This is a genomic window from Pantoea sp. PNA 14-12, from assembly GCF_004364735.1.
GTDB lineage: Bacteria > Pseudomonadota > Gammaproteobacteria > Enterobacterales > Enterobacteriaceae > Pantoea > Pantoea stewartii.
Window position 1 is genome coordinate 56,522 of the sequence record NZ_SOAJ01000001.1, and the last position, 113,325, is coordinate 169,846.

Here is a 113,325-nt window from a genome sequence, read left to right on the forward strand (position 1 = left end):
AACGCTTTAAACTGTTTTAGCGACGGGTGACGAAAGCTAATGCTCGGGCAAGTGCGACGGCGGAAAGGCGAGCGAGGCGCAAAAAAAAAGGGCTTATGCAGAACATAAGCCCTTAATCTTATGGCGTACGGATTTTATTTCTCCGGCACCACATTCAGCAGTGTAGTCAGCAGCTTCCAGTACAGGCCAACGCTTTCGATATGGACCTGCTCATCGGGGGAGTGCGGACCTGTGATGGTCGGGCCGATCGAGACCATATCCATGTTGGGATAGGGCTTTTTAAACAAGCCACATTCCAGACCCGCGTGGATCACCTGAATATTGGGTGTTTTGCCAAACAGGGCGACATAGGTTTCACGCGTCAGGGCCATGATGGGCGAGTCGGCATCGGGCTGCCAGCCAGGATAGCCGCCTTTTGGTTTGGTCTGCGCGCCCGCCAGCTGGCCGAGTGAGGTCAGCATCTGCACCACATAATCACGTCCCGTGTCGATCAGCGAACGAATCAGACAGTTAATTTCCGCTTTGTCGGCATCCATCGTCACAACGCCCACATTAAGTGAGGTTTCCACAACGCCTTTGGCGACATCAGAGTTGCGGATCACGCCGTTCGGGGTGCTGTTTAACAAATTCAGGAAGCGATCGCGGCTTTCACGGCTCAGCGCCTCGTCCTGATGGGCAACCGGCTCGCTGACAAAAGCAATATTCTTCTCTTTCACACCGTGCTCATTCTGTACCGCAGCCAGGAAGCTGGCGGCGGCCGATTTGAGGTTATCCACTTTGCTGCTGTCGACAGAAACGGTTGCAAAGGCTTCGCGAGGAATCGCGTTGCGCAGTGTACCGCCGGTGAACGCAATCAGGCGAAGATCCAGCTCTGCCGCATGCGCGGTCAGAAAACGGGCCAGCAACTTATTGGCATTCCCCAGGCCCATATGAATATCCGCACCCGAGTGACCGCCACGCAGCCCTTTCAGGGTAAACTTCAGGGTTTCAAAACCGGCAGGAACCGCTTCGCGCGTCAGGGGCAGGGTTGTGATGAAATCGATGCCGCCTGCGCAACCCATGTAGATCTCACCTTCTTCTTCCGAATCGGTGTTGATCAAAATGTCAGCCTGCAGCCAGCCTGGCTGTAAACCAAAAGCACCGTCCATACCGGTTTCTTCGGTCATGGTGAGCAGGACTTCCAGCGGGCCATGGGTCAGGCTGTTGTCCGCCAGTACCGCAAGGGCCGACGCCATACCAATCCCGTTATCGGCGCCCAGCGTCGTCCCGCGCGCTTTCACCCATTCGCCATCAACATACGGCTGAATAGGATCTTTGGTGAAGTCGTGAACGGTATCGTTATTTTTCTGCGGCACCATATCAAGGTGTGCCTGCAGGGCCACGGGCGTGCGTTTTTCCATACCGGCGGTCGCAGGTTTACGAATCAGGATATTGCCGACCTGATCGCGCTCACACCAGAAGCCTTGTTCTTTGGCCCAGTTAACAATGTAGTTAGCCAGCGCTTCTTCATGAAAAGAGGGATGAGGAATCGAGCAGATTTTGGCGAAAAAATCCCACAGCGGCTGTGGAGAGAGTTGAGACAATTCAGACACGACAAGTCTCCTGTGTCAGTGCGCCGGCTTTGCCGGACAGTGCGAAGTTCCAGTGAAAGATCGCCGTCAGTGAACTGACGAGATAGGGCGAGAATATCACTGTTTTTCGTTCTGTGTGTCATTCACCGCGCTAAAAAACCGCAACCAGCCGCCAGGTGCTGGTTTTTAGCGCGTCATGTCCTTATAATCTCGCGCAACCTTTTCCCCGTTGCACATTTTTTAAGCCACACTGACTGGCTGGGATTCCTATTTATGAGCGAAAAATACGTCGTTACCTGGGACATGCTGCAGATTCATGCCCGTAAACTGGCTCAACGCCTGCTGCCTGTTGAACAGTGGAAAGGCATTATTGCAGTGAGTCGCGGCGGTCTGGTACCGGCTTCGCTGCTGGCACGTGAACTGGGTATTCGCTATGTCGATACCGTGTGTATTTCCAGCTATGACCACGATCATCAGCGTGAAATGAAAGTCCTGAAACGCGCCGAAGGCGATGGTGAAGGCTTTATCGTGATTGACGACCTGGTGGATACCGGCGGTACCGCACAAGCCATCCGTGAGATGTATCCGAAAGCGCGCTTCTGCACCATCTTTGCAAAGCCTGCCGGACGTGCGCTGGTTGACGACTATATCGTTGATATTCCGCAGAACACCTGGATCGAACAGCCATGGGACATGGGCGTGGTTTATATTCCACCGATTGTCAAAGGCTGATTGACGCAACACAAACAACGCCCGGTTTTCCGGGCGTTGTGCTTTCTGCGCCTCGCGACTTGCCGTGCAGTACAGTAAACTTAACTGCTGCTGTCTGTGTTGTTAGAGAGGTGATATGTCTGGCAAAAACCTGAGCGTTGAGCTGTTTAAACCTCGCTTTAAACATCCCGAAACGTCGTCGCTGGTACGCCTGCGTCGGCATGCCACGCATGAAGTGCATTCTGCCCTGGATGGCGACAGCCGGCGCGGCTGGTATCGGATGCTTAATAAGCTGATGTGGACATGGCGGGGCGTGCCCGCGCAGGAGATCAGCGAGGTACTGGCACGTATTGCAATCAGCGATGTTGAGCACACCAACCCTGCGCTACTGGATACGGTAATAGGTTATCGCAACGGTAACTGGAACTACGAGTGGAGCAGACAGGCAGGTCGCTGGCAACAACGTGCACTGGACGCGAAAGAGGACGCCCACGACCAGGCCGGGCATGACTGGCTGCACGCGTCTCATCTCTACAGTGTGGCCGCGTACCCCTATATTAAAGGCGATGAACTGGCGGATCAGGCGCAGGCCCTGGCCAGCCGCGCTTATGAAGAAGCGACCCGCCGCTTACCCGGGGAACTCAAAACGCTGACCTTCCACATTGAAGGGGGCAGCCCCGTCAGCGGCTTTTTGCATATGCCGCCTGGCGTGGAAGCCCCTTATCCGACCGTGATGTTTTGCGGTGCGCTGGACTCGCTGCAAACTGACCACTATCGTCTCTTCCACGATTATCTTGCGCCGCGCGGCATCGCTATGCTGACGCTGGATATGCCGTCCGTCGGGAACGCCATTAAGTGTAAGCTCAGCCAGGATACCAGCTTTCTGCATCAGCAGGTGCTGCGCGATCTGGCTTCTGTTCCGTGGATCGATCACACGCGTGTAGCGGCGCTGGGTTTTCGCTTCGGTGCTAATGTCGCCGTTCGTCTTGCCTATCTGGAAGCGCCGCGTCTGCGAGCCGTAGCCTGTCTCGGGCCCATCGTGCACAGCCTGCTGACACAAAATACCTTGCAAAACAAAGTACCGGATATGTATATGGACATGCTGGCCAGCCGACTTGGCATGGCAGGCAGTACAGACAGCGCCTTGCGGGCGGAACTGCTCAGCTACTCGCTGAAAAATCAGGGGCTACTGGGACGTCGAACTGCCACGCCCATGCTGTCAGCATACTGGTCCAACGATCTCTTCAGCCCTGAGGAGGAAAGCAAACTGATTGCCAGCTCTTCAGCACAAGGTAAAGCGTTGTTAATTCCGGTAAAACCGGTAGCGGCCAGTTTCGATAGCGCCCTGAATGAAATCTGCGACTGGCTGGCACAACGTTTAAAAAGATAGCTGGCAAAATTGACAGTGTTTGCTACAACTACTAGCTGGAATCATTCGGATCGTTGCAAGACAATGCAGCATGGCTGCTGCGGTTCGAGATATAAAGCCTGTCCTAATGGAGAATTAGCATGACGTTACCGAGTGGTCATCCCCGCAGTCGCCTGCTTAAACGCTTCACGGAACTGGGACCTTACATACGCGATGGAAAATGTAGTGAAAATCGCTTCTTCTTCGACTGCCTGGCTGCCTGCGTAAATGTTAAACCTGCGCCTGAGCTGCGAGAGTTCTGGGGCTGGTGGATGGAGCTGGAAGCGCAAGCCGATCACGTTACCTATGTGTATCATATTGGCCTGTTTGATAAAGAGGGCGACTGGTCTGTCGCCACGATCAAGGGCAAAGATAATTCAGCCCGCGTGGAAGAAACGCTGCGTAATTTCCATGGCCGTTTAAAAGAGACGTTGAAAGAGTTTGAACTGGATCTGGTGCCCGCCAGTGACTTCGATGAAAAACCGATAAAACTCAGCGCCTGAAACTGAAGCCCCTGCGGGGGCTTTGTTGTCAGGATCGATCCCGCTCAGATTGCCCTACAGGAAAGGGCGAGTGATGGTCACTCGCCCTTTTAACAGACACATTCACATTGAGGGTAAAGCACTAAACCTCTCCATCACGCGGGCCGTCATTCCTTCGACAGCCTCTCTCGTCAGGCGAAGCTCAGATTCATCAGAACTGGTAGGTCAGGCCGACAGCAACGATGTCATCGTTGTTAAGCGCCAGCTTGTTGTCTTTATCCAGTTGGTTAATTTTGTAATCAACAAACGTCGACATGTTTTTGTTGAAGTAGTAGGTGGCGCCCACGTCGATATATTTAACCAGGTCTTCGTTGCCGATACCGTTTTCGATATCTTTGCCCTTGGTCTGCACGTAGCCAATAGAAGGACGCAGGCCGAAGTCAAACTGATACTGCGCAACCAGCTCCAGGTTTTCTGCTTTGTTGGCTGAGCCCGAAACGGAGCCGCCAGCGACACGGTTTGTTCCACTGATAGGCGTCATGTTGCGGGTTTCGGTATAAATCGCGGCCAGATAAATACTGTTGGCATCATATTTCAGGCCCGTGCCCCATGACGTTGCTTTATCGCCATGACCATAGGTGCCAGCCTGTTGTGAATTGGTACGGTCAGAAGAAGTGATTGCACCCAGTACGCTCACACCAGAGTCAGCAATCGCATAACCCAGTGAGGCACCATAGCCATCACCATTCTGGCGTGTAATATCGGTACGGCTGTTTGCGGAAGTCGAGTCATTTTTACCCTGATACTGCAGGGCAAACTTCAGACCATCGACCAGACCAAAAAAGTTGGTGTTACGGTAAGTGGCGACGCCAGAAGCGCGCTGCGCCATAAAGTTATCCGTACGGGCTGTACCGTCACCACCAAATTCCGGGAAGACGTCAGTCAGCGATTCAACGTCATACAGTACGCCGTAGTTACGGCCATAGTCGAATGAACCGTACTGAGAGAATTTCAGACCGGCAAAGCCCAGACGGGTTTTGTTGCCTGTATTAGCATCGCTGCCTTCAGAGTTGTTAGCATTGTACTGATATTCCCACTGGCCATAACCGGTCATCATATCGTTAATCTGCGTCTGGCCTTTGAAACCGATACGCACATAAGATTTGTCGCCATTTTGAGCAGCATTATCGCTCATGTAATGCTCGGCTTTTACCTTACCGTAGAAATCCAGCTTGTTACCGTCTTTGTTATAAACTTCAGCGGCCTGAGCGGCAGAGGTCAGCGCCAGAGCAGAGACAACGATTGCCAGTGTACTTTTCTTCATTTGCTATCAATCCCAATGAGTAAAATGCTTATATCCTCACTATTTTCTTGCTGCAGGCAGGGCTGCCTTATTCTCCGGTCGCTCAGTGAACGCACCAGGGGGCATTCATTTGCCGCCTTGTTACATCAAGAAAACTTTTGAGGCATTAGTGAAAATATTTGTAAAACACCGACTTTTTACCGATGAATGATGAAGTTTTTATGACAACTTTTATGTTTTGTTGTTAAAGGGGAACTTTTGGTCTACTCCGCACTCTGCAAAATTTGCAGCTTTTCCCTTACTGGCTGTTGGCTTCCCTCACCGCACCTGTTAAAAAGTCGGTTCACAGAAATTTTTTACGGCAGGACAACATGAGTGGCAGTCAGACCCTTGTGGTCAAATTGGGTACCAGCGTGCTTACCGGCGGTTCGCGTCGGTTAAACCGGGCACATATGGTGGAATTAGTGCGTCAGTGCGCGCAGCAGCACGCCGCCGGCCATCGTATTGTGATTGTGACCTCCGGCGCGATGGCGGCCGGTCGTGAACATCTGGGTTACCCCGAACTGCCGCCTACCATCGCCTCAAAGCAGCTGTTAGCTGCGGTGGGGCAAAGTCGTCTGATCCAGTTGTGGGAACAGCTGTTTTCTATTTACGGTATTCATATCGGGCAGATGTTACTGACCCGTGCTGATATGGAAGATCGCGAACGCTTCCTCAATGCCCGCGATACCTTACGGGCCTTGCTGGACAACCACATTGTGCCGGTCATCAATGAAAATGACGCCGTTGCCACGGCGGAAATTAAAGTGGGCGATAATGACAACCTCTCTGCGCTGGCGGCAATGCTGGGCGGGGCAGACAAACTGTTGTTACTGACCGATCAGCAGGGATTGTTTACCGCCGATCCGCGCAGTAATCCGGATGCCCAGTTAATCAGCGATGTGCATATCATTGACGACGCACTGCGCGCACTGGCGGGCGGAAGCGTATCCGGGTTGGGCACGGGCGGCATGTCGACGAAGCTGCAGGCTGCCGATGTCGCCTGCCGGGCCGGTATTGATGTCATTATTGCGGCCGGAAGTCGTCATGGCGTGATCAACGATGTGATTGAGGGCAAGCCCGTCGGTACACTGTTTCATGCTCAGCAGACGCCGCTGGAAAACCGTAAACGCTGGATTTTCGGTGCGCCGCCCGCCGGAGAGATCACCGTGGATGACGGTGCGCTTGCTGCGATTGTTGCGCGCGGCAGTTCGCTGCTGCCAAAAGGGATCCGCGAGATTCAGGGGAATTTTTCCCGTGGTGAAGTGATCCGTATCCGCAGTTTGCAGGGGCGCGATATTGCGCACGGCGTCTCGCGCTATAACAGTGATGCGATGCGCATGATTGCGGGTCACCATAGTCAACAGATAAGCGAGATTCTGGGCTACGAATACGGGCCGGTTGCCGTGCATCGCGACGACATGATCGTCAGTTAAGGAGTACACATGCTTGAAGAAATGGGAAAGGCGGCGCGCGCCGCGGCCTGGAAACTGGCGGATCTGTCTGCGGCAGAAAAAAATCAGGTTTTGCTGACTATCGCCGATCGGCTTGAGGCAGAAAGCGAGGGGATCCTGGCGGCAAACGAGCAGGATCTGGCTGAGGCGAGGCAGAACGGCATGAGCGCCGCATTGCTCGATCGCCTGACGTTGACGCCCGCGCGCCTCAGTGCGATTGCCCACGATGTTCGCCAGGTTTGTCGGCTCGCCGATCCGGTAGGGCAGGTGATCGATGGTGGTTTACTGGACAGCGGCTTGCGCATTGAGCGCCGCCGGGTGCCGTTAGGGGTGATCGGCGTCATTTATGAAGCGCGTCCGAACGTCACGGTGGATGTGGCGAGCCTGTGCCTGAAAACCGGCAATGCGGCCATCCTGCGTGGAGGGAAAGAGACATGGCGGACGAACGCGGCTACCGTCCGGGTAATACAAAACGCTTTGCAGCAGCACGGCTTGCCATCAGCTGCCATTCAGGCGATTGAGAATCCGGATCGGGAACTGGTCAATCAACTGCTAAAACTGGACCGCTATGTGGATATGTTGATTCCGCGAGGGGGCGCCGGACTGCACAAACTCTGTCGCGAACACTCCACTATTCCGGTGATTACTGGCGGCATTGGCGTTTGCCATATGTATATCGACGACACGATGGATATCGACGCCGCGCTGGATATCATCGTGAATGCCAAGAAGCAGCGTCCGAGTGCCTGTAACTCCCTCGAAACGCTGCTGATCGACGCGGCCATGGCGGCGCGCTTTCTGCCCGCTTTTATGGCCCGCATGGCAGAGGAGAACATTCCGCTGCATGCTGATGCCAGTATCCTGAGTGAACTGCAGCAGGGACCGGCCAGCGTTACCGCCATCCAACAGGGCGATTACGACGATGAATGGCTGTCGCTTGATCTCAACGTTAAACGGGTTGCCGATATGGATGAAGCTATCGCGCATATTCGCGAGCACGGCACGCAGCACTCAGACGCTATCCTGACACGCAGCACACAAAATGCCGCGCGCTTTGTTAAGCAGGTTGACTCGTCTGCTGTTTACGTCAACGCCAGCACGCGCTTTACCGACGGGGCACAGTTTGGTCTGGGCGCGGAAGTCGCGGTCAGTACGCAAAAACTGCATGCCCGTGGTCCAATGGGCCTGGAGGCGCTGACGACCTATAAATGGATTGGCTGGGGAGACGACAGCCTGCGTGCATAACCGCATTTTAGTGAATAAAACGGGAGCCTGTGCAGGCTCCCGTTTTTTTTAGATGGCTTTTTTCGCACCACTCAATGGTAGAGTTTTTCGTCCGTTGGCCGCTTTTTAGTCAGTAAGAGGGAGGTTGTTCATCAGAAACGATGAAGGTAGGGCGCAATTTTTTACACAAGATTACTGAAAGGTGAGGTCAGACGCGGCTTAGCGCCTGATTTTATGCTTCGCTTGGCATAATAACGGTTAACAATAATCAAAAATGCCTGGCAATGCCGTTAGGTAGTCAACGGGCGGTAATATAAAATGAACTGGTAGCAATAACGAAAATAACATTCAGCACCTCTTTCATGGTTGATTATTAACTGATGGTTAAAAAAGAGAGTATCAAACAAGCGTTCACTGCCAGGCTGATCGCCGCGTGTGAAAGTGCGGGCATCACCGGTCATGGCCGAAATAAGCAGGTCGCCTGTGCGCTGCAACAGCAGGGTTGTCAGATTTCCGCACCCGGCGTGTGGAAATGGTTTAACGCGCAGTCCGTGCCCGATAACGGCAATCTTCTGGCGCTCAGCCAGTTACTGGGTGTCAGAGTAGAATGGTTGCAATATGGCATGGAGCAGACCCCGGAACCGTATTTACTGCAGGATATGCCGTGCCAAAAAAGCACGTTTCGCGTTAACAGTTTTGACCTGGGGCAAACGTCAGCAATGGGGATTCCCGTCGGGGATGACTTCGTTGAAACGATTAAGGCTATCGAATACGGGCAGGAGGAAGCCCGCATCTTGTTCAGCGGCCGCCCGGCCGATCATATTCGGTTAATCGCAATGAACAGCGATGCCATGTCAGACACATTTGCCCCACGGGATCAGCTGTTTGTGGACATTAGCGTGCAGACATTCGACGGAGATGGCATCTACATCTTTACGCTGGACGACAGACTTTACCTCAAACGCCTGCAACTGCAGCATAAAAGAATTGCTGTTATCTCAGATAATAAACGTTACGAGACTTGGTATCTGGACCGGAATGATGCGGGCAGTTTAACCGTTCTGGCAAAGGTGATCATGAGCCAGGCCAGGCAGTATCATATTCTGGGTTAGGCAATTCAGTCAGACTGATGATCCTTAAGTGAAAAAATAATCGGTCTAAATTCAAAAAGTTAACTTATGGTAAAAAATAAATTAACCAGTGGTGTTTGATAAAGCATAAGAACCTGTTAATAATTTGAGCAGGGACGAAAAAAGTTGTTACCTCCAGGATGAAACGCTCTTAAACAATTGAGGCGCTGCACAAGCGCGAATCAACCCCCCAACGCTAATGAGCTTTGGGATGGGGTGGATGCGTACCGTGCAGTGTCATCAGATGCCGCCCGAACCCTTTGCTTACCCTTCCACCTGACTGATTATTCAGCCGGGAGGAGTGCCTGTGAACAGCATTCCGCGACGTTCAGGCGTGTTCAACGGAGCGAAAATGCTTGCCTGCCACCCTATCGCCAAAGACTCATTCACAGGAGGAGTTATGGCGATAATCCAATATGGCAAAAGCGTTTTTACAGGCAATGCACGAACTCGCCGTCATCAGCGGCGTCAACCTCTTAACCGTCTCAAACACAGTATTGACGAAGCACTTAACTGTCCACCCGAAACCCGCACGCTTCGCCGCGCAGAGCAAATCTGTCAGCGGCAAGTGATATCGGCTGTTGATCGCGCGATTACCGCACCGCGCCTGAGAAGCCAGGAGATATCGGGATTTGATAATTGCTGCCTGCCACATGTTCATCTCTATGCGGTCCGTTGAACGAATTTTTCGTCACTGATTTTACGCCTGTCGCAGGCATCTCCATCCTTTCTGACCTTTTGTAAATGCTTCAATGCTGCTGCATGTTCACCCGACATCGCCGCTGCGTTTATCCCTGCACTAATCAGTTTGTTTTATGTTTTGTCAGCCCGGTCGGTTATGTCTGCATCGTCTATGAGGAGTTTTTATGAGCCAGATTATTGCAATTCTGAATTTTGAAGAGGGTTACGCCGAAATGCCGTATCTCGATACGCTGGGGTTTCCTACCGTTGCAGGCGGCATCCGTATTGGCCCAAAAGGCGCATCGCTAAGTAACTATGTCATGCGGGTTCCCCGGCGGGTCGGGGATGTCTGGAAGCAATGCATTCTGGAAAACAAGATCACAGATATGCAAAGCCGTGCGCCCATTAAGCTGGCGCTGGAGAAATGTAATGAGGCGCGTACCGATGTTCTGATGAGTATGGCCTATCAGCTTGGCGTAGATGGCATTTTGCAGTTTAAAAACATGCTCAACGCGATTGCCCAGGAAAATTTTGTTGAGGCCGGTGAGGCCATGCTCAACAGCCTGTGGGCGCGGCAGACACCGGGCCGTGTCCGGCGTCATGCCGAAGTGATGCGCAGCGGAAACTATGACGTCTACCGGGGGTTACTATGAGATGGTTACTTTTCATTATCGCGGTGTTAAGCGTCATTATTATTTTGCTGTTAATGCAGCGCTTCACCACGCTTCAGTTTGTTTCTCACGCCAAATTGTTGTTTAAAACCTGGTCTGTATGGCTTGCCTCGCTGGGATCGATGCTCAGTGCCTGGGTTCAGTCGTTTCCGTCTTCTGCGCTCAATGCCTGGCAAACACTGCCGGAGGACGTAAAAAGCATTCTTCCCCACAACTATCTGGGTCTTATCGGTGCCTTCATGGTGGCGATGGGCGTGATTGCGCAGTTTGTTCGCCAGAAAACCCTGCTCAATGAAAAACGGCAAAGTAAGGAGATGGAGTCATGACGTTTTTTTCTCTGTTAACCAACGGTGGCTGGCACTGGTTGGCTGCGCTGGGTGCGCTGATGGCGGCTTTGGGAGCCAGTTACTTCGGTGGCAAAAAAATTGGCAAGGTGCAACAGCAGGCGCAGTCAGAAGCCGAGGGGGCCAGGCAAGAGTCAGACCGCCTGACGAAGATTACTCATCAACAGCAACACAATAGTGAGGAGGCGAAGCGTGTGGCGACTGATAACCTCAATCTTGATGATGCTGCTGCTCGCGACAAGTTGCAGCAGTCCAAATATAACCAGCCCTGAACCCATCATCTCTAACGATTCAGCCTGCATTCTCTTTTCCCCTATTTACACCCATGGCGATGACGCGCAGAAGGCAGACATTCGCACTGTGCGCGCCATCAATGCCCATAACGATCTCTGGGATGCCCTCTGTGGGCACCCCTCATCGTCAAAATATTTAACTAATTGATTTATAAACCCTTATCCTGAGGAGGATATCATGATTGAAGTCAACTCATTTGCTGAGCTGCGTACTACCGTGCCGTCAAAAGCAGGTGAAATTGCCGTGTTAAAACGCTACTACGACAAAGACTCCAGTTTCCGGGGCGGCGGTGATTTTGTGGGATTCACCGGCACCACCACGTTAAAAGACGATGGCGGTACAGTCGCTGTTGGCAATAACTTTTACTGGAAGCGTTCGATTAACGATCCACGTGAAGTTAACATCCTGCATTTTGGCGCGAAAGGCGATGGCGTAACCGATGACACCGATGCGTTTAAACGTATTCTTGGCTGGTCACAAACTTACAGCCAAAATATGAAAGGTTTACCGGTCCGTTTTCCCGGCGGACGTTTCCTGATCATGCCAATGGACCTGAGTGATACAGAAATGCCGTTCTTTGGTCTGGCCGGCGATGACCTGGCGCTGGGTTCTCTGCCTGGCACAACCCTTATCTCCGACAAAAGCGCCAATACGCTGTTTAAGGTTAAAGCCCGCAGGACGACGATCCGTGGTATCACCTGGGACGGGCAAGCCAGCGCGGATATTGTTGCCAATAAAGCCACCATCACCCCTGAGATGTGCAGCAACACTCAGCCTTTCTTTGAAAATATCTGTGTGGAAGGGCAAATCGTCAATATTAGCTGTTTTCGCGGCCAGCGCAGTGGCGGCACGATTTTTAAACTGCAGGACACGCTAGACAGTAAGTTTGAGCAAATCTACACCAATACCACCTACTCACGGGTGTTTGATATTGGCTGGTCAAATTCGCCCAATGGCGTGTGGGATCACTCCACGGCGGTTGAATTGTGCAACGCGAATTTCCAGACAGGCTATGGCGATGCCACGCTTTACATGCCGCGCATGACACAGGCGATTATGCGCAACGTGTGGATTGAACATACGCGTAATCCCGGCGATCTGTCTGATGGCGGCTGGACAATTGATACGCTCAACGTCGAAGACTGTAGTGCACCTTTAATCCTCAATAATGCGCGCGTGGTAATGCGCCATATTAACCTGCAGGCGGGCGCAAAGCTCAGTCAGGATCTGGTCACGGGCAAATGGCTTTCTACTTTCGAGTATGGCTATCGCCGCGACGAGAACTACGGCACGTTTATGAGTGGATCGCTACGGGCAGGGTACTTCAGTGGCTATAAAGTCGTGAATAATACTGCGACGGATAACTGGTATCGCCTGGGCCAGGTGTTTTTCCCTTCACCCAATCAGCAATGGGTTATTGAGTTGATTGGCAAAGCGGATAACACCACGCCTTCGGGGACTGCTACGTCACCCGTTAACATGCCGGGTACAGGGAAAACGTGGATCAACCTACAACGGCTGGATACCGTCTGGGCGGATGCCTGCCACATGGGTCAACCTGCTGTTATGGATATTCGCTACAACCGGGTGGGCACCACCTATGCTGGCGTGTGGGTCAAGCTGCGCGCTAACAGCGGTGAGACCATGTTTAACCTGAAAACCACCGGGCCGACGCGCTTTGACACCGGATCCTGCTCACTTTTCCAGAGTGATATGTCTCAGGTTGATGACGTCACAAAAGTCGGGACGCTAAAACCCGCTGCGCGCTTTGGTCTTCACAATGGTGTAGCGGGGCTGGGTGCCAATGAAAAAGGGGTGGTAACCCTGGCGACCGCAGAAGGCTCGCCGACAAATAAAACAACGCCGACCGGATTTGTGCTGATGAATATAAACGGCGTCGATCGCAAGGTAGCGTATTACGATTAGCATGCATACACATTCGCGAGGCTTCGGCCTCGCGACATTTATTTACATGCTGGCAGATGTTGAAGTGTTATTGCGATGATCTGACGCGCTGTGCGGACAGATCGCTTCCGTTTTATAAACCTTTACTAAACAACCTGCCGTTATTCGCCATGAGTGATAACGCAAAGCGCACTGCATGACAAAAATTTTTACGTTTCAATACTAAAAATTAAAGTCCCAATAACTCTTCGCAAGAAACACTCCATTCTTGCAACACAAGGAACACGTTGTATGGTGGCTGCCATTATCATTGGTATTTTTATTATTAGCGTTATCTATGCGCACTCACGCGGTGTAGAAAAGCAAAAGTTTTCACGTCAGTTATTTGATCACTCGACCTTTATGGCGCCCATCAATATGTTTATGACGGGCTTCTCCAGGTTGCCGGCAAAACAGCCTTATTTCCCGACGGATGATTTTCCTGAACTTCGTCAGCTTACCGATAACTGGGAGGTTATCCGTGAGGAGGCGATACGGCTTCAGGATCACATCAAAGCGGCACAAAGCCATAATGATGCAGGTTTTAACACCTTCTTTAAACGTGGCTGGAAACGTTTTTACCTTAAGTGGTATAGCGATGTGCACCCTTCAGCACAGCAGCTGTGTCCTGTGACCACGGCACTGGTGAGTCAGATCCCGTCCATCAAAGCAGCCATGTTTGCAGAACTGCCTGCAGGCAGTCATTTAGGTAAACACCGCGATCCCTACGCGGGATCGGTGCGTTATCACCTTGGCCTGGTGACGCCCAATGACGACCGTTGTTTCATCGAAGTGGATCGCCAGCGCCATAGCTGGCGCGATGGTCAGGCGGTGATTTTTGACGAAACGTATGTGCACTGGGCGCAGAATGAAAGCGAGCAAACGCGCATTATTCTGTTCTGCGATATTGAGCGGCCGATGAAATGGCGCTGGGCACAGGCGGTTAATCACTGGGTTGGCAATACATTAATGTCGGCAGCCGCCTCGCCCAATGATGAGAATGACAAAACGGGATTCATTAACCGGATTTTTAAATACGTTAATGCTGTTCGCGATGCCGGACAGAAGCTGAAAAAGCGTAACCGGACCCTTTATTACTGGGTAAAACATAGCTTAATTGCCCTGATCTTTTTGGCGATCATTGTCCCGGGTATGATGTAGCAAAATAACAAGGCGGTCAGGCGCAGACTGACCGCCTCATTGGCTGGCGAATATAACCGACAGCCCTTACTTTAGTTTGAACTCACTGGCATCAATCGCATAGTGTTTCATTTTTCGCCATAAGGTGGTGCGTCCAATATTCAGCATCGCCGACATAGCCTGTACCTTGCCATGCGTCATTCGGGCTGCCTGAAGAATCGCTTCTTTTTCAATGGCGCGAAAAGACAAATCATCCGGCAACAACGCCGTGCCGGCAGTATTATCAGCCTGTTCAGAAAACAGTGATTCAGGCAGGTTGCTTAGCCGGATATGGCCATTTTCACTGCGGATCGCAATATTCTCGATTACGCTGTTGAGCTCAAAGTCATTGCCTGGCCATCCATACTGCATTAACTGCGTGATAACCTCGTCATCCACTTTAAAACGTGATGAAAACCGCTTTTCCAGCCTGCGCAACCGGGTGTTAATGAGACAGGGAATGCTGTGACGGCGCGCCCGCAGAGGCGGTATGGCAATTTCAAAGGAATGTAAGGCGTAATAAAGCTGACGGCTAAAACGATTCTGTTCCACAAGATGGGCCAGATTAGTGGTCGTTGTGGCAATCACTTTGATATCAACAGGAATAAGCCGCCGGGCATCCAGCCGGGTCAGTACGCCCTGTTTGATGACCTGAAGCAGCACAGACTGCTGAGCCGGAGTAAGATATTCAATCTTTTCCAAAAACAACGTGCCGCCGCTGGCCAGCGCCAGTCGGCTTAACCGGCCATCTTCATCCTCGCCGGGCGCACTGCCTGTAAAATCCTCTCCCAGAGAATTGTCGGCATAAAGTTGACAGTTAACCGCAATGTAGGGACCACTCGCCCGGTCGCTTTCATTATGAATCGCCTGGCTGAGTAGCTCTTTCCCCACGCCTTCTTCCCCACACAGTAAGACCGGAAAGCGGCCTTTTGCGGCCTGACGGCCGAAACAAACCAAACGTCGTGTTTCCGCATCTTCTTCAGGCATTTGTTCAAACGTATGGCTGACTTTGCCTAACTGACTGGTCATCAGCTGGCGCATCTGCTCAACCGGATGAAGCAGCAAAATAAAACTGTTGCCCTGGGGTTCAACAATCGGTTTCAACGTAATGACGGCATCCACAAACTGGTGCTGGCTTTCAAACGTGACCTCTACATGCTTCAGCGCCTGAACCTGGGTGATGGCCCGACGCAACAGGGCAGGCAGGGTCACCAAATCCGCCAGCATTTTTCCCTGACTGGTCAGCGCATTCAGATGCAACATCCGTGCGGCCCGGGCGTTGAGAAACTGCAACACGCCTTGCTCGTTCCAGGCCATCACGCCGTCATCCATGCTTTCCAGCAGGCCATTGAGTTGATTCAGATGGCGGTTGGACTCGGTAAGCAAAGTGTCCGTCAGTAACGAGTTGCCCACCTCACGGGCAATGGCTAACGTCAGAGAAAGATCTGACGATGCCTGCGTCTTGTCCTGGCAGGCCAGAGAAATGGAGCCAAATAAGCGACCATGATTATCAAATATTGGGGTTGAGCAGAAAAACCAGGGATGAAGGGCCCGTTTGAAGTGTTGTTCGCCGTGGGTCTTAATGGGCTGACCTTCAAGCGCCGCCAGCGATAAGGCACAGGTACCGATAATGCTTTCCGCACAATAGCTGCCATCCCGCATGCCTAATGCGTCAAGCTGCATCAGCGTTTCAGGCGCGCCGCAGCGGGTCAGAATACAGGCTGATTCGTCCAGAATGAGCAGCGCACAGGCACGGTTTTCCATGTATTCCCATGCATCCTCCAGCGTCGCCTGACCGAGGGTTATCAACGCGGCTTTACGTCGACATATGGATTCATAGGTCAGGCCCTGCGCCTGGTGTGGCGTCTGCCAGTTATCGCGTTGCATATATTTACTGCAGCGCTGCCATGACTGCGTAATCACCACTGAACCGTCATTATTGCTATGGGGAGGTAAACCCGTCATCACGTTTTCCGCCAGAAAACCATAGAAAATCCCTCTGACAGATCCGGTCAGAGGGACGCCTGGTGCCCGTGATACCCGGGCCAGCGGTTACCGGCAGTCGGCTAACGTGACAGCCACTGCTGCCCCAGCAGATCCGCAGTCACAATGGCTGCGTACACGCTGTCCGGTGTAACCGGGAACGGCATATTGTGGATGGTTTCGCCTTCCACGCAGGCCGCATGGGCAACCGCGCTTATTTTCTCTTCAATGCCGTGTTTCACTCCCATCTGTGCCAGCGTGACAGGCAGGCCCACTTTCTGGCAGAAGTTCAGCACGGTTTCGATCTCATCTGTCGGGCTGTTTTGCAGTACCAACTGCGCGAGCGTACCAAACGCCACTTTTTCGCCATGATAAAGATGATGGCACTCTTCCAGCACGGTAAATGCATTGTGAATCGCATGAGCGGCAGCCAGACCGCTGCTCTCAAAACCAATACCACTCAGATAGGTGTTGGCTTCCACAATACGTTCCAGGGCTTCCGTGACGACGCCCGCCTGGGCGGCACAGCGCGCTTTTTCGCCCTCAGCCAGAAGCGTCTCGTAGCACAGACGCGCCAGGCTTAACGCGGCCGCGGTCGATTTCCCTCCCGCCATGCTGGTTGCGCCCGAGTCATAACAGGCTTTTGCTTCAAACCAGGTCGACAGGGCATCACCCATACCGGCGACCAGCAAGCGAACCGGGGCTTTGGCAATGATTGTAGTATCCATGACCACCATGTCAGGGTTTTTGGGATAGATCAGGTACTCAGCAAACTCACCGGATTCGGTATAAATGACCGACAGCGCGCTGGTGGGCGCATCCGTCGACGCGATGGTCGGGATCACCACCACCGGCAGTTTCAGATACCAGGCGACGGCTTTAGCGGTGTCCAGCGTTTTCCCCCCACCCAGTCCGATCACGCCCCGGCAGCCATGCTGTTCGACAAGGGCCATCAGGCGTTCTATTTCCGTCCGGCAACACTCCCCGTTAAAGCGTTCGGCATGGCAGGTCACACTGTGGCTGGCAAGGCCGGACAGGACCTGATCGCCCGCCAGTTTCATCACAACGTCATCGGCAATCACAAAAAAATGATTTGCCAGGTTTTTGGCATATTCCCCAAAGGACAACAAGGCATCGGGGCCCTGAATATATTTCGCTGGAGACTGAATAATTTTTGGCATTCCTTTCACCCTCAAGTAAGAACATGTTCGCAAGATGAACGCGCGCATCTTTCTGGCTCAGTTGGCGATGTGAGCCGGATGATGACCGGCGTACGCGACTCACTTTACGATCAACGGTGAGGGGAAATATTTTTGACGCCAACGTTCTTATATGGAACGCCATACGGTCAGTTGTGTTCCATCCTGAAACAATAAACGCGCTCGAAAAGCCATGTTGCGATCGCGATCTCCTCTTAGCGGTTAAGAGACTACCCGGAACCCGTGTGAGAGGAAGGACGCGACTGCGCGCCAGCCTGAGGGGATAAAACGCTTATCGCTCAGACAGATTGATCACGTGCAACGATCCCGATTTCTTGCTTTGCCTCTCATTTTTCGCCGTAAGCGCGATAAAACGTTTCATAACGAAACATAATAACGCAGTAAAACGTTCCCTTATGGAACGCTGAAGAGGGGCATTTTTTTTCCTGTCGACTCCGTAAGAATCACTCCACCGACGCGCTGCTTTTCGCCGTCTCGCTCTCCTGATAATGCTGTCCCTTTTGCTAAGGCAAGAGCGGCGGCAAACCGATGCTAACGGAGCATACCCATGAAAAAGCTGATTAATCGTGTGGAAGATGTATTGAGTGAACAACTTGCAGGCTTCGCTCGTGCCCATCCTGAAATGACGCTGCATCAGGATCCAGTTTGTATGACGCGCGCCGATGCGCCTGTCGCCGGAAAGGTTGCCTTACTGTCGGGCGGCGGAAGCGGCCATGAACCGATGCACTGCGGATTTATTGGTCCGGGCATGCTTTCGGGTGCCTGCCCGGGTGAGATTTTCACCTCGCCAACGCCGGATAAAATGTATGAATGCGCCATGAAAATTGACGGTGGTGAAGGCGTACTGATGATAATCAAAAATTACACCGGTGATATTCTCAACTTCGAAACCGCCACCGAGCTGCTGCACGAAAGCGGTGTAAAAGTCACCACAGTGGTGGTTGACGATGACGTGGCCGTAAAAGACAGTCTCTACACGACAGGACGACGTGGTGTGGCGAATACGGTACTGATTGAAAAACTGCTTGGCGCCGCAGCGGAGCGGGGCGATTCACTGGAAGCCTGTGCGGCGCTGGGACGTAAACTCAATAACCTGGGCCACTCGATCGGTATTGCGTTAGGCGCCTGTACCGTGCCCGCCGCCGGCAAACGCTCGTTCGAACTCCAGGACAACGAAATGGAGTTCGGTGTAGGGATTCATGGCGAACCCGGCATCGACCGCCGTACTTTTACCTCGCTGGACAAGACGGTCGATGAGATGTTCGACACGCTGCTGGAGAATGGCAACTACAGCCGTACCCTACGTCACTGGGATCAAAACAACGGAAGCTGGCAAGAGGTTAAACACAGCAAGCAGGCATTAACCCGCGGCGATCGTGTGATTGCGCTGGTTAATAATCTGGGCGCTACGCCACTGTCAGAACTGTATGGTGTTTATAACCGTCTGGCTCAGCGTTGCGACGAAAGCGGCATCACTATCGCGCGAAATCTGGTGGGCAGCTACTGCACATCGCTGGATATGGTGGGCTTTTCCATCACGCTGTTAAGCGTGGATGATGAGGCCCTGTCACTGTGGGATGCCCCGGTACACACACCTGCCCTGAACTGGGGCTGTTAAGGAGTTCGACATGTCACTTACCCGCGCCCAAATTGTGAACTGGCTTTACCGCTGTGGTGAAGTTTTTACCCGTGAAAGTGATTTTCTCACCGGCCTGGATCGCGAAATTGGCGACGCCGATCACGGCTTAAATATGCACCGGGGTTTCAGTAAGGTGGTCGAGAAGCTGCCCGCGATTGCCGATAAGGATATTGGCTTTATCCTCAAAAATACCGGCATGACGCTGCTTTCCAATGTGGGCGGTGCCAGCGGGCCGTTGTTTGGCACTTTCTTTATCCGGGCGGCGCAGGTCACACAGGCACATCAGAGCCTGACGCTGGAAGAGCTGTATCAAATGATACGCGAAGGGGCCGAAGGCGTGGTGAATCGAGGAAAAGCGGAACCCGGCGATAAAACGATGTGTGATGTCTGGCTTGCGGTGGTGGCGTCACTGCGGCACGCCAGTGAGCAAAATATGTCGGTCATCGCCGCGCTGGATGCCGCCTGCGAGCAGGCAGAAACGGCCGCTCACGCCACCATTACAATGCAGGCCCGCAAAGGCCGCGCCAGTTACCTGGGAGAGCGCAGTATTGGTCATCAGGATCCGGGGGCAACATCGGTGATGTTTATGATGCAGATGCTGGCTGCCGCCGCCAAAGCTTAAGGAGAAGCACATGGTAAATCTGGTGATCGTGTCACACAGTGCGTTGCTGGGTAACGGCGTGGAGATGCTGGCGCGACAAATGTTAACCGGCGATCGCTGCAAGCTGGCGGTCGCTGCCGGCATTGACGATCCTGATCATCCGATTGGCACGGATCCCGTGAAAGTGATGGCGGCGATCGAATCGGTGGCAGATGCGGATCATGTTCTGGTCATGATGGACATGGGAAGTGCGCTGTTAAGTGCAGAAACGGCGCTTGAGCTGCTTGATCCTGCCATTGCGGCCAAAGTGCGTTTGTGTGCCGCACCGCTGGTGGAAGGTACGCTGGCGGCAACCGTCAGTGCGGCGGCGGGTGCCGATATCGAAAAGGTGATGACGGTGGCCATGAAGGCGCTGGAGGCGAAGCAGGCACAACTGGGTATTGCATCTGATAGTGCCGTTGCCAGCGTCGCCACCGTTAACCCACACGAGGACGCACAATCGGTCACGGTGACCGTAAAAAATCACCATGGCCTGCACGTCCGTCCTGCTTCACGGCTTGTGACCACGCTGGCTGGTTTTGATGCGGAGTTGGTACTGAAAAAAGATAACCAGTGTGTCACGCCAGACAGTCTCAACCAGATTGCTCTGCTGCAGGTGCGCTGTAACGATCAGATTACCTTGTCGGCACGTGGCCCCGAAGCGGGCGCTGCGCTGGAAGCGTTCACCTCTCTGGCGGCGGAAAATTTTGGCGAGCAACCTGAAACGATGTCGCTCAGGACAACGGTACCGGACACGGGACAGGTGCAGGGTAAAGCGGTGTTTTATCCCTTGCCGCTGGCGCAGCCTGACCGGCGTCCATGTGCCGATGAGCAGCAGGAATGCCGACGGCTGAAGCAGGCAATCGCTGACACTCTCTGTGATCTGGATGCGCTGCATAAACGGGCAGAAGCGAATTATGGCGAGGCGGTAGCCGCTATTTTCGCCGGGCATCACACGTTGCTGGATGATGCCGATATGTTTGATGAAGCCTGCGAGAAGATTCGCGCGGCACGGTGCTGTGCCGAATCCGCCTGGTATGAGGTGCTCATGGCGCTAAGTCAGCAATACCGGCAACTGGATGATGCTTACCTGCAGGCGAGATTTATCGATATTCAAGACATCCTGCACCGCACCCTGTGTCACCTTAGCGGTCGTGAGATTACGCTTCCAACACCGGATGTCCCCGCGATTCTGATTGCCGATGACATCTTTCCCTCTGCGGTCGCCAGTCTGGATGTGAAGCAGATAAAAGGCATTTGCCTGCGGGAGGGCAGTGCGCTCTCTCACGCTGCCATTATTGCCCGCGAAGCCGGTGTTGCCTTTCTCTGTCAGCAGGGTGATATGCTGGATATCATTCAGCCAGAGGACAGGCTGATGATAGATGTCGCCGGGCAACAGATCAGAAGTCTTTAGTGCTTTTCATTCGCCCCTGATGAGGTCTTCGGGGGCTTTATTTCCCTTAAAAGACCGCAATTGTACGTTGATTTTAATATCAATTTCTTATTAACAGGGCGGTGGTTGCGGCTCAGTAGGTCAGTCAAAGGGGCAATAGGAGTTTGGCTGCCAATCAGGTGATGAACGCCGTTTTAACTGGTGTACAGATTTGTCAGCCAGTGAGGGACAGGATGATCCAGCCAACGTCGTTGGCATCAGCATTTCATTCTCAATACAGCAACACAACTCAGAACCAACTTTGCAATCTCATTTAGTCAGCGGCTCAATTAATAACTGAGGCCGGAATCGGATTATCAACGCCACCTGAAAAAGCCATGGGCCCTGCCAACGGAGACTTAGTTAATTACGGCAGTCAGCTGAAAGGGCGTGGCGATTTAGCATTACCTAAGGTAAATAAAATCGCTCTGTCAGGCGCGACATGAAAGAGTCCAGTTATGGCTCATGCGGCAGCTTCACTTTTGTCTCTATAACAAGGTCCGGTTAAATCTCAGGCCGGGGCGGATAAAAACCGTCTGGATACGGGAACGCTGGGTTTTACCGATCTGCATAACGCGGCCGACTACAAAACGGAACATCAGGACATCGGCATGAGCTCGGGTGCCAGCATGGCGGGCCAGTTCGCCGGGAATATGGCTAACACCATGCTGGCAGGCGCTGACGGAAAAGGGCATGCTGAAGGAACTACCCGGTCAGCGGTGGCTGACGGGACGACAGTGGTGCGTAATCAGGCTGACCAGAAGCAGGATACCGCCACGCTGAGTCGCGACACGGCACATGCCAACGACAGCATCAGCCCGATCTTTAACAAAGAGAAAGAACAGCAGCGACTGCAGACTGCGCAGATGATTGGCGAGATTGGCAGCCAGGTGGGCGATATTGTCGAAACGCAGGGCGCAATTGAAGCGACGCGCGCTGCAAATAATGACATGAAGCAGGCTAGTCCGGAAAAACTGCAGCAGGCTAAAACGGACTGGGAAAAAGCGAATCCGGGCAAGACGCCGACCAGTGAGCAAATCAGCAAGTAGGCCTGGCAGAGCTATTACGATAGTGCGCTCAGTGCTTCGCCTTTCGCTGTGGGTGGCAGCGTACAGCGCATTGTCACAGCCGCAACGGCTGCCGTACAGGGACTGGCTTCGGGTGATATCCGCGCCGCCGCCGGGGGCGCAGCCCCCTATATTGCCAACCTGATCGGGCATTCAGATTTAGACCCGGCCGGCCGGTTAATGGCGCATGCGGTTGTCAATGCGGCGCTTGCGGCCGCCCAGGACAAAAATATCGCAGCAGGGGCCGCAGAGGCGGTGACAGGCGAGCTGACCGGCATGCTGGCGAGCGAAATCTACGGCAAGCAGCCCTATGAGATGGATGACAGGGAGAAAGAAACCGTATCGGCGCTGGCAACACTGGCAGCGGGTCTTTCTGGGGGCCTGGCGGGGAGCGGGGCTGCAGATATGGTTACCGCTGCTCAGGCCGGGAAGGTTACGGTTGAGAATAATTTAATGAGGGGCGGCACAGAGCTAGGTCAGAAAGATTTTGTAAGAAAGCACGGTCAAGATATTGCATCCTGTGCTGATAATCCGGTTGGTGCAGCGTGTGAGCGTGGTAAGGCGATAAATGATGCACTGACAGTTGCGATCCCCGCCGGTCTGGGTGGTGGTTTACTCGCCGCCGCTACACCTGCAATTGCACGGATGGAGCAAGTCGCGTTACAGACCTGTAAGGACGAGCTGTATATATGTCTGCATAATATCGGTATTCAGTTATCGGAAGCTATAGTACCAGGCGGTATTGGCGCTGGCGGTGCAGTAGGTATCGGTAAAACTGCGGCAGCAACATTATATCCATCTAAAATTAGCATGATATCTAATGTTAAGGCCATAAGTGCAGACGAAGCAAATGCTCCTTTCATCAAGAGAGGCTGGAATGCTCCTTATGATTCAGCAACACAGGTTAGAACATTCACGATGACATCAGATTTGACTTTTGTGCGTGTTTCTACATCAAATAACCCTATAGGTGCATTTCTGGTTCGGGCGGATGAAATTGCAGGAATGACCCCTAAGCAAATTCAACAACATCTGGCCTTACCAAACGTACCAACACAAGTTGCGGAGGTTACTGTACCAGCTGTTACAAGAATGCAAGTTGTTAAGGTCGCCGCTCAACCTGAATTTGGAGCTTCCGAAAGCGGAAATGTGCAATATCAACTTTTAGATCAAATTTCAGATACTAGCTTTGGTGTTCCTGGACCGATAAAGTGAGAGTGTGATAATGAATGATAATGTTTTGAGCGAAGTTCTGCTTGATGATGGAAAAAAAATTGTAGTTATTAATCGATTAGGTATGCAGGATCTATATGGGAAAGTTGAGTGCGCACGGAATATTTATTATCTAAATGGAGATGGTGAGATGATTTGGAGGGTTTTTAGCAACTATGATGATGAGGGGAATCCCTTTACAAATATTAGATTAATATGTAATGAGATTGAAGCTTATAGATGGGATGGAGGGCGTTATTCCATAGATAAAGAATGTGGGTTTGCTACTCCTAAACAATTACTGAAATAAGGGAGAACCAGTGGATGTTATCAAAATTCCTGATGGAAAAGGACCAGCATTGATAACACGAGGATCAGGGCTGCCAGAGAAGCAGGTATAAATATTGAAGCGAATGTAAGAAGCTATAACGAGACATTAACACCTTCTGAAGTTGAACGTTTTGCAGACAGAAAACGTGATTTTGTTCCTCAAACTTGGGGGGAGGCAATAACAGGTAGAATAAATAAACAGTTTGGCGGCTTTTGTACCAATAATCCTTATGGATCAACTGAACCTCCCAGAGTAACAGGAAAAGGAAAGTAATAAATGGGTGTTTATTTATACACAAAGGACGAACTTCCTGATGATTTTAGATATCCGGCTTCCTATGCTGAAATAATGTCTATGGATATTATTCCTGACATTGAGCCGTGGTCTTTTATTTGTGAATCTCAGGAATCATCTTCATTCTGGATGAATGAATTAAAAGAAAGATACCCTACTCGAAAATTAGTGCCATTTGCTAAATTAAACTACTCTAACGATATAGCTTGTTTTGATGGTACAAACACAACAGGTGATCCAAGAGTCTATTATGTACATGCTTTTGCTTCGCCTGGCTGGGAAAATAGAGGTTATGTAGATAGCTTTAATGAATGGCTGAAAATGGCTAGCCTTGAATCATCCCGCTATAAGACAGAGCGAGACGGAGGTGAATAGTAATTATTGCTGAATAAACTGATAAGGCACTTTCTCTGTTAACCAGACGCCATTCTCAGCCTGAAAAAAAGTAAAACCCTGTTCATGCATGGTCCGAGCCTGAATCTTCAAAACGACAGGTTTTCCGTGACGCATGCCAACCTGAATTGCTGTACTTTCATCGCCAGATAAATGGACATATTGACGACTTTGAGGTTTAAGGCCTTCCCCAAAGATAGATACCAGAAAGCGTGTAGCAGTCCCATGATATAAAAGAGCAGGAGGTGTTTTTTCTTCATAACGGATATCCACCTGCTGAGAAGAATGTCCTTGTGCGGCTCGAATATGTAAGCCATCAGGAGAGAGGGTAAAACGTTTCTTCGCGCTTTTTTCAACAATAGTGCGAATGAGGTCCTTATCAAATTGATGGCCTTTTACTTTTGAAAGGCGGATCAATGTATCAATATCAGCCCACCCCTCCGCGTCGAGAGTTAACCCAATCGTTTCAGGTTTATGCCGTAAAATATAACTTAAAAACTTACTCGCTTCGGCGTGTATCTCTTTATCCATATCGCTCACCTTTATGATATTAATTACTTTAATAGTACTTCAGAACCTCACCATATTCCCATCCTGAAACCTCCCCACCACCCGTTCCCTTAACCACCTGTGCCCCAAATCCCGGTGCGATCGCGCATGCCACAGCATCACCAGCTCAAAGCCTGGAATCGCCATCGGCGGTAGCACGGTCATCAATCCCGGCATCATCGCCGCCACTCTCTCCGGCATCAACGCTACTAAATCGCTGGTGCTCAGCACGCTGCCCATCAACAGAAAGTGGGGTACAGAGAGTACCACTTTCCGGCTCAATCCTCTGGCTTCCAGCACGCTATCCGTCACCCCACAAAAGCCGCCGCCGTCTGGCGACACCACCACATGCTCCAGCGCGCAGAGCGCTTTGGCGGTGATAGCAGAATGCAGGGCGGGATGACCCTGACGGCCTGCTACCACATAGCGCTCCTGAAACAGTGGGCGGACATGTAATCCCTCTGGCACGCCGTCACGCAGATGAAGCACCAGATCGACCGTGCCTTTTTCCAGTTGTTGCGCGATGAGGGCCGGTTTCATTTCCAGTATCGCAAGCCGGGTGCCCGGCGCTTCCTGACGTAAGGTATTCATCAACGGCACCAGCGCGGTCTGCGCACCATAATCCGTGGCGGCAATGCGCCAGGTGATGTCTGCCTCTGCGGGCACAAAGGGTCCCGGCTCGGCTACGACTTCATCGATTCTGGCAACCAGTTCTTCAAGCGAAGGGCGTAATCCTTCTGCTCGTGCTGTGGGACGCATACCATGAGAAACCGGAATCAGTAGCGGATCGTTAAATAAAGTACGCAGGCGTTCCAGCCGGGCACTGACGGAAGGCTGGGAAAGGGTTAACCGTTCAGCGGCACGGCTGACGCTGTTTTCCTGTAGCAGGACGTTTAACGTGATCAACAAATTCAGATCGGGCTTCATGGTATCAGTCCTGTCTATAGCGACTATCCGTTCCTTTACTTTTACTGATAGCACAATCAGGCGCAGGCTACCTGTCTCTTTTATCAACACGGGATAGTTTATGAATGTGTTAATCGTTGTTGCTCACCCTGAACCCCGCTCGCTTAACGATGCGCTGGCGCGTTTTTCCGTCAGTCATCTGGAACGGCTGGGCCATCAGGTGCGCGTTTCCGATCTCTATGCCATGAACTGGGAGGCGCGCGTATCGCCTGCCGACACACAACATCGCCAACATGCCGAACGGTTTACTCCCTCACTGGAATCCACTCAGGCTTTTGAAGGTGGTTTCAAAGCGAAGACATCCAGCAGGAACAGGAAAAACTACTGTGGGCCGATGCGGTGATTTTACAATTCCCGTTATGGTGGTTTTCGATGCCCGCCATCTTGAAAGGCTGGATCGATCGTGTTTATGCCTGCGGGTTTGCCTACGGCGTAGGCGAACATTCAGATACGCACTGGGGCGATCGCTACGGTGAAGGTACGCTGGCAGGGAAGCGCGCCATGCTGGTGGTCACGATGGGCGGATGGGCGTCGCATTACAGTCCGCGCGGCATCAATGGGCATATTGATGACATCTTGTTTCCCATTCAGCATGGCATTCTGTTTTACCCCGGCTTTGACGTGCTGCCGCCGTTCACGGTTTACCGTACCGGCCGGATCGATAGTGTACGTTTTGATGCGCTCTGTCAGGAACTGAGTAAGCGGCTCGATAACCTGTTTATTACTGCACCTGTTGGCTATTATCGGCAAAACGGCGGGGATTACGCGATCCCCGAGTTAACCTTGCGTGACGATCTGGCAGCCGGTGAGCAGGGCCACAGAATCCACATTCGTCAAGGCTGAAGGCAGAACAGGGCAGAGGCACATCGTCTGGCTTATCTGCCCTGTTTGCATCGATTTCAAAATAACCCTTGCATGCAACGCGAGGATGTGACCTAATGAATCGTCGGTTTGATTAACAGACGCTATCAAAGTAAGTATCTACAGCAGTTCTCATCTCTAAGCCTGTCGCGAGACATTCCTTCTTTTTGAGTCTTCTCTTACGTTCTGATTGAAATCTGTTCTCAGGCCATTACGCCGGAAGGCTCAATTATTTAAGGAATTAAACATGTCTAACAAAATCCGCGGTACCGTTAAATGGTTCAACGCTGAGAAAGGCTTCGGTTTCATCTCTCCTCAGGACGGCAGCAAAGATGTATTCGTACACTTCTCTGCAATCCAGGGTACTGATTTCCGTACTTTAGATGAAGGTCAACAAGTTGAATTTACAGTAGAAAATGGTGCTAAAGGCCCTGCTGCTGCAAACGTTGTTGGTCTCTAAGGACTGAAAATTACGCGTTTCAAGTGTCCTCACTGTAATGGCTCGCAGTACCGTACATCACATTTCGATGTGACAAGAGCCAACCCGCATGGAGCAAAATGCATTTTTTGCAAAACGGTCGTTGTTCAGATTAACGCGACAAGGATTGCAACTCAGAGTCAGCCACAGGCGCTCTGAAAAGGCTAAAGAGCGTTATAGCGTTGTGCATTTACCGTAATCAAAAAGGCTGCCAGTGGCAGCCTTTTTTCATTCCCTTTTCGCGAAATGTAGAAGCCGGTTTCCAGGCTGCGCTTATACCATCAGCACAAGAACGCCGGCCCAGAACGCCAGACAGGCTATCACCATTGCAATCCAGCTCAGCTGACGTAAACGCCCGCGGAACAGGGGTTTACGTACGACAGGAAGCGCTTCACTCTGCATTTTCATAGTCTCATGTATTGAACGTTAGGTGACAGCAGGGCAGGGTTGTGCTGCCCGCTACGTTTTAACTTGCGGCTTCCAGCGCTTTGAAAATGACATCCGACAGTTCGTTTAATTCGAACTTGGCAACATAGCCATCAGCCCCGACTTTGCGAACGTGATCTTCGTTAGCACTGCCCGAAAGCGAGGAGTGGATCACGACGGGAATATGACGCAACGTGGTGTCGCGCTTGATGTTACGCGTGAGCGTAAAGCCGTCCATTTCCGGCATTTCCAGGTCGGTTAACACCAGCGCGATCTTGTCGTGAATGGATTCACCCTGCGACTGAGCCTGCTGGTGGATCGCTTTGATTTTTTCCCACGCTTCCAGGCCGGTGTTACACATGACGGCAGGAATGCCCATGCTCTTCAGGCCCTGCTCCAGCAACTGGCGGGCAACTTTGGAGTCTTCAGCCACAATCGCGACGGAACCGGGCTTCATTTTATACTGACGCTCTTTCGGCGCTTCAGGCTCCACGCCACGAACGGACGGGATGATGTCATAGAGAATCTGTTCGACATCCAGCACCATGGCCAGATTACTTTTTTGTTCGTCGTCATCCAGGCACGCGATACTGGTGATGTTACGTCCACCGATACCGGCTTCAGCGGTATGAACCTGGCTCCAGTTAAGACGCACGATGTTTTCAACGGATTCGACGGCAAACGCCTGCGTATTACGCGCGTATTCGGTCACCAGCAGCAAGTTCAGGCCCGTTTCAGGCACGCAACCGGCTACCGCAGGCAGGTCAATAACAGGAATGAACTGTCCACGAATGCTCGCCATGCCCAGCAACGGCGAACGCATGCCCGCAGCTTTCGTAATCGGCGGCATCGGAACAATTTCACGCAGTTTAAATACGTTTATCCCAAACAGCTCTGATTTACCTTTTAACTGGTCAGAGCCAAGGCGAAACAGCAGCAGCTCAAACTTATTCGATAAGGCGAGATTCGCTCTCTCATCGATCTCTTTCTGAAAATTATCCATCGTTGCCTCAGCGTCAGCGCAGCAGGTGAAAAAGGGTGTGATGAAGTTATCGGCAGCCATCGGAAAAAGGTGAGAGGGGAAAACGCACGTTAAGAGATTATTGTGCCAGGCTTAACAGTGAGAACGCAGCATGGATACTTTTCCCTATAAAGGAGTAAGCGATGAAAAAATTAGTACTGGCGACCTTACTGGCGGTAGCGACCACAGGGGCTTACGCGGAAGAAGGGGGCTTCAAGGCAGGTGATACGCCGCCGCCACAGCATAAACAGGATGCAGGCTACAAAGGGTCAGAAGACACAGGACAGACGCACATCGATCAGATTCGTGACTTTCGGCAGGGCGGTTACGTCACGCTGGAAGGTTATATCGTAAAAAAAGTCGCGGACAATAATTATCAGTTTCGTGACAGCACCGGCACTTTAACCATTATTGCGCCGAAGAAAACGTTCGATGGCAAAACCTATTCCGCTGACGACAAAGTTCGCGTCAGTGGTAAAGTGCACGGGAAAGGTGACAAAACCACGCTGCACGTTATGCGGATCGATGAGCCATAATCGGCAGGGCGAGAATGATTCTCGCCCTTTCTTTTAGTCTTTCAGCAGTACAGCCCAGCAGGTTTTGCCTTTGATTTTGCCCTGCTTAAGTTTGACCAGCGCAGATTTTGCCTGGGCCGCTTCAATCGCTACATAAGCGTGCGTCGGGGTGAGATCAATCTTACCGATCTGATCGGCGCGATAGCCTGCTTCTCCTGTCAGCGCACCCAGAATATCGCCGGGCCGAATCTTGGCCTTACGCCCACCATCAATGCAAATCGTCATCATGGCTGCCGGCAACGGCTTACTACTTTTCCTGAGCGCACTGGCGGCAACCCATGGCAGCTTCTGCTGCAGGAAATCTTCTAACGCATGCGCGCGCGCCATTTCATCGGCCGCGACAAAACTCACGGCAGCGCCTTCTTCGCCCGCCCGCGCGGTACGGCCGATACGATGCAGATGCACTTCGGGATCCCACGCCAGCTGGTAGTTCACCACCAGCGACAGCGACTTGATGTCCAGGCCGCGGGCCGCGACGTCCGTCGCCACCAGCACGCGACCACTGCCGTTAGCAAACCGGATCAGCACACGTTCGCGATCGCGTTGTTCGAGATCGCCATGCAGGGGCAGGGCGCTGATATCGCGGGCGTTAAGCGCAGCGGCAATATCATCACATTCGCGTTTGGTGTTGCAGAACACCACACAGGACGATGGCTGGCGTTCGCTGAGCAGGCTAATCAGCAGCGACAATTTTTCGCCGTGCGTCGCTTCAATAAATTGTTGTTCGATTGCCGGCAGTTCGCTGACCTCTTCCGTCACGACGCTCAGCGCATCACGTTGAAAGCGCTGGCTCAGTGTTGCAATGCCGTCTGGCCAGGTGGCAGAGAACAGCAGCGTCTGACGCGCGGCGGGCGTGGCGGCGATAATGGTTTCCATATCGTCACGAAAGCCCATTTCCAGCATCCGATCGGCTTCGTCCAGCACCAGCGTGCGCAGATTGTCGAGCTGCAGCGTTTCGCGCTTGAGATGGTCAAGAATACGGCCCGGCGTACCGACCACAATCTGCGGCGGATGCACCAGCGAATCGCGCTGCGCACTCATGGGCTGGCCGCCGCATAAGGTCAGAATTTTGATATTGCGCGTGAAGCGCGCTAACTGCCGCAGAACGTTGCTGACCTGATCGGCCAGTTCTCGCGTCGGACATAAAATCAGCGCCTGAGTCTGAAAACGCGCACTGTCGATATGATGCAACAGGCCAATACCAAATGCGGCCGTTTTGCCGCTGCCGGTTTTTGCCTGCGCACGAACGTCACGTCCGGCTAAGATAGCGGGCAGCGAGGCGGCCTGGACCGGCGTCATGCTGGTATAGCCCATCTCGCGCAGGTTATCGAGCTGACTATCGGGAAGAGAATTAAGCGAGGAAAAAGCGGTCACGGGTGCGGCCTCTGCGGCTGTAAGTTGGGGCATCATTGCGAGCGCAAGTCTGTCAGAAAGTGTACACAACAGCAATGTTAACCTGCAAACCCTGCGCCGGGCGGCGCTTTTATCTAAGAATAAACTGAAGATGAAAAAGATTAGTTGGGAAATTTTAATCAATTAAAGCGTCAGGTGTGAAACCGCTTACATGGACTAAGGCATTAAGATTAAGAATGTTTTTCCTAATATTTTCTTTGTAATACACAATTTAAAGTTAATCAGATTATTCCGCATTTGCGACGGAATTAACGCATTAATAATGCAAAAGTATCGCCAGAAGAGAAGATGAAAACGACTTGTAAACGCCTTTATATTGAGGAGGATACATCGATATCACTACTGGCAGAGGATTTTTTCATTGAATAATATCCCGCAGATCTTGCATGAAGACGTACTTAAAATCGTAGGTCGTGCAGTCCTGACATTGCATCTCTATGGGGAAAGCTTATCGGCAGATAAAGTGGCCTCTATGATTGGATGTTATGCCGAAGACGATCCGGTGGCTTCTGATGGCGCCCATCTCTATACGCTTGCGATGGCGTTAATGTCACAGACGAGGGAGGCTCGGGTTTAGCGTCGCCTTCATTCGGCTGTCCGCGCCCCATGCCAGCTCTCTGACAGGGGGCGCGTCCGCATCTGCACGCGGTTTCTGGTTTTACAGCGTCCTTTACCACTGCCTGTCAGTGAAAAACTCACTGCCAGTGCAGATCGGCAAATGTCACCAGTGCCTCTGCCAGCTGGCGCTGAAGCGCCTCATCCGGCTGGCGACAGAACAGCGCCAGCTCAAAAGTGTTAATCACCGGCAAGCCCTGCTGGTCGCCCAGCACACGATGTGCAGGCAGGCGACAGCTGGCAGGCAACAGCGTAACGCCCAGGCCCTGGGCACTGGCGGCAGACAGGGCCACAAGGCTGGCACTGCTGTAACCGATGCGCCAGCTGCGGCCCAGCCCATCCAGCGTCTGACAGATCTCCTCGCGATAAAGTCCCTGTTGAGGAAACAGGACCAGCGGCACCGGCGAATGCTCAAAGCAGGGATATGCGGCGCTGTCCAGCCATAACAGCGGCTCGGGTCGGGAAGCCAGCGGGCGTTCACCGTAAGGTTGCTTAATCAGCATGATATCCAGTTCCTCCCGCTGCCAGGCCCGACGTAGTTCTACCTGCATCCCGCTCATCACATCCAGCCGCATATGGGGATGTTCGCGACTGAACTGCGCCAGCAGGGCAGCCGTGGGGGCCGCAAAATCTTCCGGAACGCCAAGCCGCAGCACACCATCGCGCCACTTATCGCTCAACACATCGAGTGCTTCGCCATTCAGGGCAATGATACGGCGGGCATAACCCAGCAGCTTCTCGCCTTCCTCCGTGACGGTTACCTGATGTGATGAGCGGGCCAGCAGTGCTTTTCCCACCCTCTCTTCCAGTCGCCGCACCTGCTGGCTCACTGTTGATTGCGACAGGTGCACGCGATCGGCGGCACGGGTGAAGCTGGCGGTTTCGCAGACCGCAACAAAGCTCAGAAGCTGCTGGGGCGTGAACATAGGCTGGCGATTCATTTTTCCACTGCCTGTCATGATGATATTCCATTTCCAAATAGTAACGACAGCTGTCAGGCTGACAAGGTTTACTTCCAGGATGGCCCATGAAAAAAGAGAATATTGTGATCGTTACCGCCCTGGTGCTGGCGGGACTGAATATGCGTCCACTGATGACCTCCGTCAGTCCGTTGCTGGATCAGTTACGCGAAAGCATTGGACTCTCCGCCTTGGCAGCGTCACTGCTGCCTGCGATTCCCATGATGATGGGAGCGATAGCGTTAATCAGCGCACCACTTATGCAGCGTGTTCAACTGCGCGGACTGCTGTGTGGCGGACTGGCGCTATTAGTGTTGGCGCTCCTCAGCCGCCTTTTTGTAGCGCAAGGCGAATCGCTGGTAGGGAGCACGCTACCGGGCGGCATTGGTATCGGGATAGTGCAAATGGCGATGCCGGGCTTTATCCGCCAACGCTTTCCACAACGCAGTGCGATGATGACCGGGCTGTGGTCTGCGGCCCTGATGGGCGGGGGCGGACTGGGTGCCGCATTAACACCATGGTTAAGTGCTCACCTGAGCTGGCAGATGGCCCTCAGCAGTTGGGCCGTGCCTGCGCTGCTGGCCATCCTGCTTTGGGCATGGATGCCCGGGGTGACGTCGCCAGCGCGCGCGTCGGTCGTGATGCCTTCACTATGGCGCAACGCGCGCGCCTGGATGCTGGCGCTCAGCTTTGGTTTAGTGAATGGCGGTTATGCCATTTGCGTGGCCTGGTTGCCTGATTTCTACCATCAGCTCGGCTGGAGCGCGCAAGCGGGCGGAAGCCTGTTGGGCGTGATGATTACCTGCCAGGTCGGCGGAGCGATGGTGTTTCCGCTGTTGACGCGCGGCCCGGATCGACGGCCGCTGTTGCTGTTAACGCTGATTTTTCAGCTAAGCGGTATGCTTGGCCTCCTGTTTGCACCGCTTTACCATCCATGGCTGTGGGTGGGAATGGCGGGCGTGGGGCTGGGTGGTGCTTTTCCCCTGACGCTGGTGCTGGCGCTGGACCATCTGGCGCATCCGCAGGCGGGCGGACGACTGGTGGCGTTCATGCAAGGGATTGGCTTTATTATTGCCGGCAGTATGCCCTTTATCGCCGGTCAGTTACATGCACTGACCGGGGATTTCTCCACGATCTGGTGGCTCCAGTGCGGCGTTACGATTGGGCTGGTCGGGTTGAATCTGCGTTTTCATCCGCAAAGTTACAAATACGCCTTTCCACAACCGTGATTGGTCCGACCAAAACAGCTAAACCTTTTCAGTGCTTCACATAACGTTAAAATTAAAGCCGTAACTGTTGCCTTGGGTTAACAGCGGGTTAAGTATATGTAACGGATAAGCCCCAACTGGCAAAATTGGTAGGACCAATAAGCAGAGCGGGCGTGACAGATGCGCCCTGTGTTTATGCCCGTCGCGCATCGCTCTCATCACCTTTCTGGAGATAACGGCATGCAGGTCTGGCAGCAAAATTATGATCCGCTCAATAACATCTGGCTCTCCAGCCTGATTGCGTTACTGCCTGTTCTGTTTTTCTTTTTTGCGTTGATTAAGCTAAAGATGAAAGGCCATCAGGCTGCCACCATCACTGTCATGCTGGCGCTGGGAGTTGCGCTGCTGCTGTATCATATGCCGTGGCAGCAGGCGCTGGCCTCAGCGGCCTACGGCTTCCTGTACGGTCTGTGGCCCATTGCCTGGATTATCGTGGCCGCGGTCTTTGTCTATAAAATCTCGGTCAGGACCGGGCAGTTCGATATCATTCGCGCGTCCATCTTGTCGATCACGCCGGATCAGCGCTTACAGATGCTGATTGTCGGTTTTTCCTTTGGTGCCTTTTTAGAGGGCGCGGCAGGCTTTGGTGCGCCGGTGGCGATCACGGCTGCGTTGCTGGTAGGGCTGGGTTTTAATCCGCTTTATGCCGCAGGGTTATGCCTGATCGTGAATACTGCGCCGGTGGCGTTTGGTGCGATGGGTATTCCCATTATTGTGGCGGGGCAGGTTACCGGTCTGGACAGCTTTGCCATCGGTCAGATGGCCGGACGCCAGCTGCCTTTTTTAACCGTCATCGTGCTGTTCTGGATCATGGCGATCATGGATGGCTGGCGCGGGGTGAAAGAAACCTGGCCGGCGGTGATGGTTGCGGGTGGGTCGTTCGCGATAGCACAATTCCTGAGTTCAAATTTCCTGGGCCCGGCGTTACCCGATATTATCTCTTCGCTGGCATCACTGGTTTCCCTGACTCTGTTTCTGCGCGTCTGGCAGCCGGTTCGCATCTTTCGCTTCAGCGATGCCGAAAATCAGACGGCGACGCAACCCGCACGTCAGCAGACGTATACGACAAAGCAGGTCATTCGCGCCTGGATGCCCTTCCTGTTTCTCACCGCAACGGTAACGCTGTGGAGTATCCCGCCCTTTAAAGCGCTGTTTGCCAAAGGGGGTGCACTGGCCAACTGGGTGATGAGCATTCCCGTCCCTGGCCTGCATGACTGGATTACCCGGATACCGCCGGTTGTGGCACAGCCCAGCGCCTGGCCCGCCATTTTTAAACTGGATCTGCTGTCTGCAACCGGCACTGCCATTCTGATTGCGGCAATTGTGGCGATCATCTTTCTGAAAATGAAACCCAGAGCGGCAGTCGGGACATTTGTCGAAACACTGAAATCCCTGATGTTGCCCATCTACTCTATTGGTATGGTGCTGGCCTTTGCCTTTATCTCGAACTACTCGGGTTTATCAGCCACGCTGGCGCTGGCCTTAGCGCACACGGGCCATGCCTTTACCTTTTTCTCCCCCTTTCTGGGCTGGCTTGGCGTGTTTCTTACCGGTTCGGATACTTCCTCCAACGCGCTGTTTGCCGCGTTGCAGGCCACCACGGCGCAGCAGATTGGCGTTTCCGATATCCTGCTGGTGGCAGCGAATACCACGGGTGGCGTCACCGGTAAAATGATCTCTCCCCAGTCGATCGCTATTGCCTGTGCAGCGGTCGGTCTGGTCGGCAAAGAGTCTGATCTGTTCCGCTTCACCGTAAAGCACAGCCTGATCTTCACCGGCCTGGTTGGGGTGATGACCACGCTGCAGGCATACGTTTTTCCCTGGATGATCCCATGACACCAAACGATCCCTTACCGATGCGGCTTAAGCACTATATCCGCGATCATCAGCTTGAGCCGGGCATGCGTTTGCCCGCCGAGCGTCAGCTGGCGGCCGCGCTGGGCGTTTCCCGTTCGTCGCTGCGTGAAGCTATTCAGCAACTGATCAGCAGCGGCGTTTTGATGAGTCGGCGCGGTGACGGTACCTGGCTGCGTCAGCCGCAGGAGCCCTGGTCTGAGCAGCGCATCGTCGAGCCCATTCGTCAGCTTCTCGCCAACGATCCAGACTACCGTTACGACATTCTTGAAGCGCGCCATGCGATAGAGGGAAGCACGGCCTGGCATGCGGCGCTACGGGCTACCGAGTCAGATAAAGAGCGTCTGCGGTACGCCTTTGATGCTACGCTGGCGATGAAAGAGAGTGACGATCCCCATCTGGCCGGGCAGGCCGATCTGCGCTTTCATCTGGCCATCGCAGAAGCCTCACATAACATCGCGCTGCTGCAAACCATGCGGGGGTTATTCGATTTACTGCACTCGTCCATGCTGCACAGTCGTAAGCTGATGTACATCAGACCCGTGATTTTTGACCGCCTGACCGATCAGCACCGGGCGATGCTCGACGCGATTTTACTGGGCGATGCCGAGGCTGCCCGGTCAGCCGCCATGGATCATCTGGGTTTTGTCCACACCACGATGAAAACACTTGATGAAGACGAAGCCAGGCAGGCGCGAATTACGCGTTTGCCGGGTCATGACCTGCACAATCACAAGGAAAACCGCTGATGATCATCTCTGCCGCCAGTGACTATCGCGCCGCCGCGCAGCGCATTTTACCGCCTTTTCTGTTTCATTATCTGGATGGCGGTGCCTATGCAGAGCATACGCTACGGCGGAATGTTGCCGATCTGTCAGACGTGGCGCTGCGCCAGCGCATTCTCCGGAATATGTCGGCGCTCAGCCTGGAAACCACGCTGTTCAGTGAAACGCTGTCCATGCCCGTCGCGCTGGCACCGGTTGGGCTGTGTGGCATGTACGCGCGTCGGGGGGAAGTGCAGGCCGCGCGCGCTGCGGCGGGCAAAGGGATTCCGTTTACCTTATCGACCGTCTCCGTTTGCCCGATTGAGGAAGTGGCACCGCAAATCAGTCGGCCCATGTGGTTTCAACTGTACGTGCTGCGCGATCGCGGCTTTATGCGTAACGCCCTTGAGCGGGCAAAAGCGGCGGGCTGTACCACATTAGTATTTACCGTTGATATGCCAACGCCGGGCGCACGCTATCGCGATGCGCACTCGGGCATGAGCGGCAAGCACGCGGCCCTGCGCCGCTACTGGCAGGCTGTCACGCACCCACGCTGGGCACTGGATGTTGGGCTAAAGGGCCGACCACACGATCTGGGCAATATTTCCACCTATCTGGGCAAACCGACCGGGCTGGAAGACTATATTGGCTGGCTGGCAAAGAATTTCGATCCGTCGATTTCCTGGAAAGATCTGGAATGGATCCGTGAGTTCTGGGACGGGCCAATGGTGATTAAAGGCATTCTGGATCCGGAAGATGCCCGCGATGCGGTGCGGTTTGGTGCCGATGGCATTGTGGTCTCAAACCATGGCGGACGCCAGCTGGACGGCGTGTTGTCTTCGGCTCGTGCCTTACCGGCCATCGCGGATGCGGTGAAGGGGGATATGACGATTCTTGCCGACAGCGGCATCCGTAATGGGCTTGATGTGGTGCGCATGATTGCGTTGGGCGCAGATACTGTTCTGCTGGGACGGGCCTTTGTTTACGCGCTGGCCACACATGGCCAACGTGGCGTCGAACATCTGCTGACGCTGATTGAAAACGAAATGAAAGTCGCGATGACCTTAACAGGCGCTAAGTGTATAGCCGATATCAACCAGACGTCGCTGGTGCAGGCGAATGCGTTGCTGGGCGAAGTGGCCCTGCATCCGGCCTCATGCCCGGCAAACTGAGCGACGTTGTCTATACTTACCTTCTTTACCAACAGGAGGAATGATATGACCATTCATAAGAAAGGTTCGGCGCATTGGGAAGGCGATATCAAAGGCAAAGGCACAGTCAGCACAGAAAGTGGTGTACTGAACCAGCAACCTTACGGCTTTAACACCCGTTTCGAAGGGCAGAAAGGCACCAATCCGGAAGAGCTTATCGGCGCAGCACATGCCGCCTGTTTTTCAATGGCACTGTCGCTCATGTTAGGTAACGCAGGCCATAAACCTGAAAGCATTGATACCAGTGCCGATGTGTCGCTGGACAAAAAAGGTGAAGGCTTCGCGATTACGAAAGTGGCGCTGACCAGCACCATCTCGCTGCCGGGCATTGATAACGACACCTTTGATGAAATCATCAATAAAGCTAAAGCCGGCTGTCCGGTTTCGCAGGTGCTTAATGCAGAAATCACACTCGATTACACGCTGAATAACTGATTGCGTACCTGAGTCGCCTTCTGGCGGCTCCCGCGGTAATCTTGCAGCATCCGGATGCGCCTCAGGGCGCATTTTCGCTTTCTTCAGACGAACACTGAAATGGCAAAAAAGACGGAAAAGGGGGGCGGGTTTTGCTGAGCATGGGTGGCGGACTGCTGCTGATCCACAGGGCCGCAATGCTATGGGGCTGAAATCCTGGCTGTCGCGCCACAAACTCGGCGTGTTGCTGATGGTGGTACTGCTGCTGGAGGTAATCTGTTTCCTTCTTACCGCCTCGTGGCTGCCATGGAATGCATGACAGCAATCAGGCGTAAATCTCTTCACTCCGCTTCACACGTACATCCGTGCGCGCAATACGGTACGCCTTGCCGGGATCGCCCGCGACAAACTCAAACGTAGGTGAGTAGTAAAACGGCAGCCAGCCACCGTATCCGCTTTCCCATTCCCAGCGAACCGGACAGGGCCACAGAATGCCTTCATACAAAATGTAATAAACCCAACGCCCGGTAGGACGGCGGGGACGACTACTTTTCATGGGATTCACAACTGTGTTGGTGTAGAACAGCTTATATTTTGAACGTTAAGCGGCAACCTTGCAATGTCATCGGCTACTTTTTGTGCCATTCGCCCTGTACCGCTTTCTTAACGATGCACTTCGCCACATATCAGCACGACGTTAGGACGCACTTTATGGATACGATTTGCCATGACTTCACAGGCGGTTTTCGTCGGATAAATGCGTTCTGACACCGGTAAAGCTTCACAGGCATCGTGTCCACACGCGCTGACCAATAACACAAAACCAATTAACATAACCGACTCCTTATCCCGGTCCGCGTACTGCGAGAAGGGTGAGTGTTCCTTTATATATCACCAGTATAGCTAATTGCCGCCGGACGCCCGTGTCACGGCAGTCGGTATCGGATTGCTCTGAGCAATTATACGCGTTACCCGCTTATCAGGCAGTGAATTCTTACCCATCACTGCGATGGACAGCGCCGACGATATGGCTGAGTGAACCGCCGTTTTATTGCCTCAGCATGACGAGAAACGGGCTTCCTGATAAGGCTTATTCAGGTGTTTATTCGCCCTCAATCTCTTTAATGCTCGCGTTTTGATACTTCTCACACTTCTGATACGCAAATCTGAAACCGGTTGCAGAAAATTTTCACCCTGTGTATTCGTTAATCATTCACCACAAAGAGGAATACACCATGACGAAGATTTTACTGTGCTGTGCTGCGGGCATGTCCACCAGTATGGTGGTGCAGAAAATGGAAAAGGCGGCGCAACAGCAAGGGCTGGACGTCGAGATAAAAGCTGTGGGAATTGAAGAGTTTAGAGACGATATTGCCGATTACGACTGCTGCCTGCTCGGGCCACAAATCAAATACAAGCTGGCCGATTTTCAACCGATCGCCCAGCAATACAGCAAGCCGGTTGCGGTCATCAACAGTATGGATTACGGCATGATGAATGGTGAAAAAATATTAAGCGACGCACTAAAGCTTATCCATACCTGACACCAGGGAGGTCCGGGATATATCACGCGAAACCCGCACTGCGTCAGGCAGGTTATTCTCTTTTGCCTCAGCAAGGAGTCAGGCAATGAGCCACTTCAGTGAATCTCTATTCGGCGTCATCGAAAACCGTATTAGCCCACTGGCGGGCCGTCTTTCCAGCCAGCGTCATGTCATCGCTATCCGGGACGGATTTATTGCCTCCATGCCGTTTCTGATCGTGGGCTCGTTTATGCTGTTGTTTGCTCATCCGCCTTTTTCGGCAGACAGCAGTTGGGCGTTCGCACAGTGGTGGCTGGGCATGGTAAAGGCGCATGAAGAACAAATCATGATGCCGTACAACATGACGATGGGCATTATGGCGCTCTATATCGCCAGTGCCATCGCCTATAACCTGGCGAACAGTTATAAGATGAATGGCTTTATGGCGGCCAGTCTGTCGCTGATGGCGTTTCTGGTGGTGGCGGCACCGCAGAGCGGCAAAACGTTGCCGGTTGGTTCGCTGGGCGGGGAGGGCATTTTTACCGCCATTCTGGTCGCGCTCTTTGCGACCGAGCTGATGCACGTTCTGCAGAAATACAACATCGGTTTCAAACTGCCCGAGCAGGTGCCGCCGAAGATCCGTCAGTCGTTCGATTTGCTCATCCCGATTATCACGATTTTTATCACGCTGTTTCCCCTGAGCCTGTGGGTACAGGCGCAGTTCGGCATGTTGCTGCCTCAGGCCATCATGGCTATTTTCTCGCCGATCATCTCTGCCTCCGATTCGCTGCCTGCCGTGCTGGTGGCGGTACTGCTGTGCCATCTGCTGTGGTTTGCAGGCATTCATGGGGCGGTGATTGTCGGGGGCATATTGCAGGCTTTCTGGCTGACCAATCTCGGTCTGAATCAGCAGGCGCTGAACGCGGGAGAACCCATCAGCCACGTGTTTATTGAACCCTTCTGGCAGTTTTTTATTGTTATCGGTGGCTCCGGTTCGACGATGGGGTTGGTGTTGCTTTACTTACGCAGTCAGTCAGCACATCTGCGATCGATTGGAAAACTGAGTGTGGTGCCCAGCATGTTCAACATCAACGAACCGGTGATTTTTGGTTCACCGGTCGTGATGAACCCCATTCTGTTTATCCCTTTTATTCTTGCCCCGTTAGTCAACGCCGTCATTGCCTGGATCGCCACCAAAACGAACCTGATTAATCACGTGATCTCACTGGCTCCGTGGACGACGCCCGCCCCCATTGGGGCCGCCTGGTCAACCGGCTGGGACTGGCGCGTCATTGTGTTGATTGCCGTGCTGGTCACTATTGCCACGCTGATCTACTACCCGTTTTTCAAAATGTACGAGCGTCAACTGCTGCAGCAAGAGCAACCCTCTGCCGCAGCGCAACCGGTTAAGGAGTAACCCATGGAAATTGATGAAAGCACGGTAATCGAACTGATTATCCAGGCAGGCGAAGCTCGCTCCTGTTCAATGGAGGCGTTGCGGGCGGCGCGGCAGCAAAACTGGGCGCAGGCGGACAGTATGCTCAGTGCCGCAACCGCGGCGGCCAAAGCAGCCCATCAAACGCAGACGCAGCTCATTGGCGTTGATGAGGGCAGCGGAAAGATTCCGGTCAGTCTGATTATGGTCCATGCTCAGGACCACCTGATGAACGCAATGCTCTGTCGCGAACTGGCTGAGGAGATCATTCAACTGCGCCGGGAGTTAGCCGCACGTTAAACAGGAGGTTATATGCAACATTCGACATTGCCCGCGTTTCCCAGGGACTTTCTCTGGGGCGCGTCCACCTCAGCTTATCAGGTTGAAGGGGCCTGGAATGAAGAGGGCAAAGGGCCTTCCGTCATTGACCAGGCAACCTTTCATCAGGACCTTACCGATTTTACCGTTTGCAGCGATCACTATCATCGTTTCAGAGAGGACATCGCGCTGCTGGCGGAGATGGGATTAAAAACCTACCGCTTTTCCATTGCCTGGAGCCGTCTTTATCCCGAGGGCGATGGTGCGTTGAACCCGGCGGGCGTGGCTTTTTATCAGCAGGTGATCGATGAACTCTGTCGGTACGGCATTACGCCGCTGGTCACCCTTTATCATTTTGATTTGCCCTGGGCGTTGCAGCAGGCGGGCGGCTGGTCTTCACGGCGTACAGTGGCGGCCTTTGAGCGTTTTGCCATCACCTGCTTTGAGCACTATGGTCGTCAGGTTAAGTACTGGCTGACCATCAACGAACAGAACATGATGATCCTCAAGGGCGATGTGATTGGTACGTTGCCACCCGGCACCGCCGATCCGCAGAAAACGCTGTATCAGCAGAATCATCATATGATGCTGGCACAGGCGAAAGCGATGATCGCCTGCCATGAACGGTTGCCGGATGCCAAAATTGGCCCGGCACCCAATATCTCCTGCGTCTATGCCGCCAGTGCGCGGCCGGAAGATGTGCTGGCAGCCGATAATTTCTCTGCAATTCGCAACTGGCTCTATCTGGATCTGGCGGTCCATGGTCGCTATAACGCCGTGGTCTGGGCTTTCCTGAAACAGCGCGGCTGGTTACCGACGATCGAAGACGATGACATGGCTATCATCGCCGCAGGCAAGCCGGATTTTATCGCCTTTAATTATTATGCGTCCGCGACGGTGGGAGCCGAAGGCGAGGGTGAGCAAAGCGAAAATAAACCTCGGCCCGATCAGCAAATGGCGGGCATTGATCGGTCGGTTTATGTGGGATGTGACAATCCGCATCTCCGGCAAAATCAGTTCGGCTGGTATATCGATCCGGTGGGTTTTCGCATTACGGCGCGCCAGATTTATGCCCGCTATGCTTTGCCGCTTATCGTGACCGAAAACGGGTTGGGTGCCTTTGATCGGCTGGAGGCCGATAATAAGGTACATGATGATTACCGTATTGCGTATCTGCGCGAACACATTGCGCAACTGCAGCTGGCACTTGCCGATGGTGTGGAACTGTTTGGCTATTGTCCCTGGTCGGCAATAGATTTGGTAAGTACGCATCAGGGCATCAACAAGCGTTACGGCTTTATTTACGTCAACCGCGATGAAAAAGATTTAAAGGATCTGGCACGTTACCGTAAGAAGAGTTTTTTCTGGTACCAGAAACTGATTCGCAGTAATGGGGCAACGCTGAACGATTCTGTCGACTACTGATGGTGCGCGGCAGGGATGCCGCGCCTTACTGTTTATAAGGCCCGTCAGTGACCGAGGCCCGTTCGATCAGGTGACCGCTAAACGGCGGCAAGGCCGTGACCGCTTCCCCTTCCAGCATCGCCACCAGCTGCGCCAGCGTGTGCTGAATCATCTCTGCGACCGGCACATGTACCGTGGTGAGCGGCGGCAGAAAAAATTCCGCCATACGAATATCATCAAAGCCCAGCAGGGAGACATCCTCCGGCAGCCGTTTGCCCGCAGCGTTCAGCGCCAGCGCGGCCCCAATAGCCATATCGTCATTACTGGCCATCAGTGCACTAAATGGCATGTCCGATTCAAGCAGCGTTTTTGCCGCCGCCATGCCGCTGGCGGGCGTCCATGCACCCTGCACGATCAGCGCACGGTCCGCTAAGCCATGCTCGTCAAGCGCCTGCTGATAACCGGCCAGGCGGGCCGCAGCGGTCGGCGAGCCTGCCAGACCCGTAATGAAAGCGATGTCGTAATGGCCGCGCGTAATCAAATAGCGGGTGGCCTGAAAGGTATTCTGCTGATGGGTGGCCCAGACGCAGTGTGCCGGATGACGCTGCAGCTGACGATTCACCACCATAACGGGAATGGCGTGCTGCTCAATAATGGCATCCAGCGCCGCGGTATCCAGAAAACGGGGATAGATAATTATGGCGTCACAGCGCAGGTCGAGCAGAAACTCAATGGCGGCACGTTCATCGTCAGCGCTGGTTTTACCATCCGCCAGAATAAGCTGCCGGCCATAGTTATTCGTCAACGTAGCAGCCTGAAACAGCAATTCGCTGAAGTAAGGCCCATTGAATAAAGAATGGGTAACGATAAGCCCGATATTCTGGGATTTCTGCGTCGCCAGGCTACGCGCCAGCAGGTTAGGGCGATAACCGGTTTCCGCCACAGCCTGAAAGACCTTCTGTTGCGTACTCTTACTGACGTAGCGATTTCCCGCCAGCACGCGCGAGACGGTGGCTTTAGAGACGCCGGCCTTGCGGGCCACATCCAGCATGGTAATCATGGGCTTTCTGACCATCCTTCCCTGTTAGTAAAAGATACACGCTGATTTTACGCAGGTTAGTGATGACCCGGTAACAAAAAGGGTAGCGGGATCAGGCGAAATACCAGGCAGGCAGAATCGCAATCAGATTATTCAGCGTATGCAGAAAGACTGGCAGGGCCAGCGTATTGCTGCGCAGACGGGCGTAGCAAAGCAGCATAGAAAACAGCGTCAGCGCCACCACCGTTTCCCAGTGGACATATTGCGTATGCATGAGCGCAAACAGTAACGAGGTCAGTAATACACAGGCAAAACGGCTGTTAGGTGCCCACAACAGAAATCCCTGTAATAAAAAGCCGCGAAACAACACTTCCTCAAACACAGGAGCCAGTAAGACGGCGGTCAACAGCAGGATAAGCATCGAACTGGGCCCCTGCTGAGTTTGTGCGACCAGCCAGCCTTCCGGCTGCAAATACTGCGTTTGTGCCACCATTAAAATAAACAGCGCGCCAATAAACAGTAAAGTCTGACCGGAACGCAAAAAGCCCAGAGGAATATCGGTACGACGCTGGCAATAAAAGCGATACAGCGGATAGATAACGGCAAATTCAAACAGGCAAAGCACAGGCACCAGTAAACCGTCATTACGCAGAATTCCGTAATTAGGAAACAGGGTAATCAACATGGTAACGAGGTAATAAACAACAAAGCTGCCGACATAAAACAGTGTCAACGTCACTCTGTCGGAATTGGTGTTCATAGGCGACCCAGCCAGCGAAGATAAGCGCATAGTAGCAATGCCTCAAATCGCTGTCGAGAGAGCCGATCACACAATGTTAGCTGTTTATTACCTTACGTAAATGAGTCTGGGTTAATCAATTAAAAATCAGTGCTTTGCCTACGATACACTCTGTCGCCTGTCAGGTCGCCCAGCCTGTCAGGCGTGAAACCGCACCCGCGAACGGGTCGCTTATCGCACCCGAACCGCAATCAGTGTCATCACGACGGCAAAGCAGATAAAAATAACAAGTTCCATAGTAGCCTCCTAAGATAATTCTTAGTAAGGTTAGCGCCTTGTATTTGAAATTCTGAACGGTAAGTGCCTTTACACTGGTTATCTGGCAATAAGGCAGCATTTAATGCTTAATAATGTGTGAATCGCTTGATTTTAACGATTCAACCCGGTGGTGGGGCTTGTTACGCTTCAGGTCAGGGTTTAACACGATTACAGGAGAACATACGTGAATCATTACGGAAAAGTGATGGTGGCAACCGGCTTCTTACTGCTGACGGCCTGTCAGTCCACCACGCAGCCTGATACGGCAGCCGTCCCGCCCGGCAAGGAAGCGGACAGTTGCGGTGCCTCTCATTACCAAAACTTTGTCGGCAAACCGCTGTCCGCCCTTGAGCAACAGCGTTTCAGTCAAAAGGTGCGCGCCATTCCGTGGAATTCTGCCGTCACGATGGATTTTAATTTCGCCCGCCTGAACTTTCTGGCAGACAAAAGCGGTACTATCACCCAGGTCTATTGTGGTTAAGCGTTAAATAAACCGCGCATTGTCATTGAGGTGTCATGGGGACAGGGGAAGATAAGGCCGGTATTCTGCTGTCTTCAGCCTGTGGTCGTCTGGTCGCACTGAGCCAGCAGGATCGGGATTTCCTCGTCACATCAATTTGCAATGCTCGTCTTGTTTATTCCCGCTCTGGCGGGAATTTTTTTCTGGCTCAGTCTGGAAGGAGCAACGCATGTACTCTCGTCCACGCCTCTCACTGTCATTACTGTTGCTGATCAGTCCGGTCGCACTGGCTTCCAGCCCGACGGCATGGCAGGAAAACCAGCAGGTCATGCGGCAGGCCTGTATTAATGCCAGTACGCTAAGTAAGGTAAAAATCGTGGGACAGCCCATCGACTATGATGACAGCGTGGGTTACAGCGCCTTGTTACTTGAGGGGCATTACCCACAGAAGCAAATGAAAAACCGGCGTGGGCGTGAACTCTGCCTGTTTCAACGCAGCAGCGGCCGTGCCAGTGTAAGTGAAGCCCGTCAGCTCCGTTGGGTGAAATAGCATAAAGGCGGCCTACTCACGTGGCCGCGCTTCCATCAACTGGGCCAGTAAACCCCGGTAACGCTGCAGGCGCTGCTCATCCCCTTCAAACTCCAGTTTATTAATGACGCGTGCGATTATTGCCTTATTCGTTGTCGGCTGGCCTGCTTCCATCAGTTCACGCAGGATAACGGCCAGCAGATCGGACTCCGGCAGCACGTTCCAGTCCGGGCTGTTGAAGTAATCAGTGATAGCACGACTGGCACTATTAGATTGGACGCTCATTCCCCGTCTCCGCAAACAGACCCTTTGCCCGGTGCGCAACGGCGCAGCAGGCAGAAGCTACTGAATGATGGGCTCCCGGAAAGAACGGCAAGGGTTTTATCGGGAGCGTTTCGTTGGTCAGAACAGCCAACGTCCCGCCCGTACCTGGCGGTTTTTTAAACATAGGTGGGCCAGAGAGGATTGTCAGTAACAGCCTGAAATATTTTTCAGATGTGATGAGTGAAAATCGAATAGTGCCAATATGCAATAAGGCATTTTTTCAGATTATCTTGATGAAAGACAAGCTGTTGCACGGAATCAGGTGCGTTTTTGGCGCAGCCAAAGGGCTGAGTAGCCCGTCATTATCGGGCCGTGAGGATCCTGTTGTCCAGGTGGAAGGTTAAGGAACAGGGGGACCGAATGCCCGCAATCGCGGGGAGATTTTTCTCACGTTAACGGGAATGAAAACGGCCGTTATCGCTTGTAAGAAAAGAATCTCTGCTAAAAAAAGCCAGCCGGGAATCTTTATTTTATTTCGACTGAGTGAGTCAGCGTGTTATTTCATTGCGATAACAACGTTTCGTTTTCCGGCAAAATAAATGCAATAAAACCGTAGCGACAAAATGGCCTGAGTCGGGCGCAAAGCGGGCTGAAAAATCACTTTGTTTTTTAATCTGACGAATGCTAATTTTTATTTGTCTTACACGAAGGGGCCCCGGCATGAAAAACCTGATTGCTGAGTTGCTAATCACCCTGGCAGAAAAAGAAGAGGCGTCAAAAGAGCAGGTTGCACAGATCGAAGCGCTGGAAATCGTGGTTACCGCGATGCTGCGTTTGCTTCCACCCGAGCAGCATCACGCTATCGTCAGCAGTATTGAAACCGCCATGATGAATGCCGGTGTAGATCATAATGATAAAAATACGGTCCTGCTAAAACGTTATGTCACGCGCTTACTTAATCGTCCGCGTATCTGAAAAGTGCCACCGACAATTCAGATTGGCGATCTCTGCCTTATTCCCTGATAAACGTATTCCGTATAGCGTGTAACGTGCCAGAATTAATCTGTTTTCATCAAGAGGGAGTGAATACAATGAAACGCGGTTTAATGACGCTAGTGTTAGCAGGCTTACTGGTGGGCGGCAGCGCCAGTGCGGCTGAAAAAACGCCACAACAGCAAAAAATGGCCATGTGTAATGAACATGCCACGTCACAAGCGTTGAAAGGCGATGTGCGAAAGAAATTTATGAGCGATTGCCTGAAAAAGGACAGTAAGGTCGCCGACATGTCGCCGCAGCAGGTAAAAATGAAAACCTGTAATCTGCAGGCCGGTGATAAAAAGCTGACGGGGGAAGCACGCAAAACCTTCATGAGTCAGTGTCTGAAGAAAAGTTAACGTTCGGTCGGCCATTTCGGTGGCCGCTTTAGTTTTCTCCTGCCTGCGCTGTCACATCCTCACGTATTTTTAATTTCCGCTTAAACAAACAGTTAGAAAAAAATCCTGACGTTAAAACCGGAGTCTGGCCGATCCTTTGCCACACTTACTGTTTACAGGCATTTGCGCAGAAGCCCTGTTGATCTGCGCGTTCAGCCGTGACAGTCGGAGAAGGAGCTATGTCGTGAACTATCAATTTGTGGTCGCTCTGAAGGATTTACCGCACCGCCAGCCGGTTAAAAAAAAGCTCGGGGAAACAGAGCTGCTGTTAATTCGTGATGGCGACAACGTACACGCTTACCAGGCGAAGTGTCCCCATGCCGGCGCACCCCTTGAGCAGGGTGCCATTTGTGAAAACCGGCTGATCTGTCCCTGGCATAAAGCCACTTTTGAACTGGACAGTGGCAAAATGTGTGAGCCGCTCGCGCTGGCCGATCTCAAACAGTATCCCGTGCGCATTGAAAACGAGGCGGTTCTGGTGAATCCCAAAGCCATGTCGCCTGCGACTGCGATAGGCAGTGGAGCCGCTGCGCCGGTCTTTGTCGTGCTGGGTGGTGGCGCAGCCGGGAGTGCGGCGCTATGGCGGTTACGTCACGAGGGGTTTAAAGGGCGGCTGATCCTGATTGAGCAGGAGCCTGATGCACCCTATGATCGCACGGCGTTAACCAAATTTGTCCCCTCGGGCAAAATGGACATCGATGAGGTGCCCTCACTGCTGGGTGAGGACATCATGGCGCACGTAGAACGCCTGCAAAAGCGCGTGGAGCGGATTGATAACCATCAGCACCGGATAATATTTGCTGACGGTACGACGCTGCAATTCGATAAGCTCCTGATTGCCACAGGTGGCGCGCCCGTCAAACCTGCGCTGGCCGGGCGCGATCTTGCTGGCGTTCATATCCTGCGCAGTAAACAGCACACCGCAGACTTACTGCAGGCGGTCGATGACACTCAACAGATTGTCATTATCGGCAACAGCTTTATCGGCATGGAACTGGCCTCCTCACTGCGTAATCGCGACATTGATGTCACCGTCATTGCGCGTCATCCGCTGCCGTTTGCGAAACAGTTTGGCGAAGCCGTGGGTCGCTATTTTTATCAGCTCCATCAGGCGAACGGCGTAAAGTTTATCGAAGGCGAGATCGATGCCCTGCTGGGCGAAGACCATGTTAACGCGGTACGACTAAAAACGGGCAAGCATATTGCCGCCGATGTGGTGCTGTTTGCGACCGGCGTTAAACCCGCCACACACTTTATTCATGATTTGCCGCTGCTGGAGGATGGCAGCCTGCAAACGGACGAACAACTCCGGGTGGCCGAGAATGTCTGGGTGGCAGGCGATATCGCCACGTATCCTTCTCCCCAGGGGCCGTTGCGAATCGAACACTTTCGTGTTGCCGAACAACAGGGACAGACAGCGGCCATCAATATGCTGGGCAATATCCGTCACTTTGATCGGGTGCCGTTTTTCTGGACCGCGCACTATGGTACGCGCTATGAATATCTTGGCCATGCGGCGGACTGGGATGACTACCAGTCGGTGGGCTCGCTGGAAGAAAAGGAATTCATGGCGTTTTATGGCAAAGAAGGGCAACTGGCGGCGGTTTTCTCCTGTGGCCTTTACACTCTGACCGCCGCGCTGGTTGACAACATGCAGCAACCCATGACGGTGAAGCAGGCGCTGGCGCTTTATCAGGACTACCGTTCCGCCGGCTAGTGGGGATGCGCCTGGCAACGCGCACTGCCGTTGCCAGACGCCGCGGGTTAACTGCGGCTCAGCTTCTCTGATTTCGCCATGCACTGCTGCATCGCCTCAATCACGGCGGAGCGAAAACCTTTTTCTTCCAGAACTTTGACCGCTTCTATCGTGGTGCCGCCCGGCGAGCAGACCATATCTTTTAACTCGCCCGGGTGTTTGCCGGTCTCCAGTACCATCTGTGCCGAACCTTTTACGGCCTGTGCCGCAAACTGGTAGGCCTGCGCCCGCGGCATGCCACCTGCCACCGCAGCATCGGCCATGGCTTCAATGAACATAAACACGTAAGCCGGTGCCGAACCACTCACGCCCACCACGGAATGAATCAGGTATTCATCCACTACCGCCGCCTGGCCAAAGCTTTTAAACATTGCAACGACCTCATCGAGTTCGCTCTGTTCAACCAGCGCATTGGGCGTGACCGAGGTCATCCCTTCTCCCACCAGAGACGGGGTATTCGGCATGGCCCGAATGATTTTTCGATCGTGTCCCAGTACGGAGGCCAGATTGTCCAGGGTAACGCCTGCCGCAATGGAGACAACCAGCGTCTCTTTTTTCATGCAGGTGGCGAGATCATTCAGAACTCTGAGGATGACGTTCGGTTTTACCGCACCAAACAGGACATCAACATGCTGCGCCAGCGCTTCTGCGCTCTCAGCCGCATGGATACCGTACTGTTCGGCCATTTCCTGATTAGTGCTGGCTTTACGGTCATAAATCCAGATCGCTGACGGTGCAACTTGCCCGCTGTTTATCAGGCCGCCAATGATGGCTTTGGCCATGTTGCCTCCGCCAATAAATCCGATTTTCTTTTCCTGCATCACCGTCTCCTTCGCTGTTTACACATATCAACGATGTAGCTTACTGCAGACAGGATTAATAACAAGTTAGCCCTGTGCTGAACGGCCTGCTGTCCCCCCGCTGACCGGAGGCGTTTAACCGTGCCAGGGCATGGCGCGGTGCGCTGCGCATTAAGGCGCATGGGCGGTGCAGCCAGGTCGACTAAAGCAGGTTCTGCGTTAAAGAGGCTGTGTTTTTCACTCAACCCGATCAGCAAAACAGGTTACCATCGTCACTCTTTTGCAGAACAAGGAATAACGATGGCTATCTGGGTTGATGCTGATGCCTGTCCTAACGTGATTAAGGACGTGCTGTACCGGGCAGCGGACAGAACGCAAACCGTGGTGACCTTTGTGGCTAACCAGTCCCTGCGGGTGCCACCTTCGCCCTGGCTGCGAACACTGCAGGTGCCTGCGGGATTTGATGTGGCGGACAATGAGATTGTTAAGCGCGTAAACGTCGGCGATCTGGTGATTACGGCCGATATTCCGTTGGCCGCGGAAGTGATTGAGAAGGGCGCGGCAGCCTTGAATCCACGCGGGGAACGCTATTCACCAGCAACCATTCGCGAACGACTGACCATGCGCGATTTTATGGACACCATGCGCGCCAGCGGTGTTCAGACAGGCGGCCCCGCCGCATTAAGCCCACGGGACCGCCAGCAGTTTGCCAATGAACTAGACAGCTGGCTCCGACAACGCCAGCGCTAAATCAGACGAAGTTGTCGTCGTCGTCGAAGTCATTGCCGCCAAAATCATTCAGGTCGCCGTTGTCGGCGTAGGAATCACTCCAGCCGTTACTTTGATCCAGGAAAGACTGATTATCCGCCCCGTTCTGGTCAAGGAACGACTGATCGTTGCCACCGTTGAAGGTATTCAGACTGTCGTCCACCTGCGGCAACGGCTGCTCGTTGATGATGTTAACGATCTCCTGCGGCTGAGAATGATGGAACATGCTGGTCAGCATATCGGCCATGACTACACCGCCTGCCACCCCAACGGCGGTTTGCAGGGCACCGCCCAGGAAGCCGCTGCCACGTGGCGCCGGGGCGCTGGCATAAGGTTGCTGCGGTTGCGGTGCCTGTTGCGGCGCACTGTTCCACTGCGGCTGAGCTGGCTGCGGTTGGGCGCTGCCGCCGCCAAACAGGCTGGATAAAAATCCACCGCTGCTCTTCGGCTGCTGCTGCGCCTGTTGTTGCGCCAGCTGGTTTTCCAGTTCCTTAATACGTTCATTAAGTTTTTTAAGGGCCGCTTCCTGAATCAGAATGGCCTGCGCCATGTAGTAGGGCGCGCCTGGTTGTTCCTGCAGGTGTTGTTTGATGAGTTGTTCGGCAGCAGCATCGCGCGCCGCTGTCTGGCTTTCCGCTTGTTTCAAACGGCTGAACAGATTTTCAATCAGTTGTTGTTCTTCGCGTTGCATGATTACTCTCCCGTTGCGACTGTAAACAGTATATGGGGGCGATGAGCAGCAATGTAAATTCGTGGCGGTAAGCAAATGTTGCAGAGACAAAAATACGGTGTTCATGCACAAAATGTGCATGGTTAATTCATTGTTTATAAAAAGCTTAATGCAATGGTTTGTCTGACTGTGCGTAAAATACGCTCAATGGGTAGAGGCCGCCATCATTTCCCGCTATGATGCGCGTATTATTTAAGCCAGACCTGCAGCTGTTATGGGCTGTACGGCGGAGGAAGTGCCCAGATGTCCTTGTCCATTTTTTTGATTGGTGCGCGCGGCTGCGGAAAAACCACCATCGGTGAAGCCCTGTCTCATGCGCTGGGTTATGCCTTCCGCGATACCGATCACCACCTGCAATTCACGACCCAGCGTACCGTGGCTGAAATTGTCGCGGCGGAAGGCTGGGAAAGCTTTCGTGCGCGGGAGACCGAGTCGCTGAAAGCCGTGACGGCGCCCTCAACCATCATCGCGACCGGTGGTGGCATGGTGCTGGCAGAGGTCAACCGCCGCTATATGCGCGAACATGGTCAGGTTATCTGGTTAAGTGCGCCTTCTGAGGTGCTTGCGCGACGTCTGGAAAGCCAGCCTGAAGCTGCGCAGCGCCCGACGCTGACCGGACGGCCCATCGCAGAAGAGATGACAGAGGTGCTGCGCGCCCGTGCCCACCTGTACCGTATGGCCGCTCATCATGAAGTGGACGCGATGCAGCCGCCGGAACGCGTTGTAGAGCAAATTCTGCAGTCGTTATCGCTGGCACGCGCCAGCTAACCGTCAGATTTATCTCCTTCCCGCCGCGATTTACGCCTTTTTGACTATACTTATTCCATGACGGGCAACCGCCTGTCGTGTGGAATGTCATTCAGCCAAGAGGGACAAATGATGCCGTCAAGACCTCCTTACCCCAGAGAAGCGCGCGTTGTGACCGTGGAAAAAGGCCCCGAAGGTAAAAAAGTCACGTCCTGGCAACTGCGAGCCGATCATCCGAAGCCGGACTCACTCATCAGTGAGCACGATTCAGAGCAGGAAGCGCATGATGCGAAACAACGTTACGAAGATGTAGAAAAAGACTAAGCCGTCGCGCTGGCAAGGATGCCGTCGATGCGCGCCCGTCTTATCCCCGCCCCTTGTCACCGCCAGCGATCACATTCGCTCATTATTTCGCGTGACAGATCAGCAAGTTCGCTTCTACACTGCCAGTCACCCTAATGTGCTGTGAGGAAGATTTATGCTCAACGTAAGTGAGTATTTTGACGGAAAAGTTAAATCCATCGGTTTTGACAGTGCGAGCACCGGTCGTGCCAGCGTTGGTGTGATGGCAGAAGGCGAATATACCTTTGGCACTGCCCAGCCGGAAGAGATGACCGTGGTCAGTGGATCAATGAAAGTGTTGCTGCCGGGGGAAACAGAGTGGAAATGGTTCGAGGCGGGATCGGTATTTAACGTGCCGGGTCACAGCGAGTTTCATCTGCAGGTAGGCGAGCCCAGCTCTTATCTTTGCCGCTATCTGAAAGACTGAAAAAAACGGCCGCATCTTTTGCGGCCGCCTGTTTTACCGCTGAGCCTCACCACCCAACGCTTCAATCAGATTACTGGTCAGGGCGGCCAGTTCGCTGGTCATCAGGATAAAGTCGGCATCGAAGCGCTGAGCAAAATCCTCCCGATCGATATTGTCGTTCTGATCACGCAGCGTATCGCTGAATTTCAGGCGCTTCACGGAACCATCATCCGACAGCACGAACTGAATCCGTTCCTGCCAGTCGAGCGCCAGTTTTGTCACCAGCTTGCCGGCCTCGATATGGTTGGCGATTTCGTCGCATACCAGGTCCTGTTTTTTACAGCGAATCACGCCGCCGTCTTCCAGAATCGCTTTCAGCTCGGCTTCATCCATCAGGGCAAAGCCTGCGGGCAGATCGCCGGAACGTACCCATTCGGTCAGCGTCAGTTCAATCGGGCTTTCGAGCGTCAGAGGTACAACCGGCAGTGAACCCAGGCTTTTACGCAGCAGGGCCAGCGTATCTTCGGCTTTTTTCGCGCTGGCGCAGTCCACCATGATCAGATTGTTAACGGTATCGATCCACATAAACGTCTGGCTGAAACGGCTGAAGGCACGCGGCAACAGGCTGTGCAGCACTTCATCCTTAAGCGAATCTTTTTCGGTTTTTTTCAGCTTACGGCTCTGCTCTGCCTCAAGCTTGTCAATTTTGGCTTCCAGCGCCTGCTTCACCACCGGTGAAGGCAAAATTTTCTCTTCTTTGCGCGCGCAGATGACAATCTGACCGTTATTCACATGGGTCAGCGCGTCGCTGCGGTTTCCCATCGGTGACACCCAACCGGTCTTGCTCATGTCCTGGCTGCCACAAGGCGAGAAGGTGAATGCCTCAAGCTGTTTTTCCATGTCGTCTGCGGACAACGGAATGTCACGATTCAGACGATAAACCATCATATTTTTAAACCACAACATCAGGATTCCTTACCGTGGCGCGATCGGGCGCACAAATCTCACTAAGTGTGCGCATGATAGCGAAACATCGATGCGGTTTCATTGCCTTTAAGGGCATCGCCTTTTAGTGTAAGAATCCCCTAACGAATAATGAGGAATAAACCGTGCGCATCGGCATTGATTTGGGCGGCACCAAAACAGAAGTGATTGCGTTGTCCAGCGAGGGAAGCGAGCTGTTTCGCCATCGGGTTTCCACGCCCCGAAACGACTATGCCGCTACGGTACAGGCTATTGTCGATCTGGTGCGTCTGGCGGAAGAAAAGACCGGACAGACGGGCACGGTAGGCCTCGGTATTCCCGGCACGCTTTCGCCCTATACGCAGCGGGTAAAAAACGCGAACTCAACCTGGCTTAACGGACAGCCGCTGGACAAGGATCTGGCGCACGCGCTGAATCGTGACGTCCGCATTGCCAACGACGCGAACTGTCTGGCCGTATCCGAAGCCGTTGACGGCGCGGGTGCCGGTAAGCCGCTGGTCTTTGGAGTGATTATTGGCACCGGTTCGGGGGCGGGCGTGGCGATAAACGGCGAATCCCGTATCGGTGGTAATGGTAATGCGGGCGAATGGGGCCACAATCCGCTGCCGTGGATGGACGAAGATGAACTGCGCTATCGCGTTGAAGTGCCCTGTTATTGCGGATTACAGGGCTGTATTGAAACCTTTGTATCGGGCACCGGCTTTGCCACTGATTACCAGCGTTTAAGCGGCGTTGCACGCAAAGGTGCCGAGATTGTTCACCTGCTGGCACAGCAGGATCCGGTGGCGGAACTGGCTATGAGCCGGTACGAAATGCGCCTGGCCAAATCGCTGGCCCAGGTGGTTAACCTGATCGATCCGGATGTGATTGTTCTGGGCGGCGGCATGAGCAACGTGGATCGTCTGTACCAGACCGTCCCCACACTGATGAAAAAATGGGTATTTGGCGGTGAATGTGAAACGCCGGTACTGAAAGCCGTACACGGGGATTCGAGCGGTGTTCGCGGAGCCGCCTGGCTCTGGCCTGAGTAATCCGTTGTGGACGGTGAACCGCCAGTTTTCAGGCTTGATCACCGTCAGGCTGCACCGCCGGTTCAGGACTTTCCGAAAGGGCGCATCTGCATTCACGTTCAGCCCGCGATGGCGCGTGCTGCCGCGTTATGGTTACGGGGCAAAAGCAAATACCCATTGCCGGGGCGCGCCCTGAGGCGGAAGGGGCATATCACGCGCGCTACTCACGCTCTGCCAGGCGCTCAGACATAACGATTCATTTCCTTCTGTGCGCATGACGCTATAGCGGCCGTCCGCGCGGCGTTGTGCCGTCACCAGGCAGCGCTGGCCTGCGTAACGTTGCGCGTGATGAAAATTGCGCATCACCACGGCATTCACCTGCGCGATATAGTGGTCGATGGCCTGGCACTGAGTCTGCGTCATGTTCGGCGCGCAGTGCCTGGCATCAGCGCCGTGCGGCTGGCTGCAGCCTGCTAAAAGCAGCAGGGCAACCGCGAAAATACCGGTCCATCTCAACATGGTTAACCTCTTACTGGCCGGGGATGTCAAGGGTGCTGTAACCCAGGCCATTCATTTTGCGTACCTTAATCTGAACGGGAATGCGCTCTTTCATGGCTTCAACATGGCTGATGACGCCAATGGTTTTGCCACTGGCGTTAAGCGCATCCAGGGCATCCAGAGCGGTGTCCAGCGTTTCGGCATCCAGCGTACCAAAGCCCTCATCCAGAAATAACGACTCAATGCGGGTTTTATGGCTGACGAGGTCAGACAGTGCCAGCGCCAGCGCCAGGCTCACCAGGAAACTTTCTCCGCCGGACAGCGTGCGCGTATCGCGGGCGCTGTCGGCCTGCCAGGTATCCACCACATCCAGTTCCAGCACATCGCTGGCACGTCGCTGTAAAAGGTAGCGACCGTGCAGGCGATCTAACTGACGGTTGGCCAGGGCCACCAGGTGATCGAGCGTAAGCCCCTGTGCAAAGCGCCGGAATTTATCACCCGTTGCCGAGCCAATAAGATCGTTAAGCAGGGTCCATTGCGCTAACGCCGTCTCATCCTGCGCAATACGCGCCAGCAGCGTTTGCTGCTGGTTTCGCAGGCTGGCATCGCTGTCTAACTGCTGCTGTACCTGGCCCTGCTGGTTTGCATTTTCACGCAGGGACAGCTGTAAGCGCGCCAGTTCTGCCGCCAGCACGTCCGGTGAATCCGGCATCAAAGCCGGTTTCTGCTGCTGATGTGCCGCCAGCCGCTGCTGCAGTTCTGCCAGGCGTGCCTGCTGGTGCAGACGGTGCTGGTCAATCTGCTGAAGCTGCTGACGCAGTTGCTGCGCCGCCTGTTCATCCAGCAATGCCGCGCGCAGGTGCGTTTCATCAGCGAATTCGGCTGCCGCCAGCGCGGCGCTGAAGCGTTGTTCTGCTTCCGTGACGCGCCCGGACAGGCTCTGCAGTTGGCTTTCCAGCAGCGTCAACTGGCCATTAAGACGGCTGACCTCTGCCTGTGACTGATGCAGTGCGTTGCGCTGCTGGGTAAGTTGCGCCTCGTGCTGATCGACGAGCGCCTGCATCTGCTTGCGCGCCTGAGCCACATCGCGATCGCCAAACAGGGCCTGACGCTGCTGCTGTTTTTCATGTGCCTGCTGCTGTAACGCGGTGAGCTGCTGCCGCTGCTGATCCAGGCGTTGCTGCTCAAGCTGTAACTGCTGTTGCAGCGCGTCAGCCTGTGTTTCCGCCCGTGCGAGTTGCGGCTGCAGGTTAGCAAGCAACCGCTCACTCTCTTGCCAGCGCTGCCAGCGCTCTTGTTGGGTTGCCAGCCAGCTGTCGCGCGCCGTACGTTCAGGTAAAGACAACGCCACGTCGCTGAACTGCTGTGCCAGCGCGGCTTCAAGCTGCTGGCCGTTTTCTGCGGCCTGACGCTGTTGTTGCTGTAACGCCTGAAGCGCCTGGTGCTGGCTTTCCAGTTGCTGCTGAGTCAACAGTAGCGTTTGCTGATGCTGTTGTAATGTCTGGTGCTGCCGCAGGTGGTGATCTTTGGCCGCCAGCACCGCGCGCTCGGCTTGCTCCAGTGCGTCAAGCCGGGCCGTGAGCGTCTGCTCGTGGCGATTTTGCGCCTGCTGCCACGCGATCCTTGCATCCGTATCTGTCAGCGGGAAGGTGAGCGCCAGCTCACTGCTCAGTTCCTGCCATTGTTCAGAAAGGGCATCAAGTTGTTGGGTCAGACCCGTGATTTCTTCGCGCAGAGATTGCTGTTGAGCCTGTAGCTGCTTTATTTGCTCCTTCTTTGCCGTCCCGGTTTCACTCAACGCGTCTACCTGTTTTTGCAGCTCGGCTTTACGTTGTTGGTTAGCACTAACTTCCAGAGCACGATAGGTTTCGACCGCAGGATGCTCGCAGGCGCCGCACAACGGGCAGGGCTGCCCGGCTTCAAGCCGGGCGCGGTACTGTTCCAGGTCAGCAATCTGGCTTTCGAGCTGGCAAATTTTCTCTACGTCGCTGAGCTGCTGTTTTTCCCGTCGCCAGGCTTCTCTTAACGTCAGCAGTGCGCTTTCACCCTGCTGCTGAGCCGTCTCAAGTTCATGCAGGCGTTTTTCGTACTGCGTGCGCTGCTGATGCAGGGGTTGCCACTGCGCGGCCACTATCGTCAGCGCATGGCGCGCCTCGCGCTGTTGCTGATGCTGGCTCAGTGCCTGACGTAAGGCTTCAGGTGGATGCGCGTTCTGAAGGGAAGTTAGTGCTTGCTCAGCCTGAGACAAGGACTGCTGCGCCTGCTGTGCGGCCTGATCCAGTGGCGTGAGTTGCTGTGCCAGCTGCTCAATATCCCCCTGGCGCTGATGAATGTGGCGCTGTTGCTGCTGTATCTGCTGATCCAGCTCAGCCTGTGCCGCTTCATAGCGGGTCAGTTGGGCAAAACGCTCTTTCCAGATCGGAAGGTGTTCACCCCATTGCGGCATGTCAGCTAACTGCTCACGTAGGGCATGCTGTTGGGCAATCGTCTCTTGCAGGTGGCGCACCTGGCGGGCTTCGCTGTGTAACGCGGCTTCGCGCTGAGCGCAGTGTTGCTGTTGCCGTTCGGCATCCTGCTGTAGCTGCTGAATGTGCTCGTATAAGGCAGAGAGAGACTGATCAAGCGGAATGACCTGCCCGGTCAACAGCGTTTCCTGCTGCTGCTGTTGCTGTCGGCACTGTTCGTGCGCCGTGTCCGTTTCCGCATAGCGTTGCTGCAACACATGATGCGCCTGTGTGGCCGTGTGCATCTGTTGGCTGAGCTGCTGCTGACGTTCCCGCATCGCGTTGCGTTCGGCCAGCAGACTGTCACGTTGCTGCAACGGACCGCGCAGTTTCTCCGCCGGTTCACTGCGCGCCAGACGTTGACGATCCGGCTCTGCCGCCTGACTGGTGTGCTCTGCCGCAGCGAGGGCCGCGGTTGCCTGCTCTGTATCCGCAATAGCCTGCTGATGCTGTTGCTGCCACTGTTGCTGCGCCTGCGCCACGGCAAGCGCGGCAGTCAGCTGGTGTTCAGCGTCGCTGAGGGCCTTTTTTTGCTGGTGCAGTGCAGTACGGGTTGCCTCATCAAGCAGCGCCATGCCGCCTGCCCGACTGCGTAACAGTTCCAGCGCCGTTTTGGCCGCTTTGTGGCGTTCGAACACGGCCATGGACAGACGACCATAAATTTCGGTTCCGGTCAGTTCTTCCAGCAGTTCTGCCCGCTCATTGGCTTTGGCGTTAAGAAACGCCGCAAACTGGCCTTGTGACAGCATCATTGAGCGGGTGAAGCGCGCAAAATCCAGCCCGCTCAGCGTTTCCGTAAGTTTGAGCTTATCGCTCACTTTATCTGCCACAATCTGATTATCGGCGCAGCGTGCCAGCTCAACGCGGGGAGCCTGCAGTTTACCGTCAGCGGTGCCGCGCGCGCGGTTCTGGCTCCAGAATGCCCGCCAGGCTTCGCCTTTAATTTCAAACTCGACCTCCGCCAGGCACTCGGCACAGTCGCGTGTCATCAGGGGGTTATGCCCCTGAGAGATACCGCCCAGGCGCGGCGTCTGGTGATACAGTGCCAGACAGATGGCGTCCAGCAGCGTAGTTTTACCGGCGCCCGTCGCGCCGGTAATCGCAAACAGCCCGTTGCTGGCAAACGGCTCGGTGCGAAAATCAATAAACCACTCACCTTTGAGCGCGTTAAGATTTTTGAAGCGCAGCGTCAGAATTTTCATGGCTGTTCCTCCAGATCCGCCAGCGTCTGTTTAAACCGCAGGGTGGTCTGGGCAATCTGATCCGCGTCTAGCGCGTCATCCAGCGCCAGTCGTCGGGCAAACACTTCTTCCACATTCAGTTCGCTCAGGGTTTCTTTATCCAGCTGTGCCAGACTGTGCTGGCGCTGTTCACGGCTGCGGCGCAGCAGCAAAACGTCTACGGGCAGGGCGGCCGTCAGCGCTTCTACCTGACGCTGCAAATCACTTAAATATTCCTGCGTGGTCACTTCAATATCCAGCCAGACAGGTTTGGTCCCGTCGGGCGCAGAAAACTGGCTGAGCTGCCGGGTGATTTGCGCCAGCGAGCCTTTCAGGACCTGCATTGGCTGGAACAGGGGAATGGTCAGGGGCGTGACCGCCAGGCCCGACGGGCTGAAATCCAGCAGGAACACACTTTTTTCGCTGCCCAGTTCATCGAAGCTGAGCGGAATCGGCGAACCGCTGTAGCGAATATGATCGCTGTCGGCCACGCGCTGCGCACGATGAATATGCCCCAGCGCGATATAGTCCGCAGGCGGAAAGGCCGAGGCCGGAAAGGCATCCAGTGTACCAATATAGATATCGCGCACTGAGTCGCTTTTGCTGACGCCGAGAGCAGTGAGGTGGCCGGTCGCGACGATGGGAAGCGCCAGATTCAGCGCCTGCGCGGCAGCAAAGCTGCGCTGATAATGGGCGGTAATGGCCTCCAGCAGGCTGCGCTGTTTATCGCGTCCTGACTGGCCGGCCTGGCTGCGCATAATATCGCGTGGCCGCAGATAAGGAATGGCGCACAGCAGCGCGCCCGGTTCGCCCCGACGCGTCGTTAACACCAGCACATCGTCCCCGTCCTGCGGCGTGGTAATCACGCGGGTATTCAGGCAGGCGAGCAGTTCACGCGACTCGTTCAGCGTCGCCACCGAATCGTGATTTCCGGCCAGCACCACCAGCTGACAGCCGCTGGGTTGTAACGCCACAACAAAGCGGTTGAACATTTCACGTGCATAGCTGGGCGGTGTGCCGGTATCGAATAAATCACCCGCCACAATCAGCGCATCCACCTGATGCTCTTCAATCCGGGCCAGCAGCCAGTCCAGAAAGGCCTGATGCTCAGCGGCCCGGCTTTTGTTGTAAAAGAACTGCCCCAGGTGCCAGTCCGCGGTATGGATAATGCGCATAACACTCCCTGCCATAACAAATCGCCCGGCGATTATACTGGCTCCATCACTAAAGCCACAAAACATGTCGTCATGTTGTCATAAATGGTTGTTGCAGGCCGGTTTTTATGGCTAACTTTTTCATAAAAGTGTCACAAAACTGACGCATAATGGCGCCGCAAATATCAGTGAAAGCCGTCCTACCTGCAGGAGTCATAATGGCTAAGCGCATTTTAGTTGTGGAAGATGAAGCTCCAATCCGTGAGATGTTATGTTTCGTTCTGGAACAAAATGATTATCAGCCGATTGAGGCAGAAGATTATGACAGCGCCGTCAGTAAGCTGATTGAACCCTGGCCTGACCTTATCCTGCTGGACTGGATGTTACCTGGCGGCAGCGGCATTCAGTTTATCAAACACCTTAAACGTGAAGCGATGACGCGTGATATTCCGGTCATGATGCTGACCGCACGTGGCGAAGAGGAAGATCGCGTGCGTGGCCTGGAAGTCGGGGCCGACGACTACATTACCAAACCGTTTTCACCGAAAGAGCTGATGGCCCGTATCAAAGCTGTGATGCGTCGCATTTCGCCGATGGCGGTCGAAGATGTAATTGAAATGCAGGGCCTGAGCCTGGATCCCTCCTCGCACCGGGTGATGTCGGAAACCACGCCGCTGGAGATGGGGCCGACAGAGTACAAGCTGCTCCACTTCTTTATGACCCATCCTGAACGTGTTTACAGCCGTGAACAGCTACTGAATCACGTCTGGGGCACCAACGTCTATGTTGAAGATCGTACAGTTGACGTGCATATTCGCCGTCTGCGCAAAGCGCTGGAACTGACCGGTCACGATCGCATGGTACAAACCGTCCGCGGAACAGGTTATCGTTTCTCTGCCCGCTTTTAAACGGAGCTTTAACCGTGCTGGAACGCCTCTCCTGGAAGCGATTATTGTCCGAACTGGTGCTGGCGTGTTTGCCTGCGCTGGTACTCGGCCTGTTGTTCGGCTATCTGCCGTGGCTGTTGTTACTCAGCGTAGTCGGTATTTTACTGTGGCATTTTTATAACCTGATGCGGCTGTCGCACTGGCTGTGGCTGGATCGCACGATGACCCCGCCTTCCGGTCAGGCAAGCTGGGAACCGCTGTTTTACGGTCTGTATCAAATGCAGCTGCGCAACCGACGTCGGCGGCGTGAGCTGGGTCATCTGATCAAACGGTTTCGCAGTGGTGCAGAGTCGCTGCCGGATGCCGTTATCCTGACAACGGAAGAGGGCACCATCTTCTGGTGCAATGGCCTGGCACAGCAGCACCTCGGGCTGCGCTGGCCCGAAGATAACGGGCAAAATATCCTTAATCTGCTGCGCTATCCTGAATTTTCACGTTATCTGCGCCAGCGCGATTTCGACAAGCCGCTGACGCTGGTGCTGAATAACCAGCATCACATGGAATTTCGTGTTATGCCCTACAGCGAAGGCCAGTGGTTGATGGTGGCCCGCGACGTAACGCAAATGCACCAGCTGGAAGGTGCACGACGCAACTTCTTCGCCAACGTCAGTCACGAACTCCGGACGCCGCTGACGGTGCTTCAGGGTTATCTGGAGATGATGAATGACTCGGTCATGAATCAACGTTCGCGTGACAAAGCGTTGCACACCATGTCAGAACAAACCCGCCGAATGGACAGCCTGGTGAAGCAGCTTCTGACGCTGTCGCGTATTGAGGCGGCCCCGGTCATCAATATGAAAGAAAAAGTCGATGTGCCGGTCATGTTGAAACTGCTGCAACATGAAGCGGAAACGCTGAGCGGCGGGCGACATCAAATCCATTTTCACACCGATCCGCATCTGAAAGTGTTTGGCAATGACGAGCAATTGCGCAGTGCCATCTCCAACCTGGTCTACAACGCGGTCAACCATACGCCAGACGGCACACGAATTGATATCAGTTGGTTACGCAGCAAGCAGGGCGCGGTATTTAAGGTCTGCGATAACGGTCCCGGTATTCCCGCTGAGCATATTCCGCGCCTGACCGAACGCTTTTATCGTGTAGATAAAGCGCGTTCACGTGCGACTGGCGGCAGCGGGCTGGGGCTGGCTATCGTCAAACATGCGTTGAGTCACCATAATGCCCGGCTGGAGATCACCAGCATCCCGCATCAGGAAACCTGTTTTACATTTACCCTGGCACCAAGGTTGATTGTCAGTAACGGGATGCAGGAGAATGCCGTTCATCAATCGTGAACGGACCGGAACGATGCGCGTTTTTCTTTTGGTGTTCTTTTCGCTGTTGCCAGCCCTCGGGCAGGCGCAGCCCGTCATGCTGTCCGGAAATCTCAGTAGCGCCGGCTCCGACACGCTCGGCTATCTGATGACGTTATGGGGAGATGACTTTAGCCGTCAGGCGCCTGGCGTGAACGTTCAGGTTCAGGCTTCGGGGTCGTCTACCGCGCCCACTGCGTTGACCGCCGGGGCCGTTCAACTGGGCGCGATGAGTCGTCCGATGCAGGCTGATGAGCGCCAGGCCTTTGAGGCGCGCTATGGCTATCCGCCGCTGGCCGTGCCGGTGGCAATGGATGCGCTGGTCGTGGTGGTCAATCAACGTAACCCGCTGCGTGAAATTGATCCGCGGCAGCTCGATGCGGTTTTTTCCATCACCCGGCTTTGCGGCGCGCATCAGGTTCCACAACGCTGGGGTGACCTGGGACTGCACCAGACAGAATGGCAGCAGCGTCCCATCCAGCGCTATGGCCGTAACTCCGCCTCGGGAACATGGGGCTTTTTCAAACAGCAGGCGCTGTGTCAGGGCGATTTCCGCAATGACGTGGCCGAGTTTCCCGGTTCTGCCGCCGTGGTACAGGCCGTAGCCGGTAATCCCCGCAGCATCGGCTATGCCAGTTTTGGTTTCCATCTGAGCGGCGTCAGGTTGCTGCCTGTGGTGACCAAAAACGGCGACGCGGTGGCACCGGATCCAGAGACTATCCGTACCGGCCGCTATCCATGGTCGCGTCCGCTTTATCTCTATGTGAATAAAGCGCCAGGTAAACCTTTACCGCCACTGGTCGATGCCTTTTTACGACAGGTGCTTTCCAGTCAGGGGCAACAGCGCGTCAGCGAGGCCGGGTATTTGCCGCTCTCTGCGGCGCAGATTGCTCAGGCTCGCGCTTCGCTCGAATAATGCCCACCTGCCCGTCAACAGACGCCGGTAGCGTCACCGTGAAACAGCCTGCCTCCGGACCCGTAAGCCCGATCAGGCTGTCTGTCCTGCGGTCGCTGACAGAAAAGCCGACGGCGACAATGCAACATGAATTTTTTTCAGGCGACGTGAATTTTATTCGTTTGCCGCTGAGAGAACAGCATGTCACTCTGCATTTAGACGTTTAGCCATCCAGAAGGCCAAAATAACATTATGTAACTATTCCCGGCCGAAATTATCTGGCCGTGACAAGGAGTGATCATGCAAAGACAAACCGCCCCGTTTCGTGCCGACACCGTTGGCAGCTTTCTTCGTCCTGCCGCGATCAAACAGGCTCGCGAGAAATACCAGGCGGGGGAAATCAGCGCTGACGAGTTGCGTGAGGTTGAAAACGAAGCCATCCGTGATGTGGTGGCAAAACAGCGTGAAAACGGCCTCAAAGTGGTCACGGACGGGGAATTCCGTCGCGGCTGGTGGCATTTTGACTTTTTCTACGGCCTGAAAGGCGTGGAACATTTTGAAGCCGATCAGGGCATTCAGTTCAACGGCGTACAGACCAAAGCGCACGGTGTCAAAGTGACCGGCAAACTGGGGTTTGACGGGCATCCGATGCTGGATCATTTCCGCTTTTTACAAGGCATCGCAGGGGATGCCGTGGCGAAAATGACGATTCCCAGTCCCAGCGTGCTGCATTTCCGTGGCGGACGTAAAGTGATCGACGCGGAGGTATATCCCGATCTTGATGTGTACTTTGACGATCTGGCACAGACTTACAAAGACGCAATCGCCGCCTTTTATGCGGCAGGCTGCCGCTATCTGCAACTGGATGATACGGTGTGGGCGTACCTGTGCTCGGACGATCAAAAGCGTGAGATCCGCGAGCGCGGTGACGATCCCGAGCAGCTGGCCCGAACCTACGCCCGCGTGCTGAATAAAGCGCTGGAGGATAAACCGGCCGATCTGACCGTCGGTCTGCATGTCTGCCGCGGCAATTTCCGTTCGACCTGGATTTCAGAAGGCGGCTATGAACCTGTAGCCGAAATTCTGTTTGGCACTGTTAATGTCGATGCGTTTTTCCTGGAATATGATAACCACCGTTCCGGCGGTTTCGAACCGCTGCGTTTTATCCGGCCGGGTCATCAGCAGGCGGTGCTTGGTTTAATTACCACCAAGGTCGGCGAACTCGAAGACGTGGATCAGGTAAAAGCACGTTTACAGGAGGCGACGCAGTACCTCAGCCTTGACCAGATCTGCCTTAGTCCACAGTGTGGCTTTGCCTCAACGGAAGAGGGGAACAGCCTGACCGAAGCGGAACAGTGGCAGAAGATTCGTCTGGTTGTGGATGTGGCGAATCAGGTCTGGTAAGCGTCAAAAGTGCGCAGTGTGGCGCAATGTATGCGCCACTTGTGCATAAAAAGACGTCAGTACGCTGGTATTTCCCATGGCCTGTTTATTATTAAGGCACATCATCTGATGTGCTTGCTGCTAATATTGATGTGATCCACTAATTTTGACTTAAATCACGAAATAAGCCTCTGGTTTTCCGATCTCGTATTGCCTTTCTTCGCTATAAACGTTTTACTTACGGCCGTTGTCGATTTATCCCTCTGTGAACAGAAAAAAAGCAGCTCAAATCACCTGCGCTAAACCGGACGCTGCGCATAATGCGCTGCTGTCGTCTGATCAGCCGTTGTCATAGCGCAGCGAGGGGGCAACGCAAACTTATCTTTCATCGCAACATCAGTGACAGGCCGTATGACACATCGTTTAACCGTTAAAGACATTCTCGCGCTGGGCTTTATGACGTTTGCCCTGTTTGTTGGTGCGGGTAACATTATCTTTCCTCCTATGGTCGGTATTCAGTCAGGCGAACATGTCTGGGTGGCCGCTTTAGGGTTTCTGCTTACCGCTGTGGGATTACCCGTCATCACCGTCATTGCGCTGGCGCGCGTCGGCGGCGGGATTGACGCGCTGAGTACACCGATTGGTAAAATTGCCGGGGTGGTTCTGGCCACTGTCTGCTATCTGGCGGTGGGGCCACTCTTTGCCACGCCGCGCACCGCCACGGTGTCGTTTGAAGTCGGGATCGCGCCGATCACCGGCGACGGTGCATTGCCGTTGTTCATCTACAGCCTGATCTACTTTGTGCTGGTGATGGGCATTTCGCTCTATCCCGGCAAACTGCTGGATACGGTCGGGCATATTCTGGCACCGCTGAAAATTGCCGCCCTGACGCTGCTCGGCGTTGCCGCCCTGCTGTGGCCCGCAGGCGGCACCATTCCGGCCACCGCCGACTACCAGCGCGCTGCGTTTTCCAGCGGTTTCGTGAACGGCTATCTCACGATGGATACGCTGGGTGCCCTGGTATTCGGGATTGTGATTGTGAATGCGGCCCGTTCACGCGGTATTGATAACGCGGCACTGTTAACCCGTTATACGGTACTGGCGGGGATTATCGCGGGTGTAGGGCTGACGCTGGTCTACCTGAGCCTGTTTAAACTGGGCGCAGGAAGCGGGGCGCTGGTCGATCAAAATGCTAACGGCGCCGCGATTCTGCATGCCTACGTACAGCACACCTTTGGCGATATGGGCAGCTTCTTCCTTGCCGCGCTGATTTTTATTGCCTGTATGGTGACAGCCGTGGGCCTGACCTGTGCCTGCGCCGAGTTTTTTGCCCAGTATCTGCCGTTGTCATACAAAACGCTGGTGTTTGTGCTGGGGCTGTTCTCCATGGTGGTTTCCAACCTGGGGCTGAGTCATCTGATCCAGATCTCGATTCCGGTGCTGACCGCCATTTATCCGCCGTGCATCGTACTGGTTGTGCTGAGTTTTACCCAGAATATCTGGAACAAAAGCAGCCGAATCATTGCTCCGACTATGCTTGTCAGCCTGCTGTTTGGTATCCTTGACGCAATCAAAACCACCGGGTTTAAAGAGGCGTTACCCGCATTCAGCCAGCATCTGCCATTAGCCGACCAGGGGCTTGCCTGGTTGCCGCCCTCACTGGTGATGTTGCTGCTTGTGGCGTTGGTTGATCGGTTAAAAGGGCCGGAACAGGTGACAGTTCACTCGTAACGGCTAAGATTGATTCTTCTTTAACCACGGGCTTGCCCGTGGTTTTTTCATTTCACAGGTACAGGTTGTTATGCAAGAAACCAACAAGCTCAAACGCGGACTGAGCACGCGCCACATCCGTTTTATGGCGCTGGGATCGGCGATTGGCACCGGGCTGTTTTATGGCTCGGCGGACGCCATCAGGATGGCAGGACCGAGCGTTCTGCTCGCCTATATTATCGGCGGCGCGGTGGCGTACATTATCATGCGCGCGCTGGGAGAAATGTCCGTTAATAATCCCCAGGCCAGCTCGTTTTCTCGTTACGCGCAGGATTATCTTGGACCAATGGCTGGGTATATCACCGGCTGGACGTACTGCTTTGAAATTCTGATTGTGGCCATCGCCGACGTCACGGCATTTGGTATTTATATGGGTGTCTGGTTCCCGGAGGTGCCGCACTGGATCTGGGTACTGAGCGTCGTGCTGATCATCGGTGCGGTCAATCTGATGAGCGTGAAGGTGTTCGGCGAAGTGGAGTTCTGGTTCTCCTTCTTCAAAGTCGCCACCATTATTGTGATGATTCTGGCCGGATTTGGCATGATCATCTGGGGCATCGGTAACGGTGGCCAGCCGACCGGCATTCACAACCTGTGGACCAACGGCGGCTTTTTTGCCCACGGGATCGTTGGCATGCTGCTGTCACTTCAGATGGTGATGTTTGCTTACGGCGGGATAGAAATTATTGGCATCACGGCCGGTGAAGCTAAGGATCCGCCGACCTCTATCCCACGCGCCATTAATTCCGTGCCGATGCGTATTCTGGTGTTTTACGTTGGTACGCTGTTTGTCATCATGTCCCTCTATCCATGGAATCAGGTGGGCACCAACGGTAGCCCGTTTGTGCTGACCTTCCAGCATCTGGGTATTGCCGCTGCCGCTTCTATCCTCAACTTTGTGGTACTAACGGCCTCCCTGTCCGCGATTAACAGCGATGTGTTCGGTGTCGGGCGTATGCTGCACGGTATGGCGCAGCAGGGCCATGCGCCTAAAGTGTTTATGAAGGTGTCAGCACGCGGGATTCCGTGGGTCACGGTGGTAGTTATGATGTTTGCCATGCTGATTGCGGTCTGGCTCAACTACCTGATGCCCGAGAAAGTGTTCCTGGTCATTGCCTCTCTGGCCACCTTTGCCACCGTCTGGGTCTGGATTATGATTCTGCTGTCCCAGATTGCGTTTCGCCGCAAAATTGGTAAAGCGGCAGCCCGTCAGCTGACATTTGCCCTCCCGGGCGGAAGCTGGACAGCCGGTTTCGGCGTAGCCTTTTTATGCTTTATCATCGGCCTGATCGGCTACTTTCCGGATACGCGCATCTCACTTTACGTGGGCATGGTGTGGATTGTGCTGTTGCTGCTGGGTTATAAGCTGGTGCGCAAGCCGTCCTGATTCCCGGCCGCGAAGGCGACTGACACGACGAAATAAAATCGGCGAAAGGATTCGCCGAAAACGTCACATAGCAAATGAAACAAACAGAGGGATGATTGACGAAACGATGCTAATGCAAAAGCGTACGTCGTTAAATAAGTTGCCGAAAAATAAGAGAAAGCCCACCGTTAACCCGACACGGGCGCTAATGCGTTCTGCGCGGGTAATATAAGGGATTCCGGAACGATCGCGCTGCGGTCCAGCTGTTGACCCAACGCGGCAATCGCATCCTGTAACGGGCACAGTGTACCCACGTCGGTGATATGGCAGCCGGCTTGCTGCCACTCCTGACGCAACAAAGGATGACGGTCATTAATGGGTTGTAACTGACGTAGCCCGTCCAGACTTTGTGCCTGAAAATAGACGCGCAGGTAGCGCTGATTGCTTTGCGTATCCCGCCAGCGCTCCATCACCAGGCTGCTTCCCGGCGGAATATTACCGCGCGTATAACCCGGCAGTTGCCATTCAAATCCCATCAGGCGGCGAACCATCGCGATATTCGTGTCATGGGCCACCAGCAGTACCCATCGTACATCGGGATCGTTCCCCTGAATGGCGTCGAGCATCCGCTGTAACAGAAGCGAGCCACGACGTTGCGCCATATAGAGCACATCATTGCTGAGATCATAACTGGCCGTCAGCAGGGGGAGCAGGGCGGTGATCTGTTGAGCGGAAGTGATGTGGCCCCACGCCAGCCTCGCGAACGGTAAGTTTTCGCTGTAGCCCAGGCGCAACGTCTCGACCATGGCGGCCAGCGTGCTTAAGCCTTCAACATAGACGCTGCCGCTTTTAGTCTGCTTTAACTGCCAGGGGCGATCAAAAAACGGGCACGCGCGGTTAGCCGGACAGACCGCCTGTTTAAGCGCCTGAATGGCGGGCTGGAGCTGCTGCTGTCGCTGTGCTAAATCGCCCGCCACACGCCGCTTTTCTTCCATCTCTCGCTGCGGATCGATGCGGGCAAAGGGCAGTTTTTCCGTCTGAAAAAGCGGATCGACGTCGCCCGTGACGGTATGCACCGCCACGCCGCAGCCGGGAAATGCGCCATCCACCAACGCTTCGGCAGTGGCGCGCGTTCGCTGAAGAGGGCTGGCGCGTACGTAGAGTGCTGTCGCGTCCGGACAACCCGCGGGAAGTAATCCCAACTGGCGATAGTGATCGCCTTCCCAGCGCGCTTTATTCACCACCGCACTGTAGCCATGGCCCGTCAGCTCGCCGTCCGCTGTACTCCACCGGGGCCAAGGCTGTCCGGTTGCTGCCTCGGTCTCCTGGCGGTTGCCCGGCGTCGGCGGGCGCACCCCGTGTCGGCTGAGTTCGACCACTTTCTCTAACTGGTATTCTGGCGCCGCGTAAAGCGACCCCGCCGCGAACCATAACGCACAGAGCGCGACTACGCGCAGGGGGCTACAGGCAGACATTATTCATCCTCCAGTTCCTGGGGCGCGAGAAGGGCTTTAATCTGTGGATAGATTACGGCATTCGCCAGCAAAACGGGATTGCCGTTTTTCAGGCCATCATTGCGCATGTAATCATTAGTGACGCCGCCCGCTTCCCGCATTAACACGATGCCCGGCAGGCTGTCCCAGGGATGCATATGGGCTTCGTAATAGCCAATCAGGCGACCGGCAGCGGCCCAGGCGCTGGTTAAGGCACCGGAGCCGATGCGAATGAACATCCCGCCTTGTTTGAGTAGCCCATCGATAAGCTGCGTAACCTTTTCTCCCGGCACCCGGCTGGAATTACTGATGCCCAACAGCCCTTCGTTGAGGTGACGGGCCTGATGAACCTCAAGCCGGGTCTCATTAAGCCATGCTCCCTGGCCTTTGCGGGCGTGAAACAGCTCCTGATGATTGGGATCGCAAACCACGCCCACCACCGGTTCACCTTCGCAGACGATGGCCAGCGAAACGCACCAGTTATGCAGACCATTGACGAAGCAGGCGGTGCCATCAATCGGATCGATGACCCATAAAATGCGGGCCTCGCCTGTTTCTCCACCGCTCTCTTCACCTAATACCGCATCCTCGGGATAGCGTTCTGCAATCAGTGATTTAATTAATTCTTCAACGTTACGGTCAGCTTCACTGACCACGTCCTGAAGGTCCCTTTTATGTTCCACCACCAGTTTTTGACGCTGTTGATACCATGACAAGGCGCGGCTTGCGGCGGCACGGGCGATTTCGCAGGCGTAGCGATAGCGCGCGTCAATTTCAGAATGCGAAGCGGATGACATGTTTCCCTCTTATGATTTTAAAACACATCGAATACAGGAAGCGCCTGAACAGGCGGTCTGACAGTGAGAGTAGCGCAAAGCATAGTTAAGCAAGGCTTATTAAGCCGTAGTGCGCCAGTAATGGCAATATCGTCGGTGTACTGTTTGCGTGCTTTTTCAGCGTTATCAGGTAAGCCGCGTCTTACCTGATAAAGAGGGTGAATCACAGCTGCCGGCTGGCGGCCAACTGCATCAGGCGGGGATAAAACTGAAAGAAACAGGCTTCAAAGGCCGGATAATGGGCGGTGAAGTCCTGGTAAGAGTCGCTGAGTGCCGCCAGCCTTGGCCGACGTCGGGCCATGCCATTCAGCACGCGTTCAAGGCGCAGGGGATCGGCGTAGTGTTCGAACCAGCGTTCTCGCCACATCACCGCATTCAGTTCTTTAAATTCCTCGGGCGTGGCGGCCAGTTGCGGAACGATTTCACGCTCGGCACGGGCCGTAAACGCTTGCAGCGTTTGTGACGGATGAACGCGATCCCAGTGGCGCGCCAGAAAATGGTCCCAGATGACATCCAGCGTGATGGGGGCGACGCGATAGGTCTCTGCCCGGAAAAGCTGGCGTGCCGCGCGCACTTCCGGCAGGGCATCGGTCATTACGTCCAGGCGACGATGCATCAGAATGCCGTCGGCCACCGGTTCAGGCCAGTGTTGGTGCGGCGCGCCGCGAACGAAATCGGCCATCAGATTGCCCAGCAAAGAGCTGTTGGCAAGATGGGCTAAGTGAAGATGCGCAAGAAAATTCATGCGGCATTATAAGCGCAACTCCGTTTACGCAGCCAGTTGTTCAGAATTGTTCGGTTTTCCGCTAAACTGTGCCGCCTGTTTTTCTGAGTAAGAAGTCTGTCATGCGTGTCGCCGATTTTGCTTTTGATTTGCCTGAATCTCTTATCGCCCATTATCCCCAGGCGCAACGAAGTGGTTGCCGCCTGCTGTCGCTGGATGGCCCAACCGGCGCGCTCACTCACGGCGTGTTTACGGATGTGCTGGATAAGCTCCAGCCCGGAGATCTGCTGGTGTTTAACAACACGCGCGTTATCCCGGCCAGGGTGTTCGGACGCAAGGCAAGCGGCGGCAAAATTGAGATGCTGGTCGAGCGCATGCTTGATGACAAGCGCGTGCTGGCGCATGTTCGCGCATCGAAAGCGCCGAAGCCTGGCGCAGCGCTGCTGCTGGGTGACGACGAGAGCGTGAAAGCCACTATGGTGGCGCGGCACGATGCGTTGTTCGAGATCGCCTTTGACGATGACCGTGACGTACTGGACATTCTTAACCGCGTCGGCCATATGCCGCTGCCGCCGTACATTGACCGCCCGGATGAAGAGGCGGATCGTGAGCTTTATCAAACGGTTTACAGCGCCCGACCCGGTGCCGTCGCCGCGCCCACGGCGGGGCTGCATTTTGATGAGCCGCTGTTGCAGGCGCTCAAAGATAAAGGCGTGGAAATGGCCTTTGTCACGTTGCACGTTGGGGCGGGCACCTTCCAACCGGTGCGCGTCGAGACGATTGAAGATCACCACATGCACGCGGAGTACGCGGAAGTCCCGCAGGATGTGGTAGACGCGGTGCTGGCCTGTAAGGCGCGGGGGAATAAAGTGGTCGCCGTTGGCACCACCTCGGTACGTTCGCTGGAAAGCGCCGCCAAAGCCAGTCAGGATGCCCTGATTGCGCCGTTCTTCGACGATACCCAAATTTTTATCTATCCGGGCTACGAGTACCAGGTGATCGATGCATTAATCACCAACTTCCATTTGCCGGAATCAACCCTGATTATGCTGGTCTCGGCCTTCGCCGGTTACCAGCACACCATGGCTGCTTATCGCGCTGCGGTGGCAGAAGAATACCGTTTCTTCAGCTACGGCGACGCGATGTTTATCAGCAAAAACCCTCAGGCGCCGCTGGAAAAAGTGGGCGCCTGATCTGTTTACTTTGAACATCGGACTGTTTCTCCGATGGAGGTCTTGTGAAATTTGAGCTTGATACCACAGACGGTCGCGCGCGTCGCGGGCGTCTGATTTTTGATCGTGGCGTGGTCGAAACCCCGGCGTTTATGCCCGTGGGCACCTATGGCACCGTAAAAGGCATGACGCCGGAAGAAGTGCAGGATACCGGCGCACAAATTATTCTGGGCAATACTTTCCACCTCTGGCTGCGTCCCGGTCAGGAAATCATGAAGCTGCATGGCGATCTGCATGATTTTATGCAGTGGAAAGGCCCTATCCTGACGGACTCCGGCGGTTTCCAGGTCTTCAGCCTGGGCGACATTCGTAAAATCACCGAAGCGGGCGTTCACTTCCGTAACCCGATCAATGGCGATCAGATTTTCCTCGATCCAGAAAAATCCATGGAAATTCAGTACGATCTGGGCTCCGATATCGTCATGATCTTCGATGAGTGCACGCCGTACCCGGCCGACTGGGATTATGCGAAACGCTCAATGGAAATGTCGTTGCGCTGGGCGCAGCGCAGCCGTGACCGCTTTGACAGCCTGGGCAACAAGAACGCGCTGTTCGGTATTATTCAGGGCTCGGTTTACGAAGATTTACGTGATGTGTCTGTGAAAGGTCTGGTAGAGATTGGCTTTGATGGGTACGCTGTGGGCGGCCTGGCGGTCGGTGAGCCGAAAGAGGACATGCACCGCATCCTGGAGCATGTTTGCCCGCAGATCCCTGAGGACAAACCGCGTTATTTAATGGGCGTGGGCAAACCTGAAGATCTGGTCGAAGGTGTGCGTCGTGGCGTGGACATGTTTGACTGTGTGATGCCAACGCGTAATGCACGTAATGGTCACTTATTTGTGACGGACGGCGTGGTAAAAATCCGCAATGCGAAGCATAAAGACGATGTGTCGCCGCTGGATGCCGAGTGTGATTGTTACACCTGTCGCAATTACAGCCGTGCTTACTTGCATCATCTTGATCGCTGTAACGAAATACTGGGCGCGCGTCTGAACACGATTCATAACCTGCGTTACTACCAGCGCCTGATGGCAGGTTTACGCCAGGCTATTGAAGAGGGTAAATTAGAGCGCTTTGTTACCGAGTTCTACCAACGGACGGGCAAAGCGGTTCCGCCTTTAACGTCTGATAATTCATCAATGAGGGAAATTTAATGAGCTTTTTCATTTCTGACGCTGTGGCTGCAGCAGGCGCACCGTCTCAGGGAAGTCCGTATTCTCTGGTGATCATGCTGGTCGTCTTTGGCCTGATTTTTTACTTCATGATCCTGCGCCCTCAGCAGAAACGCGCAAAAGAGCACAAGAAGCTGATGGATTCTATCTCCAAAGGTGATGAAGTGCTGACGAATGGTGGCCTGGTGGGTCGCGTAACCAAAGTGGCAGAAACCGGCTACATTGCGATTGCGCTGAACGACACTACCGAAGTGGTTATTAAACGTGATTTCGTGGCTGCCGTCCTGCCGAAAGGTTCTATGAAGGCGCTGTAATTTTTACTTCCCTAAGGGAACTGCCGTGTTAAATCGTTATCCTTTGTGGAAGTACATAATGCTGGTCGTGGTGCTTGTCATTGGCCTGGTATATGCACTTCCCAACCTTTATGGTGAGGATCCGGCTGTTCAAATCACTGGCGCGCGCGGAAGCGCCGCCAGTGAGCAAACGTTGGATCAAATTCAGAACGTATTAAAACAAGATAATATTCAGGCGAAGTCTGTTGCCCTGGAAAACGGGGCGATTACGGCGCGTTTTTCTAACACGGATGTGCAGTTGCGCGCCCGTGAAGCGATCATGAAAGCGCTGGGCGAAAACTATGTTGTGGCGCTGAATCTGGCTCCCGCAACGCCGCGCTGGCTTACCCTGCTGGCGGCGCAGCCAATGAAACTTGGCCTCGATCTGCGCGGTGGCGTGCACTTCCTGATGGAAGTGGATATGGACACTGCCCTGAGCAAACTGCAAGAGCAGAATGCGGACAGCCTGCGCAGCGACCTGCGCGAAAAGAATATCCCTTATACCAACGTCAGCAAGATTGCTAACTACGGCGTGGAAATCCGTTTCCGTGACGCAGCCAGCCGTGACGCTGCCGTGAAGTGGCTGCCATCCCGTCATCAGGATCTGGTGATCAGCAACAGCGGTAACGATGCTCTGCGAGCCACCATGACCGATGCTCGCCTCAGCGAAGCGCGCGAATATGCCGTTCAGCAGAACATCACTATCCTGCGTAATCGTGTGAACCAACTGGGTGTCGCGGAGCCGCTGGTGCAACGTCAGGGTTCTGACCGCATCGTGGTAGAACTGCCAGGTATTCAGGACACGGCGCGCGCCAAAGAAATTCTGGGCGCAACCGCGACGCTGGAGTTCCGTCTGGTCAATACCAGCGTTGATCCGACCGCCGCAGCCAGTGGTCGCGTGCCGGGGGATTCCGAGGTCAAAGACATGCGTGACGGCCAGCCTGTCGTGCTGTACAAACGCGTGATTCTGACCGGTGACCACATTACCGATTCGACCTCCAGCATGGACGAATACAACCAGCCTCAGGTGAATATTTCACTCGATGGCGCGGGCGGTAATATCATGTCGAACTTCACCAAGGACAACATCGGTAAACCGATGGCGACCCTGTTTGTGGAGTACAAAGACAGCGGTAAGAAAGATGCGAATGGTCGCGCCATTCTGGTGAAACAGGAAGAGGTGATTAACGTCGCCAACATCCAGTCACGCCTGGGCAACAGCTTCCGCATCACCGGTATCAGCAACCCGAACGAAGCACGTCAGCTGTCACTGCTGCTGCGCGCCGGGGCCTTGATTGCGCCTATCCAGATTGTGGAAGAGCGGACAATCGGTCCGACAATGGGTCAGCAGAACATTACTCAGGGGCTGGAAGCCTGCCTGTGGGGCCTGGTCGCCTCCATCCTGTTTATGGTGCTGTACTACAAGAAAGTGGGCCTGATTGCGACCAGCGCACTGCTGGCAAACCTGGTGCTGATTGTCGGCATTATGTCGCTGTTACCGGGGGCCACGCTGACCATGCCAGGCATCGCCGGTATTGTGCTGACGCTGGCGGTGGCAGTCGATGCAAACGTCCTGATCAATGAACGTATCAAAGAAGAACTGCGCAACGGGCGTTCCGTACAGCAGGCAATTCATGAGGGCTACAAAGGTGCCTTCTCCAGTATTGTCGATGCGAACGTGACGACCCTGATTAAGGTGGTGATTCTGTATGCAATTGGTACGGGCTCCATTAAGGGCTTTGCGATTACAACGGCTATCGGTATTGCGACCTCCATGTTCACATCGATCGTCGGAACCCGCGCCATTATCAACCTGATGTACGGTGGCAAGCGCGTTAAGAAGCTGTCTATCTGAGGAGTGCGTTGTGGCACAGGAATATAACATTGAGCAGTTAAACCACGGCCGTAAAGTCGTTGACTTTATGCGCTGGGATACGCTGGCATTCATCATTTCGGGACTGTTAATCATCATCTCGATTGCCATTGTTGGCGTACGCGGTTTTAACTGGGGGCTCGATTTCACCGGCGGTACGGTCATTGAGATCAATTTGGAGAAACCGGCCGATCTCGACGCCATCCGCGGTGCGCTGGTGAAGTCCGGGTTCCAGGAACCGTTGATCCAGAATTTCGGTAGCAGCCGCGATGTGATGGTGCGCATGCCGCCGGTCACCGGGCCTGCGGGAACCGAGCTGGGTAATAAAGTGGTAACGGTTATCAACCAGACGACGCAGCAAAACGCGACGGTCAAACGTATCGAGTTTGTCGGACCGAGCGTGGGCAGCGATCTGGCGCAGGCCGGGGCGTTAGCCCTGCTGTCGGCACTGATTGCAATTCTGATTTATATCGGTATTCGCTTTGAGTGGCGTCTGGCACTGGGTACGGTTTTGGCGCTGGCGCATGACGTCATTATCACCTGTGGACTGCTGTCGCTGTTCCGGGTCGAGATTGACCTTACGATTGTGGCCTCGCTGATGTCGGTCATCGGTTACTCGCTGAACGATAAAATCGTGGTCTCGGACCGTATTCGTGAGAACTTCCGCAAGATCCGTCGCGGCTCCTCTTATGACATTACGAACGTGTCCCTGACGCAGACGTTAAGCCGTACCCTGATCACCTCCCTGACTACGCTGGCGATGATCCTGATCCTGTTCATCTTTGGTGGTGCGCTGCTGAAAGGCTTCTCACTGACCATGCTGATTGGTGTCACCATCGGTACCGTTTCGTCGATCTACGTTTCTTCAGCACTGGCGCTGAAGCTGGGCATGAAACGCGAACATATGCTGGTACAGAAAGTGGAGAAAGAGGGCGCCGATCAGCCTTCGATCCTGCCGTAGTATTGGTACGATAAAAAAAGCCGCCAGCGTAATCTGGCGGCTTTTTTGTTTTCAGGGCCTGGACGTATCTGCGATCACCTGGTGAATTCGAACATAACCCAGTTGCTCCGGCGTCACATCCTTTAACCGTAATGGTACGGTGACCGAACTGCGTGGCGTCAGTGAAGCGGGAACGCTGAGGGTTTGCGTCAGGCTGTCGGCCTCAAGTGGCTTACCGGTTGCGGGATCGAGCTGGCCCCAGACTACTGTCGCATGCATCCCGGGCAGCGGTGAATTGTCTTGTGTGCGAAGCGTCAGGTCAGCATGCGTACCGCCGGCCTCGGCCTCAATGCGTGCGAGCGACAGGCGCAGCGTGCCAGCCTGCGTTTGAAGTGCCACGGGCGTGTTTGCCTGCGGCAGCAGCCATGCGCCCTGCTGTGAATGGGCGTTCAGCTGTCCCTGAATTTCAACCGCACTTGCCTGGCTGGTGAGTTGCTGCATCTGCTGATTAAGCTGACTGACTTCCCGGTGCAGTTGTTTCACCTGCGGCTGGGCTGGGGTGCTGCAACCACTTAGCAGAACCAGTGACAGGGCCGCGGGTGCCCAAACCATCCTGTTCATCATGTTTTTTTATCCTTTATTCAAATGACGTAATAATTGCCCCTTGTCGCGGGACCCATCAGCATCCGCTTATGGCGTTGAAGCCTGAACTGAAATCACGCCGATTACCTTAAGTGTGCTCTGAAATTGCCTTTCCCTGAGCGATAAAATGCCGTAGCCGCTGGCGTGCCGATTTCACCTCGCGTTACGCGTAATGATGCAAGGTGAAACAGGTCGATATCGGGCATCCGGCCAGCGCAGTGGCGCAGGTATCCGGTGATGCAGTACCCCGGATCGGCACGAACGTGGCTACGTTCTCCGCTTTTTGCCCTGAGCGCTTTAAGCGTAGCGGGTTTTACGCGGGCGGGCATTTCCCATCCGGTCTGTGAAGCGGGCGGGGTAAAACACGGGAATCGATTTTGTTGACTTGCAGTTCGCGCTACACTGTACGGCCCATTTATCTCGTGTCAGGAAACGTCATGCATTGCCCATTCTGCTCCGCTGTAGACACAAAAGTGATTGATTCTCGTCTGGTCAGTGAGGGTTCGTCAGTGCGGCGCCGTCGTCAGTGTCTGGTGTGCCATGAGCGATTTACTACGTTTGAAGTCGCTGAGCTGGTCATGCCACGCGTGGTGAAAAGCAACGATGTGCGTGAACCTTTCAATGAAGACAAACTTGCCAGCGGCATGATGAAAGCGCTGGAGAAACGTCCGGTCAGTGCGGATGCCGTAGAGAGTGCGGTAAGCCATATCAAAACGCAGTTGCGTGCGACGGGGGAACGTGAAATTCCCAGCAAGCTGATCGGTAACCTTGTCATGGACGAGCTAAAAAAACTCGATAAAGTGGCCTATATTCGCTTTGCATCTGTTTATCGCAGCTTTGAGGACGTGCGTGATTTTGGCGAAGAGATTGCCAGATTACAGGATTAAATCATGACCGATGAACGTTATATGGCGCGCGCGCTGGAACTGGCGCGGCGCGGACGTTTTACTACCATGCCGAACCCCAATGTCGGTTGCGTCATTGTACGCGATGGCGACATTGTTGGCGAAGGCTGGCACCAGCGCGCCGGAGAACCGCATGCTGAAGTGCATGCCCTGCGCATGGCCGGTGCGCGTGCGCGTGGGGCGACAGCCTATGTAACGCTGGAGCCATGCAGTCATCACGGGCGCACGCCGCCGTGTTGCGACGCGCTTATTGAGGCCGGTGTAAAACGCGTCGTGGCCGCGATGCAGGACCCCAATCCGCAGGTCGCCGGACGGGGATTACATCGACTGCAGCAGGCGGGCATTGAAGTCAGCCACGGACTGATGATGCAGGAAGCGGAAGCCCTGAACCGGGGATTCCTGAAACGCATGCGGACCGGCTTCCCCTGGATACAGCTTAAACTGGGGGCATCACTGGATGGCCGCACCGCCATGGCGAGTGGCGAAAGCCAGTGGATCACCTCGCCGGCTGCCCGACGCGATGTCCAGCGTTTGCGAGCGCAGAGCGCCGCCATTCTCAGCAGCAGCGCAACGGTGCTGGCCGACGATCCTTCCCTGACCGTACGCTGGGCCGAACTGGACAGCGACAGTCAGCGCCTGGTTGATGCGCAGACCTTACGCCAGCCGGTACGCGTTATCGTCGACAGCCAGAATCGCGTAACACCGCAGCACAAACTTATAGAACAATTGGGCGAAACCTGGCTGATGCGACAGCAGGCCGACACTCAGCGCTGGCCTGACTCGGTGACGCAAATTCCGGTTCCTTTACGCGACATCCAACTGGATTTAGTGGCGCTGATGATGGTGCTGGGCCAGCGCCAGATTAACAGCGTCTGGGTTGAAGCCGGTGCCACGCTGGCAGGGGCACTGCTTCAGGCCGGTCTGGTTGACGAACTCATTGTGTATGTGGCACCGAAATTACTGGGTAATGACGCGCGCGGTTTGTGTCAGCTTACGGGTCTGACGCAGTTGGCTGACGCGCCGGTTTTTGCCTTCAGCGACGTGCGTCAGGTCGGCAGCGATCTCCGTCTGACCCTGATACCGCAATAACAGAGGCGGAAAAGCGAGAGCACGCCGCCAAAGAGTATGTTAGAATCCGCCCCCCTGCGCGGGGCTAAACAAACCCCTGAAAGGATATGTATGAAAGTTATCGAAGCTGCCGTTGCAACGCCAGAGGCAAAAATTGCCATCGTTATCGCGCGTTTTAACAACTTTATCAACGAGAGCCTGTTAGACGGCGCTGTGGATGCCCTGAAGCGTATCGGCCAGGTCAACGATGACAATATCACTGTCGTCTGGGTACCGGGTGCTTACGAACTGCCGCTGGCCGCGCGTGCGCTGGCTAAAACCGGCAAGCACGATGCCGTGATTGCGCTGGGTACCGTGATTCGTGGTGGCACGGCGCACTTCGAATACGTCGCGGGTGAAGCCAGCTCGGGCATTGCCAGTGTTGCCATGGACAGCGATATTCCTGTGGCATTCGGCGTACTGACAACCGAAAATATCGAGCAGGCCATTGAGCGTGCTGGAACCAAAGCGGGTAACAAAGGTGCCGAAGCGGCCCTGACCGCACTTGAAATGATCAACGTATTGAAAGCCATTAAAGCCTGATTTTTGTAAGGGGAATTTTGTGAAACCTGCTGCTCGTCGTCGCGCCCGTGAGTGCGCTGTCCAGGCGCTTTACTCCTGGCAGTTGTCTAACAACGACATTGCCGATGTGGAATACCAGTTTCTGGCGGAACAGGACGTTAAAGACGTCGATATTACTTATTTCCGCGAACTGCTGGCCGGTGTGGCGACCAACAGCGCGTACCTGGATGGATTGATGCAACCCTATCTGTCGCGCCAGTTAGAAGAACTGGGGCAGGTGGAAAAAGCCATTCTGCGTGTGTCGCTGTATGAACTGAGCAAGCGTTCTGATGTGCCTTATAAAGTGGCCATCAACGAAGGTATCGAACTGGCGAAAGTATTTGGCGCTGAAGACAGCCATAAATTTGTCAACGGTGTGCTGGATAAAGCCGGTCCGCAAATTCGACCCCAACGCAAATAATCAATAAGGCCGGCTTGCCGGCCTTTTTCATTAATGGTTAAGCGGAACGCAATTATGTCATGTGGTGAATTTGAACTCATCGCACGCTACTTCAATCGCAGAACGCGTAGCCGCCGTGATGTCGAACTCGGCATCGGCGACGATTGCGCGCTGCTGAGCGTGCCCGAAAAGCAAACGCTGGCGGTCAGCACCGATACGCTGGTTTCCGGTATCCACTTCCTGCCCACGATCCATCCTGCAGATTTAGCCTATAAATCACTGGCGGTGAATCTGAGCGATTTGGCCGCGATGGGTGCCGATCCTGCCTGGCTAACCCTGGCGCTGACCTTGCCGGATGTGAATGAAAGCTGGCTGAGCAGCTTCAGCGAAAGCCTGTTTGACCTGCTGGAATATTACGATATGCAGCTGGTGGGGGGAGACACGACGCGGGGGCCTCTCAGCCTGACGCTGGGTATTCATGGGCTGATTCCTCACGGCAAAGCGTTAAAGCGTTCGGGCGCAAAACCCGGCGACTGGATCTATGTCACCGGTACATTGGGCGACAGCGCGGCCGGGCTGGCGTTGCTGCAGCATCACTGCCGCATTGACGATCCGGCCATTCATGAAGCCCTGATTAAACGTCACCTGCGGCCTATGCCGCGCGTGTTACAGGGGCAGTCACTGCGTTCGCTGGCCTCTTCCGCTATCGATATCTCAGACGGGCTGATTTCTGATATAGGTCATGTGCTGAAAGCCAGCGGCTGCGGGGCACGTATCAACCTTGACGCGCTTCCGCTGTCCCCGGCACTGCGTGACAATTTTGACGCGTCACAGGTGCTGCGCTGGGCGCTCAGCGGCGGCGAAGACTATGAGCTGTGCTTCAGTGTGCCGGAAGTGAATCGGGGTGCACTGGACGTGGCGCTGGGACATCTTGGCGTGCCTTATACCTGTATTGGGCAGATGGCACCCGAGTCAGAAGGGCTGTCACTGCTCGAAAACGGCAAACCGGCAGATGTGCGTTTTAAAGGATTCGACCATTTTGACATCAGATAAACATATCGCCAAAGGTCGTCTGCGGATGCGTAATCCCTGGCATTTACTGGCGACCGGTTTTGGCAGTGGGCTCAGCCCGGTTATGCCCGGTACAGTGGGATCGCTGGCCGCCATTCCTTTTTGGTGTCTGCTGACCTTGCTTCCGCATGATCTGTATTCGCTGGTCGTGCTGCTAGGCATCAGCGTGGGCGTGTACCTTTGCCATCGCACCGCCAAAGACATGGGCGTTCACGATCACGGCAGCATTGTCTGGGATGAGTTTATCGGGATGTGGATTACGCTGATGGCCATTCCGGTGAACAGCTGGCAGTGGGTGGTGGCCGGTTTTGTGCTGTTCCGCGTGCTGGATATCTGGAAGCCCTGGCCGATTCGCTGGTTCGACCGTAACGTGCATGGCGGCATGGGCATTATGGTCGATGACATTATTGCGGGCATTATTGCTGCAGCCATCCTTTATGGTGTCGGGGTTTATCTCGCCGGTTAAGCGTTCGTCCTGCGCCCCTTATCATCACCGTTTTGCAACCGTAGCCGAAATACCGGCGTACGGTTGTCTCACCATTATCCTCTCCCGGCCGGGCCGAATGAGCGCGTCACGCCTGTGAACACGCTGCGTTGGTATCACTGATAGCCGGTTGCCGGGTGAGGCTGATATTCACTTTCCAGGGCGGCAATCTCCTGCGTTGTCAGGTCAACGTTCACGGCTTCCACCAGCTCAGCAAACTGCTCTGCACGAGAGGCGCCAATGATGGGCGCTGTCACCACCGGTTTGCTCAGTAACCACGCCAGTGCGACCTGCGCTCGCGTTACGCCTTTGTCGGCTGCTACCTGCGCCAGGCGCGCCGCAATCGCCGCATCGTTTTCCTCCGTTGAAGCATAGAGCGTGCTCATCACCTCATCAGAAACGGAGCGGGCGGTGGTTTCGCCCCATGGCCGAGTGAGCTTACCGCGTGCCAGTGGACTCCATGGCAAGACCGCAACATTTTCACGCTGGCACAGCGGGTGCATCTCACGTTCTTCTTCGCGCTGAATCAGGTTGTACTGATCCTGCATGCTGACGAAGCGTGCCCAGCCCTGTTCTGCCTGCATGGTTAAGGCCTGTGCAAACTGACTGGCGTGCATGGACGAGGCGCCGATATAACGTGCTTTGCCGGATCTCACCACCTCATCAAGTGCCGACAGGGTTTCTTCGAGCGGCGTGTCATAGTCCCAGCGGTGAATCTGCAGCAGATCGACATACTCCATGCCCAGCCGTTGCAGGCTGTCATCAATGGATTGCAGAATGTTTTTACGGGACAGGCCTTGTGACAGGTTACTCAGCGGGAAATAGACTTTGGTGGCGACCACGACCTCCTCGCGGCGGGCGAAATCCCTGAGCGCTCGCCCCAGAATCTCCTCACTACTGCCGTCTGAATAGCTGTTAGCGGTGTCGAAGAAATTAATCCCGGCCTCCAGCGCCTGCCTGATAAGCGGTCGGCTGCTCTCTTCGGGCAGTGTCCAGGCATGTTTACCGCGGGTGGGCTCACCAAATGTCATACAGCCCAGGCAGAGCTGGGAAACTTTTAAATCAGTATTCGCGAGTGGAACGGTTTTCATCATGACTCCTGCTATGTCCTTCCAGGGGAATTAAGCATAGCAGGAATACCGCTCTCCGCAGAGAGCGGGGGAGGGGAACTACTGCGCCAGCCAGTGACTGATTTGCTGCTGAATACCGTCTGCGTCCAGGTGGTAGTCGTGACGCATCTCTTCCTGCGTGCCCGGGGGAATGAACTCGTCAGGCAGGCCAATATTGAGAACGGGAATGCCCAGACGTTTCGCCATCACGAACTCGTTGACGCCGCTGCCTGCGCCGCCCTTAATCGCGCCTTCTTCCAGCGTAATCAACGACTCATGCTGTGCGGCCAGTTCGGTAATTAACGCTTCATCCAGCGGTTTAACAAAACGCATATCCACCAGAGTGGCGTTCAGCGCTTCGGCAACGTGGCTGGCTTCAGGCAGCAGTGTACCGAAGTTAAGGATCGCCAGCTTTTCGCCCCGACGTTTAACCACACCTTTGCCCAGCGGCAGGCTTTGCAGTGGCGTCAGAGCAACGCCAGTGCCGGTTCCGCGTGGATAACGCACGGCAGCCGGACCTGCCTGATAGTGATAGCCGGTATAAAGCATCTGGCGGCATTCGTCCTCATCGCTTGGCGTCATGATGACCATATCCGGAATGCAGCGCAGATAGGCGAGATCAAAGGCACCCTGATGCGTCTGGCCGTCGGCCCCAACGATGCCGCCACGGTCAATCGCGAACAGGACCGGAAGCTTCTGAATCGCGACATCGTGAATAACCTGATCGTAGGCGCGCTGCAGGAAGGTCGAGTAAATCGCAACAACCGGTTTATAGCCCCCAATGGCCAGGCCCGCCGCAAAGGTCACGGCGTGCTGTTCGGCAATGGCAACGTCAAAATACTGGTTGGGATACTTGCGGGAGAATCCTACCATACCCGACCCTTCGCGCATGGCAGGCGTAATCGCCATCAGCTTCGCGTCGTCAGCCGCCGTTTCGCACAGCCAGTTACCGAAGATCTTCGAATAACTCGGCAATCCTTCGGCGCTCTTAGGCAGTTCGCCGCTGGCGACATCAAATTTGGGCACCGCATGCCAGGCGATCGGATCCTGCTCTGCCGGGGCATAACCTTTACCCTTTTTCGTCATAATATGCAGGAACTGCGGGCCTTTCAGGCTACGCATATTCGTCAGCGTATTCACCAGCGTCAGGACATCATGACCATCGACCGGTCCGATGTAATTGAACCCCAGTTCTTCAAACAGGGTGCCCGGCACCACCATGCCTTTCAGGTGTTCTTCGGTGCGTTTTACTAACTCTTTAATCGGCGGCAGTCCGGTCAGTACGCGCTTGCCTCCTTCGCGCAGACGCGCGTAGGTCTTACCCGATAAAATCTGTGCCAGGCGGTTATTCAGCGCCCCGACGTTTTCAGAAATCGACATTTCGTTGTCGTTCAGGATAACCAGCATATCGGGTTTAATATCGCCCGCGTGGTTCATGGCCTCAAAGGCCATGCCTGCGGTGATGGCACCGTCGCCGATAATACAGGCGGTACGGCGCCCTTTACCTTCCCGTTCGGCCGCAGCAGCCATGCCCAGCCCGGCACTGATGGAGGTTGAGGAGTGACCGACGCTCAGGACGTCGTATTCACTTTCTCCCCGCCACGGAAAGGGGTGCACGCCATTCTTTTGCCGAATCGATCCAATGCGATCGCGGCGGCCGGTTAAAATTTTATGCGGATAAGCCTGATGACCGACGTCCCACACGAGGTGGTCGAACGGTGTGTTATAGACGTAATGCAGCGCCACCGTCAGCTCGACCACGCCCAGGCCCGACGCAAAATGGCCGCTTGAGCGGCTCACGCTGTCTAATAAATACTGGCGCAGCTCATTGCAGAGCGCAGGCAATTTTTCTTTAGGCAGGGCACGCAGTGCCTGTACCGTTTCTGCCTGCGCCAGTGTCGGGTATTTTGTAGTATCAAAACTCATCAGTGACTCATCATGGAAGTTATTTATCGCGTTCAATTACGAAGCTCGCCAGCGCCTTCAGGGCAGAGGTGTCATAGGATTTTGCAGAGAGCATGTGCAAAGCATCCACGGCTTCCTGGTATAAATCCAGTGCCTTAATCCGGGCATTATCCAGACCCATCAATGAAGGATAGGTGCTTTTTCCAAGATCTTGATCGGCACCTTGACGTTTTCCGATAACGGCTGTGTCGCCCGTCACATCCAGGATGTCATCCTGCACCTGAAAGGCCAGGCCGATGGCATCCGCATAGCGGTCAAGATACGGTAGCGCTTCACGGCCCGCGTCGCCGGCAGCAAAGGCACCGAGTCGCACGGCTGAGCGAATCAACGCCCCCGTTTTGTGACGATGGATCTGTTCCAGTTGATGAAGATCGACAGACTGACCTTCTGCCGCCAGATCCAGCGCCTGCCCGCCGCACATACCCGCTACGCCGCTGGCCCTGGCCAGCTCTGACAGCATAGCGAGGCGGTATTCTGCACTCACGCCCGGCATGGGCTGGTCGGCCAGAATAGAAAAGGCCAGCGTTTGTAGCGCATCACCGGCAAGAATGGCGGTATCTTCACCATATTTGATATGGCAGGTCGGTTGCCCACGACGTAACGCATCATCGTCCATTGCCGGCAAATCGTCATGAATCAGTGAATAGGCGTGAATACATTCGACAGCCGCTGCAGGCACATCGAGACTGGCTTTATTCGCATTGAGCATGGTGCCGGTTGCGTAAACCAGAAACGGGCGCATGCGTTTGCCACCTAATAGTGCCCCATACTGCATGGCATTCACCAGAGGAGAACTCTGAAAAGGGAGGGCATCCAGGTAGCCCATCAACGCGTGGTTCACCTGCTGGTGATACGCATTGAGCAGTTCAGGAAAATCCATTAGCTGTTTTCCGGCGTGAAAGAGGAGAGATCGGCATCGTTATCGTCGCTGAGGAGAATGCGCACGCGCTGCTCGGCTTGCTGCAACGTTTGCTGGCCATTGCGCGCTAACTGCACGCCGCGCTCAAATTCATTCAGAGCGTCTTCCAACGGCAGTTCACCACTTTCCAGACGATTAACAATCTGCTCCAGCTGCTGCAATGACGTTTCAAAGCTGGCTGGCTGTTCGGCTTTTTTCGGCATATTTCGTGTCGACTCACGGTTGGAACGTTATCTTGCAATCGGTCATGGTAGCTGAGAGAGAATGATTAGCAAAATAATCAATGTGCATGCTGTTGCAGAAGCAGTCACCGGGTAAAGGTGATATACTCTCGCGCCTCGGATGCGGATGCGCCTGTCACCCCGCAATTTTATGATCTTACCAGCTAAGTGCAGCCTGTTTTAGCACTTATTTGCCCAACGAAGCTGTATTGCCATGAAGTTTATCGTCAAGTTATTTCCTGAAATCACCATCAAGAGTCAGTCGGTGCGTCTGCGCTTTATTAAGATTCTTGCCAGTAATATCCGCAACGTGCTCAAAACGGTCAGCGATGAGATCGCGGTGGTGCGTTTTTGGGATCATATTGAAGTGCGCTGCAAAGATGAAGCCATGCGGCAGATTATTCCCGATGAGCTGATGCGCATCCCGGGTATTCATCATGTCCTTGCGGTTGAAGAGCGCGAATATACCGACATCCACGATATTTTCGAGCAGACGCTGGCACAGTATCGCGACAGCCTGGAAAACAAAACCTTTTGCGTGCGGGTTAAGCGCCGTGGCAAACACAGCTTCAGTTCGCAGGACGTCGAACGCTATGTTGGCGGCGGGCTAAATCAGCACATCGCCAGCGCCACCGTTCAGCTTAAGAAACCTGAAGTGACGGTTAACCTCGAAGTGGAAGAAAACCGCTTAACGCTGGTCACCGCACGCTATGAAGGGCTGGGCGGCTTCCCGATTGGTACCCAGGAAGATGTGCTGTCGCTGATCTCGGGGGGATTTGACTCCGGCGTTTCCAGCTACATGCTGATGCGTCGTGGCAGCCGCGTTCACTACTGCTTCTTTAACCTGGGCGGCGCGGCACATGAAATCGGCGTACGTCAGGTCGCCCATTATCTGTGGAACCGCTTTGGCCGTTCGCACCGTGTACGTTTTGTGGCAATCAACTTTGAGCCAGTTGTCGGCGAAATTTTAGAAAAAATCGACGACGGTCAAATGGGCGTGGTGCTGAAACGTATGATGGTCCGTGCAGCCTCAATGGTGGCGGAGCGTTATGGCGTACAGGCCCTGGTCACAGGTGAAGCGGTGGGGCAGGTCTCCAGCCAGACGCTGACCAATCTGCGACTGATCGACAATGCCTCCGATACGTTGATTTTGCGTCCGCTGATTTCCCACGACAAAGAGCACATTATTAAAGTGGCGCGTGAAATCGGCACCGAAGACTTTGCCAGCACCATGCCGGAATATTGTGGCGTGATTTCGAAAAGCCCGACGGTCAAAGCGGTAAAAGGCAAAATCGAAGCCGAAGAAAGCCAGTTTGATTTCGCGATTCTGGAACGCATGGTGGCCGAGGCGACCAATGTGGATATTCGCGAAATCGCGGAGCAGACGCAGGAAGAGGTGGTTGAGGTTGAGACGGTCGGCTTGCTGAACGAAAACGACAGCGTGCTGGATATCCGCTCGGTGGATGAGCAGGAAGACAAACCGCTACAGCTGGCGGGAACGGAGGTGAAGTCGATGCCTTTCTACAAACTCAGTACGCAGTTTGGCGACCTTGATCAGAACAAAACCTGGCTCTTGTACTGCGATCGCGGTGTGATGAGTAAATTACAGGCGCTCTATCTGCATGAGCAGGGGTTTAAAAACGTGAAGGTATATCGTCCGTAATCCGCATAGCGGTCACTGACCGCTTCCCCCTGTGCTCGCCTTGCATACCAGGGCAAGACGAGCACAGAGCGTCCGGCAGGCGTCTGAACCGGCGACTTAACTGGCCTGATAGTCGTAAATACCCGGCGCCAGCACCAGTTGTGCCGCGACCTCACGTGCTTTATCACTGCCTGCTAGCAAATCAATTAATTTCAGCGCAAAATCCATCGCCGTGCCCGGTCCCTGACTGGTGAGCAAATTGACTCGCGGATCCCAGACGACACGACGTTCCATCCATTTCTCTTCCGGTATGGTGGACTTTAAACTGGGAAAGCCTGTCATATTGCCGACCGGAAACAGGTTATGCGGCACCAGTACCGTGCCAGCGGCTGCGCAGATGGCCGCAACAATACGTCCTGACAAATGAAACTGGTGTACGGTTTCAACCAACAGCGGACTGTCACGAAATGTCTCGGCTCCTTTTAGTCCGCCGGGCAGGACAATAGCATCGTAGGCGTTGTCCGCCACCTCGACCAGCGGGACGTCGGCCAGCAGGCGAACGCCGCGCGAACAGACGATTTCACGGCAGCCATCGCTTTCCACGCTGGCGGTCACCGTCTTTATCCCGCCACGGACCAGCAGATCGAGTGTGGTAACGGCTTCCGTCTCTTCACTGCCATGAGCCAGACAGACCAGTACCGAGGCGTTCGCGCCCATAATAAGACTCCTTGCGTTTAATCATGTCGTACAGCCGGGTGTTTTCAGGTAACACTAAGCCGTGAGTGCGTGCGCGACGCAGCAGAAAGCCGGTGATGTATTCAATTTCCGTCAGTCGCTGAGCGCGTATATCCTGCAGCATTGATGAAGTGTTGGCGGCGGTCGTCTCAATCACATTCAGCACCTGATCCTGCAGGCTCTGGCTGGCCACGGACTGGCCTTCACGCTCCATAACCCAACTGATTTCGTCACATAAGGTGATGATGTCGGCCTGATGCTGACGCAGTGCGCCATTCTGACAGTCGTAAACCACGCTGAGTGGGTTGATCACACAGTTTACCGCCAGCTTACGCCAGCAGGCCGCCCGGATATTGTCATGCCAGGCGACATCGGGCAGCGCTTCGTGCAGCACATCGGCGACCTCACTCCAGTGCTCGCTTTTACGGTTGCCGGGACCAATATGGGTGACGCCCGTGGCGACGTGCTTAATGACCGTGCCATCCCGCATTGCGGCGTGCGTAGTGATACCGCGTAACAGCGGCTGCGTCAGACCTTTTAATTCGCCAAGCGTGCCCATGCCATTGTGCAACAACAATACCGGGCAGTTTTCTGACATCACGCTTTCCAGATTTTTTACGGCCGTTGATACCTGCGGGGCTTTCAGCGTCACCAACAGCAACTGGCTCTGCGCCAAAAACAGCGGATCGTTGGCAATGAAGGTCCGGTTCGTCACGCGCCCCAGCGGATCGATTACATTTGCTGAGCAGTAGGGCTGAGGTACGCGTAACCAGCCCTGGACATCGTGCCCGCAATGGGCAAGAGCGGTGAGCCACACCTGGCCCAATGCGCCACATCCTAATACGGTTATTTTCATGCTGCCTCCCGCTCGCGGGCTTATTATTTATGCGCTGTGGCAATGAGTTAAGTATAGCGCTACACAGTGCGATTTTATTTAGTGCCGTAAGACGCGTATTATGCATGCCAGTTTAGCCTCAGGAGAAGAAGAGATGCCATCTTTCGATATCGTTTCAGAAGTCGACATGCAGGAAGTTCGCAACGCAGTAGAGAATGCTAACCGTGAACTGTCGACACGTTTTGATTTTCGCAACGTCACTGCCAGTTACGAACTCAATGAAAAAAATGAAACCATTAAGGTCATCAGTGAATCGGATTTTCAGGTAAAGCAGCTGGTGGATATCCTGCGCGAGAAAATGCTCAAGCGCGGTATTGAAGGCGCGGCGCTGGAAGTACCAGAAGAGATTGAACACAGCGGCAAAAGCTGGAGCGTGGATGCCAAAATGAAAAAAGGCATTGAAAGCGACGTCGCGAAAAAGCTGGTGAAGCTGATTAAAGACAGCAAGCTGAAAGTGCAGACGCAGATTCAGGGCGAATCTCTGCGCGTAACGGGTAAGTCTCGTGATGATTTACAGGGCGCAATGGCGCTGGTGCGTAATGGCAACCTGGGCCAGCCTTTCCAGTTCAAAAACTTCCGCGATTAATCCCTCCGCTCAGCACGTGAGCACAGGATGCCCTCTGAGGCATCCTGTCAGGTTGGCAGCCTGACTGTGACACCCGTCAGGCTGTCACTGCTCCCCTTCCGCGACAGCAACGCTTTTGCCCTGCAAGGTGCTGATGTCCGTGACGGAATCTGCGTGACCAGAGGGACGCATTTTGCGCGGGGATAAACGGGAGAAACCGGGTTTGTCAAAGACGACAAACCCGGTGAGGGCAGGGGATTAGCCACCGCCGATAAGGGCTTCAAGCTCCGGTCGGCTGGTGATCTTACTGTCGATCTTAATGTAAGCGCTTTTTTCTTCCGGTACGATCAGCACCGCGTTCACTCCAGGCTGGGCCTTCAGGCGCTTCTCCAGGTTCGGTACTGCCAGCGCCGCATCACTCAGCACAATGCGCAGACTGCTGACGTAGGGCGGTTCCTGCATGGTCATACTGACGAACAGCCAGATTGCCGCCACAATCGCTCCCACCATAAACACAGTTTGCGCATCAAAATGACCGAACACCCAACCGCCCAGGCTTCCGCCGATCGCAACGCCCAGAAACTGGCTGGTGGAGTAAAGCCCCATTGCTGTCCCTTTGTAACCGGCAGGCGATTCCTTACTGACCAGGGAAGGCAGGATGGCTTCCATCAGGTTAAAGGCGAGGAAGAAGAGCTGTACGCCGAGCACCAGCGTCCAGAAATGGCCCTGCGCGCCCCATAAAACAATTTCTGCGATGACCATCATGCCGACACAGCCGACAAAGACGCGCTTCATTTTGCGCTTCACTTCTGCATAAATGATAAAAGGCACGACGCCCGCAAAGGCGATCAGCATGGTCGTTAAATAGACCTTCCAGTGTTCTGATGGCGGTAATCCCGCCTGCTCAAACTGGTCGGGCAGCGCAACAAAGCTCGACATCAACAGGATATGCAAAAAGAAGATGCCAAGATTCAGTTTTACCAGGCGCGGGTTGGCCAGCACTTTTTTAAAGCTGCCGCGCACCATGCCCGACTCACGGTTCAGGACATGCTGAGTGGAGGAGGGGACCACCCAAAGCGTAATGAGAATACCCAGCGTCGCCAGCGTTGCGATCATCCAGAACAGCGCATGCAGGCCCAGCGCGTGGGTCACAATCGGTCCCACCACCATCGCAATCGCAAAGGTAACGCCAAAACTGATGCCAATAAACGCCATCGCTTTGGTGCGGTTCTGTTCACGCGTTAAATCCGACAGCAGCGCCATCACGGCGGCCGCAATCGCGCCCGAACCCTGCAACGCCCGGCCAAGGATGATGCCCCAAATGGATTCCGTGCTGGCGGCAATCACGCTGCCAAGGACAAACAGCAGCAGGCCGCCCACAATCAGAGGCTTGCGTCCAATACGATCGGACAGCAGGCCAAAGGGGATCTGGAAAATGGCCTGAGCCAGGCCATAAATGCCAATGGCCAGACCGATTAAGGTTTCACTCGCTCCCTGGAGCGCCATGCCATAGGTGGTCAATACCGGCAGGACCATAAACATTCCCAGCATACGCAGGGAAAAGACCGTGCCAAGGCCCCATGTGGCGCGCAGCTCCACCGGAGTCATTTTGTTATCGTTCATTCCTACCTCTGTTGATGTGCTGCATTTATTTTAGGGAGGGAGAGTGGAAGGGTAAAACAATAGTTCTTAAGCAGTCGTAACAAAAAGAAAGGGCGCGAAAATCGCGCCCGTTTCATGCTGTTTTGGTACACATCAGCGCACGTAAGTCAGCAAATCTTTTGACGCAGGCGTCATGAAATCCACTGACATCATCACGCTCAGCGCGGTGATGGCGACGATGGAGAAGACAAACAGCTTACGTGCCCAAACCCGATCGTTTGAGGTTTTATAACCTGACAGCGCCATGCCCAGCCACCAGACGCTGACGGCAGCGGCAACGACCAGATACTTATAGCCTGCATAGCCACCCAGCGTCAGCATCAGCGTGGCAATCATAAACGCCAGGATATAAAGCGTAATATGATTTTTTGCTACAGAGATACCTTTCACAACCGGTAAGACCGGGATGTTGGCAGCCTGGTAATCCTTAAAGCGGAAGATAGCAATCGCATAGGAGTGCGGCATCTGCCACAGGCTAAAAATCGCCAGCAGGATCAGGGCGCCCGCATCAAACTCATTGGTCACGGCACAGTAGCCAATCACCGGCGGCGCAGCGCCAGACAAGCTACCAATCAGCGTACCGTAAACCGAATGACGCTTCATATACAGGCTGTAAACACCAACGTATACCACGAAGCCCATCACCGCCAGCCACATGGCCAGCGGGTTAGCACCGAAATACAGCAGTGCAAAGCCAGCAATACCCAACACAGTGGCATACACCAGGCTTACTTTCGCGGAGATAAGGCCTTTAACCAGCACCCGATTCCTGGTTCTCTCCATCTTGATGTCGATATCGCGGTCAATCACGTTGTTGAAGACACAACCTGACGCAACCACCAGCGACACGCCAACCAGTGAGGTGAGAAACAGGGCGTAATCAATGCTGCCCTTAGAGGCCAGCAAAAATCCGCCAATCACAGAAATTAAATTCCCGAAAATAATTCCTGGCTTTGTAACTTGCAGGTATTGCTTAAACATTACACAGACTCTTTAGTGGGGCATCATGTTGTAGTTGAGGTTCCACATGATCCACAGTGAGCCAACCACAACAATCAGGATAATGATTGCTGAGAAGACAATGGCCACCATGTTCCAGCCGCCCTCAGATTTGCTGTCCAGATGCAGGAAGTAAACCAGGTGAACCAGCACCTGAACGACTGCACAGACCAGCACAACGCCGAGGATGGTTCCATGAGAAGCACTACCATCCATTACCATCCAGAACGGGATTGCCGTCAGGATGATAGAGAGGATGAAGCCGATCATGTAAGACTTCACGCTACCGTGTGATGCACCATGTTCGTTAACAGAATGACTCATTACATGGCTCCCATCAGATAAACAACGGTAAACACGCAGATCCAAACCACGTCCAGGAAGTGCCAGAACAGGCTCAGACACATGATACGGGTACGGTTAGTGGCGTTCAGACCGCGTTTCGCGATCTGGAACATCAGCACGGCCATCCAGATCAGACCCGAGGTCACGTGCAGACCATGCGTACCGACCAGTGTAAAGAAGCCGGACAGGAAGCCACTACGGTTTGGACCGAAGCCTTCAGCAATCAGGTGATGGAATTCATAGATTTCCATCCCGATAAAGCCCGCACCAAACAGGAAGGTCAACGCCAGCCAGCCGATAACGGCGCCTTTGTTTTCCTTGTTCATGGCGATAACAGCCATGCCGTAGGTGATGGAGCTTAATAACAGCAGGGCGGTTTCAACCAGCACGAACGGCAGTTCAAAGATATCTTTGCCTGCCGGGCCGCCGGCGGTGTTGTTAACCATAACTGCATAGGTCGCAAACAGGGTTGCAAAGATAATGCAGTCACTCATCAGGTAGATCCAGAAGCCAAAGACTTTATTGGCTCCTGCATCGTGATGCCCATGCTCCGCATGGGCGTCGTGGTGGTGTTTTACGGTAGTTGACATTATTTCAGACCTGCTTTGCTGATTTCGTCAAAGTGCTGCTTTTCAATCTTCTCTACTTCGGCAACAGGGACGTAGTAGTCCACGTCTTCGTCGAAGCTCTTCACGATCCAGCTTACGATCATGCCGAGGAAAGTAAGACCTGCCAGCCACCAGATATGCCAGATCATCGCAAAACCGAAGATGGTCGCAAACGCGGCAATAACAATCGCAGCACCGCTGTTTTTCGGCATATGAATTTCTTCATATTTAGCCGGCTGCTTGTACGCTTCGCCTTTCTCTTTCATTTCCCAGAAAGCGTCACGCTCATGCACATGCGGGATAACAGCAAAGTTATAGAACGGCGGTGGTGAAGAGGTTGCCCACTCCAGCGTACGGCCACCCCACGGATCGCCAGTCAGGTCACGGTTCTGGTCGCGGTCACGTACAGACACGTAGAACATGATCAGCTGACAAATAATACCGCAGGCAATCAGACCCGCACCTACCGCTGCAACAACCAGCAGAGAGTGGAACTGAGGATCGATATCCTGGCTCAGACGACGGGTCATTCCCATGAAGCCCAGTGCGTACAGCGGCATAAAGGCAACGAAGAAGCCGATGATCCAGAACCAGAAAGCACGTTTGCCCCAGGTTTCGTTCAGGGTAAAGCCGAAGGCTTTCGGGAACCAGTAGGTCACACCCGCCATACAACCGAATACCACACCACCGATAATCACGTTATGGAAGTGCGCAATCAGGAACAGACTGTTGTGCAGGACAAAGTCAGCGCCCGGAACGGCCAGCAGAACACCGGTCATACCACCCACAGAGAAGGTGACCAGGAAGCCTACGGTCCACAGCATCGCAGAGTGCATCTGAATGCGACCCTGATACATGGTGAACAGCCAGTTAAATATTTTAACCCCGGTCGGAATCGCGATGATCATCGTCATGATACCGAAGAAGGCGTTAACGTTGGCACCGGCACCCATGGTGAAGAAGTGGTGCAGCCAGACGATGAACGACAACACGGTAATGGCGATGGTCGCCCAGACCAGTGAGGTATAACCAAACAGACGTTTTTTCGAGAAGGTGGCCGTGACTTCGGAGAAGACACCAAACACCGGCAGAACAAGAATGTACACCTCTGGGTGACCCCAGACCCAGATCAGGTTGACGTACATCATCATGTTACCGCCCATATCATTAGTAAAGAAATGGAAGTCGAGGTAACGATCAAGTGTCAACAGCGCCAGAGTCACGGTCAGAACCGGGAACGCAGCGATGATCAGGACGTTGGTGCACAGCGCAGCCCAGGTAAAGACGGGCATTTTGAACAGGTCCATGCCCGGCGCACGCATCTTCAGAATGGTCACGAAGAAGTTAATACCGGTCAGGGTTGTACCAATACCGGAAAGCTGGAGACTCCAGATCCAGTAATCCACCCCCACGCCGGGACTGTATTCTGCCCCCGACAGCGGTGGATAGGCCAGCCAGCCAGTTTGCGCGAATTCGCCGACACCCAGAGACAGGTTAACCAGAATCACACCGATTGCGGTAAACCAGAAGCTCAGGTTGTTCAGGAACGGGAAGGCAACGTCACGCGCACCGATTTGCAACGGTACGGCAATGTTCATCAGACCCACCACGAATGGCATCGCCACGAAGAAGATCATGATTACGCCGTGAGCGGTAAAGATCTGGTCGTAGTGATGAGGGGGCAATATGCCTGCTTCCCCGGAGGAAGCCAGAACCTGTTGGGTACGCATCATCACGGCGTCAGCAAAGCCGCGCAGCAGCATGACGAACGCCATGATGATATACATGATACCCAGTTTTTTATGGTCGATTGACGTCAGCCATTCAGACCACAGATATTTCCACTTACCAAAGTAGGTGATGGCAGAGACGATCGCCAGACCTGCAATGATGATGCCGGCAACCGTAACCATGATAATCGGTTCATGGTAGGGCACTGCATCCAGAGTTAATTTTCCGAACATCGTATTATTCCTCGGCTCCCGCGGTAGCGGTGTGACTCATGTCCATGCCTTTGTGTTCAGACATGTCCATTTTCCCGTGGCTATTCATGAACTTGTTAATGACCTGCAAGAACAGTTCAGGATTAGCTGAAGAGAAATATTCCACCGGGTGATTTTCGCTTGGCACAGCCACTTTCTCGAAATCATCCATCGTCATCAGCGTGTTAGGTGCCGCTTTTACTTTGGCAACCCACTGCTGGAACTCCGCATCGTCTTTGGTTGCAATGGCTTTGAACTTCATGCCAGAGAAACCGCGACCACTGAAGTTGGCGGAAATACCGTCGAAAGTTCCTGGCTCGTTGGCAATCAGGTGCAGTTTGGTCTGCATGCCCGCCATCGCGTAGATCTGGCTACCGAGCGTAGGAATAAAGAAGGAGTTCATGACGGAGTTGGAGGTGATTTTGAAGTTAACCGGGGTGTTTGCCGGGAAGGCAATCTGGTTAACTGTCGCAATACCTTGTTCTGGATAAATGAATAACCATTTCCAGTCCAGAGCAACGACGTCAATTTCAACCGGTTTCACGTCAGAGGCCAGGGGTTTGCTTGGCTCCAGCGCATGGGTTGATTTCCAGGTCAGTACACCAAGGAAAACGATGATCAGGATCGGAATGGTCCAGACCACAGCTTCCACTTTATTGGAGTGTGACCAGTTAGGACTGTACTTAGCATTCGTGTTCGACGCCCGATATTTCCAGGCAAACACGACGGCCATTAAGACTGCAGGAATCACGACGATCATCATCAGACCAAAAGCGGTCAGTATCAGCGAACGTTGCTCCAGCGCAATCTGTCCTTTGGGATTTAACAATGCATTATCGCAGCCACTCATTAATAAAGTGCCTGCGATTAATGACAAAATCCCCAAACTTTTATTGTATTTACTGAGTCTCATTTAACGACCTCAATGACAAAGGGCTCTATTGTCGTTTAAGTGTGCGCGCATTTTACGGGAAGGTTTATGCAGTGTAAACCAGCTTAAGGATGTGTCAGAACCATGTTGACACCTTTTGCTAAGGGTGTCACAGATGTTGTTCTCGGTGACAAATTATTAACGTGGACAAGCAGTTGGCAGTAATATAACAAAAAGAGATGGATGCGGGGTTAAACAAAAGTAGGAAAGGAATAACCCTGACTTTTAATACCCAATTATTTAACAATATTGCATCATTTTTTCTCTAATTTTTAACTTAATTAATTGCGTACCGGATTTAAATATCTTGCCCGAAGCGCACACATGATAAAAATATTTTTTGTAAATTGACACGCAAAGACAAATTAGGTTCGCTTAACCAATTGGCTGAAATGGCACCTGCGACTGTGCGATTATGAGGCAAAAGGTCAATTCCCGGCCTTTCTCAATGCGCGATAATCCAGCACCACGCCGGACAGCACACCGCAAAGCGCCAGCGCCATACCGGCTTCAAACAGCGGAGCCAGCCACGTCGAAAGCGTGAGCATACCCGTTGCATTCAGCGCCAGCGACAGCAGCCATAGCGCCAGTAACCCGCATCCGCCTGCAAACAGCCGTTTCGTCCAGCGGTAGCCTGTGGAAAAATAGCGGCGCGGCAAAAACTGGCCGGTTTTTTGGGTAAAGTCCAGTGTACCGCGACAAAAAGCCAGCAGGGCCAGGCCCGGCAGACCGGCGAAAACGGTAAAGGCGTAGAACGTTGGCCAGCCCCAGATCTCGACCAGATAACCGGCTGCAGGTCCCACGTAAACCCGGCCTACCGCTGAAAGCGCAGACAGCAGGGCGAACTGCGTCGCCGAGAAGGACTTATTACACAGCGTCATCAGCAGCGCGACAAACGCAGCGGTTCCCATTCCGCCACACAGGTTCTCAATAAAGACCGCGCTCGCCATGCTCCAGAGGTGTTTGTCGGTGACCGCCAGCAGCCAGTAGCCGAAATTCGACACCGCCTGGAGCAGGCCAAAAATCATTAACGCGCGAAACAGGCTCAGGCGTTGCATCAGCATGCCGCCATAAAGCGCGCCAATGATGGTCGCCAGCAAGCCCAGCGTTTTGTTTACCAGCCCGACGTCGCCAGGATTAAATCCCACGCCGCGAATCAAAAAGGTGGTGGTGAGAGAGGCGGCAAATGCATCGCCGAGCTTGTAAAGAATGATGAGCGTGATCAGCAGCCAGGCGTTGTTGCGATTAAAAAAATCGTGCAGAGGATCGACAACCGCCTGACGTAGCGTACGCGGCGCGGCCTGCGCGTTGTCCGGCTCTTTGGCAAGACAGGTTGCGATAAGACAGGGCAGCAGGAGCAGGGCCATGAGCCAGTAAGTCGCCTCCCAGCCGAGATAGCGATCGGCCAGCCACAGCGCCAGACCGCCCGATATCAACATTGCCAGGCGATAGCCTAACACCGTGATGGCAGCGCCACTTCCGCGTTCTTCCGGCGGCAACACATCCGTTTTCCAGGCATCGAAGACGATATCCTGTGACGCAGAACAGAATGCAATCAGTACCGCCAGTGCCGCCATCAGGGTTAAATCCCGGCTGGGCTGCAAAAAGCCCATTGCCACAATGCTGGCCACCAGTGCCAGTTGCGTGATGAGCAACCAGCCTCTGCGCCGACCGAGAAGCGGCGGCGTGAAGCGATCCATCATGGGGGACCAGAGAAACTTAAACACATAGGCCTGGCCCACCAGTGAAAAGAATCCGATGGTTTTCAAATCGATATTATCAACCGTCATCCACGCCTGTAGCGTCCCGCTGGTTAAGGCCAGAGGCAAACCTGATGCGAATCCCAGAAGGAGTAAAATGGCTGCATTTTTTTGGCGGAAGACACGGAAGTAGTGATTCATACTGACCTTGAAAAGTGCCCGGCCGGGTGCCGGGCAAAAGACCTGATTAACGGGCGTTTTGTTTGATGAAGTCGTTGACGCTGGTGTCCTGCGCCATATCGGCGATCACGTCGCTCAGCGTAGAATTCACCGCATTGGTGATTTTCTGATTGGTGGCGCTGAAAGCCCCTTCTACGCTGTAGGTCTGGCGGTAATTTTTAATCTGTTTATTGCCATTTTTCGCGGTCGCCACGATAGAGATATCCGCCTTGGTGGTAATGCTGTAACGCACATCACCCTGGGTGACGTCGGCATACAGATTATTGACGATGATTTGCAGATCAACCGCGCCATTAGGACCGACCATATAGCCGCGCGCTGTCATTTGTTTCTCCAGCACTTCCTGAAGTAAGAAACGCAGATCGCGCGACGGGGTCAGGCTGACCAGTTGTCCATCGCGATTAACTTTTGCCAGCGCCTGATCGCGACGCTGATCGGCGCCGTTGATACTCACCGTAATGCCCATCAGGCTCGGATCGCGCTGTGGCAGCTGAATCTTAGGTTGAATGGTCAATGTGTTGTTGCTGGAAGCGCAACCGGCCAGGATAAAAGCAGCCAGCAGCGGGAATAACAGTTTTTTCAACATACGCTTTCTCGTTAGTGTCATGGGTTGGTGTGCAAAAACTGCGGCCATCATAGCAAAGCGGTGCAGTGAATAAAGCCCTTTGCCACAAGGTAAACCGCGCAAGGCGATTTTTCTTGCTCTCTACCTTTTCATATTCCCCGCCTGACAAGGCACAAGCGAAGAGGGCGACGGAGTGATAATATTACGTCCGCTGTCGCGTTGCGCAGCCAAAAACGGACTAATATTTAAACAGATGGGGCACAGCGCTCGCCATTGAGGGTAAAACCATGATTCGAGAACAGATAGAAGAGAAGCTGCGTCTGGCTTTTGAGCCGGCTCATCTGGAAGTGCATGATGAAAGCTACCGACACAATGTGCCTGCCGGTTCTGAAAGCCATTTCAAAGTGGTGATTGTCAGCGACGTTTTTACCGGTCAGCGTTTTCTTGCCCGCCATCGCGCAATTTATGGTGAACTCAGTGCTGAGCTGGCGGGAAGTGTTCACGCACTGGCCTTGCATACTTATACCCTGAAAGAGTGGGAAGGATTGCAGGATACGGTACTCGCTTCGCCGAACTGTCGCGGCGCGGGCACACTCGCATAACACCCTCTCTTTTTAAACGGCCTGCGGGCCGTTTTTGTGTTTTATCCTTGCTAAACGCGTTACCTGGCTCAAAAAAGCAGCAAACTCCCTGAAAAGTGGTGACTTAGCGTCCTCGACTCATCTCAGTGATGCCGCTATAATGCTGCGTCTATTTTTCCGGAATGTCTTCGGGACGCTTCTGGTAACAGGGATCAGGTTCTCTTCACGGAAGCCGTCCCGGTTGTTAGATACGGCGCATTAATTAATGTGTGGTGTCTGAAGTTGACCGAGCACGTGATTTTTTGAGGTAACAAGATGCAAGTTTCTGTAGAAACCACTCAGGGCCTGGGCCGTCGCATTACGATTACTGTCGCAGCTGACAGCATCGAAAGCGCCGTTAAAAAAGAACTGGTGGATGTGGCGAAGAAAGTCCGTATCGATGGTTTCCGTAAAGGCAAAGTGCCCATGAACATCGTCGCGCAGCGCTACGGTGCTTCTGTGCGCCAGGACGTGCTGGGCGATCTGATGACGCGTAACTTTGTTGACGCCATCATCAAAGAGAAGATCAATCCGGCTGGCGCGCCTAACTATGTGCCAGGCGAATACAAAGAAGGTCAGGACTTCACCTATGCGGTTGAGTTCGAAGTGTATCCAGAAGTTGAGCTGAAAGGCCTGGAAAACATCGAAGTTGAAAAGCCTCAGGTCGAAGTGACCGATGCCGATGTCGATACCATGCTGGAAACGCTGCGCAAGCAGCAGGCTAACTGGATTGAAACCGACGCTGCAGCGGGTGCTGAAGACCGCGCTACCCTCGATTTCACCGGTTGTGTTGACGGCGAAGAATTCGAAGGCGGTAAAGCATCTGACTTCGTTCTGGCCATGGGCCAGGGCCGTATGATCCCAGGCTTTGAAGAAGGCGTTGTGGGTCACAAAGCAGGCGAAACCTTCACTATCGACGTGAAATTCCCTGACGACTACCACGCGGAAAACCTGAAAGGGAAAGACGCGAAGTTCGAGATCGTGCTGAAGAAAGTGGAAACGCGCGAACTGCCAGAACTGACCGAAGAATTCATCAAGCGTTTCGGCGTGGAAGATGGTTCGGTTGCGGGCCTGCGTGCGGAAGTGCGTAAGAACATGGAACGTGAGCTGAAAGGCGCGATTCGTAACCGCGTGAAGACACAGGCTATCGACGGTCTGGTTGAAGCGAACCCTATTGATGTGCCTGCTGCGCTGATCGACAGCGAAATCGACGTTCTGCGTCGTCAGGCTGCACAACGCTTTGGTGGTAACGAGAAGCAAGCGCTGGAACTGCCACGCGAACTGTTCGAAGAGCAGGCGAAGCGTCGCGTTGTGGTCGGTCTGCTGCTGGGCGAAGTGATTCGCACGCACGAGCTGAAAGCCGATGAAGATCGCGTTAAAGTGCTGATCGAAGAAATGGCGTCTGCTTACGAAGATCCGCAGGAAGTGATCGAGTTCTACAGCAAAAATAACGAGCTGATGAACAACATGCGCAATGTGGCGCTGGAAGAGCAGGCGGTTGAAGCTGTGCTGGCGAAAGCCAAAGTTTCTGAAAAAGAAACTAACTTCCAGGAACTGATGAATCAGACCGCTCAGGCCTGATCGTCCGTTTAACCCCTTGTGCTAAAGCCCGCGCCTGAAAAGTCGCGGGCTTTTTTCTGTAATACGCTTTCTGACAACGGGCCTGTCGCTATTTGATTAATTTTTAGGCGAATTGTTCACGCATCGCTTTTTCCGGGTTAGCGATTGATGAAAAGGTTGTTATGCTTGAAACAACTGAGCACTATCCCAAGATAGAGGGAGTATGCAAAAAACAGTTCGGCTGACTGATTAACCGTCCTGATGTTGTCGGTAAGAGGCAGAGCATAGTTTTTGTTGCTCGTCTTACGTAAAATCGGTACAGAATGTTGCCAATGAAATTTATCCAGGAGACGGTAATGTCATACAGTGGCGATCGTGAGTTTACTGCACCGCACAATGCGTTGGTGCCAATGGTGGTCGAGCAAACCTCGCGCGGCGAGCGTTCATACGATATCTATTCCCGTCTGCTTAAAGAGCGCGTTATCTTCTTAACCGGCCAGGTAGAAGATCACATGGCTAACCTGATTGTGGCCCAGATGCTGTTTCTGGAAGCGGAGAACCCGGAAAAAGATATTTACCTTTATATCAACTCACCGGGTGGCGTCATTACGGCTGGCATGTCAATTTATGACACCATGAAGTTTATCAAGCCTGACGTCAGCACCATTTGTATGGGCCAGGCCTGCTCAATGGGGGCTTTCCTGCTGACAGCCGGGACGAAAGGCAAGCGTTTCTGCCTGCCAAACTCACGCGTGATGATTCACCAACCGCTGGGTGGCTATCAGGGACAGGCGACCGACATTGAGATTCATGCGCGTGAAATTTTGAAAGTGAAGCAGCGCATGAACGAGCTGATGGCGGAACATACCGGTAAGTCACTGGAAGAAATTGAGCGTGACACTGAGCGTGACCGTTTCCTCTCCGCCAGCGAAGCGGTAGAGTATGGATTGGTCGATTCAATCCTGACGCATCGCCAATAAGCCCTAACTTCACCTTGTCTCTGGTCTATAGTTAACAGGACAAGATAATGACGGGTTGAATGAACATCGGCCGTGTACCCACGGCCAGTGCTGTACGGCTGGTACGGCCTGAGAACAAGAAGAGGTTAACTGATGACAGATAAGCGCAAAGACGGTTCAGGAAAGTTGCTGTACTGCTCTTTTTGCGGCAAAAGCCAGCATGAAGTGCGTAAGCTGATTGCCGGGCCGTCAGTGTATATCTGCGATGAGTGCGTTGATCTGTGTAACGACATTATTCGCGAAGAGATTAAAGAGGTTGCCCCGCATCGCGAACGTAGTGCGCTGCCTACGCCGCATGAGATCCGCCATCACCTCGACGATTACGTTATTGGTCAGGAACGGGCCAAAAAAGTCCTGGCCGTGGCGGTGTACAACCACTACAAACGTTTACGCAACGGGGATACCAGCAACGGTATCGAACTGGGCAAAAGTAACATTCTGCTGATCGGTCCGACCGGTAGCGGTAAAACGTTGCTGGCTGAAACCCTGGCCCGTTTACTGGATGTGCCTTTTACCATGGCGGATGCAACCACGCTGACCGAAGCCGGTTATGTGGGGGAAGACGTCGAAAATATCATCCAGAAGCTACTGCAAAAATGTGACTACGATGTGCAGAAAGCCCAACGTGGTATCGTCTATATCGATGAAATCGATAAAATTTCACGTAAATCAGACAACCCATCGATCACCCGCGACGTATCGGGTGAGGGTGTGCAGCAGGCGTTACTGAAGTTGATTGAAGGCACCGTCGCCGCCGTGCCGCCGCAGGGTGGCCGTAAGCATCCGCAGCAGGAGTTTTTGCAGGTCGATACCTCTAAGATTCTGTTTATCTGTGGTGGCGCCTTCGCCGGTCTGGATAAGGTTATCTCGCAGCGCGTTGAAACCGGTTCAGGCATTGGCTTTGGCGCAACGGTGAAAGGTAAATCACAGAAGGCAACAGAAGGCGAGTTACTGGCGCAATGTGAGCCGGAAGATCTGATCAAATTTGGCCTGATCCCAGAATTCATTGGCCGTCTGCCTGTGGTAGCCACGCTCAATGAACTGAGTGAGGAAGCGCTGATTCAGATTCTGCGTGAGCCGAAAAACGCACTCACCAAGCAGTATCAGGCGTTGTTTAACCTGGAAGGCGTTGAGCTGGAGTTCCGTGACGAAGCCCTGACGGCGATTGCTAAAAAGGCGATGTCACGTAAAACCGGTGCGCGCGGTCTGCGTTCTATCGTGGAAGGCGCGCTGCTCGAAACCATGTACGATCTGCCGTCCATGGAAGATGTCGAGAAAGTGGTGATTGATGAGTCGGTGATTGAAGGTCAGTCTGAACCCATGCTGATTTATGGCAAGCACGAAGCTCAGGCTTCTGGCGAATAAATAAACAAATCGTCCACATTGTGCCATCTATAAAGGGGAAAATCTTTCCCCTTTTGCATTTCTCACCGTTGTGACATTGAATGTCTGACAATCATCCCCATATACTCAGACACCTGTGGGTTTGACCGCACACCTGCCTGATGCGGTACCCATCACCTTGCGGACACTAAACTAAGAGAGAGCTCTATGAATCCTGAGCGTTCTGAACGCATTGAAATCCCCGTCCTGCCGTTGCGCGACGTGGTAGTTTATCCGCACATGGTAATTCCGTTGTTTGTTGGCCGGGAAAAATCAATTCGGTGCCTCGAAGCCGCAATGGATCATGATAAAAAGATCATGCTGGTCGCACAGAAAGAGGCTTCAACGGATGAACCTGGCATAAACGATCTTTTTTCAGTGGGTACCATTGCCTCCGTACTGCAGATGTTAAAACTGCCAGACGGAACGGTAAAAGTGCTGGTTGAAGGTTTACAGCGTGCCAATATCACTACGCTGGCTGACAACGGTGACCATTTTGTCGCCCAGGCGGAATATCTGGTCTCTCCGGAGATTGAAGAGCGCGAGCAGGAAGTGCTGGTGCGCACGGCGATCAATCAGTTTGAAGGCTATATCAAACTGAATAAAAAGATCCCGCCTGAGGTCTTAACGTCACTGAACAATATTGATGATGCGGCGCGCCTGGCGGATACGGTGGCGGCGCACATGCCATTAAAACTCGCGGATAAACAGTCAGTGCTGGAGATGTCAGACGTCAATGAACGTCTGGAATATCTGATGGCCATGATGGAATCTGAAATCGATCTGCTGCAGGTTGAGAAACGCATTCGCAATCGCGTCAAAAAGCAGATGGAAAAGAGCCAGCGTGAGTACTACCTGAATGAGCAGATGAAGGCCATTCAGAAAGAGCTGGGCGAGATGGATGATACGCCTGACGAGTACGAAGCGTTAAAACGTAAAATCGATGCGGCCAAAATGCCGCAGGAAGCGCGTGAGAAAGCTGAAGCAGAACTGCAGAAGCTGAAAATGATGTCGCCGATGTCTGCTGAGGCGACCGTGGTGCGCGGCTATATCGACTGGATGGTTCAGGTTCCGTGGAATGCGCGCAGCAAAGTGAAGAAAGATCTGCGCAAAGCCCAGGAAACGCTGGATACCGACCATTATGGCCTGGAACGCGTCAAAGACCGCATCCTTGAGTACCTTGCGGTGCAAAGTCGCGTCAGCAAAATTAAAGGGCCGATTCTGTGTCTGGTGGGACCGCCGGGCGTGGGTAAAACCTCGCTGGGTCAGTCTATTGCGAAAGCAACCGGGCGTAAGTATGTACGCATGGCCCTCGGCGGCGTGCGGGATGAAGCGGAAATTCGCGGTCATCGCCGTACCTATATTGGCTCTATGCCGGGCAAGTTGATTCAGAAGATGGCGAAAGTCGGCGTGAAAAACCCGCTGTTCCTGTTGGATGAAATCGACAAAATGTCGTCGGATATGCGCGGCGATCCGGCCTCAGCGCTGCTGGAAGTGCTGGATCCTGAACAGAACATCGCCTTTAACGATCACTATCTGGAAGTCGATTACGATCTGTCTGATGTGATGTTTGTGGCGACGTCGAACTCCATGAACATTCCGGCTCCACTGCTGGATCGTATGGAAGTGATTCGTCTGTCTGGCTATACCGAGGACGAAAAACTCAATATCGCCAAGCAGCACTTACTGCCGAAGCAGATTGAGCGTAACGCCCTGAAATCGTCTGAGATCACCGTCGAAGACAGCGCCATCATTGGCATCATTCGTTACTACACGCGTGAAGCCGGTGTGCGTAGCCTGGAACGTGAACTGTCCAAGCTGTGCCGTAAAGCAGTGAAAACGCTGCTGATGGACAAAACCAAAAAGCACATCACCATTAATGGTGAAAACCTGAAGGATTTCCTTGGGGTGCAGCGTTTTGACTATGGCCGCGCCGACAGCGAAAACCGCGTGGGTCAGGTAACAGGTCTGGCCTGGACGGAAGTGGGTGGCGATTTGCTGACCATTGAAACCGCCTGTGTACCGGGCAAAGGCAAGCTGACTTATACCGGTTCGCTGGGCGAAGTCATGCAGGAATCCATTCAGGCCGCGCTGACTGTCGTCCGCGCCCGGGCGGAAAAACTGGGTATCAATGGCGATTTCTATGAAAAACGCGATATCCATGTGCACGTACCGGAAGGCGCGACGCCGAAAGATGGTCCCAGTGCCGGTATTGCTATGTGTACTGCCCTGGTGTCCTGCCTGACCGGTAACCCGGTGCGTTCAAACGTCGCGATGACCGGCGAGATCACCCTGCGTGGTCAGGTCCTGCCTATCGGCGGGCTGAAAGAGAAGCTGCTGGCGGCACACCGCGGTGGTATTAAAGTGGTACTGATCCCGGACGAAAACAAACGCGATCTGGAAGAAATTCCTCAGAACGTGATTGCCGATCTGGAAATTCATCCGGTCAAGCGTATTGAGGAAGTGCTGAACCTGGCACTGGAAAACGCGCCTTACGGTATGCAGGTAGCTACCGCAAAATAGTGATTAATGGCATAAAGCGTTAAAAAGCCGCGCTGGCAACACCAATTGGTGCTTGCCAGCTTTTTTTTGTCCCGCTAATTTAGGTGGCTGCTGAAGCGATGTTATAAGAGGATTACCGTTGTTTCGGCATATAAGGCTTGATATAACTTGCTGCGCGTTCGTGCCCGACAGGAAGCGTGGGTACGATGTGAAATAATAAAGAGGGGATGAATAGAGTGAATAAGTCACAACTGATCGATAAAATTGCTGCCGATGCCGACATTTCTAAAGCAGCAGCAGGACGTGTTTTAGATGCATTTATGGGCTCTGTTTCTGACGCGCTGAAAAGCGGAGATGAAGTGGCGCTGGTAGGTTTCGGCACTTTCTCAGTACGTGAGCGTGCAGCGCGCACCGGCCGTAACCCACAAACCGGTAAAGAGATTACTATCCCGGCAGGTAAAGTACCGGGTTTCCGTGCAGGTAAGGCACTGAAAGACGCTGTCAACTAATGACAACGCCACCACTCAATAACACATTTTCTTGAGTGGATTAGAGGACGGTTAACGCGTTCTCATGTAACATACGGGCACATCAATAAGATGTGCCTTTTTTACATCCGGAGAGGCGGTTTAAGGTTGCGAGACTTGTCTCAACAGGATGCATGCTGCCAGCCAGACTTGCAGCGGAGTAATGCGTCGGGAAGATGGCGTTATTGCGGCAGGGCTTTACATTCACACTACAGCGGAGTGTTGTCATACCATGATGGACAATTTACGCGCGGCGTCGAACCATGTCGTGCTCAAGATTATTTTGGGGTTGATCATTCTCTCCTTTGTGCTGACCGGCGTTGGCAACTATCTGATTGGCGGTAACAACGATTATGCGGCCAAAGTTAATGGCCAGGAGATCAGCCGTGCGCAGTTAGAGCAGGCGTTCAACAACGAGCGCAATCGTCAGCAGCAGATGCTGGGTGAGCAGTTCTCGCAGCTTGCGGGCAACGAAGGTTACATGCAGCAGATGCGCCAGCAGGCGCTGTCTCAGCTGATTGACCAGGCATTACTGGATACCTACATAAAAGATCTGCATATTGCCATCAGTGACGATCAGGTCAAACAGGCTATCTTCAGCCAGTCTGCGTTTCAGACCAACGGCAAGTTCGATAATGCTAAATACAATGCGATGATCCGCAATATGGGATTCACGCCGGATCAGTATGCCGAAGCGTTGCGTAAACAACTGGCCACCCAACAGTTGATCAATGCGGTCGCGAATACCGATTTTATGCTGAAAAATGAAACCACTAAGCTGGTGGATTTGGTGGCGCAAAAGCGTGATATTCAGACGGCTACCCTCGATGTGAATGCTCTGGCTGCAAAGCAAACCGTCAATGACGATGAAATCAACCAGTATTATCAGCAGCATAAAAGCAGCTTTATGGCCCCTGAGCAGTTCCGCGTAAGCTATATCAAACTGGATGCCGCCAGCATGCAGGAAAATGCCAGCGATGCGGATATTCAGGCCTGGTACGAGCAACATAAAGCGGACTACACGCAGCCCCAGCGCGATCGTTACAGCGTGATTCAGACCAAAACCGAAGCCGATGCCGACGCTATTCTGGCGCAGCTGAAAGGCGGCGCGGATTTCGCGGAACTGGCAAAAACCAAATCCATTGACCCGATATCTTCCCGTAAAGGCGGCGATATGGGCTGGCTTGAGCCGTCAACAACGCCAGACGAGCTGAAGAATGCGGGACTGAAAGAAAAGGGTCAGCTTTCCGGTGTAATCAAGTCTTCTGTGGGTTTCCTGATTGCCCGTCTTGACGACATCAAGCCTGAGCAGGTTAAACCGCTGGCGGAAGTACGCGATGAGATCGCGGACGCGGTCAAACAGGATAAAGCACAGGCGGAATTCTACAAACTGCAGCAGAAAGTCAGTGAAGCCGCGAGCAATGATAATGAGTCGCTGGCTGGTGCAGAGCAGGCGTCAGGTATGAAAGCCACAGAAACAGGCTGGTTCAGCCGTGACGATGTGCCTAAAGATCTCGACTTTGATGCCGTTAAGCAGGCCATCTTCAATGGTGGGTTAGTGGGACAAAACGGTGCGCCCGGAAATAACTCTGACATCATCAATGTCGATGGCGATCGTGCCTTTGTGCTGCGTATCAGTGCGCATAAACCCGAAGCGGTGGAACCCCTCGACAAGGTAAAAGCGCAAATCACCGAGACGATCAAGCATGATAAAGCGACGCAACAGGCAAAAGCCCAGGCTGATAAACTGTTAGCCGAGCTGAAAGCCGGTAAACCGGATGTGCTGAAAGCCGCAGGTCTGACGTTAAGCGCCAGCAAAACGGTTGACCGTAACACGCAGGATCCCGTTGCTCAGGCTGCCTTCAACCTGCCAGAGCCAGCGGATAACAAACCGTCATGGGGCGTGGGTGAGGACATGCAAGGCAATGTGGTGCTGATCGCGGTGAATAAGGTTACAACCGGTAGCCTGCCTCAGGCTCAGATTGACGAGATGGTCAAAGGCGTCACGCAAAACAACGCGCAACTGACCTTTGAAGCCTTACTGCAAAACCTGCGTAAAGCGGCCAAAATCAAATACGGTGCCGCTGCTCAAATGCAGTAATCCTCGCAAATTTCAGGTAACAGCTGAAATGACTAAAGGCCGCTTATGCGGCCTTTTCCATTTTAGAACGTTGCCCTTTGAGTCTGTTTAGCGGACATGACACGCTGAGCCTGCTGTTTAACACAAGGAGAAACACAGCATGGCTAAAACCCACTTACATGCCTTTTATCTTTCCCTCGCCCTGTGTGGCGCCCTCGTTCAAACGCCACTGGCAGCGGCGGAAACCCCCAGTGAGACACAGGCTGCACAGGTTTCAATGCCGCATCAGGAGCAGGTCAGTATCAATGAAGCCACGGCGGAGCAACTCTCAGCGGTGATGAATGGCGTTGGTCTGAAAAAGGCGCAATCTATCGTCAGCTATCGTGAAGAATACGGGCCGTTCACGGCGGTGGATCAACTGAAAGACGTGCCTGGCTTTGGTCACGCGCTGGTGGAGCGAAATGCCTCACGGTTAAAATTGTGAAGTGAAGCGCAACTCTGATGCTTAACCTGCTGTCAGGGCGGGACTCTGCTAGAGTGAACAGGTCCAACCAGTCAATAAGCAGCAGGAGAAGGATCATGCAGACCACGATAAAAGTGCGCGGCTATCATCTGGATGTTTACCAGCATGTTAACAATGCGCGTTATCTGGAGTTTTTAGAGGAAGCGCGCTGGCAATGGCTGGAAGAAGCAGAGGCCTTTACCTGGCTGCTTGAGCAAAAACTGGCTTTTGTGGTGGTAAACATCAATATCAATTATCGTCGCCCGGCCGTATTGGGCGACGTACTGGAGGTCAGCAGTGATATTAAGCAACTCAATGGGAAAAGTGGCATCATCACTCAACACATTTTGTTAGCGGGCAGTGAAACGGTGGTCGCGGATGCTGCACTGACGTTTGTGTGCATTGATCTTCGCACGCAAAAAGCCGTTCCGCTCGAAGGAGAACTGCGGCAGCGACTGGAAAGATTAATGAAGCCGGCCTGATTGAGGCGGCGACACGCCATCGTCGCCGCAAAAGTATTATTCCAGACCGGTTTTGGCCTTCATGGCGGCCATAATGCCAGCGCGATCCTGTCGATAGGCCTTCAGGCCATTGGCCCGCAGATGGCAGGCGGCACAGTCGCCGCAACCATCGCCTTTAATGCCGTTGTAGCAGGTGAGGGTGTCTTCGCGGATTAAGGTGAGCTGCTGCCAGTAATCGGCCAGCGCCCAGGTTTCGGCTTTATTAAGCCACATCAGCGGTGTTTCAAAACGAATGTTACGCGCCATGCCCAGGCTGACGGCATGGTTGAGCGCCTTGACAAACTCATCGCGGCAGTCGGGGTAGCCCGAGAAGTCGGTCTCGCAAACGCCTGTGATGACCGCTTCCGCTTCAACCTGATAGGCATAAACTGATGCCAGGGTCAGAAACAGGATATTGCGGCCGGGGACAAAGGTGCTGGGCAGGCCGGTTGCAGTCGGGTCATACGATGGCACCGGGATGCTGTCACGCGTCAGGCTGCTCACCGCCAGCGCATTCAGCATCGTCACATCCAGCACTTTATGAGCACGGGCACCCAGCTTCAGGGCCAGGTCGCGGGCAACGTCAATCTCTTCACGATGACGCTGACCGTAATCAAAGGTCACACAGTGCACTTCATCATAACGTTGCAAAGCCTGAACCAGACAGGTGGTGGAGTCTTGCCCACCGCTAAACACCACAACAGCGCGTTTCATGAGATATCCCAGTTTAAACATTTGCGCTTATGGTAATACCTGAGTGCGCCGCTGAACAGCTGCAGGCGGCGATCACATCAGGTTATATCTGCCTGGCGGGGTGAAATATTATTCCAGTTCGCGCTGCCAGGGCGTGATATCACCAATATGTTGTGCGACCCAGTCAGGCTGGTAGTAAGTGTCAGGATAGCGCTCGCCGCTGTCGCACAGCAGGGTAACCAGTGAACCCTGTTGGTTATTGTCGCGCAGGCGTTTGGCCACCTGCATCATGCCCCAGAAGTTTGTGCCGGTAGACGGGCCCGGTTTACGCCCCAGCAGGGTTTCCAGCTTAAGCATGGCGGCAATCGAGGCTGCATCCGGGACTTTGATCATTTCATCAATAACGTCGGGCATAAACGACGGCTCCACGCGCGGACGTCCAATGCCTTCAATCATGCTGCCGCGCTGACCGGTGAGCGAGGCATCACGGTTTCGCCAGTAGTCGTAAAACACGGAATGCTCCGGATCAACAACCAGCAAACGGGTATCGCATCCCTGATAGCGAATGTAGCGGCCAAGCGTTGCGGAGGTCCCACCGGTTCCCGCACTCATAATCAGCGTATGAGGAACAGGAAAAGGCTCATTCGCCATCTGGCGGAAAATACTCTCGGCAATATTGTTATTGCCGCGCCAGTCAGTTGCCCGCTCTGCATAGGTGAACTGATCCATGAAGTGGCCATTCAGTTCCCGCGCCAGCCGTTCTGATTCGGCATAAAGCTGACAGGGATCGCTCACAAAATGACACTGGCCGCCATAGAACGTGATTTGTTCGATTTTACGTCGGGCCGTACTGGCTGGCATCACGGCGATAAAGGGCAGGCCCAGCAGGCGGGCAAAATACGCCTCTGAGACGGCGGTGCTGCCCGATGACGCTTCAATCACGGGCGTACCCTGTTTGATCCAGCCATTAGCGAGAGCATAAAGAAACAATGACCGCGCCAGACGGTGTTTCAGGCTGCCGCTGGGATGCGTACTTTCGTCTTTCAGATAGAACCCGATTCCCGGGAAATCGGGCAATGCAAAGCGGATCAGATGCGTATCCGCAGAGCGTTGAAAGTCAGCATTGATTTCGTTTATCGCGTGGCGTATCCAGCATGAAGACATAAGGGTTATTTCCGACCGGGTGAAAGCCCCTATTTTAAGGCACGTGCAGGAAAAAGAGCTTGCAGCTTTTGCAGTAAGATCGGCGTAATGGAGAAAAAATTTCTACCGGAGTGCGCATGTTAGATAAAATCGACCTTAAACTGCTGGCGATGCTGCAGCAGGATTGCACAGTTTCGCTCCAGGTACTGGCGGATGCGGTTAACCTCACCACCACGCCCTGCTGGAAGCGCCTGAAAAAGCTGGAAGAAGATGGCTTCATCCGCGCACGCGTTGCCCTACTTGATAATGAAAAACTCGGCCTGTCACTTACCGCCTTTATGTTTGTGAAAACCACCCAGCACAGCAAAGACTGGTATCAGGAATTTGTGTCGGTAGTGCAAAGCATGCCTGAAGTGATGGGCTTCTATCGCATGGCCGGGGAGTATGATTATCTGCTGCGTATTCAGGTTGCCGACATGAAAAGTTATGATGCCTTCTATAAGCGTTTAGTTAATGGTGTAACAGGCCTGATCGATGTGACCTCCAGCTTTGCGATGGAAGAGATCAAATACACTACAGCCCTGCCGGTTGCCCCCTGATTACCTGAGATTGAGAGCTGCCTTGTGCGATTATTCAGCCAGTTAAGTTGGTATTTTATCCGTGAGTGGCGGCGTTATCTGGGCGCCGTCACTTTATTAATCATCATTGCCGTGCTGCAACTTCTGCCGCCGTGGGTGGTTGGCGTGGTGGTTGACGGCGTAACGCATCACAGCATGAGCGCCAGCCGCATTATGATGTGGATTGGGGTGATGCTGCTGACTGCCGTCGTGGTTTATCTGCTGCGTTATGTCTGGCGCGTGCTGTTGTTTGGCGCGTCCTATCAACTCGCCGTCGAATTACGCGAGGACTTTTACCGTCAGCTCAGCCGACAGCAGCCCGCCTTTTACCTGCGCCATCGCACCGGCGATCTCATTGCCCGTGCCACGAACGATGTGGATCGCGTGGTTTTTGCTGCCGGGGAAGGCGTGCTCACGCTGGTGGATTCGCTGGTGATGGGATGTGTTGTGCTGATTGCCATGAGTACCCAAATCAGCTGGCAGTTAACGCTGATTTCGCTTATTCCGATGCCGTTTATGGCACTGGTAATTCACCGCTATGGCGAGCAACTCCATAACCGTTTCAAACTGGCTCAGGCTGCCTTTTCCAGCCTGAACGATCAAACGCAGGAGAGCCTGACCAGTATCCGTATGATCAAAGCATTTGGACTTGAGCAGCATCAGTCCCAGCAGTTTGCCGATATTGCACGCGATACCGGCGAAAAAAATCTGCGCGTCGCCCGGGTGGATGCGCGTTTCGATCCCACCATCTATATTGCCATTGGTTTTGCCAACCTGCTGGCGATAGGCGGCGGAAGCTGGCTGGTGTGGCACGGAGACATGACGCTGGGCCAGCTCACCAGCTTTGTAATGTATCTTGGCCTGATGATTTGGCCGATGCTGGCGCTGGCATGGATGTTTAACATCGTTGAACGAGGCAGTGCAGCCTGGAGCCGCATCCGCGCATTATTATCCGAAGCGCCAGTGGTGGAAGACGGTGATCACACCTTGCCTGAGCCGGCGGGAACGCTGCAGGTGGCTATCCGCGAATTTCATTATCCCGCCAGTGCCGGTGCGGTATTAAGCAATGTCACCTTCCAGTTAAAACCGGGCGATATGCTGGGGCTGTGTGGCCCGACCGGCAGTGGTAAAACCACGTTACTGAGTCTGATTCAGCGTCATTTCGACATTCAGCAAGGTGATATTCGCTACCATGCCATCCCGCTGCCGTCGCTGCGTCTGGACAGCTGGCGCAGTCGCCTGGCCGTGGTGA

112 protein-coding genes and 1 pseudogene (1 of these 113 running past the window's edge) are annotated in these 113,325 nt (G+C 53.9%); 72 read left to right on the forward strand and 41 right to left on the reverse strand.

Annotated features, from left to right (window positions below):
• Nucleotides 1-134 precede the first annotated feature (134 nt).
• Nucleotides 135-1,592, reverse strand: coding sequence for a beta-Ala-His dipeptidase (gene pepD / locus C7434_RS00295; protein ID WP_133745024.1), 1,458 nt, complete (start codon nucleotides 1,590-1,592; stop codon nucleotides 135-137).
• 252 nt (nucleotides 1,593-1,844) lie between these two features.
• Here pepD and gpt point away from each other — a divergent pair, with 252 nt between their 5' ends.
• From gpt to crl, 3 genes are all read left to right on the forward strand, one after another.
• A complete protein-coding gene (gene gpt / locus C7434_RS00300; protein WP_006118053.1) occupies nucleotides 1,845-2,303 on the forward strand; it encodes a xanthine phosphoribosyltransferase in 459 nt (152 codons plus the stop codon).
• Nucleotides 2,304-2,418: 115 nt separating this feature from the next.
• A complete protein-coding gene (gene frsA, locus C7434_RS00305) occupies nucleotides 2,419-3,672 on the forward strand; it encodes an esterase FrsA (protein WP_133745025.1) in 1,254 nt (417 codons plus the stop codon).
• 119 nt (nucleotides 3,673-3,791) lie between these two features.
• Nucleotides 3,792-4,193 (forward strand): sigma factor-binding protein Crl, encoded by a 402-nt coding sequence (gene crl / locus C7434_RS00310; RefSeq protein ID WP_006118055.1) that lies wholly within the window; start codon nucleotides 3,792-3,794, stop codon nucleotides 4,191-4,193.
• A gap of 190 nt (nucleotides 4,194-4,383) precedes the next feature.
• On the opposite strand, the gene ompC is transcribed toward crl, so the two are convergent.
• Complete coding sequence (ompC, locus tag C7434_RS00315; protein WP_133745026.1) at nucleotides 4,384-5,496, reverse strand: porin OmpC; 1,113 nt, start codon at nucleotides 5,494-5,496, stop codon at nucleotides 4,384-4,386.
• 350 nt (nucleotides 5,497-5,846) lie between these two features.
• On the opposite strand from ompC, the gene proB reads away from it, so the two are divergent.
• The 9 genes from proB (at nucleotide 5,847) to lpxO (ending at nucleotide 14,417) form a co-directional block, all read left to right on the forward strand.
• A complete protein-coding gene (gene proB / locus C7434_RS00320) occupies nucleotides 5,847-6,950 on the forward strand; it encodes a glutamate 5-kinase (RefSeq protein ID WP_033738564.1) in 1,104 nt (367 codons plus the stop codon).
• 9 nt (nucleotides 6,951-6,959) lie between these two features.
• The gene (proA, locus tag C7434_RS00325) at nucleotides 6,960-8,213 is read left to right on the forward strand and encodes a glutamate-5-semialdehyde dehydrogenase (RefSeq protein WP_006118058.1); all 1,254 of its coding nucleotides are present in this window, start codon (nucleotides 6,960-6,962) and stop codon (nucleotides 8,211-8,213) included.
• 359 nt (nucleotides 8,214-8,572) lie between these two features.
• Nucleotides 8,573-9,304, forward strand: coding sequence for a S24 family peptidase (locus C7434_RS00330; protein ID WP_133745027.1), 732 nt, complete (start codon nucleotides 8,573-8,575; stop codon nucleotides 9,302-9,304).
• Between the two features lie 418 nt (nucleotides 9,305-9,722).
• A complete protein-coding gene (locus C7434_RS22355; RefSeq protein ID WP_006118060.1) occupies nucleotides 9,723-10,001 on the forward strand; it encodes a hypothetical protein in 279 nt (92 codons plus the stop codon).
• Between the two features lie 187 nt (nucleotides 10,002-10,188).
• Complete coding sequence (locus tag C7434_RS00340; RefSeq protein ID WP_033738569.1) at nucleotides 10,189-10,656, forward strand: glycoside hydrolase family protein; 468 nt, start codon at nucleotides 10,189-10,191, stop codon at nucleotides 10,654-10,656.
• Nucleotides 10,653-11,000 carry a hypothetical protein gene (locus C7434_RS00345; protein WP_006118062.1) on the forward strand — a complete coding sequence of 116 codons (348 nt, stop codon included), beginning with the start codon at nucleotides 10,653-10,655 and terminating at the stop codon, nucleotides 10,998-11,000. The genes C7434_RS00340 and C7434_RS00345 overlap by 4 nt, the downstream gene beginning before the upstream one ends.
• A complete protein-coding gene (locus C7434_RS00350) occupies nucleotides 10,997-11,290 on the forward strand; it encodes a hypothetical protein (RefSeq protein ID WP_133745028.1) in 294 nt (97 codons plus the stop codon). The genes C7434_RS00345 and C7434_RS00350 overlap by 4 nt, the downstream gene beginning before the upstream one ends.
• A 199-nt stretch (nucleotides 11,291-11,489) precedes the next feature.
• On the forward strand, nucleotides 11,490-13,238 hold the full coding sequence (locus C7434_RS00355) for a glycosyl hydrolase family 28-related protein (protein ID WP_033738573.1): 1,749 nt from the start codon (nucleotides 11,490-11,492) through the stop codon (nucleotides 13,236-13,238).
• 270 nt (nucleotides 13,239-13,508) lie between these two features.
• On the forward strand, nucleotides 13,509-14,417 hold the full coding sequence (gene lpxO / locus C7434_RS00360) for a lipid A hydroxylase LpxO (protein WP_033738574.1): 909 nt from the start codon (nucleotides 13,509-13,511) through the stop codon (nucleotides 14,415-14,417).
• A gap of 66 nt (nucleotides 14,418-14,483) precedes the next feature.
• Here lpxO and dhaR read toward each other — a convergent pair whose 3' ends face one another.
• Nucleotides 14,484-16,400: a dihydroxyacetone kinase operon transcriptional regulator DhaR gene (gene dhaR / locus C7434_RS00365; RefSeq protein WP_133745029.1), complete on the reverse strand. Its 1,917-nt coding sequence runs from the start codon at nucleotides 16,398-16,400 to the stop codon at nucleotides 14,484-14,486.
• A gap of 101 nt (nucleotides 16,401-16,501) precedes the next feature.
• Nucleotides 16,502-17,599, reverse strand: coding sequence for a glycerol dehydrogenase (locus C7434_RS00370; RefSeq protein ID WP_033738579.1), 1,098 nt, complete (start codon nucleotides 17,597-17,599; stop codon nucleotides 16,502-16,504).
• Nucleotides 17,600-18,185: 586 nt separating this feature from the next.
• Here C7434_RS00370 and dhaK point away from each other — a divergent pair.
• The 7 genes from dhaK (at nucleotide 18,186) to C7434_RS00405 (ending at nucleotide 24,628) form a co-directional block, all read left to right on the forward strand.
• Nucleotides 18,186-19,256: a dihydroxyacetone kinase subunit DhaK gene (dhaK, locus tag C7434_RS00375; RefSeq protein WP_133745030.1), complete on the forward strand. Its 1,071-nt coding sequence runs from the start codon at nucleotides 18,186-18,188 to the stop codon at nucleotides 19,254-19,256.
• Between the two features lie 10 nt (nucleotides 19,257-19,266).
• A complete protein-coding gene (gene dhaL / locus C7434_RS00380) occupies nucleotides 19,267-19,899 on the forward strand; it encodes a dihydroxyacetone kinase subunit DhaL (RefSeq protein WP_006118067.1) in 633 nt (210 codons plus the stop codon).
• 10 nt (nucleotides 19,900-19,909) lie between these two features.
• Nucleotides 19,910-21,331 carry a dihydroxyacetone kinase phosphoryl donor subunit DhaM gene (gene dhaM, locus C7434_RS00385; RefSeq protein ID WP_133745031.1) on the forward strand — a complete coding sequence of 474 codons (1,422 nt, stop codon included), beginning with the start codon at nucleotides 19,910-19,912 and terminating at the stop codon, nucleotides 21,329-21,331.
• A 629-nt stretch (nucleotides 21,332-21,960) separates the two neighbouring features.
• Nucleotides 21,961-22,398, forward strand: coding sequence for a hypothetical protein (locus C7434_RS22285; RefSeq protein ID WP_269751337.1), 438 nt, complete (start codon nucleotides 21,961-21,963; stop codon nucleotides 22,396-22,398).
• A gap of 198 nt (nucleotides 22,399-22,596) precedes the next feature.
• Nucleotides 22,597-23,631 (forward strand): VENN motif pre-toxin domain-containing protein, encoded by a 1,035-nt coding sequence (locus C7434_RS22290; protein WP_269751338.1) that lies wholly within the window; start codon nucleotides 22,597-22,599, stop codon nucleotides 23,629-23,631.
• 10 nt (nucleotides 23,632-23,641) lie between these two features.
• Entirely contained in the window at nucleotides 23,642-23,938 is a 297-nt protein-coding gene (locus C7434_RS00395; RefSeq protein WP_133745032.1) for a hypothetical protein, read from the forward strand.
• A 297-nt stretch (nucleotides 23,939-24,235) separates the two neighbouring features.
• Nucleotides 24,236-24,628 carry an SMI1/KNR4 family protein gene (locus C7434_RS00405; RefSeq protein WP_133745033.1) on the forward strand — a complete coding sequence of 131 codons (393 nt, stop codon included), beginning with the start codon at nucleotides 24,236-24,238 and terminating at the stop codon, nucleotides 24,626-24,628.
• 3 nt (nucleotides 24,629-24,631) lie between these two features.
• Here the strand turns inward: C7434_RS00405 and C7434_RS00410 are convergent, their stop codons facing one another.
• Entirely contained in the window at nucleotides 24,632-25,177 is a 546-nt protein-coding gene (locus tag C7434_RS00410) for an RNA 2'-phosphotransferase (protein ID WP_133745034.1), read from the reverse strand.
• A gap of 39 nt (nucleotides 25,178-25,216) precedes the next feature.
• Nucleotides 25,217-26,122, reverse strand: a complete 906-nt coding sequence (locus C7434_RS00415) for a LysR family transcriptional regulator (RefSeq protein ID WP_133745035.1) — start codon at nucleotides 26,120-26,122, stop codon at nucleotides 25,217-25,219.
• Nucleotides 26,123-26,222: 100 nt separating this feature from the next.
• Here C7434_RS00415 and C7434_RS00420 point away from each other — a divergent pair.
• The 3 genes and pseudogenes from C7434_RS00420 to C7434_RS22080 all read left to right on the forward strand — a co-directional run bounded on the left by C7434_RS00420 (nucleotide 26,223) and on the right by C7434_RS22080 (nucleotide 27,659).
• A pseudogene (locus C7434_RS00420) lies at nucleotides 26,223-27,004 on the forward strand (NAD(P)H-dependent oxidoreductase).
• 265 nt (nucleotides 27,005-27,269) lie between these two features.
• A complete protein-coding gene (cspA, locus tag C7434_RS00425) occupies nucleotides 27,270-27,482 on the forward strand; it encodes an RNA chaperone/antiterminator CspA (protein WP_006118073.1) in 213 nt (70 codons plus the stop codon).
• A 9-nt stretch (nucleotides 27,483-27,491) separates the two neighbouring features.
• Nucleotides 27,492-27,659 (forward strand): cold-shock protein, encoded by a 168-nt coding sequence (locus tag C7434_RS22080; protein ID WP_133745292.1) that lies wholly within the window; start codon nucleotides 27,492-27,494, stop codon nucleotides 27,657-27,659.
• 114 nt (nucleotides 27,660-27,773) lie between these two features.
• Here C7434_RS22080 and C7434_RS22295 read toward each other — a convergent pair whose 3' ends face one another.
• Nucleotides 27,774-27,908 carry a hypothetical protein gene (locus C7434_RS22295; RefSeq protein ID WP_255421330.1) on the reverse strand — a complete coding sequence of 45 codons (135 nt, stop codon included), beginning with the start codon at nucleotides 27,906-27,908 and terminating at the stop codon, nucleotides 27,774-27,776.
• A 58-nt stretch (nucleotides 27,909-27,966) separates the two neighbouring features.
• On the reverse strand, nucleotides 27,967-28,929 hold the full coding sequence (locus C7434_RS00435) for a chemotaxis protein (protein WP_006118075.1): 963 nt from the start codon (nucleotides 28,927-28,929) through the stop codon (nucleotides 27,967-27,969).
• A 161-nt stretch (nucleotides 28,930-29,090) separates the two neighbouring features.
• Between C7434_RS00435 and C7434_RS00440 the strand changes: the two genes are divergently transcribed.
• Nucleotides 29,091-29,483, forward strand: coding sequence for a NirD/YgiW/YdeI family stress tolerance protein (locus C7434_RS00440; RefSeq protein WP_006118076.1), 393 nt, complete (start codon nucleotides 29,091-29,093; stop codon nucleotides 29,481-29,483).
• 33 nt (nucleotides 29,484-29,516) lie between these two features.
• Here the strand turns inward: C7434_RS00440 and dbpA are convergent, their stop codons facing one another.
• Both dbpA and C7434_RS00455 read right to left on the reverse strand, forming a co-directional pair.
• A complete protein-coding gene (gene dbpA / locus C7434_RS00445; protein ID WP_133745293.1) occupies nucleotides 29,517-30,896 on the reverse strand; it encodes an ATP-dependent RNA helicase DbpA in 1,380 nt (459 codons plus the stop codon).
• A 734-nt stretch (nucleotides 30,897-31,630) separates the two neighbouring features.
• A complete protein-coding gene (locus C7434_RS00455; protein WP_033738778.1) occupies nucleotides 31,631-32,491 on the reverse strand; it encodes a LysR family transcriptional regulator in 861 nt (286 codons plus the stop codon).
• A gap of 86 nt (nucleotides 32,492-32,577) precedes the next feature.
• Between C7434_RS00455 and C7434_RS00460 the strand changes: the two genes are divergently transcribed.
• The 5 genes from C7434_RS00460 to C7434_RS00480 all read left to right on the forward strand — a co-directional run bounded on the left by C7434_RS00460 (nucleotide 32,578) and on the right by C7434_RS00480 (nucleotide 38,041).
• Nucleotides 32,578-33,738: a cyanate transporter gene (locus tag C7434_RS00460; protein WP_133745036.1), complete on the forward strand. Its 1,161-nt coding sequence runs from the start codon at nucleotides 32,578-32,580 to the stop codon at nucleotides 33,736-33,738.
• A gap of 219 nt (nucleotides 33,739-33,957) precedes the next feature.
• Complete coding sequence (gene lldP, locus C7434_RS00465; protein ID WP_033738598.1) at nucleotides 33,958-35,613, forward strand: L-lactate permease; 1,656 nt, start codon at nucleotides 33,958-33,960, stop codon at nucleotides 35,611-35,613.
• Nucleotides 35,610-36,380: a transcriptional regulator LldR gene (gene lldR / locus C7434_RS00470; RefSeq protein ID WP_133745037.1), complete on the forward strand. Its 771-nt coding sequence runs from the start codon at nucleotides 35,610-35,612 to the stop codon at nucleotides 36,378-36,380. The genes lldP and lldR overlap by 4 nt, the downstream gene beginning before the upstream one ends.
• Nucleotides 36,380-37,567: an FMN-dependent L-lactate dehydrogenase LldD gene (gene lldD / locus C7434_RS00475; RefSeq protein ID WP_133745038.1), complete on the forward strand. Its 1,188-nt coding sequence runs from the start codon at nucleotides 36,380-36,382 to the stop codon at nucleotides 37,565-37,567. Before lldR ends, lldD begins: the two co-directional genes overlap by 1 nt.
• A 45-nt stretch (nucleotides 37,568-37,612) precedes the next feature.
• A complete protein-coding gene (locus C7434_RS00480) occupies nucleotides 37,613-38,041 on the forward strand; it encodes an OsmC family protein (RefSeq protein WP_006118083.1) in 429 nt (142 codons plus the stop codon).
• A 304-nt stretch (nucleotides 38,042-38,345) separates the two neighbouring features.
• Here C7434_RS00480 and C7434_RS00485 read toward each other — a convergent pair whose 3' ends face one another.
• Nucleotides 38,346-38,576 carry a hypothetical protein gene (locus C7434_RS00485; RefSeq protein ID WP_006118085.1) on the reverse strand — a complete coding sequence of 77 codons (231 nt, stop codon included), beginning with the start codon at nucleotides 38,574-38,576 and terminating at the stop codon, nucleotides 38,346-38,348.
• A 107-nt stretch (nucleotides 38,577-38,683) separates the two neighbouring features.
• Entirely contained in the window at nucleotides 38,684-38,854 is a 171-nt protein-coding gene (locus tag C7434_RS21875; protein WP_006118086.1) for a hypothetical protein, read from the reverse strand.
• Nucleotides 38,855-39,255: 401 nt separating this feature from the next.
• Between C7434_RS21875 and C7434_RS00490 the strand changes: the two genes are divergently transcribed.
• The 4 genes from C7434_RS00490 (at nucleotide 39,256) to C7434_RS00505 (ending at nucleotide 42,721) form a co-directional block, all read left to right on the forward strand.
• Complete coding sequence (locus tag C7434_RS00490) at nucleotides 39,256-39,564, forward strand: PTS sugar transporter subunit IIB (protein WP_006118087.1); 309 nt, start codon at nucleotides 39,256-39,258, stop codon at nucleotides 39,562-39,564.
• Between the two features lie 85 nt (nucleotides 39,565-39,649).
• On the forward strand, nucleotides 39,650-40,960 hold the full coding sequence (locus C7434_RS00495; RefSeq protein WP_033738601.1) for a PTS sugar transporter subunit IIC: 1,311 nt from the start codon (nucleotides 39,650-39,652) through the stop codon (nucleotides 40,958-40,960).
• A 3-nt stretch (nucleotides 40,961-40,963) separates the two neighbouring features.
• Nucleotides 40,964-41,278, forward strand: coding sequence for a PTS lactose/cellobiose transporter subunit IIA (locus C7434_RS00500; RefSeq protein ID WP_133745039.1), 315 nt, complete (start codon nucleotides 40,964-40,966; stop codon nucleotides 41,276-41,278).
• A 12-nt stretch (nucleotides 41,279-41,290) separates the two neighbouring features.
• Nucleotides 41,291-42,721 (forward strand): glycoside hydrolase family 1 protein, encoded by a 1,431-nt coding sequence (locus C7434_RS00505; RefSeq protein WP_110268590.1) that lies wholly within the window; start codon nucleotides 41,291-41,293, stop codon nucleotides 42,719-42,721.
• 25 nt (nucleotides 42,722-42,746) lie between these two features.
• Here the strand turns inward: C7434_RS00505 and C7434_RS00510 are convergent, their stop codons facing one another.
• Both C7434_RS00510 and C7434_RS00515 read right to left on the reverse strand, forming a co-directional pair.
• Complete coding sequence (locus C7434_RS00510) at nucleotides 42,747-43,760, reverse strand: LacI family DNA-binding transcriptional regulator (RefSeq protein ID WP_033738604.1); 1,014 nt, start codon at nucleotides 43,758-43,760, stop codon at nucleotides 42,747-42,749.
• A 91-nt stretch (nucleotides 43,761-43,851) separates the two neighbouring features.
• Nucleotides 43,852-44,499: a type II CAAX endopeptidase family protein gene (locus C7434_RS00515; RefSeq protein ID WP_033738779.1), complete on the reverse strand. Its 648-nt coding sequence runs from the start codon at nucleotides 44,497-44,499 to the stop codon at nucleotides 43,852-43,854.
• Nucleotides 44,500-44,980: 481 nt separating this feature from the next.
• On the opposite strand from C7434_RS00515, the gene C7434_RS00520 reads away from it, so the two are divergent.
• The gene (locus C7434_RS00520) at nucleotides 44,981-45,277 is read left to right on the forward strand and encodes an I78 family peptidase inhibitor (RefSeq protein ID WP_058701165.1); all 297 of its coding nucleotides are present in this window, start codon (nucleotides 44,981-44,983) and stop codon (nucleotides 45,275-45,277) included.
• 208 nt (nucleotides 45,278-45,485) lie between these two features.
• On the forward strand, nucleotides 45,486-45,806 hold the full coding sequence (locus C7434_RS00525; protein ID WP_006118139.1) for a hypothetical protein: 321 nt from the start codon (nucleotides 45,486-45,488) through the stop codon (nucleotides 45,804-45,806).
• 12 nt (nucleotides 45,807-45,818) lie between these two features.
• On the opposite strand, the gene C7434_RS00530 is transcribed toward C7434_RS00525, so the two are convergent.
• Entirely contained in the window at nucleotides 45,819-46,070 is a 252-nt protein-coding gene (locus C7434_RS00530) for a biofilm development regulator YmgB/AriR family protein (protein ID WP_006118140.1), read from the reverse strand.
• Between the two features lie 699 nt (nucleotides 46,071-46,769).
• On the opposite strand from C7434_RS00530, the gene iraP reads away from it, so the two are divergent.
• From iraP to C7434_RS00545, 3 genes are all read left to right on the forward strand, one after another.
• Nucleotides 46,770-47,024 carry an anti-adapter protein IraP gene (iraP, locus tag C7434_RS00535; RefSeq protein ID WP_054634421.1) on the forward strand — a complete coding sequence of 85 codons (255 nt, stop codon included), beginning with the start codon at nucleotides 46,770-46,772 and terminating at the stop codon, nucleotides 47,022-47,024.
• A gap of 116 nt (nucleotides 47,025-47,140) precedes the next feature.
• Nucleotides 47,141-47,443 carry a PsiF family protein gene (locus C7434_RS00540; RefSeq protein WP_006117589.1) on the forward strand — a complete coding sequence of 101 codons (303 nt, stop codon included), beginning with the start codon at nucleotides 47,141-47,143 and terminating at the stop codon, nucleotides 47,441-47,443.
• Between the two features lie 223 nt (nucleotides 47,444-47,666).
• Entirely contained in the window at nucleotides 47,667-49,199 is a 1,533-nt protein-coding gene (locus tag C7434_RS00545) for an FAD-dependent oxidoreductase (protein ID WP_058708266.1), read from the forward strand.
• Between the two features lie 47 nt (nucleotides 49,200-49,246).
• Here C7434_RS00545 and proC read toward each other — a convergent pair whose 3' ends face one another.
• On the reverse strand, nucleotides 49,247-50,059 hold the full coding sequence (gene proC, locus C7434_RS00550; protein WP_033738612.1) for a pyrroline-5-carboxylate reductase: 813 nt from the start codon (nucleotides 50,057-50,059) through the stop codon (nucleotides 49,247-49,249).
• A gap of 279 nt (nucleotides 50,060-50,338) precedes the next feature.
• On the opposite strand from proC, the gene C7434_RS00555 reads away from it, so the two are divergent.
• On the forward strand, nucleotides 50,339-50,788 hold the full coding sequence (locus C7434_RS00555; RefSeq protein WP_006117586.1) for a YaiI/YqxD family protein: 450 nt from the start codon (nucleotides 50,339-50,341) through the stop codon (nucleotides 50,786-50,788).
• A gap of 1 nt (nucleotide 50,789) precedes the next feature.
• On the opposite strand, the gene C7434_RS00560 is transcribed toward C7434_RS00555, so the two are convergent.
• A complete protein-coding gene (locus tag C7434_RS00560) occupies nucleotides 50,790-51,497 on the reverse strand; it encodes a DUF2076 domain-containing protein (RefSeq protein ID WP_006117585.1) in 708 nt (235 codons plus the stop codon).
• Between the two features lie 282 nt (nucleotides 51,498-51,779).
• Between C7434_RS00560 and aroL the strand changes: the two genes are divergently transcribed.
• The 3 genes from aroL (at nucleotide 51,780) to ppnP (ending at nucleotide 53,052) form a co-directional block, all read left to right on the forward strand.
• Complete coding sequence (gene aroL / locus C7434_RS00565) at nucleotides 51,780-52,304, forward strand: shikimate kinase AroL (protein WP_006117584.1); 525 nt, start codon at nucleotides 51,780-51,782, stop codon at nucleotides 52,302-52,304.
• Nucleotides 52,305-52,415: 111 nt separating this feature from the next.
• On the forward strand, nucleotides 52,416-52,607 hold the full coding sequence (locus C7434_RS00570; protein WP_133745294.1) for a YaiA family protein: 192 nt from the start codon (nucleotides 52,416-52,418) through the stop codon (nucleotides 52,605-52,607).
• Nucleotides 52,608-52,761: 154 nt separating this feature from the next.
• Complete coding sequence (ppnP, locus tag C7434_RS00575; protein WP_006117582.1) at nucleotides 52,762-53,052, forward strand: pyrimidine/purine nucleoside phosphorylase; 291 nt, start codon at nucleotides 52,762-52,764, stop codon at nucleotides 53,050-53,052.
• A gap of 33 nt (nucleotides 53,053-53,085) precedes the next feature.
• Here ppnP and rdgC read toward each other — a convergent pair whose 3' ends face one another.
• Entirely contained in the window at nucleotides 53,086-53,997 is a 912-nt protein-coding gene (rdgC, locus tag C7434_RS00580) for a recombination-associated protein RdgC (RefSeq protein WP_133745040.1), read from the reverse strand.
• A 143-nt stretch (nucleotides 53,998-54,140) separates the two neighbouring features.
• Here rdgC and mak point away from each other — a divergent pair, with 143 nt between their 5' ends.
• Nucleotides 54,141-55,046, forward strand: coding sequence for a fructokinase (gene mak, locus C7434_RS00585; RefSeq protein WP_133745041.1), 906 nt, complete (start codon nucleotides 54,141-54,143; stop codon nucleotides 55,044-55,046).
• A gap of 132 nt (nucleotides 55,047-55,178) precedes the next feature.
• On the opposite strand, the gene C7434_RS00590 is transcribed toward mak, so the two are convergent.
• Genes C7434_RS00590 through sbcD form a run of 3 tightly spaced genes read right to left on the reverse strand, consistent with a single transcriptional unit; the run spans nucleotide 55,179 to nucleotide 60,422 of the window.
• The gene (locus C7434_RS00590; RefSeq protein ID WP_133745042.1) at nucleotides 55,179-55,544 is read right to left on the reverse strand and encodes a cell envelope integrity protein TolA; all 366 of its coding nucleotides are present in this window, start codon (nucleotides 55,542-55,544) and stop codon (nucleotides 55,179-55,181) included.
• 10 nt (nucleotides 55,545-55,554) lie between these two features.
• The gene (locus C7434_RS00595) at nucleotides 55,555-59,229 is read right to left on the reverse strand and encodes an SbcC/MukB-like Walker B domain-containing protein (protein ID WP_133745043.1); all 3,675 of its coding nucleotides are present in this window, start codon (nucleotides 59,227-59,229) and stop codon (nucleotides 55,555-55,557) included.
• Nucleotides 59,226-60,422, reverse strand: a complete 1,197-nt coding sequence (sbcD, locus tag C7434_RS00600; protein WP_033738622.1) for an exonuclease subunit SbcD — start codon at nucleotides 60,420-60,422, stop codon at nucleotides 59,226-59,228. Before sbcD ends, C7434_RS00595 begins: the two co-directional genes overlap by 4 nt.
• A gap of 197 nt (nucleotides 60,423-60,619) precedes the next feature.
• Here sbcD and phoB point away from each other — a divergent pair, with 197 nt between their 5' ends.
• From phoB to proY, 6 genes are all read left to right on the forward strand, one after another.
• Nucleotides 60,620-61,309 carry a phosphate response regulator transcription factor PhoB gene (gene phoB / locus C7434_RS00605; protein ID WP_014606457.1) on the forward strand — a complete coding sequence of 230 codons (690 nt, stop codon included), beginning with the start codon at nucleotides 60,620-60,622 and terminating at the stop codon, nucleotides 61,307-61,309.
• Nucleotides 61,310-61,323: 14 nt separating this feature from the next.
• Nucleotides 61,324-62,643 carry a phosphate regulon sensor histidine kinase PhoR gene (gene phoR / locus C7434_RS00610; protein ID WP_033738623.1) on the forward strand — a complete coding sequence of 440 codons (1,320 nt, stop codon included), beginning with the start codon at nucleotides 61,324-61,326 and terminating at the stop codon, nucleotides 62,641-62,643.
• A 13-nt stretch (nucleotides 62,644-62,656) separates the two neighbouring features.
• Entirely contained in the window at nucleotides 62,657-63,577 is a 921-nt protein-coding gene (locus C7434_RS00615; RefSeq protein WP_133745044.1) for a PstS family phosphate ABC transporter substrate-binding protein, read from the forward strand.
• A gap of 279 nt (nucleotides 63,578-63,856) precedes the next feature.
• Nucleotides 63,857-64,960 carry a cobalamin-independent methionine synthase II family protein gene (locus C7434_RS00620; RefSeq protein WP_039338488.1) on the forward strand — a complete coding sequence of 368 codons (1,104 nt, stop codon included), beginning with the start codon at nucleotides 63,857-63,859 and terminating at the stop codon, nucleotides 64,958-64,960.
• Between the two features lie 390 nt (nucleotides 64,961-65,350).
• Nucleotides 65,351-66,670: a branched-chain amino acid transport system II carrier protein gene (gene brnQ, locus C7434_RS00625; protein ID WP_006117572.1), complete on the forward strand. Its 1,320-nt coding sequence runs from the start codon at nucleotides 65,351-65,353 to the stop codon at nucleotides 66,668-66,670.
• Between the two features lie 70 nt (nucleotides 66,671-66,740).
• Entirely contained in the window at nucleotides 66,741-68,093 is a 1,353-nt protein-coding gene (gene proY / locus C7434_RS00630; protein ID WP_133745045.1) for a proline-specific permease ProY, read from the forward strand.
• 167 nt (nucleotides 68,094-68,260) lie between these two features.
• Here proY and C7434_RS00635 read toward each other — a convergent pair whose 3' ends face one another.
• The 3 genes from C7434_RS00635 to C7434_RS00645 all read right to left on the reverse strand — a co-directional run bounded on the left by C7434_RS00635 (nucleotide 68,261) and on the right by C7434_RS00645 (nucleotide 71,146).
• Nucleotides 68,261-69,547, reverse strand: coding sequence for a histidine-type phosphatase (locus tag C7434_RS00635; protein ID WP_058701157.1), 1,287 nt, complete (start codon nucleotides 69,545-69,547; stop codon nucleotides 68,261-68,263).
• Nucleotides 69,547-70,362: an inositol monophosphatase gene (locus C7434_RS00640; protein ID WP_133745046.1), complete on the reverse strand. Its 816-nt coding sequence runs from the start codon at nucleotides 70,360-70,362 to the stop codon at nucleotides 69,547-69,549. The genes C7434_RS00635 and C7434_RS00640 overlap by 1 nt, the downstream gene beginning before the upstream one ends.
• A 202-nt stretch (nucleotides 70,363-70,564) precedes the next feature.
• On the reverse strand, nucleotides 70,565-71,146 hold the full coding sequence (locus tag C7434_RS00645) for an ACP phosphodiesterase (protein WP_006117568.1): 582 nt from the start codon (nucleotides 71,144-71,146) through the stop codon (nucleotides 70,565-70,567).
• 101 nt (nucleotides 71,147-71,247) lie between these two features.
• Between C7434_RS00645 and queA the strand changes: the two genes are divergently transcribed.
• Genes queA through secF form a run of 5 tightly spaced genes read left to right on the forward strand, consistent with a single transcriptional unit; the run spans nucleotide 71,248 to nucleotide 76,695 of the window.
• Complete coding sequence (gene queA / locus C7434_RS00650) at nucleotides 71,248-72,318, forward strand: tRNA preQ1(34) S-adenosylmethionine ribosyltransferase-isomerase QueA (RefSeq protein ID WP_006117567.1); 1,071 nt, start codon at nucleotides 71,248-71,250, stop codon at nucleotides 72,316-72,318.
• A 44-nt stretch (nucleotides 72,319-72,362) separates the two neighbouring features.
• On the forward strand, nucleotides 72,363-73,511 hold the full coding sequence (tgt, locus tag C7434_RS00655; protein ID WP_006117994.1) for a tRNA guanosine(34) transglycosylase Tgt: 1,149 nt from the start codon (nucleotides 72,363-72,365) through the stop codon (nucleotides 73,509-73,511).
• A complete protein-coding gene (gene yajC / locus C7434_RS00660) occupies nucleotides 73,511-73,843 on the forward strand; it encodes a preprotein translocase subunit YajC (protein WP_006117993.1) in 333 nt (110 codons plus the stop codon). Before tgt ends, yajC begins: the two co-directional genes overlap by 1 nt.
• A gap of 25 nt (nucleotides 73,844-73,868) precedes the next feature.
• Nucleotides 73,869-75,716 carry a protein translocase subunit SecD gene (gene secD, locus C7434_RS00665; RefSeq protein WP_133745047.1) on the forward strand — a complete coding sequence of 616 codons (1,848 nt, stop codon included), beginning with the start codon at nucleotides 73,869-73,871 and terminating at the stop codon, nucleotides 75,714-75,716.
• A gap of 10 nt (nucleotides 75,717-75,726) precedes the next feature.
• Nucleotides 75,727-76,695: a protein translocase subunit SecF gene (gene secF / locus C7434_RS00670; protein WP_006117989.1), complete on the forward strand. Its 969-nt coding sequence runs from the start codon at nucleotides 75,727-75,729 to the stop codon at nucleotides 76,693-76,695.
• A 51-nt stretch (nucleotides 76,696-76,746) separates the two neighbouring features.
• On the opposite strand, the gene C7434_RS00675 is transcribed toward secF, so the two are convergent.
• Nucleotides 76,747-77,295 carry a DUF3251 domain-containing protein gene (locus tag C7434_RS00675; protein WP_133745295.1) on the reverse strand — a complete coding sequence of 183 codons (549 nt, stop codon included), beginning with the start codon at nucleotides 77,293-77,295 and terminating at the stop codon, nucleotides 76,747-76,749.
• 458 nt (nucleotides 77,296-77,753) lie between these two features.
• Between C7434_RS00675 and nrdR the strand changes: the two genes are divergently transcribed.
• From nrdR to pgpA, 6 genes are all read left to right on the forward strand, one after another.
• Complete coding sequence (gene nrdR, locus C7434_RS00680; RefSeq protein ID WP_006117986.1) at nucleotides 77,754-78,203, forward strand: transcriptional regulator NrdR; 450 nt, start codon at nucleotides 77,754-77,756, stop codon at nucleotides 78,201-78,203.
• 3 nt (nucleotides 78,204-78,206) lie between these two features.
• Nucleotides 78,207-79,310 (forward strand): bifunctional diaminohydroxyphosphoribosylaminopyrimidine deaminase/5-amino-6-(5-phosphoribosylamino)uracil reductase RibD, encoded by a 1,104-nt coding sequence (gene ribD, locus C7434_RS00685; protein ID WP_133745048.1) that lies wholly within the window; start codon nucleotides 78,207-78,209, stop codon nucleotides 79,308-79,310.
• 90 nt (nucleotides 79,311-79,400) lie between these two features.
• Nucleotides 79,401-79,871, forward strand: coding sequence for a 6,7-dimethyl-8-ribityllumazine synthase (gene ribE, locus C7434_RS00690; RefSeq protein WP_006117984.1), 471 nt, complete (start codon nucleotides 79,401-79,403; stop codon nucleotides 79,869-79,871).
• Between the two features lie 19 nt (nucleotides 79,872-79,890).
• A complete protein-coding gene (gene nusB / locus C7434_RS00695) occupies nucleotides 79,891-80,310 on the forward strand; it encodes a transcription antitermination factor NusB (RefSeq protein WP_006117983.1) in 420 nt (139 codons plus the stop codon).
• A 54-nt stretch (nucleotides 80,311-80,364) separates the two neighbouring features.
• A complete protein-coding gene (thiL, locus tag C7434_RS00700) occupies nucleotides 80,365-81,342 on the forward strand; it encodes a thiamine-phosphate kinase (protein ID WP_033738641.1) in 978 nt (325 codons plus the stop codon).
• Nucleotides 81,329-81,826 (forward strand): phosphatidylglycerophosphatase A, encoded by a 498-nt coding sequence (pgpA, locus tag C7434_RS00705; RefSeq protein WP_133745049.1) that lies wholly within the window; start codon nucleotides 81,329-81,331, stop codon nucleotides 81,824-81,826. The genes thiL and pgpA overlap by 14 nt, the downstream gene beginning before the upstream one ends.
• 134 nt (nucleotides 81,827-81,960) lie before the next feature.
• Here the strand turns inward: pgpA and C7434_RS00710 are convergent, their stop codons facing one another.
• The 4 genes from C7434_RS00710 to xseB form a co-directional block, all read right to left on the reverse strand.
• Nucleotides 81,961-82,935, reverse strand: coding sequence for an aldo/keto reductase (locus tag C7434_RS00710; protein ID WP_133745296.1), 975 nt, complete (start codon nucleotides 82,933-82,935; stop codon nucleotides 81,961-81,963).
• Between the two features lie 78 nt (nucleotides 82,936-83,013).
• Nucleotides 83,014-84,879, reverse strand: a complete 1,866-nt coding sequence (gene dxs, locus C7434_RS00715; RefSeq protein ID WP_039338477.1) for a 1-deoxy-D-xylulose-5-phosphate synthase — start codon at nucleotides 84,877-84,879, stop codon at nucleotides 83,014-83,016.
• Nucleotides 84,880-84,898: 19 nt separating this feature from the next.
• On the reverse strand, nucleotides 84,899-85,798 hold the full coding sequence (gene ispA, locus C7434_RS00720; protein WP_033738647.1) for a (2E,6E)-farnesyl diphosphate synthase: 900 nt from the start codon (nucleotides 85,796-85,798) through the stop codon (nucleotides 84,899-84,901).
• Nucleotides 85,798-86,040 (reverse strand): exodeoxyribonuclease VII small subunit, encoded by a 243-nt coding sequence (gene xseB / locus C7434_RS00725; RefSeq protein WP_054634405.1) that lies wholly within the window; start codon nucleotides 86,038-86,040, stop codon nucleotides 85,798-85,800. Before xseB ends, ispA begins: the two co-directional genes overlap by 1 nt.
• A 232-nt stretch (nucleotides 86,041-86,272) precedes the next feature.
• Between xseB and thiI the strand changes: the two genes are divergently transcribed.
• Nucleotides 86,273-87,721, forward strand: a complete 1,449-nt coding sequence (thiI, locus tag C7434_RS00730; RefSeq protein ID WP_039338476.1) for a tRNA uracil 4-sulfurtransferase ThiI — start codon at nucleotides 86,273-86,275, stop codon at nucleotides 87,719-87,721.
• A 96-nt stretch (nucleotides 87,722-87,817) separates the two neighbouring features.
• On the opposite strand, the gene yajL is transcribed toward thiI, so the two are convergent.
• Nucleotides 87,818-88,417 carry a protein deglycase YajL gene (gene yajL, locus C7434_RS00735; protein ID WP_133745050.1) on the reverse strand — a complete coding sequence of 200 codons (600 nt, stop codon included), beginning with the start codon at nucleotides 88,415-88,417 and terminating at the stop codon, nucleotides 87,818-87,820.
• Nucleotides 88,371-89,291, reverse strand: a complete 921-nt coding sequence (gene panE, locus C7434_RS00740; protein ID WP_033738652.1) for a 2-dehydropantoate 2-reductase — start codon at nucleotides 89,289-89,291, stop codon at nucleotides 88,371-88,373. The genes yajL and panE overlap by 47 nt, the downstream gene beginning before the upstream one ends.
• Before the next feature lie 133 nt (nucleotides 89,292-89,424).
• On the opposite strand from panE, the gene C7434_RS00745 reads away from it, so the two are divergent.
• On the forward strand, nucleotides 89,425-89,916 hold the full coding sequence (locus C7434_RS00745) for a YajQ family cyclic di-GMP-binding protein (protein WP_006117971.1): 492 nt from the start codon (nucleotides 89,425-89,427) through the stop codon (nucleotides 89,914-89,916).
• Between the two features lie 237 nt (nucleotides 89,917-90,153).
• Here the strand turns inward: C7434_RS00745 and C7434_RS00750 are convergent, their stop codons facing one another.
• The 8 genes from C7434_RS00750 to C7434_RS00785 all read right to left on the reverse strand — a co-directional run bounded on the left by C7434_RS00750 (nucleotide 90,154) and on the right by C7434_RS00785 (nucleotide 98,948).
• On the reverse strand, nucleotides 90,154-91,518 hold the full coding sequence (locus tag C7434_RS00750; RefSeq protein WP_006117970.1) for an MFS transporter: 1,365 nt from the start codon (nucleotides 91,516-91,518) through the stop codon (nucleotides 90,154-90,156).
• 132 nt (nucleotides 91,519-91,650) lie between these two features.
• Nucleotides 91,651-92,538 (reverse strand): heme o synthase, encoded by an 888-nt coding sequence (cyoE, locus tag C7434_RS00755; RefSeq protein ID WP_006117969.1) that lies wholly within the window; start codon nucleotides 92,536-92,538, stop codon nucleotides 91,651-91,653.
• A 12-nt stretch (nucleotides 92,539-92,550) separates the two neighbouring features.
• Complete coding sequence (locus C7434_RS00760; protein ID WP_006117967.1) at nucleotides 92,551-92,880, reverse strand: cytochrome o ubiquinol oxidase subunit IV; 330 nt, start codon at nucleotides 92,878-92,880, stop codon at nucleotides 92,551-92,553.
• Nucleotides 92,880-93,491 (reverse strand): cytochrome o ubiquinol oxidase subunit III, encoded by a 612-nt coding sequence (locus C7434_RS00765; protein WP_006117966.1) that lies wholly within the window; start codon nucleotides 93,489-93,491, stop codon nucleotides 92,880-92,882. The genes C7434_RS00760 and C7434_RS00765 overlap by 1 nt, the downstream gene beginning before the upstream one ends.
• On the reverse strand, nucleotides 93,491-95,473 hold the full coding sequence (gene cyoB / locus C7434_RS00770; RefSeq protein WP_033738655.1) for a cytochrome o ubiquinol oxidase subunit I: 1,983 nt from the start codon (nucleotides 95,471-95,473) through the stop codon (nucleotides 93,491-93,493). Before cyoB ends, C7434_RS00765 begins: the two co-directional genes overlap by 1 nt.
• 4 nt (nucleotides 95,474-95,477) lie before the next feature.
• Entirely contained in the window at nucleotides 95,478-96,404 is a 927-nt protein-coding gene (cyoA, locus tag C7434_RS00775; RefSeq protein WP_033738657.1) for a cytochrome o ubiquinol oxidase subunit II, read from the reverse strand.
• 446 nt (nucleotides 96,405-96,850) lie between these two features.
• Nucleotides 96,851-98,323 carry a muropeptide MFS transporter AmpG gene (ampG, locus tag C7434_RS00780; protein ID WP_133745051.1) on the reverse strand — a complete coding sequence of 491 codons (1,473 nt, stop codon included), beginning with the start codon at nucleotides 98,321-98,323 and terminating at the stop codon, nucleotides 96,851-96,853.
• A 46-nt stretch (nucleotides 98,324-98,369) separates the two neighbouring features.
• The gene (locus C7434_RS00785) at nucleotides 98,370-98,948 is read right to left on the reverse strand and encodes a lipoprotein (RefSeq protein WP_006117962.1); all 579 of its coding nucleotides are present in this window, start codon (nucleotides 98,946-98,948) and stop codon (nucleotides 98,370-98,372) included.
• Nucleotides 98,949-99,214: 266 nt separating this feature from the next.
• Between C7434_RS00785 and bolA the strand changes: the two genes are divergently transcribed.
• The 9 genes from bolA (at nucleotide 99,215) to C7434_RS00830 (ending at nucleotide 109,602) form a co-directional block, all read left to right on the forward strand.
• Nucleotides 99,215-99,529, forward strand: coding sequence for a transcriptional regulator BolA (gene bolA / locus C7434_RS00790; protein ID WP_006117961.1), 315 nt, complete (start codon nucleotides 99,215-99,217; stop codon nucleotides 99,527-99,529).
• Between the two features lie 294 nt (nucleotides 99,530-99,823).
• Nucleotides 99,824-101,128, forward strand: a complete 1,305-nt coding sequence (gene tig, locus C7434_RS00795) for a trigger factor (RefSeq protein ID WP_133745052.1) — start codon at nucleotides 99,824-99,826, stop codon at nucleotides 101,126-101,128.
• Nucleotides 101,129-101,463: 335 nt separating this feature from the next.
• Nucleotides 101,464-102,087, forward strand: a complete 624-nt coding sequence (gene clpP, locus C7434_RS00800; RefSeq protein ID WP_006117959.1) for an ATP-dependent Clp endopeptidase proteolytic subunit ClpP — start codon at nucleotides 101,464-101,466, stop codon at nucleotides 102,085-102,087.
• A 132-nt stretch (nucleotides 102,088-102,219) separates the two neighbouring features.
• On the forward strand, nucleotides 102,220-103,491 hold the full coding sequence (gene clpX, locus C7434_RS00805) for an ATP-dependent protease ATP-binding subunit ClpX (protein WP_033738665.1): 1,272 nt from the start codon (nucleotides 102,220-102,222) through the stop codon (nucleotides 103,489-103,491).
• A 186-nt stretch (nucleotides 103,492-103,677) separates the two neighbouring features.
• The gene (lon, locus tag C7434_RS00810) at nucleotides 103,678-106,032 is read left to right on the forward strand and encodes an endopeptidase La (RefSeq protein ID WP_033738666.1); all 2,355 of its coding nucleotides are present in this window, start codon (nucleotides 103,678-103,680) and stop codon (nucleotides 106,030-106,032) included.
• Between the two features lie 215 nt (nucleotides 106,033-106,247).
• A complete protein-coding gene (gene hupB / locus C7434_RS00815; protein WP_006117956.1) occupies nucleotides 106,248-106,520 on the forward strand; it encodes a nucleoid-associated protein HU-beta in 273 nt (90 codons plus the stop codon).
• A 250-nt stretch (nucleotides 106,521-106,770) separates the two neighbouring features.
• Entirely contained in the window at nucleotides 106,771-108,639 is a 1,869-nt protein-coding gene (gene ppiD, locus C7434_RS00820; protein WP_133745053.1) for a peptidylprolyl isomerase, read from the forward strand.
• Between the two features lie 139 nt (nucleotides 108,640-108,778).
• Entirely contained in the window at nucleotides 108,779-109,102 is a 324-nt protein-coding gene (locus tag C7434_RS00825) for a helix-hairpin-helix domain-containing protein (protein WP_033738667.1), read from the forward strand.
• Nucleotides 109,103-109,197: 95 nt separating this feature from the next.
• On the forward strand, nucleotides 109,198-109,602 hold the full coding sequence (locus C7434_RS00830) for a YbgC/FadM family acyl-CoA thioesterase (RefSeq protein ID WP_006117953.1): 405 nt from the start codon (nucleotides 109,198-109,200) through the stop codon (nucleotides 109,600-109,602).
• A 36-nt stretch (nucleotides 109,603-109,638) separates the two neighbouring features.
• Here C7434_RS00830 and queC read toward each other — a convergent pair whose 3' ends face one another.
• Entirely contained in the window at nucleotides 109,639-110,334 is a 696-nt protein-coding gene (gene queC / locus C7434_RS00835; protein ID WP_058708333.1) for a 7-cyano-7-deazaguanine synthase QueC, read from the reverse strand.
• A gap of 108 nt (nucleotides 110,335-110,442) precedes the next feature.
• A complete protein-coding gene (locus tag C7434_RS00840) occupies nucleotides 110,443-111,477 on the reverse strand; it encodes a PLP-dependent cysteine synthase family protein (protein WP_058708281.1) in 1,035 nt (344 codons plus the stop codon).
• A gap of 116 nt (nucleotides 111,478-111,593) precedes the next feature.
• Here C7434_RS00840 and C7434_RS00845 point away from each other — a divergent pair, with 116 nt between their 5' ends.
• Nucleotides 111,594-112,055 carry an Lrp/AsnC family transcriptional regulator gene (locus C7434_RS00845; RefSeq protein ID WP_033738670.1) on the forward strand — a complete coding sequence of 154 codons (462 nt, stop codon included), beginning with the start codon at nucleotides 111,594-111,596 and terminating at the stop codon, nucleotides 112,053-112,055.
• Nucleotides 112,056-112,079: 24 nt separating this feature from the next.
• Nucleotides 112,080-113,325: the 5' portion of a SmdA family multidrug ABC transporter permease/ATP-binding protein gene (locus tag C7434_RS00850; RefSeq protein WP_033738672.1), read on the forward strand. Its footprint extends 524 nt past the window's final position; only the first 1,246 of its 1,770 coding nucleotides appear in the window; it begins with the start codon at nucleotides 112,080-112,082; its stop codon lies off the right edge, out of view.

Excerpts from the sequence above, each read along its gene's own strand:
- gpt (WP_006118053.1), top strand. The coding sequence starts at position 1,845 with ATGAGCGAAAAATACGTCGTTACCTGGGACATGCTGCAGATTCATGCC.
- frsA (WP_133745025.1), top strand. The coding sequence starts at position 2,419 with ATGTCTGGCAAAAACCTGAGCGTTGAGCTGTTTAAACCTCGCTTTAAA.
- crl (WP_006118055.1), top strand. The coding sequence starts at position 3,792 with ATGACGTTACCGAGTGGTCATCCCCGCAGTCGCCTGCTTAAACGCTTC.
- ompC (WP_133745026.1), bottom strand. The coding sequence starts at position 5,496 with ATGAAGAAAAGTACACTGGCAATCGTTGTCTCTGCTCTGGCGCTGACC.
- proB (WP_033738564.1), top strand. The coding sequence starts at position 5,847 with ATGAGTGGCAGTCAGACCCTTGTGGTCAAATTGGGTACCAGCGTGCTT.
- proA (WP_006118058.1), top strand. The coding sequence starts at position 6,960 with ATGCTTGAAGAAATGGGAAAGGCGGCGCGCGCCGCGGCCTGGAAACTG.
- C7434_RS00330 (WP_133745027.1), top strand. The coding sequence starts at position 8,573 with ATGGTTAAAAAAGAGAGTATCAAACAAGCGTTCACTGCCAGGCTGATC.
- C7434_RS22355 (WP_006118060.1), top strand. The coding sequence starts at position 9,723 with ATGGCGATAATCCAATATGGCAAAAGCGTTTTTACAGGCAATGCACGA.
- C7434_RS00340 (WP_033738569.1), top strand. The coding sequence starts at position 10,189 with ATGAGCCAGATTATTGCAATTCTGAATTTTGAAGAGGGTTACGCCGAA.
- C7434_RS00345 (WP_006118062.1), top strand. The coding sequence starts at position 10,653 with ATGAGATGGTTACTTTTCATTATCGCGGTGTTAAGCGTCATTATTATT.
- C7434_RS00350 (WP_133745028.1), top strand. The coding sequence starts at position 10,997 with ATGACGTTTTTTTCTCTGTTAACCAACGGTGGCTGGCACTGGTTGGCT.
- C7434_RS00355 (WP_033738573.1), top strand. The coding sequence starts at position 11,490 with ATGATTGAAGTCAACTCATTTGCTGAGCTGCGTACTACCGTGCCGTCA.
- lpxO (WP_033738574.1), top strand. The coding sequence starts at position 13,509 with ATGGTGGCTGCCATTATCATTGGTATTTTTATTATTAGCGTTATCTAT.
- dhaR (WP_133745029.1), bottom strand. The coding sequence starts at position 16,400 with ATGACGGGTTTACCTCCCCATAGCAATAATGACGGTTCAGTGGTGATT.
- C7434_RS00370 (WP_033738579.1), bottom strand. The coding sequence starts at position 17,599 with ATGCCAAAAATTATTCAGTCTCCAGCGAAATATATTCAGGGCCCCGAT.
- dhaK (WP_133745030.1), top strand. The coding sequence starts at position 18,186 with ATGAAAAAGCTGATTAATCGTGTGGAAGATGTATTGAGTGAACAACTT.
- dhaL (WP_006118067.1), top strand. The coding sequence starts at position 19,267 with ATGTCACTTACCCGCGCCCAAATTGTGAACTGGCTTTACCGCTGTGGT.
- dhaM (WP_133745031.1), top strand. The coding sequence starts at position 19,910 with ATGGTAAATCTGGTGATCGTGTCACACAGTGCGTTGCTGGGTAACGGC.
- C7434_RS22285 (WP_269751337.1), top strand. The coding sequence starts at position 21,961 with ATGAGCTCGGGTGCCAGCATGGCGGGCCAGTTCGCCGGGAATATGGCT.
- C7434_RS22290 (WP_269751338.1), top strand. The coding sequence starts at position 22,597 with ATGGCGCATGCGGTTGTCAATGCGGCGCTTGCGGCCGCCCAGGACAAA.
- C7434_RS00395 (WP_133745032.1), top strand. The coding sequence starts at position 23,642 with ATGAATGATAATGTTTTGAGCGAAGTTCTGCTTGATGATGGAAAAAAA.
- C7434_RS00405 (WP_133745033.1), top strand. The coding sequence starts at position 24,236 with ATGGGTGTTTATTTATACACAAAGGACGAACTTCCTGATGATTTTAGA.
- C7434_RS00410 (WP_133745034.1), bottom strand. The coding sequence starts at position 25,177 with ATGGATAAAGAGATACACGCCGAAGCGAGTAAGTTTTTAAGTTATATT.
- C7434_RS00415 (WP_133745035.1), bottom strand. The coding sequence starts at position 26,122 with ATGAAGCCCGATCTGAATTTGTTGATCACGTTAAACGTCCTGCTACAG.
- cspA (WP_006118073.1), top strand. The coding sequence starts at position 27,270 with ATGTCTAACAAAATCCGCGGTACCGTTAAATGGTTCAACGCTGAGAAA.
- C7434_RS22295 (WP_255421330.1), bottom strand. The coding sequence starts at position 27,908 with ATGAAAATGCAGAGTGAAGCGCTTCCTGTCGTACGTAAACCCCTGTTC.
- C7434_RS00435 (WP_006118075.1), bottom strand. The coding sequence starts at position 28,929 with ATGGATAATTTTCAGAAAGAGATCGATGAGAGAGCGAATCTCGCCTTA.
- C7434_RS00440 (WP_006118076.1), top strand. The coding sequence starts at position 29,091 with ATGAAAAAATTAGTACTGGCGACCTTACTGGCGGTAGCGACCACAGGG.
- C7434_RS00455 (WP_033738778.1), bottom strand. The coding sequence starts at position 32,491 with ATGAATCGCCAGCCTATGTTCACGCCCCAGCAGCTTCTGAGCTTTGTT.
- C7434_RS00460 (WP_133745036.1), top strand. The coding sequence starts at position 32,578 with ATGAAAAAAGAGAATATTGTGATCGTTACCGCCCTGGTGCTGGCGGGA.
- lldP (WP_033738598.1), top strand. The coding sequence starts at position 33,958 with ATGCAGGTCTGGCAGCAAAATTATGATCCGCTCAATAACATCTGGCTC.
- lldR (WP_133745037.1), top strand. The coding sequence starts at position 35,610 with ATGACACCAAACGATCCCTTACCGATGCGGCTTAAGCACTATATCCGC.
- lldD (WP_133745038.1), top strand. The coding sequence starts at position 36,380 with ATGATCATCTCTGCCGCCAGTGACTATCGCGCCGCCGCGCAGCGCATT.
- C7434_RS00480 (WP_006118083.1), top strand. The coding sequence starts at position 37,613 with ATGACCATTCATAAGAAAGGTTCGGCGCATTGGGAAGGCGATATCAAA.
- C7434_RS00485 (WP_006118085.1), bottom strand. The coding sequence starts at position 38,576 with ATGAAAAGTAGTCGTCCCCGCCGTCCTACCGGGCGTTGGGTTTATTAC.
- C7434_RS21875 (WP_006118086.1), bottom strand. The coding sequence starts at position 38,854 with ATGTTAATTGGTTTTGTGTTATTGGTCAGCGCGTGTGGACACGATGCC.
- C7434_RS00490 (WP_006118087.1), top strand. The coding sequence starts at position 39,256 with ATGACGAAGATTTTACTGTGCTGTGCTGCGGGCATGTCCACCAGTATG.
- C7434_RS00495 (WP_033738601.1), top strand. The coding sequence starts at position 39,650 with ATGAGCCACTTCAGTGAATCTCTATTCGGCGTCATCGAAAACCGTATT.
- C7434_RS00500 (WP_133745039.1), top strand. The coding sequence starts at position 40,964 with ATGGAAATTGATGAAAGCACGGTAATCGAACTGATTATCCAGGCAGGC.
- C7434_RS00505 (WP_110268590.1), top strand. The coding sequence starts at position 41,291 with ATGCAACATTCGACATTGCCCGCGTTTCCCAGGGACTTTCTCTGGGGC.
- C7434_RS00510 (WP_033738604.1), bottom strand. The coding sequence starts at position 43,760 with ATGATTACCATGCTGGATGTGGCCCGCAAGGCCGGCGTCTCTAAAGCC.
- C7434_RS00515 (WP_033738779.1), bottom strand. The coding sequence starts at position 44,499 with ATGAACACCAATTCCGACAGAGTGACGTTGACACTGTTTTATGTCGGC.
- C7434_RS00525 (WP_006118139.1), top strand. The coding sequence starts at position 45,486 with ATGTACTCTCGTCCACGCCTCTCACTGTCATTACTGTTGCTGATCAGT.
- C7434_RS00530 (WP_006118140.1), bottom strand. The coding sequence starts at position 46,070 with ATGAGCGTCCAATCTAATAGTGCCAGTCGTGCTATCACTGATTACTTC.
- iraP (WP_054634421.1), top strand. The coding sequence starts at position 46,770 with ATGAAAAACCTGATTGCTGAGTTGCTAATCACCCTGGCAGAAAAAGAA.
- C7434_RS00540 (WP_006117589.1), top strand. The coding sequence starts at position 47,141 with ATGAAACGCGGTTTAATGACGCTAGTGTTAGCAGGCTTACTGGTGGGC.
- proC (WP_033738612.1), bottom strand. The coding sequence starts at position 50,059 with ATGCAGGAAAAGAAAATCGGATTTATTGGCGGAGGCAACATGGCCAAA.
- C7434_RS00555 (WP_006117586.1), top strand. The coding sequence starts at position 50,339 with ATGGCTATCTGGGTTGATGCTGATGCCTGTCCTAACGTGATTAAGGAC.
- C7434_RS00560 (WP_006117585.1), bottom strand. The coding sequence starts at position 51,497 with ATGCAACGCGAAGAACAACAACTGATTGAAAATCTGTTCAGCCGTTTG.
- aroL (WP_006117584.1), top strand. The coding sequence starts at position 51,780 with ATGTCCTTGTCCATTTTTTTGATTGGTGCGCGCGGCTGCGGAAAAACC.
- C7434_RS00570 (WP_133745294.1), top strand. The coding sequence starts at position 52,416 with ATGCCGTCAAGACCTCCTTACCCCAGAGAAGCGCGCGTTGTGACCGTG.
- ppnP (WP_006117582.1), top strand. The coding sequence starts at position 52,762 with ATGCTCAACGTAAGTGAGTATTTTGACGGAAAAGTTAAATCCATCGGT.
- rdgC (WP_133745040.1), bottom strand. The coding sequence starts at position 53,997 with ATGTTGTGGTTTAAAAATATGATGGTTTATCGTCTGAATCGTGACATT.
- C7434_RS00590 (WP_133745042.1), bottom strand. The coding sequence starts at position 55,544 with ATGTTGAGATGGACCGGTATTTTCGCGGTTGCCCTGCTGCTTTTAGCA.
- C7434_RS00595 (WP_133745043.1), bottom strand. The coding sequence starts at position 59,229 with ATGAAAATTCTGACGCTGCGCTTCAAAAATCTTAACGCGCTCAAAGGT.
- sbcD (WP_033738622.1), bottom strand. The coding sequence starts at position 60,422 with ATGCGCATTATCCATACCGCGGACTGGCACCTGGGGCAGTTCTTTTAC.
- phoB (WP_014606457.1), top strand. The coding sequence starts at position 60,620 with ATGGCTAAGCGCATTTTAGTTGTGGAAGATGAAGCTCCAATCCGTGAG.
- C7434_RS00615 (WP_133745044.1), top strand. The coding sequence starts at position 62,657 with ATGCGCGTTTTTCTTTTGGTGTTCTTTTCGCTGTTGCCAGCCCTCGGG.
- C7434_RS00620 (WP_039338488.1), top strand. The coding sequence starts at position 63,857 with ATGCAAAGACAAACCGCCCCGTTTCGTGCCGACACCGTTGGCAGCTTT.
- brnQ (WP_006117572.1), top strand. The coding sequence starts at position 65,351 with ATGACACATCGTTTAACCGTTAAAGACATTCTCGCGCTGGGCTTTATG.
- proY (WP_133745045.1), top strand. The coding sequence starts at position 66,741 with ATGCAAGAAACCAACAAGCTCAAACGCGGACTGAGCACGCGCCACATC.
- C7434_RS00635 (WP_058701157.1), bottom strand. The coding sequence starts at position 69,547 with ATGTCTGCCTGTAGCCCCCTGCGCGTAGTCGCGCTCTGTGCGTTATGG.
- C7434_RS00640 (WP_133745046.1), bottom strand. The coding sequence starts at position 70,362 with ATGTCATCCGCTTCGCATTCTGAAATTGACGCGCGCTATCGCTACGCC.
- C7434_RS00645 (WP_006117568.1), bottom strand. The coding sequence starts at position 71,146 with ATGAATTTTCTTGCGCATCTTCACTTAGCCCATCTTGCCAACAGCTCT.
- queA (WP_006117567.1), top strand. The coding sequence starts at position 71,248 with ATGCGTGTCGCCGATTTTGCTTTTGATTTGCCTGAATCTCTTATCGCC.
- yajC (WP_006117993.1), top strand. The coding sequence starts at position 73,511 with ATGAGCTTTTTCATTTCTGACGCTGTGGCTGCAGCAGGCGCACCGTCT.
- C7434_RS00675 (WP_133745295.1), bottom strand. The coding sequence starts at position 77,295 with ATGAACAGGATGGTTTGGGCACCCGCGGCCCTGTCACTGGTTCTGCTA.
- nrdR (WP_006117986.1), top strand. The coding sequence starts at position 77,754 with ATGCATTGCCCATTCTGCTCCGCTGTAGACACAAAAGTGATTGATTCT.
- ribD (WP_133745048.1), top strand. The coding sequence starts at position 78,207 with ATGACCGATGAACGTTATATGGCGCGCGCGCTGGAACTGGCGCGGCGC.
- ribE (WP_006117984.1), top strand. The coding sequence starts at position 79,401 with ATGAAAGTTATCGAAGCTGCCGTTGCAACGCCAGAGGCAAAAATTGCC.
- thiL (WP_033738641.1), top strand. The coding sequence starts at position 80,365 with ATGTCATGTGGTGAATTTGAACTCATCGCACGCTACTTCAATCGCAGA.
- C7434_RS00710 (WP_133745296.1), bottom strand. The coding sequence starts at position 82,935 with ATGAAAACCGTTCCACTCGCGAATACTGATTTAAAAGTTTCCCAGCTC.
- dxs (WP_039338477.1), bottom strand. The coding sequence starts at position 84,879 with ATGAGTTTTGATACTACAAAATACCCGACACTGGCGCAGGCAGAAACG.
- ispA (WP_033738647.1), bottom strand. The coding sequence starts at position 85,798 with ATGGATTTTCCTGAACTGCTCAATGCGTATCACCAGCAGGTGAACCAC.
- xseB (WP_054634405.1), bottom strand. The coding sequence starts at position 86,040 with ATGCCGAAAAAAGCCGAACAGCCAGCCAGCTTTGAAACGTCATTGCAG.
- thiI (WP_039338476.1), top strand. The coding sequence starts at position 86,273 with ATGAAGTTTATCGTCAAGTTATTTCCTGAAATCACCATCAAGAGTCAG.
- yajL (WP_133745050.1), bottom strand. The coding sequence starts at position 88,417 with ATGGGCGCGAACGCCTCGGTACTGGTCTGTCTGGCTCATGGCAGTGAA.
- panE (WP_033738652.1), bottom strand. The coding sequence starts at position 89,291 with ATGAAAATAACCGTATTAGGATGTGGCGCATTGGGCCAGGTGTGGCTC.
- C7434_RS00745 (WP_006117971.1), top strand. The coding sequence starts at position 89,425 with ATGCCATCTTTCGATATCGTTTCAGAAGTCGACATGCAGGAAGTTCGC.
- C7434_RS00750 (WP_006117970.1), bottom strand. The coding sequence starts at position 91,518 with ATGAACGATAACAAAATGACTCCGGTGGAGCTGCGCGCCACATGGGGC.
- cyoE (WP_006117969.1), bottom strand. The coding sequence starts at position 92,538 with ATGTTTAAGCAATACCTGCAAGTTACAAAGCCAGGAATTATTTTCGGG.
- C7434_RS00760 (WP_006117967.1), bottom strand. The coding sequence starts at position 92,880 with ATGAGTCATTCTGTTAACGAACATGGTGCATCACACGGTAGCGTGAAG.
- C7434_RS00765 (WP_006117966.1), bottom strand. The coding sequence starts at position 93,491 with ATGTCAACTACCGTAAAACACCACCACGACGCCCATGCGGAGCATGGG.
- cyoB (WP_033738655.1), bottom strand. The coding sequence starts at position 95,473 with ATGTTCGGAAAATTAACTCTGGATGCAGTGCCCTACCATGAACCGATT.
- cyoA (WP_033738657.1), bottom strand. The coding sequence starts at position 96,404 with ATGAGACTCAGTAAATACAATAAAAGTTTGGGGATTTTGTCATTAATC.
- ampG (WP_133745051.1), bottom strand. The coding sequence starts at position 98,323 with ATGAATCACTACTTCCGTGTCTTCCGCCAAAAAAATGCAGCCATTTTA.
- C7434_RS00785 (WP_006117962.1), bottom strand. The coding sequence starts at position 98,948 with ATGTTGAAAAAACTGTTATTCCCGCTGCTGGCTGCTTTTATCCTGGCC.
- bolA (WP_006117961.1), top strand. The coding sequence starts at position 99,215 with ATGATTCGAGAACAGATAGAAGAGAAGCTGCGTCTGGCTTTTGAGCCG.
- tig (WP_133745052.1), top strand. The coding sequence starts at position 99,824 with ATGCAAGTTTCTGTAGAAACCACTCAGGGCCTGGGCCGTCGCATTACG.
- clpP (WP_006117959.1), top strand. The coding sequence starts at position 101,464 with ATGTCATACAGTGGCGATCGTGAGTTTACTGCACCGCACAATGCGTTG.
- clpX (WP_033738665.1), top strand. The coding sequence starts at position 102,220 with ATGACAGATAAGCGCAAAGACGGTTCAGGAAAGTTGCTGTACTGCTCT.
- lon (WP_033738666.1), top strand. The coding sequence starts at position 103,678 with ATGAATCCTGAGCGTTCTGAACGCATTGAAATCCCCGTCCTGCCGTTG.
- ppiD (WP_133745053.1), top strand. The coding sequence starts at position 106,771 with ATGATGGACAATTTACGCGCGGCGTCGAACCATGTCGTGCTCAAGATT.
- C7434_RS00825 (WP_033738667.1), top strand. The coding sequence starts at position 108,779 with ATGGCTAAAACCCACTTACATGCCTTTTATCTTTCCCTCGCCCTGTGT.
- C7434_RS00830 (WP_006117953.1), top strand. The coding sequence starts at position 109,198 with ATGCAGACCACGATAAAAGTGCGCGGCTATCATCTGGATGTTTACCAG.
- queC (WP_058708333.1), bottom strand. The coding sequence starts at position 110,334 with ATGAAACGCGCTGTTGTGGTGTTTAGCGGTGGGCAAGACTCCACCACC.
- C7434_RS00840 (WP_058708281.1), bottom strand. The coding sequence starts at position 111,477 with ATGTCTTCATGCTGGATACGCCACGCGATAAACGAAATCAATGCTGAC.
- C7434_RS00845 (WP_033738670.1), top strand. The coding sequence starts at position 111,594 with ATGTTAGATAAAATCGACCTTAAACTGCTGGCGATGCTGCAGCAGGAT.